Below are 115,343 nucleotides of genomic sequence, written 5' to 3'. Positions count from 1 at the left end.
CTAATGTTCAAAAGGCTGCAAATCTTACTTTTCAGTGCGCTGATACTCGTTACCAACCAGGCCATCTGTGCAGAACAAGCCAACTATAAAGTCGAAAATATTAAAGACAACGTATATCGCTTTAGTGCTGGCCATTACCACAGCGCTTTTATGATTGTTGATAACCTTGCCTTAGTGACTGATCCTATCAATAGCGATGCCGCAAAATACTTAAAAAGCTATATCAAGAAAACCTTTAATGCCGAAATCAAATTTATGCTGTACAGCCATAGCCATGTTGACCATGCAATGGGCGGTAATGAGCTAATCGATAACAACACTACGGTCGTTGCTCACCAGTTTGCAGCTGATGACCTTAAATTAAATAAAGTGCCTACTGCCCTACCTGATCTTACATTTACCGATACACTCAAAATCGAATTAGGTGATAGTTACGTGCTTCTTAATTACTACGGGCCAAATAATGGGCGCGGCAATGTCAGTATGCGTTTTATGCCTGCCAATGTACTTTATGTTGTTGATTGGATTGTGCTTGGCCGCATGCCATATAAAAACCTGATTGGTTACGATATTAACGGCATGCTGCATTCAACCAAAGCGGTGCTAAATGAACCTGCGTTTGCTGCATTTATAGGTGGCCATGCAGATACTGGCAACCGCGATGATGTTGTCTCGTACTTACACTATATTCAAGACTTACACGCTGCCGTTCGAGATGGCATGTTAAAAGGTAAAAATCTTGCGACCTTACAAAAAGAAATAAACTTACCTAAATACAGCCATTTAAAAATGTACCATCAATGGCTACCACTGAATATTGAGGGTGTGTATAACAACCTTGTCGAGATGGGCTATTATAATTTTCGCAGCGATATTGATGCTCAGTTTTAACTGAGCATCAATAGCGAGATAAAAACGCGTTAAGTTCTTTACTCATACATGCTACAAGCGCTTTTGGGCCACCATCATACATATCGTTATGGCGCGAATCTTTAAGCTTAATTTGCGTCACGAGGTATACAGCGAGCTCTTGCGGCGTTAGCAATACGTTGTCATCTGCTGGGTAATCGCTACCGCGTAGTGTCAGTACAGCAATATTTTTGTTTCGCGGGATCAGCATACGGCGATGATCAAGGGTGATCAGCTTAGACACCTTAGCGGGATAAATAGCGGCATATAATGCTGCAATATCACCTCCATTTGAGTGACCAAATAAAGTGAGCTGATTAAAGTCATACGCAGGATATCGCTTTGCAAGCTCTGTAGCTAAAAACTCAAGGGTTTGTACACCACGGTGCCAGTTTTCCATGCGTGTGGTCATGTAGGGTGGCTCAGGGTTTAAACTCGGATCACCTTTTAACTCATGAGCAACTTCAACCGTTAAATAACCATGCTGATGAAAGGCCTGCTGGGCAAATTGATAGTCTGTATGTGCCATACCATAGCCTGCCCCAATAAACGCCACGGGGCACTTTTTATTTATCGTGCATTTGCTATCGGCTGCTGTAATGGTCACCGGAATATGGCGTGCCCGCTCAGTATCAAACAGTGTCTCAGTTTGATTTGCAAAGGCTGTTTGCCCGCTAAGGGTTAACGCGAGCATTAGCGCCGCCTTTTTAATATTTAACATTCTATGACTGCCCTAATTTGAATTCTAAACTACGTTTAACCATCGGCCACTCACCATCAATAATTGAAAACACCACAGTATCGCGGACGCAGCCATCGGCCATTATTTGGTGATTACGAAGCACCCCATCTTGTTTCGCCCCTAAGCGAGCAATGGCATTGCGCGAAGCTTGATTATGCCAATGGGTACGAAACTCAACAGCAATCACATTAAGCGTTTCAAATGCATAACTCAGTAGCAGTTTTTTACACTCAGTATTAACCCCAGTTCGCTGAAAGCGCTTGGCATACCAGGTGTAGCCAATTTCTAAACGGCGGTTTTTACTGTCGATATTACAAAAGCGAGTTGAGCCTATCACCTCATCGGTGTGTTTATCGATAACAGCAAATGGTAATGCGCGACCAAGTGACTGTTGTTCAAACGCCATGCTTAAATAATCGTCAACACGTTCTTCATTGGGCACCGAGGTAAACCAAAGCTCCCAAAGCTTTCCATCCGTAGCGGCGTTTACTAAAGCATCGCGATGCTCAAGCGTTAACGGCACTAATTTAACAAATTGACCTTCCAAGGTGATGGGACTTAAATTCATAACTTTCCTTAACCTTAATTAGCAAAAATATTTAATCCACCAGCTCTATATCGAGCCCTGCTAATAAATCCAGAGCTGCATAACGCTCAAATTTGGCCTTACTGATATTGTTAGCTGTTATATCAATGGCGAAGTGGCTGGCACCAATAAAATTAGCTTTACTGAGGTTGGTTTGTTGAAACAAGCTGTCACGAAAATCAGTATCAGTAAAATCAGCAGATGATAAATCCGCATGTCTAAAATCAACATCTTTGGCAAAACAGCTGCGCATTTTTAAAGCCTTTAAACTAAGCTCAAAAAAGCTACTATGGCTTAGTTCACAGCCAATAAAACTCACAGGGGCACGGCTGGCAAGTAACGGCCAATCAACATCAGTAAAGCGCACACTGGTTAATTTACACTGTTTAAAGCTCACCTCTTCGAGTGAGGTGTACCTAAGCCCAAGTGCAGCTAAATTGCAGTTTTTAAACTCGCATTCTATGAACCGGCAGTTTTCAAACTGGCTATTGCTAAAGTCACAGTCGATAAATTCACATTGCTCAAATTCACAATGTGAAAATGTTTGCCCTGCTAGGTTTAATTCAAAAGTGTGTTCAAAATAAAGCGAATGGCTTGCGATCACGCGGTGGTCTCAATATCTTTTTTAAGCGCAAGTACAGCAATAAAAATAAGACCGAACAATGGAATTAGCCCTAGTAAGCCACCAATAATTGCCACCACAATTGGTGTTGAGGTTTTACGCTTACCTAAGTAATAGCTGATCGCGGCAAAAACAGGGATCAAAATAAAAATTATTTGCCCGATTAAAGTTGCACTGATATTCACACTCTTTCCTTGAAGAACATACTAAGTATTTATTTAAACACAAAAAAACCCTAGGGCATACACCTTAGGGTTTTCGTAAATCAGGCTTTTACCAATTATTCAGCGTCTTTCGCTACAACATCAATTGCAAGCTCAGTTAATGCATCTGCATTTGCTTTGCTTGGTGCATCTGTTAATAAACATGATGCTTGAGTTGTTTTAGGGAAAGCAATAACGTCACGAATGTTATCAGTACCGCATAACAACATAACTAAGCGGTCAAGACCAAACGCAAGACCTGCATGCGGTGGCGTACCGTATTTAAGTGCATCAAGTAAGAAACCAAACTTGTCTTGTTGCTCTTGCGCTTCGATACCTAAAATTCTGAATGCTGTTTCTTGCATTTCTGCATTGTGAATACGTACCGAACCACCACCAACTTCGTAGCCGTTTAATACCATGTCGTATGCATCTGATAGTGCACCAGCTGGGTTTGCTTCAAGCTCTTCAGGAGAAATACCTTTCGGTGCAGTGAATGGGTGGTGAACCGCATGCAATGTACCTTCGTCATCTTCTTCGAACATTGGGAAGTCAACAACCCATAAAGGTTTCCAGCTATCTAGATCAGTAATGCCTAAATCAACACCAATCTTAAGACGTAGCGCACCCATTGCTTCGTTTACAACGTTGCGCTTGTCAGCACCGAATAAAATGATGTCGCCAGATTGTGCGTTAGTACGCTCAAGTAATTGGTTGATCACTTCTTCGTTTAGGAACTTAGCGATTGGTGATTGCACACCTTCAACGCCCGCAGCACGGTCGTTAACTTTCATCCATGCTAGGCCTTTCGCGCCATAGATACCGATGAATTTAGTGTAATCATCGATTTGTTTACGAGAAAGCTCAGCACCGCCTGGTACAGTTAATACCGCAACACGGCCTTTTTCGTCATTAGCAGGACCAGAGAATACTTTAAACTCAACGTCTTTTACTAAATCAGCAACGTCAACAAGCTGCATTGGGTTACGTAGGTCTGGTTTATCAGAACCATATAAACGCATTGCTTCGCTGTAAGGCATAACTGGGAAGTCGCCTAAGTCAACGTCTAGTAATGATTGCCACATTTCGCGGATCATTTTCTCAGTCATTGCACGCACTTGATCAGAGCTCATGAATGATGTCTCTAAATCGATTTGTGTGAATTCTGGCTGACGGTCAGCACGTAAGTCTTCGTCACGGAAACATTTAACAATTTGATAGTAACGGTCAAAACCCGACATCATTAATAATTGTTTAAATAACTGTGGTGACTGAGGTAAAGCATAGAAGCTACCTTTGTGAACACGGCTAGGTACTAAGTAGTCACGCGCACCTTCTGGTGTAGCTTTTGTCAGTACCGGTGTTTCGATATCTAAGAAACCGTTGTCATCTAAGAAACGACGCACAAAGCTGCTCGCTTTTGCACGAAGTTTGATACGGTCGCTCATTTCAAGACGACGTAAATCTAGGTAACGGTATTTTAAGCGGCGCTCTTCAGAGTTTTGCTGATTAAAATCAAGTGGTAATGGCTCTGAACGGTTGATGATAGTTAAGCTTGTGCCTAAAATTTCAACTTCACCTGTTGCCATGTCTTTATTTACTTGGCTTTCAGGGCGTGCGCGAACAACACCTTTTAACTGCACACAAAACTCTTGACGTAGTTTATTCGCAGTATCCATTAATCCTTCTACTTCAGGATCAAAAACAACTTGTACTAAACCTTCTCTGTCACGTAAATCGACGAAGATAAGGCCACCAAGGTCACGGCGTTTGTTGATCCAACCACATAGTTCAACTTCTTGATCTACGTGAGATTTATTTAGCTGTCCGCAATATATAGAGCGCATAGTATTCCTGTCAGTTAAAGACTTATAGCCGCCTGCTCTTAAGAGTTCGCTATTTTGAGAGCAAAAGCCACTATACAAAGTAATCATTTAAGGCAGAGCATTATACCCAAACCATCTCAAAATGCGAGTGCCAGCAGTACCTGTCGGGGGGCTAAATATATGCCCCGGCTTCTGAGCAAACATTTCTTTTGTTACACTAGACATAATTTAAATTTATTGGTTGATTTAATGCTGTACTTAGGTTGTCCGCAGTGGTCTAGCACCGCATGGAAAGGAAATTTGCTCTCTAGTCACTGTAAAAGCGCCGATATGCTCAGTGAGTATGCGCAATGCTTTAATTCAGTCGAGGGCAACACCAGTTTTTATGCTGACCCAAGTCATGAGTCACTAGTGCGCTGGCATGATGCGGTACCTGAAGACTTTAAATTTACTTTTAAGTTTCATCGGCGTTTTAGTCACGAATTACAACTGACGAATATAACTAGTGAGCTTAATGCGTGGCTAAACTTATTTGAGCCAATTTTTGCTAAAACGGGGCAAATCATGTTACAGCTACCCCGCGCCTTTGGTCCTGATGCCCTACCCCTTCTTGCTAATTTTATTGCACAACTACCTAAACAACTTAGTTACGGTGTAGAAGTACGTCACCCCGGCTTCTTTAATAAAGATGATGCTGAAATTCGTTTAAATCAGCTATTAATTGAAAATAATATAGATCGCATCAGCATGGATACCCGCTCTTTGTTTGCTGTTCCCGCCGATACCGATGCACTCATTGATGCGCAAAAGAAAAAGCCTTATTTACCTGTGCATGCCATTGCAACAGGAAATCAGCCTATGCTGCGCTTTGTGATTGCCAGTCTTGAACATGAATACAAGTCGTATTACCAGCCATGGCTGAAAAAAGTAAAGCAATGGCTTGATGAAGGAAAATCACCCTATTTGTTTTTTCATACCGCAGATAATCGCCAGTCACCACTTTTAGCAAGACAGTTTTGCAAAGATTTAGGTTACAATCACCCCGTGCTTGCACCTTTTATAGGTGAACGCGAAGCAAGCCAAAGCAGTTTATTTTAGCGCCCGATTTATCAGAGAAAATATGAAAGATTACAGCCGTTATTTTCAAGGTTACCCGCCGCACATCATTGAGCAAGTGTTACAGCTATTTAATGGCGACAGAGCCGCAAAATACCTTAAAGGCAAATACCCTGATGCGCATAGCATTACCAGCGATAAAGCTTTATACAATTACGCCACTGAACTAAAAAAGCGCTACCTTAAAAATGCCCTGCCTTTTGGCCGTGCCGCATTCAAAAAACAAGGCGATATGGTCACAAATGCCTTAGGGACCCATACTTTTCGTATGCAAGGTAAAACCCGAAAACACGACCTTGCCATTAATAGCGACCTACTTCGCGCACCTGAGCCACTACTCAAAGCACTCGTCGTACACGAGCTAGCCCATTTTAAAGAAAAAGACCACAACAAAGCCTTCTATCAACTTTGCTGCCACATGGAGCCGCAATACCATCAACTAGAACTGGATTTAAGAATATTCAGTGTGCTGGTAGGTGAAGGGAAAAATCCGTATTAAAGCTATCAGCTATCAGCTATCAGCTATCAGCTATCAGCTATCAGCTATCAGCTATCTGATCTGACTCCGATAAAGTAGACACAAGGTTTAATTAACTTGTTCGTACTGCATGGGACTTTTATACCCTAGGGTGCCATGCCTTCTTACTGAGTTGTAGTATTTTTCAATATAAAAATACGTTTGTGTTGTCATTTCACTACGACTCAGTTCATTTAAATTCTTTATCCACTCCTTTTTATACTGCGCGAAGAAGCTTTCTGAGCATGCGTTATCCCAGCAGTTGCCTTTTCTAGACATACTCACTGTGACACCTCTATTAGTTAACCACTTCACTGTTTCCTTTGCGACATACTGAGCTCCTTGGTCTGAATGAAAGAGCAAGTTCGAACCATCAGGTTTACGTGCTGACCATGCTTTTCTCAGTGTTTTAATAACTAACTCGGCGTTGTTTATACTGCTTGTTACCCAGCCAACAACCTTACGAGAGTACAAGTCAAGGATGACGCATAAATACTGCCAACCATCTTTACAGCGTACTTGTGTGATATCTGATACCCACACGGTATTTACTGCATCAACATTAAACTGGCGCCGTAATAAATTACTCGCTTTGATTGTACCTTCTTTCTTCGAGCGGCTTGTATAGCGTCTTTTACCTGACTTTGAACGATAGCCAACGCTTTGTAATAGTCTCTGCACACGCCCTTTACTGCAATCAAAACCATGTGCTACCGCTGCCTCCCAGAGCTTCCTATAACCAGGAATACAGTGCTCTTGGTCGCTGACATACTTTAGAAATTTCAGTAACGAACTGTTTTCTTTCTGGCGTGTGCTAGGTAATTGCTTTAACCATTTATAGTATCCAGCCGGCGACACAGATAACCAGCTGCACAACTTCTTCACTGTGCGTTTGGCGTCTGTGACCTTGTGGATATATTCGAACCTTATTCTTTTAGGCTGTCGAAGTAGACCTTCGCCTTTTTTAAAACGTCATTCTCCAACTGAGCATCTTCGAGTTGCTTCTCAAGCTTGCGAATTTGGCGTTCTAAATCTGTGTATGATTTGTCAGGGCCTTGGTTCTTTAGTGGCTTTGCCGTTTTCTTTTTCGAGGTCATGTGACTTCTCCAACTTGATAGCATGTCAGGATGAATACCGTACTTATTAGCGACCATCTTAACTGTATCTGTGGTGTCTAACGACTCTTGAACGACTTTTATTTTAAATTCGAGCGAATGTTTACGATATGGTTTTACTTTCATGATTACTGACTCCAAAAAGGTGTCTACTTTTATGGAGTCAGATCAATCAAAAACATAAAACCTGAGGAATGAATGTTAAGCTCTTGTTGTTCAAAAACTCTAATAACTATCCTCCATCTCGATCAGCTAAAAACTGACGGCTGAAAGCTGACAGCTAGACATCAGTAACCTCAAATCTTCTTTGCCCTATCAGCTGCCCAGACTCGGTAACCACTTTAACGACCCATTTCCCTGCAGCATTAGCAGGGAAATTCGTTTTATGGCTCCACGCTCGATAACCCTCTTTACGACCACCAGAAATATCCAAGGCTATGCGGTCAACTTCTTTACGATTATGCACCCAAACATGAAAGATTTTTTCATTTAGCCCTAGCGGTGCTTTAACTGCACTAAAACTATATAGACCTTTTTCATGCAAGCTCTGCTCGGTGAGTTCTGTTATTGGCGAAAGCGGTTTACGGGCTTGTTCATCAAGCTGATACGACATGCTCATATCCGTTAAACGCAGTGCCGCAGGTGGCACAAAGCTACGCAATTGCCAAAGCCCAACACCTAATGTACAAAGCAATAACACCAACAACGGAAAACGCCACCATTTCGCATTGGGCATCAAATTGCCAAGACTAGGGACAGTTAAAATAACCGCTGTTATCAGTGCAATTTCAAAACTTTGGCTGGTCGTTAACTTTAATAAAATAGGCAAGGTAACCGACAGCACGACAAACAAAGAAAAGCTATGAAACACACTAAACCACACACTGTGCCTTGCAAGCTTTTTATAATAGAGGGGGTCAACAACAGAAACGAACGCGCAAAGAATAATTAAAGCGGTAAACGCGGCCTGACCATGGTCCCAAGTAGTCACCGCCAAGAAAAATGGTAAAGCAAAAAACAAACTTTCTTGCTGCACAACTTGCAGCGCAAAGCGCATCACGTTGGGCGACACCGCCACACCAAAACGCTCCTCTACTTTATCTCTTAGCCAGTTATCTATTAACAACCATAACCAAGTGACTAATAATAAAATAGAGATAAGTTGCGAAAACGATTCTTTTCGCTCAACAAAGACATAGCTTGCTACACCACTGCAAAAAGCCAACACCGCCATCAACCCCGGCCGCTTCTGCATCATGAAAACAAATTTAGTTATAAAGTTTTTTAAGTAATTCATGCAATCATCAAATCCATTTAAGGCTTTATGAGTAAAGCATAAATTGGATGAATGTAGGCTTTAAAACGAGCTTTAAGTTCAAAGCTTTAAGCTGTAAGTTTTGAGCCAAGACTAGTTACTCAACTGCATCGATTATGAGGATTCGTAAATAACAATTTGGCTCAACCACCAGTTAAGTTCATCGTCAATTTGCCATGCCTCACATGAATTCAGGTGTTTTAAAATTACCTGCTTATCAGACTGACAACTAACTGCTTTTAATACAAGGTTACCATTTTCCCAAAGTGTTGCCCTTGCTATAAGGCCATTGCCCTTAATTTCAATGTATTGAGCTTTAGTTGGCTCACCCAATTGAGCAGAAAGAACCACCTTGAGATTTTCAATTGTCAAAATTTTAAATTTTGAATTTCTTCAATTTTCTAATTCTTGTAGCACTATTTTCCTCAACCTAAGAATGTAAGCAATTGCTACCAAGCAGTATTTTTTATACCAAGGTAGCTTACAAGTCCCTTAACCTAATGAGTCAAAGCAAATTTCCGTGTAACTCTCATGTGAAATACCAAGGTTAAATTTTCCATACTCAGCTTGATTAGATTCGCTATCTTCAAGCCAAAGTTGTTTTGCCTCTAACAAATCAGAAATATTATCAATCTCTCGGACTCCATTAAGTACAACATGTAAAGTCTCCGATTGAGTTTGGAATGTCACAAACACTTGAAACTCACTCCCAGAGCGTTTTAACTTCACTTCATTGACAATAACATCTTGGTATATGTGATTAAATTTCAATTCAATTGCCTATTGAGTTATTTCAGTAGATTAATTTATGTATTACACACCAAAAGATTAACTTAATGAAAGCTGCAAAACCATATTTCAAACTTAGGGCTTAGTACCCTCAATTGAATTTCAGCGTTGAAATAAACTCAACATAAAACACTAAGTGCTATAGCCTTTTAAAAACAAAAAAGCGCGGTCTGACCCGCGCCTCTATTTTATCTGACAGCTGAAAGCTGAAAGCTGATGGCTGAAAGCTGATGGCTGAAAGCTGATGGCTGAAAGCTGATGGCTGACAGCTCAAGTCGTTAGGTTACAAACCAAGTTCTGCCATAAAATCATCATCGGCATCGTCTGCTTGTGATGATGCTTTTTGCTTTTCAGCTTTTTGTTTAGCTTCGTTTTCGATGATGTCATCTGGGTCAACGGCTTCTGAAATATCAAAATCATGTAGTTTGATAAATTCAGTTTTATCCATTGCAAGCTCTAGATAGAAGATATTTTGCTTCGCTGTAGTGAAGGTCACACGGCGTGCTTGTGGTCTATCCATGGTGGTATCAACAGAGATTTGCACCTGTTTATTAATCGCCATCATCTTAGGTTGGTTTTGCGTGATAGAAGTATGCAACTGGTCGCGTACTTTTGACGTAAAGTCACCAACGATTTGGTTCATCAGCTCGCCGAGTACGTTTGCCACATCATCTGATAAATGGCTTTGTGCAATTTCGTCTTCTGGCATACCCATGTTGCGCATATAGTCATGGTAGATTTCCATGGCTGCTTGGGCTGTGAAGTTTGTTACCACAAGGCCAGTAAAACCACCATCGAACAATACAAAACAGCCAATATCTGGGCGCATACAGGTGCGGGTTATTTTTTGTACCATGGCAGAATAACTAATACTATTACCACTTGCTGAAGACAGAACTCCAGTCACTGAATGACACAGAGTTGATAAGATATCTTCTGTACTAATCACTTTGCTTTTTGTCATTAAACTTCTCTTTTTTGTACTTGTTATTGATAATTCTAGCCAAGCTACTGAATTTATCACTGACTATCCAGTTAAAAATGCTAAAATAGCGGTATTATTTTTTAAAGAGACTGTTCACGTGACGCAAAAAGACAGTATTTATGCCACTGAGCAAGCGGTTAAAGACTTTAGCTTTGACCAACATGTAGTAGAAGTTTTTCCAGATATGATCCAGCGCTCGGTGCCAGGTTACGCAACCATTGTTAGCACCATAGGTAAACTGGCTGGCGAATACGCGCAAAGTAATTCAAACCTATACGACTTAGGCTGTTCACTTGGTGCAGTAACGTTAAGTATGCGCCGTAATATTCGCACCGATAACTGTAATATTATTGCCGTTGATAACTCAGAAGCGATGGTTGAGCGTTGTAAATTACATTTACAAGGTTTTCGCTCTGACGTGCCAGTCACTGTCACGCTGGGTGATATAAACGATTTAGCCATCGAGAATGCCTCTGTGGTGGCGATGAACTTTACACTACAGTTTATTCCACCTGAAAAGCGCCAAGCGGTGCTTGAAAAGATTTACGCAAATTTAAAACCAGGCGGCGTTTTGCTGCTGAGCGAAAAAATTAGGGGTGAAAATGAGCAATGCGATAATTTGCTCATTGATTTACATCATGATTTTAAACGTCATAACGGCTATTCAGAGCTTGAGATCAGCCAAAAGCGCACAGCTATCGAAAATGTCATGCGCCCTGATCATTTATCTACCCACTTAAACCGATTAAGTGAAATTGGTTTTAGCCAAACGCAAGTGTGGTATCAATGTTTTAACTTCTGCTCGATGATTGCAATCAAGTAATCATCACAACGATATAAAGAGTATTTCATGTCTCAATGGTTTAACCAATTTTACGCTGCGATTGCACAAAGCCCGCTTAGCCACTGGCTCGAAACTTTGCCAGGTCAATTAAAGCACTGGGAACTAGAAGCCGGCCACGGCGATTTACCTAAATGGCAAAAAGTGCTGAAAAACTTACCTGAGGTAAGCACAAACCATGTAAACCTGCAGGATAAAGTACAAATCGGTACCGGTGATGAGCTATCTGAAGGTCAGCAAAAACAGTTAACGCATTTATTAAAGCGCATGATGCCATGGCGTAAAGGGCCATTTAGCTTACACGGTATCGAGATTGATACTGAGTGGCGCAGTGATTGGAAATGGGATCGTTTACTGCCTCATATTGAACCGTTAAAAGGCCGCACTGTGCTTGATATTGGTTGTGGTTCAGGTTATCACTTGTGGCGCATGCGCGGTGAAGGCGCAAATTTTGTGGTGGGTATCGATCCATCTGATTTATTCTTATGCCAATTTCAAGCGATAAAGCATTATCACCAAGATGAAAACGTGCATTTATTGCCATTAGGTGTTGAAGCTCTGCCAGAGCTAAAAGCATTTGATACGGTATTTTCGATGGGTGTTTTATATCATCGTCGTTCACCAATCGACTTTTTAGCGCAATTAAAAGCGCAGCTTCGTCCTGGCGGTGAGTTAGTCCTTGAAACACTGGTTGTTGAAGGTGATGAGCACACAGTTTTAGTGCCAACCGACCGTTATGCAAAAATGCGTAATGTGTGGTTTATCCCAAGCACCGCGGCATTAAAACTATGGATGGAGCGCGTTGGCTTTAAAGATGTACAAGTTAAAGACTGTGCAATCACAACGCTTGAAGAACAACGTAAAACCCAGTGGATGGAAAACGAATCATTGGTCGACTTTTTAGACCCAAATGACACTAGCAAAACCATTGAAGGTTACCCAGCCCCCCTACGCGCTATTTTAACTGCGAAAGCTTAACAAATAGTGAGAAGTCTCTAGTTACAAGGTCAAAGTGACATTTACTTGATACTTTTGCCTTGTAACTTGAAAGCAAAAAAACCGGACAACTGTCCTTGTCAAGTCGGTTAAAGTGATTTTTCAACTAGCCGCGCCATTGCAATTGTTGTAAAATACGCGCGTTTCTAAGCAACCCACATGCAACTTTTTTGAGGAAAACCTGTGAGCGAACAAAAACAGTCTCTTAGCTATAAAGACGCGGGCGTAGATATCGATGCCGGTAATGCACTTGTTGAGCGTATTAAAGGCGTAGTTAAAAAAACCAGACGTCCTGAAGTAATGGGCGGTATCGGTGGTTTTGGCGCACTTTGCGAACTACCAACTGGCTATAAAGAGCCTGTACTGGTTGCTGGCACAGACGGCGTTGGTACAAAACTACGTTTAGCAATCGATCTTAAAAAGCACGACACAGTGGGTATCGACCTTGTTGCTATGTGTGTAAACGACCTTATTGTACAAGGTGCAGAGCCACTATTTTTCCTTGATTACTATGCAACTGGTAAATTAGACGTAGACACTGCGGCTGATGTTGTAACAGGTATTGGTAAAGGCTGTGAGCTTTCTGGCTGCGCTTTAATCGGTGGTGAAACTGCTGAAATGCCAGGTATGTACGACGGCGAAGACTACGACATGGCTGGTTTCTGTACTGGTGTTGTAGAAAAATCAAAAATTATCGACGGTACTAAAGTTGCTGCAGGCGACCAATTAATCGCCCTTGCATCAAGTGGTCCTCACTCAAACGGCTTCTCATTAATTCGTAAAGTTCTTGAAGTATCTGGCGCAGACACGAGCGCTGAGCTTGAAGGCAAAACACTTGGCGATCACCTTTTAGAGCCAACTCGTATCTACGTTAAACAACTACTTGAGCTATTCAAGCAGGTTGACGTACACGCGTTATCTCACATCACGGGTGGTGGTTTCTGGGAAAATATCCCGCGCGTACTTCCTGAATCTGCAAAAGCAGTTATCAAAGGTGACAGCTGGGAATGGCCTGTTGTTTTCAACTGGTTACAAGAAAACGGCAACATCACAACACACGAAATGTACCGTACATTCAACTGTGGTGTTGGTATGATTTTAGTTGTTCCAGCAGACAAACTTGAGCAAAGCTTAACAATCCTTAAAGATCTTGGCGAAAATGCATGGCATATCGGTGAGATCCAAGATGCGAAAGCAGGCGAAGAGCAAGTAGAAATTTTAGGTGGTCGTGACTAATGACCCCTTGTCGTCTTGTTGTATTAATTTCTGGTAGCGGTTCAAACCTTCAAGCCATCATCGACGCGTGTGCGCGTGGTGAGATTAAGGCCGAAATCGCCGCTGTAATTAGTAATAAAGCCGACGCCTATGGCCTTGAACGAGCAAAAAATGCAGGTATACAAACACGTGTACTTAGCCATAAAGATTTTGACTCGCGCGAGGCCTATGATGCTGAGTTAATGGACATTATTGACAATTTTGAACCAAATCTAGTTGTATTAGCTGGTTTTATGCGTATTCTTACTCCTAGCTTAGTGCAAAAATTTAAGGGAAAAATGTTGAACATTCACCCTTCTTTGTTGCCTAAGTACCAAGGGCTGAATACCCACCAACGAGCGATAGATGCAAAAGATGACGTTCATGGTGTCAGTGTTCACTTTGTCACAGAAGAGCTAGACGGCGGTCCCGTTGTTCTTCAAGCCAAAGTGCCGGTACTCGAAAACGATACCGCAGAGACACTCGCACAACGTGTTCATCAGCAAGAACATATAATCTATCCATTGGTGATCAAGTGGTTCAGTGAACAACGACTCAAGATGGAAGCAGATTATGCAGTTTTTGACGAAAAGAAACTTCCTGCACACGGCGCGCACTATCCAGAATAAAAATTTAAGTGCCCTACTCGCTTGTGTGGGCACTTTATTACTTCCTACCAGTGTTTTAGCTGGCGATCTCACTCAATATGAAGCCAAATACGATGTACTTCGTAAAGGCGAAACCCATGGTAAAGCAATCCGCGAGCTTAAAAAAGCCGCCGACGGTAACTACGTGATCACTTATCACAGCGAAATCGAATGGATGATTTTTTCTGACTCAAGAAAAGAAACATCTAAATTTACTTACCATGATCAAAAAATTTCTCCGCTAAGTTACACCATGGAGCGCTCAGGCACAGGGCCTGATAAAGAATACAGCTTAAAATTTGATGCGGCGCAAAAACAAGTACAAAGCAGCGAAAGTAAATACCCATTAAAGCTTGATTGGTCTGACGATTTTCAAGATTCACTGTCTTACCAAGTGCAAGTGCGCGAAGAGTTAAAACAAGGTAAAACGCAATTATCGTATCCATTGATTGATAAAAAAGGCAACCTGCGCAATTACGACTTTGAAGTTATCGGCACCGAAGTGATCTCGTTACCTGTTGGTAATGTAGAAGCGATTAAAGTTAAGCGCTTATATGATAACGATAAACGCCAAGCACTTGCTTGGTTTGCCCCAGAAATGGACTACATGCTCGTGCGTATGTGGAAAGGTGAAAAAGGCGTAGAGCAATTTGAAGTGCAACTTAATTCATTCACTGTGACCACACCAGTCGCCGTAACAAATGAAGTGAGTAATGAAGCGCCTTAATAGCGCTTCATCTTTTATTTAAATTTTTTCGCCCATTTTAAACAGTGCAAACTCACCGGGTTCCATTTTCTGCCAGCGTTCATCATTGGTGAGAGGCCGTGTTGCAATAACGGTAACCACATCGTTCGGTGTGGTTTCTTTTTGAAAATCAATCACCATGTCTGCATCAATTAATGTCGCTTTGCCAAACGGTGCACGGCGTGTGATCCAATGTAGGTTATTGGTGCAATAAGCTAACACATAAACACCATCGGTCAGTAACATATTAAATACGCCTTTTTCGCGCAGCGTATGGGCAAGCTTTGCCGCATAACGAAATACAGACGCCATATTTGATGGCCGCTTAGGGTATTTTTCGCGGATCTTATCGAGCAGCCAACAAAACGCCAGTTCACTGTCAGTGTTACCGACAGGTCGATAGTAATCTGGTTTTAAATCATGATAATTAGATAATTGCCCGTTGTGTGCATACGTAATTTCACGTCCCCATAACTCGCGAGTAAATGGGTGGGTATTTTCAAGACACACTCGGCCACGATTACCTTGGCGAATATGACTTATCACCGAAATACTTTTAATAGGATACGCTTTAACGAGTTTGGCAATTTCTGATTGGCAACTTGGCTCGGGATCTTTAAATGTGCGACAGCCCTTACCCTCATAAAAGGTGATGCCCCAACCATCTTTATGCGGGCCAGTGTTTCCACCACGCTCTAATAAGCCCGAAAAACTAAAACAAATATCCGTTGGTACATTGGCTGACATGCCAAGCAACTCACACATAGAACTATTAACCTATAAAACTAATCGAAGTAAAAGGCATGATGGGCTGATCCCTGCCTGCGCTCATTGTTGTACATAGCGCTAAAGATGGCAACTGCTATGCTGAGATTTTCAGAACTATCTGATAAATAGTGCATATTTTACACACCTTTTTACGTGTACCATTTACATAAACTAAATAGTCATAAGCCCACTGTAAATTTTTTTGCACTGTTCATACAGTTTACTCATTAAAAGGTTTTACAAAGCATCGTTTTATCTTTGTTCCCCTCTTGATAATTCATGGTTGTAGCGCTACTCTAAAAGAGGTGGTCTGACCTCTATTAAGGAATAATCAATGACTCTCATATTTTTACTTGGTTTACTCGTGCTACTTAGTGTGGCGAGTTACCACAGATCGAGCTGGAATACCTGTTTAGGTATTGCCATTGCGACCTTACTTGTTGGCACTTTTGCTGGCGCGTTTGGTGCAATCAGTTGGCTACTATTCTTACTTGTTGCTGTGCCACTTTCTGTGACAAGCATTCGTCAACAATACATCATCAAACCTATTTTTGCTGCATTTAAAAAAGTAACCCCGACAATGTCGGATACTGAAAAATCAGCAATCGATGCAGGTACTACGTGGTGGGAAGCGGATCTATTTTGTGGTCGTCCTGACTGGAACAAATTACACCAATACCCAGCACCAAAACTGACTATCGAAGAACAAGCGTTTATTGATGGCCCAGTTGAAGAAGTGTGTAGCATGTTAGATGACTGGCACGCAACGCACGAATTAACTGATTTACCGCAAGATGTTTGGCAATATCTAAAAGATAATAAATTCTTTGCCATGATCATCAAAAAAGAATACGGCGGTTTAGAGTTTTCTGCTTATGCACAATCATGTGTACTGCAAAAGCTAACAAGTAAATCAACGTTACTTTCATCTATCGTAGGTGTACCAAACTCATTAGGTCCGGGCGAATTACTTCAGCACTATGGTACTAAAGAGCAAAAAGATCATTACTTACCACGTTTAGCGAGTGGTCAAGAGATCCCATGTTTTGCTTTAACATCACCAGAAGCTGGTTCTGACGCAAGTGCAATTCCTGACTACGGTGTTGTTTGTAAAGGTCAATGGAACGGCGAAGAAGTTGTTGGTATTAGCCTAACGTGGAACAAACGTTACATTACACTTGCTCCTGTTGCGACTGTACTTGGTCTTGCATTTAAACTACAAGATCCAGACGGTTTACTAGGTGATAATAAAGAACCTGGTATTACCTGTGCGCTGATCCCAACTGACACCCCAGGGGTCGAAATTGGCCGTCGTCACTTCCCGCTAAACGTACCATTCCAAAATGGTCCTACTCGCGGTAAAGACATCTTCGTACCACTTGATTACATCATTGGTGGCCCGAAAATGGCTGGTCAAGGCTGGCGTATGCTTGTTGAATGTTTATCTGTTGGTCGTGCAATCACCTTGCCGTCTAACTCTACAGGTGGCATTAAAACAATTGCGCTTGCAACAGGTTCTTACAGCCGTATTCGTCGTCAATTCCGTTTACCTATTGGTCAAATGGAAGGTGTTGAAGAATCAATGGCAAAACTTGCAGGCTACGCTTATAGCTCTGATGCTGCCGTTAGCATGTCTACCGGTGCTGTTGACCTTGGTGAAAAACCATCGGTTGTATCTGCGATTATCAAATACCACTTAACTGAACAAATGCGTGAAGCAACAATTCACGGCATGGATGTTCATGGTGGTAAAGGCATCATGCTTGGTCCAAACAACTACCTAGGTCGCGGTTATCAAGGTGCGCCAATTGCAATCACTGTTGAAGGTGCAAACATCTTAACGCGTAACATGATCATTTATGGTCAAGGTGCAATTCGTTGTCATCCATTCGTGTTAACTGAGCTAGGCGCTTGTGCAATTGAAGACCGTGAAGAAGCGCTTGCAGTATTCGATAAAGCATTAATGGGTCACGTTGGCTTTACTATTTCGAACCTTGTTCGTACTAAGTGGTTAGCACTAACGAATGCTCGCTTCACAAGTACGCCGTACAAAGACGAAACAGCTGAGTTTTATCGAGTTGCGTCACGTTTCAGTGCATCATTAGCATTAATGTCAGATATCAGCATGGCGGTATTTGGTGGTTCATTGAAGCGTAAAGAGCGTATCTCTGCACGTTTAGGTGACTTACTAAGCTACTTATACCTTGTATCTGCAACACTTAAACGTTACAACGACGAAGGCCGTAAAAAAGAAGATTTTGCGCTAGTTCAATGGAGCTGCCAAGATCACCTTTACCACTGTCAACGAGCTCTTGCTGACCTAATCAATAACATGCCATCTGCACCACTTCGTGCAATGCTAAAAATTATGTTATTCCCATTCGGTCGTCCAGTTCGTAAACCTACTGATAAGCTTGAGCATAAACTTGCGCACTTATTACAAGTACCAAGCGAAACTCGTAACCGTTTAGCTAACTACATTTACCTTAAAAACGAGCCACTTAACCTTGTTGGTCGTCAAGAGCAAACGCTTAAAGACATTCTCGAAGTTGAGCCGCTGTTTGATAAGGTATGCCGTGAAAAAGGCGTAAAACTGCCTTTCTTCCAGCTTGATAAAGTAGCGCAAATGGGCCTAGAAGCTGGCATTTTAAGCCAAGCTGAAGCCGACAAACTAGCGGCTGTTGAAAAAGCCCGTCTTGACGTTATTAACGTTGACGACTTTGACCCAGCAGACTTAGTTGCTGGTAAAGTAGCCCGTGGCGAAAGCGATAAAAAAGCAGACGCTGCTTAAGCTAGCAAAACAATTCCAATTGTTATGAAAAACCAAACCAGCGCAAATTGCGCTGGTTTTTTTTGCGCTATATATTGCTGTAATAAACACCAGCCTGCGCCAATGGGTATGTAAATCAAGTTAGTGCCAAGCATGCTTATGACTACCATTAAAGCCACAGCAAAAAATATAAGACTCGGTATAAAATGGCTTACATAAAACAGCTTGTCTTGGTTATTACTTTGAAAGAATAACCGATATTTTTTAAAAACAGCCATGCAATCGAACTGTAACGAGCTAATTAGCAACACACATACTGATAAAGCTGCAGCCTGTATCAGATCACTAAAGTCACTCCGAATTGTTATTAGCTGTAATAAAGAAAACAAACATGCAACTAAAACTGAGCCACGCCATATTAAACACCAACTGTGTTGTAAAAAGTAACTAAGCCAAAATAAAGCAAACGAGTGTACTTTCAACTTATGGCTAATTCTTACAGAAGGGATTAAAGTCGAACAGCTGAAAATAGCAATAAATCCTAGATAGTATTGCAGCGAAGATAAACTAACAGGCAGTAATATCAATACAGAGCTTATTAACAAGCTATAAAAAAGTGCAATTGGCCTATAAAGAACAAATACCCCACATAGCCACTGCAAAAACACAAAAATCATAAAATGAGGCACTTGTAGCCATTGTTTCAACGATAAATCTACAGCTATTAATAAACTCGCAATGAGCCAAACATTACTTAAAAATAATAACTTGCAGTCAACACATACTCGCCAAGAGGGTTTATAAAGGCTTCGCTGAAATGCCCTGTTTTGCACATTTTTAATGGCTGGCGCCATGGCCCATAACATCACCGATTCAAGTAAAAGATAAACCAATGCTAATTTGGCGCCAGAAGCGGGTTCTGCATGGCTATCGACTATTTTCCCAAGCCCTAAAAACAACAGTAAAACCATACCAAGAAATGCAGGGCCAAGTAACAGTGCGAGCAACAAGCTAAAGCTCTTTAACTGAGACAGCATGCTTTTAAGGTTAGTCGTATATGCTAAGTATCGATAAGCAAGGAATGACACGTAGCTAGCAAGAGAGTCAATCATAATGCTGTACACTCAAAACCGTGCTGTATAAACACCTGAGGTTCGTGGCTTGTAATGATGACTTGCCCATTAGGTTTATCATCTAAGTAGTCATCAAGTAAGGTCAGCAAAAATTGAATACTTGTTTGATCAAGCGCTGCACTCGGTTCATCTAATAGTAAAAATGGGGCTTGCTTTAAAAAAGCAGTAATAAGCTGGCATTTCTTTTGGTTTCCACTCGATAAAGAACTGAAGCGAGTGTTGAGATGCTCTGTAAAGTTAAAACCTGTAATGAGCTGCTTTGGTATGTCTTTCTTTAATGCCTTGCAACTAAGTTCAATAATTTGCCTCGCAGTTAAAAAATCAGGCAGCACAATACGGTCGCTAGCAATTGAAGCATCGTTTTGCGGTGATTTTAATGCCTCATTATTGTATAAAATCTGCCCTGACTGTGGCTCTTCTAGGCCAGCGAGCATCATCAGTAGCGTTGTTTTTCCTCTGCCATTGGCTGCCTGTAAACAAACTCTTTTACTTTGTAATTGCTTATTGTAGTTTTCAAAAACGTGGGCTGAGGCAAAACGTTTATTGAGGTTGTTTATTGCAATCATGTTTACTTCCTTTAATAGTGGAAAAATAATATCACACTCATGTCCCTATTTATTTACATGATTTGTAACAAATATCGAACGGGTAAAACTTGCGTTTAGATTATGAACAGGCAACACTTTATAACGAAAAATTAACAAGGAATAATTACAATGAAACCGAGTTTTCAACTAGCAGCCGTGGCATGTGCACTCAGCCTTGCACTTGCAGGATGTTCACAATCAACCCAATCAACAAGCAGCACCGAAAGCGTGCAACAAAACCAAACTGTTAAACAGTATGATGCTGAAACCTTTTTTGATACAACCTCAATTATGGGCAGCAGCTTTTCACCAAAAGGCGACAAAATACTCGTTAGCAGTGATGAAAGCGGCATTTATAGCCTGTATGAAGTAGATATAAAAACCGCCAAAAAAACCCGCTTAACAGACTTTGAAGACAGTACTTATGCAGTGGCTTATTTCCCTAAAGATGAGCGCGTACTATTTACTAAAGACTCAGGTGGTAACGAGCGTTATCACATCTATGTTCGCGAAACAGACGGCACAGTTAAAGACCTCACCCCAGGTGAAGAAACCCGTGCAGGATTTGCAGGCTTCACAGAAGACGGTAAACACTTTTTTATAACCAGCAATCAGCGTGATGCTAAGTTTATGGACCTATATCGTGTTGATGCTAACAGCTATGAAGTAACGCCGGTTTATCAAAATACCATGGGGCTGGATGTCGGTGCTATAAGCCCTGACGGCCGCTTTATTGCTTTATCGAAAAACAATTCGAACAAAGACAGCGATGTGTTCATTCTCGATACGCGTAAAAAAACCCTTAAACCAGAGCTTATCACCCGTCATGACGACGACGCTAAGTATGGCCCAGAAACCTTCTCAAGAGACAGTAAATCATTGTATTACTCAACCGATGCTAAAGGTGAGTTTGCAGAAGTTTGGCGTTATGACTTAACTACCGGCGAGCACAGCCCTGCCCTCAAAGATGAGTGGGATGTCAGCTTTATATACTTCTCTAAATCTGGCCGTTATCAAGTAAGTGGTGTTAATGCCGACGCCAGCACTAAGGTGTCGATAATCGATACCACCACAGGTAAAGGTATTGCTATGCCATCGTTGCCTGCAGGTAACTTACGTGGTGTTAATTTTTCAGCTGATGAAAAAACTATGGCGTTTTATTTAAATTCAGACACCTCGCCAAGCAATTTATTTGTGTGGCAAGTCGGTGAGCCGAAAGCTAAACAATTAACTAACACATTAAGTGATGCAATTAATCAAAGTGACTTAGTTGAGAGCACAATTGTGCGCTTTAAGAGCTTTGATGGTTTAGAAATCCCGGGGGTTTTATATAAACCTAAGCAAGCCAACAGCAACAATAAAGTACCTGCTTTAGTTTGGGTGCATGGCGGCCCTGGTGGACAAAGCCGTACTGGATATAGTGCGATGCAGCAACATCTAGTCAATCATGGTTATGCCATTTTTGCGGTTAATAACCGAGGCAGCTCAGGCTATGGTAAAACCTTCTTCCATTTAGATGATAAAAAACATGGCACTGATGATTTACAAGATATTGTTTACGGTAAAAAACACCTGCAAAGCCTAGATTGGGTCGATGCCGATAAAATTGGTATCATGGGGGGCAGCTACGGTGGCTTTATGACCGCCGCAGCACTTGCCTTTGAACCTGAAGAGTTCAAAGTAGGCATTAATATCTTTGGTGTAACTAACTGGGTTAGAACCTTAAACTCGATTCCACCATGGTGGGAAAGCTTTAAAAAAGCACTGTATGACGAAATGGGCGACCCCGCTACAGACAGTGAGCGTCACCGTGCAATTTCGCCACTATTTCATGCTAAAAACATCACTAAGCCATTAATGGTGATCCAAGGTGCTAATGACCCACGCGTTTTACAAGTTGAAAGCGATGAGCTCGTTGCCGCTGTAAAGGCAAATGATGTGCCTGTCGAATATGTATTATTCGATGATGAAGGCCATGGTTTTACTAAAAAGGAAAACCGCATTAAAGCCTCAAACGCATATCTTGAGTTTTTAAATACCTATTTAGATAAATAGCAAAATTGCAAAGATAAAGAGCCGGTTTTTAAACCGGCTTTTTTATGCAAAACACCTGTATAGAAGCAAAATATAGTAGCTCATACAGTACTGTATAGAATACTGTATAATTTTAATGATAAATTTTTCACCTTTTTGACCTTCCAAAACAAAAAAGTAACCCATTGTTTAATAAGAACTAAATAAATTTAATTAACATAAAACTGAATGATTGGTTAAAAAATAGCAAAAAAGTACTTGCGCAAAAACACTGTGTAAACTACTGTATACACATACTGTATAAACAACCAGTGAGTGAAAGTTATGTTACAGCCAATTACCTTAAGAACAGTTAAAAGCTACCAACAAGATAACGACAAAGCGTCTGTTAATTTAATTCAAATTGAAGACGAAATATCAGCAACCTTTGAGCTATTAAAAGTATTGCATCATTACAATAGCCAAAATGCATGGACACTATTAATTGCCCCTGATCATGTTCCTAGCAAAGCATTATTAGATTCGTGTTCAATTGATACCAGCAAACTACTTGTGATCAGACAAAAGCATTTAGTAAACCTTGAGTACGTACTTAGCTCAGCATTACATAACGGTAACTTTGCTGCTGTGATCACATGGACAGATATTGTAAACAATCATCAACTTGATTCGATGAACTTAAACCTTGAGCAGGCATCTGCTAAGTTTTATTGCTTTACAAAAAGCGCTCAATTAAACAATTTAGTACCGCAGCCACAATAGGCTTGTTAAAATAACAATTTACAGTTTTAGGTAAGTTGTTATGACATCACTCACACACTCCCTTTGTCCCTGTGGCAGCGAATCGACTTACGAGCTTTGCTGCCAACCTTTTCATACAGGTGCAAGCCAAGCTGATACGCCAGAGCAACTTATGCGTTCTCGTTTTAGTGCATACGCGCTGAAAGATGCAAAATATGTATTTAGCACCTATGCACAAAGCCAACAAGCCGCAAACCCGGTTCGCGAAATTAAAGATTTTGCTAATAGCTGCCGATTTACCAAACTCAGTGTTTTAGATACTGAACATAATGATCAAGAAGGTTTTGTAGAATTTAAAGCAAATTACTTTTACCAAAACTTGTTTTGTGAGTTACACGAAAAGTCGCGTTTTATTAAAGAAGATGGCCTATGGCGTTACCTAGATGGTGATATAACGCCAGTTGCAGATATTAAAATTGGCCGTAATGACGAGTGTCCTTGTGGTAGCGGTAAAAAATATAAAAAGTGTCACGCTCTTTAATTGCTCTGATACCAATCCGCTTAATTAAGTATTATTGCGGGTTGGTATTAGTCTGGTAAATCCAGTCTAGGGCTTGGGTAATCGTTGTTGGGAATGCGGTTGCATGGCGTGCCTGAGGAATAACAAATAAATTTGTTGTAACAAGCGCGCCGCTTTGTTTATTAATTTTAGCTGCTAATTGCCTCGCACCCGACACCATTTTTTCACCTTCACTTTCTTCAAGTTCTCCCACTGCGATGTAAACTTTTGTTGTGTTGGCAGCTGGTACTACAGGCAAAGCTAAAAGGCTATGCTGCTTAAACCACACTGAAGGACTGCCGATAATGTAACTTGAAAAAAGCGAAGGCTCGGTAAATAAGGTAAAGGAAGCAAATAAACCACCCAGTGAGTTACCGACTAATGTACTTTTTTGGTTTGTTCTGTAGTGAGCCTTAATATATGGCAATACAGATTGTTTTAGAAAGTTTAGATACTGGCTTGCTCCGCCAGTTTTACGTTGCCAATTTTTATCTTCAAATGGCGTATAGTCATAAATACGGCTATTAAGCCCCGGCACACCTTTTTGATACCCTACTGCGACGATAATCACCTCTTCCATCGCCCCCGAATTCATCATGAATCGACTGACGCCAGAGGCAATTGGCAAACTGTAGTTTGCATCTAACAGGTAAACAACGGGGTAGCGCTTCTGGTTTTGTTTTTGGTAGCTGCGTGGCAGTTTAATTGTAATGGGGTATTCGTTTTCGATATGTTTATCTTTAACTAAAACAGTATTAGTGCGTGGCAAAGTAAATGGCTCAGCATGGCTTACTGAGCTCACGCCGAAAACACTGATCACAAAAACGAGCAATAAATAAGGCATAGTTAATCCTTTAGCCACTTTTTAATTGGTAACAGCCTCTCATCTTTTGGCTTATAAAATGCACCATGGGAGAGCCCCGTATTGATGCTTAGTTCTTCGAACTTAGTTACTGCACTTCTATCAATTAAAAACTGGCAAGAGCCAACCTGATCTGAGCGCTCAAAGATAGAATACACTTTGCCGTAAGCCTTAACTGAAGAGTGCTTTTTAACTAGGCCTGCACACCCTGCCAATATAATTAAGTTGATATGTGTGCGTTTAAGCTCATTGGCTGCCAGTATCGACAATGCCCCGCCCCGTGAAAAACCAACCAAACTAATATTCGACTCATCAACACCGGCGCTGATCAATGCTTCAACATCTGCAGCAAGTTTTTTCGCAAATGCAAATGGCTCAGTACCTTTTGGCCTGTGATAGGCAATTAAATGATAACTATCATCTGCAAGTGCTTCTTTTACCGCAATAAAGTCATAAACACCAAAGGTTTTGTGAACAGGCTTAGGGTTTTTACCTTCGACGATAAAACCATGGGAATAAAAAACATAGTGCTCATGCGGATCAATCTCTGTTGGAAACTGGCTATAAATAGTGCCAGCGAGAGCAGGAATAACCCAACAAGCACAGGTTAAAAGTAGTGTACGTAACACTGGTATCCCTTTGAAAAATAAAATCGTACTGATTGCACGATAATAACAGTTTTAAAAATAATATCTTAGTTGTAAGTCAGGTCGCTTTGCCTAAGTGAGAAGTGAGTTAACCCTAATCAAAAACCTAAAGAGATCTCCAAAAACCAACTTGAGGTATATTCATAGCTTTTTGATATAAGTTAAGTAAAAAAACAATGACAGCGATGTCAATTGACAGTAAAAAAGCGTATTGTAAAAAAACAGTTAAAGTAACCACTAATTTTAGACGTCTAGACGTTGAAAAAACAAATTCTTAAGCGTACTATGTTCGTAATCTGAGTTTGGCTCACATTTTTCATGAGATTTTTTAAAGATGATTGATATAAAGCACCTAAAAACCATAGCGACCCTTAAAGAGACAGGCTCTTTGGTCAATACCGCCCGCGAGTTGTTTTTAACTCAATCGGCTTTATCACATCAAATTAAAGATCTCGAGAATAAGCTAGATTGCCAACTGTTCGAACGTAAGACGCAGCCTGTGCGTTTTACACCGCAAGGCATGTTACTGCTGGAGCTTGCTAATGAGGTTTTACCGAGGGTTGAAGCGACAAAGTGTCGTTTAAAAGAAAGCCTGAATCAGCCAATTTCAAATTTACGTTTAAGTGTTGAGTGTCATGCATGCTTTCATTGGTTGCTACCAACTATCAAAGAATTTAATAACTTTTGGCCTGATATCAAAATTGATTATGAGCGCGGCTTTAGTTATGACGCCATTCCAGATTTAATTAATGATGAGTTAGATCTTGTGCTGACTTCTGATATTCGTGAACCCGATCAGCTTGAGTATGCTCACCTGTTTGATTTTAAATTAAAATTAATCGTTGCACCGGATCATGAGTTGGCAAAAAAAGCCTATGTCACCGCCCTTGATTTAAAAAACGAAACTATTATTTCGTACCCTATCCCGCGAGAGCGCCAAGATATCTTTAAACATTTTATTCAAAATGCACGCTTTGATGGCACGCTTAAAACTGTTGACCAAGGTTTATTGATTTTCCAATTAGTGAGCGCTGGAATGGGTGTTGCAGCTTTACCAGATTGGCTAGTCACCCCTTATGAAAGCCAAGGACTCATTAAGTCGATTCCGTTAGGTGCACTTGGCCTTACTCGCCCTATGTATTTAGCGATGAAAAAGAATATGAAAGATAACCCTGTTTATCGCCACTTTTTAAATACGTGTAAGCAAAATAACGGTCGCTAAAGAAAGGCAAAATAATTAACATAGCTGCATCTGTTACAAACAATAATGCTGATACATGTTTGAAATTAAAAAGATCATTGGCTCATTATTAATGCCCCTGCCGTTGTTGGGGCTGCTTACTTTAGTGATGGTATTTTTAGCCATTGCCCATAAACGCAAAGCACTCTATTTGGGCTTTGTTAGCATTTTAACTTTAATGCTGATAAGCACGCCATTTATTGGTCAGTCACTGATAGCTGCAAGCAATAACCCTGCATGGCAATTTAACCAAGCAAAACACCCTAAACTCGATAATATTGTGGTACTTGGCTGCTCTATAATGCCCAACTCTCGCCTTGCCGCTAATCACCAGTTAGGCGATTGTGCGCTTGCTCGATTACTTGAAGGTGTTAAGCTTGCCCACCACTACCCAAACGCCACTCTCTATGTATCAGGGGGCGGTTTTGCTAACACCACCAATAGCCAGCTCATGTTTGAAACAGCAAAAGCGCTCGGCATTAAAGGCTCCCGAATTAAGCAAAATCCCCTCGCAATGGATACCGCTGAAGAAGCGAAGCGACTTGCCATTTATTTAGTCGATAAAAAAACAGCCCTTGTCACCTCTGCAAGCCATATGCCGCGAGCGAAAGATTTATTTAATGCACAAGGTGTTGATGTGATCCCTGCGGCAACTGACTTCCAAGATTTTAGTCAGTATCCGACGTATAAGCAGTTTATACCAGATGATGATGTACTTGTTGCCGTTACCAGAGTCGCTCATGAAAAAATTGGCAGTGCTTGGGTAAGTGTGCGCCGCTGGATTGATCCAGAGGCGCTGTAGACTTAATCAGACTGGATTGTCGATATCGATAAACGTTACATCAAAACCATGCTGCTCAGCTAAAAGTTCGCCTAAGGCTTTAATGCCATAACGCTCAGTAGCATGGTGTCCTGCTGCAAAAAAGTCGATGCCTTGCTCGCGTGAACTATGAATCGTTTGCTCAGAGGCCTCACCAGTAAGATAAGCATCAATCCCTTGAGCAGCCGCTAAATCAATATACCCTTGGCCACCCCCAGTGCACCAAGCGATGGTTTCGATTTTTTCTTTTCTGACCAAACTAGTTAATGGTGCTCTATTAAGTACTTTCGCAATTTTATCGGCAAATTCTTCACCGCTTAGTGGTGTTTTTAAACGCCCTTTTACCGGCACACTATTTGGACCAGATTCAAGCCCACCAGTGAACTCAATACCAAGTAAATTTGCCAATTGTGCGTTATTACCAATTTCAGGGTGTATATCTAGCGGTAAGTGATAGCCATATAAATTAATATCATTATTTAAAAGCGCTGCTATGCGGCGTTTTTTCATGCCCGTGATTGGCTGCGACTCTCCTTTCCAGAAATAGCCATGATGTACCAAAATCGTATCTGCATTTTCTGCAATAGCGGCGTCAATCAATGCTTGGCTTGCTGTGACACCCGTCACTATTTTTTTTACCTCGCTCGCCCCTTCAACTTGTAAGCCGTTTGGGCAAAAGTCAGCGATAGAATCAGGTTTAAGAATGTCGTTTAATAATTGAGTAAATTGTTTGCGTTGCATATGAAAATCGTCCTTCAACCCTCTATTTTGTGCAAATTTTGGCGTTTATGAGTGAAAAATGGAAGGAAAATCGCAAAAAATTGAAAAGTAAGCTGAAAATAGGTATAAATATATATTCTTAATCTGTGTTTACAACGTATAGGGTCTCTGATGAGCAAACTAGACAAAACAGAAGTGTTAAATGCCTTCGAAGCAGCATACGAAGCAGCGAATGGTAAGAAACCTGAAATCACTACAAAACCTGGTTGGTATAGCATCGATGGTGGCAAAAACTTGCGCCTTGCTGATGTTGCAGCGCTGACTGAAGAGCTCACTTCTGGTAAAACAGCTGAGCCTAAAGCAGAAGAAGCACCAAAAGCACCAGCGAAAAAAACCAAAACTAAAACCGCTGCACCGGCTAAAACAGCTAAGAAAGCACCGTTTACTGTTGTTACAGCAAACGATGATGGTTACAAAGCTGAAGAGCTTTGGATTGTTAACCTAGCTGAAAAAGACCACGATTGTCGTTTACCGCGTGGTGTTGTGTAATCTCATTACACTCATTCATTTTAAAAAACCGCTACTCGTTAGCGGTTTTTTTATGACTATTCAATTGGTTGCTTAATATCCATTGACTTAAATAGCCAAACAACACAATAAATACGGTTCCGATTAATACGGGCATCACTAAAAAATCCCAGCTTTGCATAGATTGCATTATCAAAATTGGGTTTGCGCCTGCCGCTGGATGTACGGTATCTGTCAACATCATTAGGCTAATTGCCAGTCCTGTTGCTATAGCAATTTCAACAGCCCCTACACCGACATAATTTACAAATACAACACCGATTAAGGCAGTTAAAAGATGCCCACCGATAACATTCTTCGCTTTCGCAAGCGGACTGTGTGGCACACCAAACACTAGCACCGCTGTTGCTCCAAAGGGTGCCATCAACCACACACCGTAATGTCCTAATTGCTGTAAATAGGCCAATACAAAAATTGCCATACAAGCAAATATACCTGCAATGGCCGCTTTGCTTACTTTATTATCCATAAACCCTCCGAAAAGTAGACCGACTTGTCTACCCAGCAGATAGTAGACAAGTCGGTCTACTTCTGTCAAGCTATCATTAATGACCAATTGAGGCCTTGTTATGGATAAACGAACACATATTATTTTGACCGCCTTGTCACTTTTTTATCAAAAAGGCATTCATAGTGTGGGAATAAACGAAATCATTAGTGTGGCGGGTGTCGCCAAAAAAACCATGTACCACCATTTCGCAAGTAAAGATGAATTATTACTCGCGTGCCTCAGTGAGCGACATAATAGGTTTTTAAATTGGTTAACGCATGCCACCAGCAAGCAAACCACTGTTGAAGAGTTTAAAGCAACGTTGATCAGCTGCCATGAAGCTTGGTTTAATTCTGAAGTAACAGAATTAGGTGATTTTAATGGCTGTTTATTTATTAACACTGCCGCTGAGTTTGCTGATCCTGCAAGCCCGATAAATCAAGCCTGCAAAGAGCATAAAATGGCGGTACAGCAGTTAATAAAACGGCGCTTATCAGCGTGTGAAAACATGGAAAGCTCACAGCTCGACTCACAGAGCCACTATTTGATGACGCTTGTAGAGGGCATGATCTGCCAAGCAAAACTAGTAGGAATTAAACAGTTTCCTCATTTAAAGCAATAAATAAATTATAAAAAAAGCGGCACTATGGCCGCTTTCAGTTTAGATTTCCGCTTTGTTAAATTTCTTCAAAAAATAACTTTTCGCGTTTTTTCTCACCCACTTCGTTCATGGTTGCAGCATCAAATAAACGACCATTGATCATGGTGTAATCGATTTTATCTGTATCACGAATGTTAGTTAGCGGGTTACCGTCAATAACAATTAAATCGGCAAGTTTACCAGGCTCTAGAGAACCGATATTTTTATCAAGGCCAATGTATTTAGCAGGGTCTAACGTTGCTGCACGAATTGCTTGAAGTGGCGTCATACCACCTTGCGCAAACATCCAAATTTCCCAATGTGCTGCTAACCCCTCACGTTGACCGTGAGCACCTAGGTTTACTAACACACCTAAGTCTTGCAGCTCTTTTGCAACACGGGCATTGTTAAAGTGGTTATAGTGATGATCGGGAGCCTTAACACGGCGCATTGAGCGAGGTAAAAGCTGATTCTTTGGTACAAACTTACTTAAGCGCGGGTGATTCCACACATCGGTCTTATCGTACCAATAATTTTCCCCCCAAATACCACCGTATGCTACACCCAGTGTCGGCGTATAACCTACATCACTTTGTGACCAAAGCTGGCGAATATCATCGTAAATATTGGCAACAGGAATTGAGTGTTCAATACCCGTATGACCATCAACTACCATGGTTAAGTTGTGCTGTAGTAATGAACCGCCTTCTGGCACAACCATCATTTCAAGTTCGCGGCCTGCTTCAATAACTTGCTGGCGCTGTTCACGACGTGGTTGGTTATATGATTTAACACTAAACGCCCCTACTTTCTTTAAACGCTCAAGGTGGAATTTAGCATCTTCTAACGAATCAATATGCGATGTATAACCTGGCATATTCGCACCATATAAAATGGTACCCGTTGAGAAAATACGAGGAGCGACAATCATGCCCGCTTTTTGCATTTCGCTTGCAGCAAAAATCTCAGTGGTGTCGTTTGATGGATCATGAATCGTTGTCACACCTAACGCTAAGCCCGCTAAGTTCTTCCAGTTTTGCTGTGGAATGATCTCATCGCTGCCTTGCGAGCCGTGAGCATGCGCATCAACAATACCCGGCATAATCGTCTTACCGGTTACATCAATTACTTCTGCGCCTTTAGGAATAGCAACACTGTCTTTACTGCCAACCGCTTTAATATGCTTACCATCAGTAACAATAACGCCGTTTTCAATGACTTGCTCACCGTTCATGGTGATAATACGTGCGCCAGTTAACGCAAATACTGATTTAGGCTCGGCCATGGTTTTTGTAAAACCGATGTTATCGCCGCTTTTAACTTTAAAGTCAGTCTCTGCATTTTGGTTAATATCAAATAAACCCGCTAGGCTTGCATGATATAACTCTGGTCCTAGGCTCCAATAAAGTTTATCGCTTGTGCCACTCCAGCTAATGTTTTCACCCGCGCGAACAGAGAGCTGCTCAATTGGGAATTGGCTATCTTTCGGGCCAATATTAATGGTTTTGCCACGCTCAACAAATGGTGTAACAAATACTTTAAAACGCTCTGCAAACGCTAGGTATTGACCATCTGGTGATACTCTAAACTCTGTTGCATGCTCTGACTCATAAAGTTTACGAACTTGTTTTGATTCCAGCTCAACAACACTTAATGTTGGTTTTGGCCAAGGGCTCATCACATAAATTCGGTCATTCGCTGCACCAAATTGCGGCTGATACCCTGATTTAGTGATAAGTGTTGAATTACCGCCTTTAGTACTTACTGAGTAAATACCTGGCTCTAATGACCATGTTGGATTAAGGATACTGCCGCCAGACGCTTTACGGTAAACAACCGTTTTGCCATCTGGGCTAAATGTTGGCTCTACGTATTTACCTGGTTCTTTGGTAATAGTATCGCCACGACCACCACGTGCAGACACAACACGTACTGAGCCCTGCTCGTTGTCATCCCATGTGGTGTAAACAATCTTCTTACCATCGCGAGAAAACTGCGGGAATAATTCAAAGTGGTCGTCTTGCTTAGTCAGGCGCTTTACTTTGCCAGACTCTAAATCACGTTTATAAATATGACCTAGCGCTTCAAATATAGCCGTTTCACCATCCGGTGAAATTTGTACATTGCGCAGCATTTTCACATCAAAATTATCGCTATCGATGTTTTGTGTAAAACGCACGGCTTTTTGAATTTGCTTATTGGTCTCAACTTTAAATGGAATAGTCGAGACAGACTTATCATCTACATCTAGCTTATGAATGGTACCACCCGCCCAAAAGACTAGTTGTTCGTTATCTGGCGTCCAAGCAATTGTTGGGTATACGCCATGAATTGCCCATGTCTCTTGCATATCACGCTCAAGCTCGCCATACAGTTTTGTATGCTCACCGGTGTGAAGATCATATAAGTACAAGCTTGTTTGGAAATCATCGCGCTTGATATACGCAAGCTTTTTACCATCTGGTGAAGGTGTCGGTCGTATAGCCCCACCCATGCCATCAATAATTGTTTCAATCTCGCCGGTTTCACGATCATAGCGTTTAATTTTATAAATACCCGCTACAGAATCTTTAGAGTAATGGAATGTTTTACCCGGCGTTGCATCATGAGAAAAATAAACATAACGACCATCCGGTGAGAACATTGGCTCGCCTAAGTCTTTTTGGTCGTTTTCGCGTGCAGTTAGTTGCACACCTTTACCACCCGCTTTATGGTAAAGCCATACTTCACCAGCCCCTAAAGAGCGGCTTGCAGTAAAGTGCTTACGCGCAACTAAGTAGTCACCATCAGGGCTCCAAGCTGGGCTGTTTAACAAACGAAATGTTTCGTTGGTTACTGCCTTTTGGTTTTCACCGTTTACATCCATAACCCAAATATTGTCACCACCGCCTTGGTCTGAAGTAAACGCAATGTGCTTACCATCAGGACTAAAGCGTGGTTGCATTTGCCATGCAATATCACTGGTTAATTGCGTTGCAGTACCACCCGACATTGGCATGGTATAAATATCGCCGAGTAGGTCATACACCACTGTTTTACCATCAGGGCTAATATCAACATTCATCCACGTGCCTTGCTCAACACTAATTTTAGCGTCTAGGAATTGGCCTTTTGGTGTATCTACTTGCCATTTGTCATCATTTGATTGCTCAGTTGCAGCCACTTGCCCTGATAGAGCAAGTGAAATCGATACAGCAAGCGCTGTATGAAGCATTTTCTTCATTGAAATCTCACTTTTTATTGTTTTGCTTATATGCACACTTTTAAGATTGCACCAAATAGCATAGCAAGATTCCAGCAATACGTGTTAAACAGACGTAAATAGACGACTAATGCCACGCAATCGGATCAAACTGATAAAAGCCAACCAGTAAATGATAAATTTCTGGGTCAAACTGCCTGAGTTCTGCAGGTTTTTCTAAAAAGGTTTCGGTGATAACAGCAAAAAACTCGGCCTCATTAGTTGCCCCGTAACTGTGAATAACATGAGGCATGCCATAGGCTAAGTGGGTTTTGAGTTGATTAAATGCGCGGCTAAATACTTTCGCCCATTTTTGGTAATCCTCATTACTCGAAAGCAATGGCGTGCCTGTGGTTTGCCCTGTTTCTTGGTCGAGTTGATGAGCAAACTCATGAAACACCAAATTATGTCCATCACTTGGTAAGCGATTGCCCTCAAGAACATCATGCCAGCTCAGTACCAAGGTTCCACCCGGCCAAGACTCTCCTTGGCGCACGGTATTGTGATAGCTTACGAGTCCTGCATTATCGCGGGAAGTTTGCGGCGCATAATAAGCACTTGGATATAAAAGGATCTCTTTTACATTGCGATACAGGGGCCAAGGTTTATTAAGCACTAAAACACAGGCATCGGCCGCTACAATCAGCTTCATTGCATCATTAAGTTTAAGGCCATCACAGCCAATAAAGTGCTTTTCATTTAAAAACCAGACAATGTGACGCTCCAGCTTTTCGCGATCTGCATCCGTCATCTTTTGGTAGATGGGCATATAGTTTAATAGCAGTTTTTTTTGCTGAGCATTGAGGGAGTAATTAAGGTATTTTTTCTGCCAAAAGTGGTTACGGATGTCATCCCAGCGCCAGTAACAGACAATAAATATAATTAAAAAAACTAACAACAACAGGTTTAGCATTACTAACGCCTAAAAAACAGTCTTGTTACTTTAATGTGTGCAAACCAAAAAAGATCAATTGTTTGCACACTTTTTATTTTCAAAAACCTTAACTTGGTGTCATACAACCCTTATTATGCATGAAAACCCTGTTGCGGCCGCTATTTTTAGCACTGTATAAAGCATTGTCTGCATTAGATAGTAATCGATCATAGTCAGTGACTTTTGAATTATCTGCAACACCAAAGCTCACCGTAACACATAGTCCTGTTGCGATATCAGCAAAGTCATAGTCAGCTATCTGTAAACGTATGTTTTCACACAACAGTGCTGCTTGTTCAGCATTTTTGTGCGGGAATAGTAAGGTAAACTCTTCACCTCCCCATCGTGCAGCATAGCCTTCATCTGGAAAACTCATTTGTAATAATCGTGCGATTTCACAAATCACCTTATCACCGATTAAATGAGAGAAATCATCATTAATCTGTTTAAAGTGATCAATATCCATAATCGCAATACTGAGCGCTTTATCCTCATCTTGAAACTGGTTAAAGTTATTTGCTAACCAACTATCAAAGGCGCGTCTATTCGGCAATTGTGTTAATTGGTCATGGTTTGCTAAGTGGGCAAATGCATCAGCTTGTGTTTTTAGTTCATGCATTTGCTGTTCAACTTTTTCCGTTAATTCGATTTCAATTCGCTTGTAGTGATATAGTCGATATTTATAAATGACATACGCGGTAAAAAGAACGGCAATTAAGATAAATAACTTAAAGCTGGTTTTTTGCCAAAAATAAGGAGCAATTTTAAAATGCAATACTTGCTCATTATTTTGCCAATCACTATTTGGGTAGCCTGCGCGCACTTTAAAGGTATATTCACCTGGCGGTAAATTTGTGTACTCGGTAATGGTCAGACGCCCCCGGTCTACCCATTGTTGATTGTACCCACTTAATTGAGTTTGATAGTTAAGCCGAGCAGGCATAATAAAACTTAGCCCTGCGTAATTAAAAGACACACGTGAGACACCTGCCGGCAAACTAATAAAATCAGTACCAGAAGTTAAAGGCATTGATTTACCATCTACTTCAAAACTTTCTATTACAGTCGACAAACGGCGTTTACTTGCCTCTTTTAAGCGCTCTGGTGCTGCAATAGCAACGCCCTTAGCGGTCGCAACCCATATTTGACCATCAGAATGTATTACCGCAGCAGGGTTTGAGCCACCATTCGCTTGCGCACTTAGCATGCCATCGCCTTCGTCATAAAGCTGCATGGAAACGTCCATTGGTTTAGCTGGGTTATCTAATAACGTATTGAGTTGTGCTTTGTTAACCTGAATGACACCGCGATTACTGGTAAGCCAAAGTGAATCACCTTGTTCAATCACTTGGAACAGTTTATCAACGGGTAAACCTTGCTCTCGGCCAAACAAACTCATTTGATCTGTGCTGAGGTTGTAGCGAACTAGCCCTCGGTCTGTGGCGAGCCACATTTTATCACCATCCAAATAAAAGCCGAATGCATACTCAGTGCTAAACTGATCAGGAAATTTTAATGAGCTGATTTGTCCAGAAGCTGAATCTAAGATAGATACGCCAACGCCTGTGCCAATCCAGATCTTGCCATAAGCATCTTCGGCAAGGGCCATGATAAAGTCGCCAGCTAAACCATCGACTGTTGTATATGAATATGTTTGCCCTGAGGTATCTATTTTAGTTAACCCACCTGCAGTCCCAACCCACAAGTTATCAGACGAATCAAATAGCACCGCGCGAACTTCGTTACTAATAAGACCATTACTTCGATTTTTAACGGGATAAATTTTGTTATCTGCAACTTTCATTAAACCCGCAGTATAAGTACCAAGCCAAACACCTCCCTGTTTATCTTCGGTAAGGCTTAACACTGATAAAGGGTCTTTGTCGTTAACTTGTTCAAGCGTTGTTAACTCACCATTCTCAATACGATTTAAGCCGTTACTACTGCCCACCCACAAGCTGCCATCTGAGTGAGAGAGCACTGTACGAACATAATTTGATGCCAGACCTCTACTCTTGTTCCAATTTGTAAAAGGGGCTTCTCTTAATCGAAATAAGCCCGCGTTAGTTCCGACCCAAATGCTTTTTTCACGATCTTGCATTAGCGATAAGATGCGATTATTTGGTAAACCATCGTCAGCGGCTAAATTTTCTAAACCCAATTCACTTAACCTAAACACCCCTTTATTAATGGTACCAAACCATAAATCACCATGTGCATCTTCAAGTAAGCTAGAGATAGATTCTTTATTAAGGACGGGGTCAACAGAAGTGAACTTGTCTTGTTGCTTTTTCCATACACCTTTTTCGGTGCCTACAATTAAGGTACCCGAATTCGTTAGTAGTAAAGTAAATACGGAGGCGTCCGGCAACCCTGAATCTCGGCCAACCTTACTAACCTTGCTATCTATAATTTGATACAAGCCATCACTGGTTGCCGCCCAAATAACGCCCTCTTGGTCTTGTAACAAGCGATAAACACTCAATTTATCAAGTAGTTTTTGTTCAGGTGCATGCTCTGCGGCCCGATAAGCAATCCCCTCTCCTTCGAGGGCAAGCCAAATCTCACCTTGTTCAGTTATAAGTGCATGATTTATCATAGCTGACGATGTTGCTAAAGCGCGCCATTGCCCTTGAGTTCGTTGTGCAATACCACCTCGTGCACCAACTATATATAAATCACCATTATCCATCGGAATAAGGCTACGCAATCCAGAGTCAGGTAAGCCGGGGATTTCTGTACGGGTAAAAAGTTTAAATTCACGACCATTGAAACGAGCGAGCCCTTCCCAAGTTGCTATCCAAATATAACCGTCATTTGTTTGTGTAACTGAATTTATGCTGTTATGTGGAAGGCCTGCCGGTGTACTCCAAGTCTCGGTAAAATAATCACTGAGAGAGAGGCGTGCAGAATCTGCAAAAGCATTGAAACACAAGAAAAGTAAAATACAGCTAACTACCCGCACCATAAACTAAGACCCTGATATTTATTATCATTCTTTTCAGTGATGTAGTTTTATAGGTTCAGGGTTAAGCAAAACCCCGAATGGAACCAACTTACTTAATTAAGCGAATTGCTAAAATACTACATTAGTTGCAATTTTTACTTACTTTAATCACATTTAGCAACAATCAATTACAAAAATTTGTAATTTTTTCTTGTAGTACCTTTAAAAACTGCGCTACATGAAGTCCATCCATCAAGGCATGATGAACGTCAATCGACAGAGGCATTTTTCCAGTTTTTGAATCAAACTGGCCGAATACAAACTTAGGAATACCAAGTCCGTGACCTTCACTTACCGCATGCGAAAAACCAGTAAAGTTTAACCATGGTAGCACTGAGATATGAATTAGGTCTGGCTGCCCTTCTGTTGCAGCAAATGCATCAGAGAAAAAAGCTTGTACTTTACTGTTTTTTCCCACTTCAATAGCATGTTTAGAAAACGCTTCAATCGACGCCTGTTTTTCAAAATAACTAAATCGGAAAGTATCATCATCAGCAAGCTCAACCACACTCCCTCGTACCGATGACAGTTGTACCGGTAGAGAATCTATAATACGTTGCCGCATTGGGGCGTAGTCATGACACGCTTCCAAAGTAAGGTATACATATGTATGAAAAAATGAGTACGGCGATTTTTTACATTTTTCATAAAGCGCAGCCATATCAAGCGAAACACAGACATTAAAATAAGGTAAAGAAAACTCACTGAAAAAAGCAAAATGTTGCTTTCGAGGCCAAGAATCTAAATCAATCGGTGTGATTTCACAAAGTGCTGTATCCATAAGAGACCCTCGAAGATTAAAAATCGAGTTTAACGAGTTAAAATGGCTTCGTCACTTAGTTGCGACAAATTACGAGCACAAAAAAAGGTGCGACCTGCGCACCTTTTCGAACAACTAATTTAATTAATTATAAACCGTTTTCGATGATTTCTAATGCTAGTTCATCGGCAATTAAATGTGTTGATTTTTGTTCTTTCTCTGAGCGAGCAAAGATTTCAGTTAAGGTATCGTAAATACCTTCAACGTGCTTAGTTGAAGCTTCTGCACTATAACCTTCTGGCGCAGTTTCGTAGTAAACGTTGATGATACCACCTGCGTTAATTACGTAATCTGGCGCATATAAGATACCTTTTTCACGGATGATCTCACCGTGACGAGACTCTGCTAATTGGTTATTCGCACAACCAGCAATAATCGTTGCTTTTAAGCGAGGGATGGTATTATCGTTTACCGTTGCGCCTAGCGCACACGGTGCATAAACATCAACATCTAAGTCGTAGATTTCATCAATACCAACAGCCGTTGCATTGAAGTCATTTACAACACGCTCAACAGCTTGCTCGTTGATATCTGTTACAAATAATGTTGCGCCCGCTTCATGTAGGTGCTTACAAAGGCCATATGCCACGGCACCTAAACCTTGCACGGCTACTTTGATGCCAGCTAGATCTTGATGACCACGTTGATGCTGTAAAGCAGCTTTAATACCTAAGAATGTACCGTATGCCGTAAATGGTGATGGGTTGCCACTTTTACCTTCAAGGCCTAATACATAGTTAGTTTCTTTATTCATGATAGCCACATCATCACAGGTGATGTTTACATCTTCAGCTGAATAGTAGCTACCGCTTAAACGCTCTAGTTGGCGACCAAATGCACGGAAAAGTTGCTCTGATTTAATTTCTTTAGCATTACCGATGATCACTGACTTACCGCCACCAAATGGTAAACGTGCTACAGCATTTTTATACGTCATACCTTTTGATAAACGAAGTGCATCTGTTACAGCATCTTCATCTGTTGTGTAATCCCACATTCTGCAACCACCAACAGCTGGACCTAACTTGGTATTGTGAACCGCGATAATAGCTTTTAGGCCTGATTCTTTATCTGAACAAAATACCACTTGCTCGTGGTTATCAAAGTCGACTTTATTAAATACAGCCACAGTTAAATACTCCGAAATTTTCTTACCCTAAGGGGTGTGAGCGCTGAAATTGCCGAGACTTTATCACTTCATATGCTCGCTTACCACTATATGAGATGATAAAACTAAGCAAAGTTCAATGACAGAAATAACAACTCAAAAAACAACTTATAAAAGAAAAAATATACCAACCAAAGTTTGAATTGAGCATTGTTAATTCAAAACAAAATATTAACATCACCAACTTTATTACGTGAACGTAAAGGTAAAGTATAGCGTAAAGAAAAAGTGACAAGGAAAATGTGCCGATAAAGCTAAGTAGTATCTGCTTTTTAAGGGCATGCAGAGAAAATAGCCGAGACTGGTCAGAGCTGAAAAAAAACGGCGCAGATGCGCCGTTTTTTATTAAAAGACTTACAGGATGATTATTTTAATTTACCATCAAGTTCTTCGATTTTTGCTTTCCAAATAGCAGGGCCTTGTGTATGCGCATTCGCACCTTCGCTATCAACAGCAACCGTTACTGGCATATCTTCTACTTCAAACTCGTAGATTGCTTCCATACCTAAATCTTCAAAAGCCACTACACGTGCTTTTTTGATTGCTTTAGATACAAGGTAAGCTGCACCACCTACCGCCATTAAGTAAATAGACTTATTGTTCTTGATTGATTCAACTGTTGCAGGACCACGCTCTGCTTTACCAATCATACCGATGATGCCAGTGTTTTCTAGCATCATATCAGTGAATTTATCCATACGTGTTGCAGTTGTAGGGCCAGCAGGACCTACCGCTTCATCACCTACTGCATCAACAGGGCCAACGTAGTAGATAAACTTGTTATCAAAATCAACGCCTTCAGGTAAACCTTCACCTGATTGGATCATATCTTGTAAACGTTTATGTGCTGCGTCACGACCCGTTAAAATAGTACCAGACAGAAGAACCGTTTCACCCATCTTCCATTCTTGCGTGTCTTCTTTAGTCAGTGTGTTTAAATCAACACGACGTGTACCTTCACCTACTTCAAACGTAACTTCTGGCCAATCTTCAAGTTTCGGCGCTTTAAGATCAGCTGGGCCTGAACCATCTAACGTGAAGTGAACGTGACGAGTTGCTGCACAGTTTGGGATCATTACCACTGGTTTTGATGCTGCATGAGTCGGTGCAGTTTTGATTTTCACGTCAACAACTGTTGTTAAACCACCCAGACCTTGTGCGCCAATACCTAATTTGTTTGCACGTTCGAAGATATCGATACGCATTTTTTCTTCAGTTGTTTCTGCGCCACGCTCAATCAGCTCATGAATATCAACCGGATCCATTAATGATTCTTTAGCAAGTACCGCTGCTTTTTCTGCAGTACCACCAATACCTATACCTAGCATGCCAGGTGGACACCAGCCCGCCCCCATTGTTGGTAATGTTTTTTCAACCCATGCAGCCACATCATCAGATGGGTTAAGCATAACCATTTTCGTTTTATTTTCTGAGCCGCCGCCCTTCGCTGCCACCATTACTTCTACTTCAGCACCTGGCACTAAGTCGATATGAACAACTGATGGAGTATTGTCTTTGGTGTTTTTACGCGTACCTGCAGGGTCTGCAACAATTGATGCACGTAACGGGTTATCTGGGTTTAAGTATGCGCGACGTGTACCTTCATCAACCATTTGCTGTACAGTCATGTCTGTTTTATCCCACTTGACATCCATACCTACTTTTACAAAACAGGTAATGATACCGGTATCTTGGCACAGTGGACGTTTACCTTCAGCAGACATACGAGAGTTAATTAAAATTTGCGCAATGGCATCTTTTGCCGCTTTGCTTTGCTCTTTGTTGTAAGCTTTTTCTAAGGCTTGTACGAAATCGAGAGGGTGATAAAAAGAAATGTATTGCAATGCATCTTCAATGCTATCAATGAAGTCTTGCTGACGAATTGTACTCATTACGGGTTCCTTAAGTTTTTATCGCGTAGCGCTGTACGTGATCCTGAGTAAACCGGTGACGAAGATTTACTCTACGGGTTAGTCATGGCATCACTATAAAGGAAATCATAACGCTGCCAATCAAATTTAACTTATGATACCCTCCCCGCCCGTTTCGGGCTAGTTATTCAGGGCAATGTAGATGATAAACGATGAAAATTTGTGCATTAAATTAGATTTAAGCGGTGATTGCATCGCGCTATTTACTCATTTTGCTCATTTACCCCATGCCGTGTTGCTTGATTCAGCTAACAGTGAACATGTAAATAGTCGCTTTGATATCATTGCCATTGCGCCGCTAAAGCAATTAGAGGTGCGCGAAAATCAGTGCTTTATCGACGGTAAGCAACAATCGAGTGATTGTTTTAATTTAATGAAAGCGGGCCTTCAGGAATTTAATCACGCACCAAGCTCGAATAACCTACCTTTTACGGGTGGTTGGCTTGGCTATTTTGGTTATGATTTAGGCCGCGTGATTGAAACCATGCCGAGTAATGCCGAAAACGACATTAACATGCCGCAAATGGCTGTTGGCCTTTATCCTGATGCCCTTATTTTTGATAAGCAACAACAAAGCTGGTTTTACGTTTGTCAGCCAAATCACAATCGCTTAGCGCTATACCAGCAGCACCTAAACGAAACACCAGCAAGTGCAGAGTTTGCGCTGCAGAGCGACTGGCAGTCAAACATGAGCAAAGCCAGCTACAGCGAAAAGTTCGAGAAAATTCAAGCTTATTTAAAAAGCGGTGACTGTTACCAGATCAACCTTGCACAACGATTCAAAGCTGAATTTTCAGGTTCAACATGGCAAGCCTATAAACAACTTCGAGAAGCGAATAAAGCACCGTTTTCAAGCTATATAAATCACCCAGATGGCGCTATTTTATCTATCTCACCTGAGCGCTTTATCTCGATAAATCAAGGGCAAATTGAAACCAAGCCGATTAAAGGAACCCTGCCACGCTTGGCTGACTCTGAACAAGACCAAGCGCAAGCAACTCGCTTACAACAATCTGAAAAAGATCGTGCAGAAAATGTCATGATTGTTGATCTATTGCGCAACGATTTAGGCAAAGTTGCCCGACCTGGTACTGTCACTGTACCATCGCTATTTGCAATTGAAAGCTTTCCTGCTGTGCATCATTTAGTAAGTACAGTGCGCGCAGAATTAGCCGAGGGTAAAGATGCCGTTGACCAAATTCATGCCGCTTTCCCGGGTGGCTCAATTACAGGAGCACCGAAAATTCGCGCTATGGAAATCATAGAAGAGCTCGAGCCGCATCGCCGTAGTGTGTATTGTGGTTCAATTGGCTATTTAAGTGCCTGTGGCAATATGGATACCAGTATCACAATTCGTACTTTAGTGTGCCATCAAGGTGCTATCTATTGTTGGGCTGGCGGTGGCATTGTGGCTGATTCAAAGGTCGACTTGGAGTACCAAGAAACTTACGATAAAGTAAATAAAATACTGCCTTTATTAAAGTAAAAGTTGAAGTAAAAGCCTTGAATAGTCAGCAAATAATTGCCCGCTTTAGTTTAAGTCAAACCACAGAGCGCCCTACCACCATTCGCTTTAATGCCGAAAAGCGTGCCAGTGCCGTAATGCTCCCTCTGCTTGATGTTAATGACGATGCGCATTTATTGCTGTGCAAACGACCAAGTTATTTACTTCATCACCCGGGGGAGATTTGCTTACCGGGTGGTAAGTATGAAGAGCAAGATGACACTTTAATGCACACTGCCCTTCGAGAGCTTAATGAAGAGCTCAACATTGCGACACATCAAGTGACTGTTCACGGTAAATTACACCAGTATGCGACTTTAACTGGTTTCACTATTGAACCATTTGTTTGTGTACTTAGTAAAGGCACTACATGGCAAGCAGATCCTAATGAAGTGGCCGCCAGTTTTTTGCTACCGATATCACATTTGAGCAACCAGCAAAATTGGCAACCTCTCCCTTTTGAGCGCAATGGCAAAACCATCATATTACAGGGCTTGATGACCCCGCATGGCCTACTTTGGGGAGCAACCGCGAGCATAATTAACAACTTTATCAAGCAGCTCGCCCTACCAGTTTAATTATCCTGCTTTTAGGGTTACACAGCCACATAGAAACGTTATCATGTGGCACCGTTCAAAGACAGATATACCTTCCCCTAAGTTACTGAGCAAAGTATGTAAAGGGGACTACATTTTAGGTATAGCGTTTAATAGGAAAATGAGTAGCAAATTATGATCAGTGCATTCGATATGTTTAGTATTGGTATTGGCCCATCGTCATCTCACACAGTTGGCCCAATGCGCGCTTCGCGTTTATTTGTAAACGAATTAGAAGAAAAAAACATACTTACAAACGTCACCGATATTAAAGTAGAGCTGTTTGGTTCATTAGGCCAAACGGGCATTGGCCATGGCTCAGGTAAAGCCGTGATCTTAGGCCTTGCCGGTTATGATCCAGAAACCATTGATGCTGATTTAGTCGATGATATTCTCGCGAAAATCGAAAAAGAACAGGTTATTTACTTAAACCAAAGCCATAAAGCTAATTTCCCAAAGCAAGGTGCGATTGTATTCCATCGTCGTAAAACATTACCAAAGCATTCAAATGCGATGGAAATCATTGCGAGCCAAAATGGCGAAAAACTTTTTAGTAAGGTGTATTACTCAATCGGTGGTGGCTTTATCGTAAGTGATGAAGAGTTCGAGAACGAAAAACAAAAAGCGCTCGAAATCCGTGAAGAAAACCCAGCACCTTACCCATTCAATACTGCTAAAGAGTTATTAGAGCTGTGTCGCGAATCAGGGTTTAGTGTATCAACGCTTATGATGCATAACGAAAAAACTCTTCGTAGTGAAAAAGACATCAAAGATGAGCTGTTTAATATTTGGCAAGTCATGAAAGCCTGTATTGAACGTGGTATGCGCACAGAAGGTATCTTACCGGGCGGCTTAAAAGTAAAACGTCGTGCACCTAGCTTACACCTTAAATTAAATATTGAGGTTAACAATGACCCGCTTCGCGCTATGGATTGGGTTGATTTATTTGCCCTTGCTGTGAACGAAGAAAATGCAGCTGGCGGCCGTGTTGTTACCGCACCAACCAATGGTGCTGCAGGTATTTTACCAGCGGTATTGATGTATTATCACACTTTCATTAAAGAAGTAGACCGAGATATTGCCACCCGTTATTTATTAACAGCTGCGGCAATTGGTATTTTGTATAAAAAGAATGCCTCAATTTCGGGTGCTGAAGTAGGTTGCCAAGGCGAAGTGGGTGTTGCTTGCTCAATGGCAGCGGGTGCACTAACTGAAATAATGGGTGGTAATGTTGTGCAAGTTGAGAACGCTGCTGAAATCGGCATGGAGCATAATCTAGGTCTTACCTGTGACCCTGTTGGTGGCCTTGTGCAAGTACCGTGTATTGAACGTAATGCGATGGGTGCTATAAAAGCAATCAATGCGTCACGCCTTGCAATGCGTGGCTCTGGCGAGCAAAAAGTGACCCTTGATAAGGTAATTAAAACCATGCTCGACACAGGTAATGATATGAAAACCAAATACAAAGAAACCGCTCGCGGTGGCTTGGCGGTTAATATCATCGAGTGTTAATTTACAGCACGTCTTCAGCACATAAAAAAGCCGCTTTAAAGCGGCTTTTTTATCTCTATTTTACTGGTAACTCAATATTTTCGAAGAGCTTATCAACATCTTCTTGGTTACGTAATAAGCTTGCTCGCTCAACTAACTCTTTAGTTAAGTGTGGTGCAAAACGCTCGATAAAGTCATACATGTAGCTGCGTAAGAAACTGCCTTTTCTAAAACCAATTTTAGTGGTACTGGCTTCAAATAAGTGGCTTGCATCAATACACACCAAATCATTATCAGTTACTTGGTCAATGGCCATTGATGCTACAACCCCCACTCCAAGTCCTAAACGCACATAGGTTTTGATTACATCCGCGTCCGTTGCAGTAAATACAATATGCGGCTCAAGCCCATGAGCATTAAAAGCTTTATCTAATTCAGATCGACCTGTAAAACCAAACACATAAGTTATAAGGGGATATTTAGCAACATCTGCAACTGTTAAGTTATCAGCCTTTTGCGCCAGTGGATGTGTTTTTGCAACAACGATACTGCGATTCCAGTGATAACATGGCAGCATCACTAGATCAGAGTACAAATGCAAAGCCTCTGTTGCAATGGCAAAGTCTGCGTCACCGCGTGCTGCGGCGTCTGAAATTTGCTGCGGCGTACCTTGATGCATGTGCAACGATACTGCAGGGTATTTTTTCATAAAGCCCTGAATAACATTGGGTAATGCATAACGTGCTTGGGTATGTGTTGTAGCAATGTTTAGCTTACCTTGATCCGGTAAAGTATGTTCATTGGCAACCGCTTTAATACCCTCAACTTTTGATAGTATCTCGCGTGAAATATTAATAATTTCGTTACCCGCACTGGTTACGTGCGTAAGGTGTTTACCACTACGACCAAAAATTTGTACGCCGAGCTCATCTTCAAGCATACGTACCTGCTTTGAGATCCCCGGTTGAGAAGTAAATAAACTTTCTGCTGTCGCTGAAACATTTAGTTTATGATTTTGGACTTCGACTATATATCTGAGTTGTTGTAATTTCATGGCTGCATTGTAAACGTTGTTATTGTTTATTTATAAAGGCTGCAAAGCGCAATGCCAAGTGATATTTCATCGCGCTATACTTTTATATCGATTGTTTCTAAGGCTAACACAATAAATTACTGCTCGGTAGCCGTGTTTACTCGCAAAATATTCAATAAAGATGCTGCTTTAACGCTATACTCATTAAAAAGTAGTAAACATCAGAAGTTTATTCTAGATAAGTAACCGCAAAACTATCCAGATCTAATCTTTTTAATGTAAGATAAAAAAATTAGATAGTTAAAACTGAGATTTAGTAATGATTGTTTCTATCATCATCATGCTCATTGTTGCATTAATCGTAATCGCACTGTGGGTAAGTGCTGTGCAGCAACACAAAGAAAAACAAGAAGCTGAGCGCCGCAAAGAACTAACAAAACAAAAAAAAATTATCGAAGAGGCAGAAGATGTACTTCTTAACAGTACGAACATCCCTATGTCTGAAAACACCTTACGCATTATTCAACGACGTATTTATGATGCACTAGCAAGCATGGTGCAACTTTCGCCAAACTCAAGAGAATTAAAAAATCGTTTAAAAGAATCAAAAGAACGCTTAACCGCTCCTCTCGAAGTCAACAACACAGAAGCGTTAGTATTACCAGATAACGACAAACAACTTATTTCACTTATCCAGGGTATAAAGAAACTGCGTACCTTACTTCGCTCTGAACATGGTAAAGGCAAAGTCGATAGCCAAGTTTTTGTTGCCGAAGATAAACGTTTAGAAAAACTTCAATTACGTATTAATGTCGAAAGCCAAATTAAGCGAGGTATGTCTGCTCGCTCTGCCAATATGGTTGGCTCTGCGAGACAATACTTTGAAAAAGCACTCGCAACACTATCATCTGTTAGTTATAGCGATGAATATGTTAATAGTAAAAAACAAGAAGTTGAGAATTACTTAGAAGCGATAAGCTCTGAACTGAAAGCATCTAATGCAACATCACTTAAGAAAAAAGCAGAGCAAGAGCAAGACGACTTAGACGTGTTATTCGCACCAAAGAAAAAGTGGTAAACCACTTTTTCTTTGTGCTTACTTTATTTAGTTGGTGTTTAAGATAAAAACGCGAACTTAACAATAAACAATGCTGTTAACACCCACACACTAATACTGATTTCATCTTTTTTACCACATACCAACTTCACCGCAGTATACGAAATAAAACCCAGTGCGATACCGTGCGCAATCGAGAAAGTTAACGGCGTCATTAATAATACCACGCTCACTGGAATGGCATCTGTCATATCATCCCAATTTACCAGCTTTAAGTTTTGCATCATTAAAACAGCAACATACAAAATCGCACCTGCCGTTGCATACGCAGGGATCATACCGGCTAGTGGTGCAAAGAACATCATTAACAAGAAACAAATACCCACAACAACAGCTGTAAGACCTGTACGACCACCTACAGACACACCCGCTACAGATTCAATGTATGACGTTGTCGTTGAAGTACCAAGCATTGAGCCTGCAATCGTTGCTGTGCTGTCGGCACTTAACGCACGACCTAGGCGTGGCATTTTACCTTGCTCATCAGCAAGACCTGCCTTTTGCGTTACAGCAACCAAGGTGCCTGAAGTGTCAAACAAATCAACAAATAAGAAGGCAAAGATTACCGTTAACATTGAAATTTCTAATGCTGCAGCAAAATCCAGTTGCATAAAGGTTGGCGCAATTGAAGGTGGCATTGAAATAATCCCTTGATACTCCACTAGGTCTAAGCCAAGGGCGATAGCCGTAACCAATAAAATGCTAATTAGCACGCCGCTTTTCATGTCGCGGTATAGAAGAGCCGCAATAACAAAAAAGCTAAAGATAGCCAGTAAAGGACCTGGAGCTGTGATATCGCCTAACTGCACTAAGGTTGCAGGACTTGCTACAATAATACCGGCATTTTTTAGTGCAATAAGCGCTAAGAAAGCACCAATACCTGTGGCAATCGCACGCTTTAATACCAGAGGGATCGCATCAATGATCCACTCTCGCACCTTAAATAGGCTTAAACACAAAAATATACAGCCAGACATAAATACTGCACCAAGTGCGGCTTGCCAAGTGTAGCCCATACCAAGCACTACACCATAGGTAAAGAACGCGTTTAAGCCCATACCCGGTGCCAGTGCTAATGGATAGTTTGCCCATAAGCCCATGATAAAACAGCCAATTGCAGCAGCAATACAAGTTGCTACGAATGCGGCACCTTGATCCATTCCCGCTTCAGCAAGCATTGCAGGGTTAACAAATACAATGTAAACCATGGTAATGAATGTTGTGATGCCAGCAATAGTCTCGCGGCGCACAGAGGTGTTATTTTCAGTGATTTTGAAAAGTCTTTCGAACATGTTTAACTTTAAGTTGAGATTAATTGGCTAATTTTATCATATTTTATCTCAATAAGAGGACATTTTACCTTGCAATGTTCTAAACTAATAAGGTCTTTTATTTCAAGAAAATAACTAAACTATGTCTGATAATTCGCCAGTAGGCTTAGATTTAGAGCAACAGCTTGATAATGTACTTGCCTTTATAACCCAACCCGATAAAGGGTCGGCGCCAGATAAAAGTACTCAATCTGTTGAAAACGTACTAAACAAAGCTTTGTATTATTTAAAAAATGAACAGCCTCCCCTTGCTGCCAAATGGATGCGTTTAGCTGCTATGGCGGGTAATCATAGGGCACAATTTTATATGGGGCTGTTTTTCATCAAAGGGCAAGGTGTGCCGCACAGTGTATTTCATGGCGCGGTGTGGCTAAGTCTGGCAAGTAGTCAGGGTTATGAGCCTGCAACCGCAGCACTTAACGACCTTCGAAAACACATCAGTACGCGCCGATTACAAGACGCGCAAAGCTATGCAGCTACCCTATATGAACAAATCCACCAGCAGCAATTTGCACATTTAATTCCTCGCGATCCTGACGCAAGCTAACACGCGTCAGGTTCTACAACTCATTAATGCTGTCTTGTCAGTTTACTCTCAAATGTTATGAGACCTGCACCAACTACAAACAATAAGATACCTATAAACTCAAGCCACACATGGCCTTTATGGGGCTTGATAATAGGTGTTTTTGAAGTAAGGCTATATAAACGCCTGCCTTGCTCGCCAGATTCTACAAACGAAAAACCTTTATAGTCCGCTGAGATAATAAATTTAAAATCATGCCTGCTAATCATTTCACGACGTTTAGCATCTATTTTCTCGCTGCTTTGTTCTACGAGCATACGCCAATCATGAAAAATGCCATCTGGTTCATTATCTTTCACCACACCATATGATTTGTACTCATAGAATTTTGTATTGAATAGCTTTTCTTGATGCCCTAAATAAAACATGGCACAGCCTAGCGCACTTAACAGTATGGCAATATAGACGAGTGAACGCTGCTTAATGAATTGCTTATTACTTTGTTGCTTATACCAAGCTTCAATGTCAGGCACATTAATCAACCGAGCTTTATCTACAGAATGTTTTAATGGCTCCATAAAGTCGCAAATTGTTAGATTGAGCGCCGTTAATATTGAACGAAATGTGTCATTCGAAGGCACTGATTTATCGTTCTCAAGTTTTGAAAGGTAACTTTGCTCTATTCCAACTTGCTCTGCAAATTCTGGTTGGCTCAGTTTTAGCTCACTGCGATAGTGTTTTAGTTGTGTTCCGAATGTACTCATAACGCATTTCCTTTTTGTTGTGGAGCCGCCATTCTTTGCTATTCATGCAGATATAAAAAGCTGAATAAATAGGAATAATGAAGAATATTAGCAAGATAGGATGAAAGATACGAGATACGAGATACGAGATACGAGATACGAGATACGTTGTAAGTATAATTAAAAAGTGCGTTGTGAAGTAAAGACTTATCTAATCATTTGTTTGAGGAAAACAAATGGCGGAGTGGACGGGACTCGAACCCGCGACCCCCGGCGTGACAGGCCGGTATTCTAACCAACTGAACTACCACTCCGCAGTGGTATGTGCATGGGGTAATGCACTTAATTTGTTTATGATATCAAATGGCGGAGTGGACGGGACTCGAACCCGCGACCCCCGGCGTGACAGGCCGGTATTCTAACCAACTGAACTACCACTCCGCAGAGATATCATTGTTATTACTTAATTTGTTGGCGGAGTGGACGGGACTCGAACCCGCGACCCCCGGCGTGACAGGCCGGTATTCTAACCAACTGAACTACCACTCCGCGATACAAATTTTGTAATAAAATAGCGTTTAAATAGTGGCGGAGTGGACGGGACTCGAACCCGCGACCCCCGGCGTGACAGGCCGGTATTCTAACCAACTGAACTACCACTCCGCAGTATTTAATGCTATTTATTTTTCCTATTGGCGGAGTGGACGGGACTCGAACCCGCGACCCCCGGCGTGACAGGCCGGTATTCTAACCAACTGAACTACCACTCCGCAAAGGAAAATGTTTTACAACCATAAGTTGTGTAAGTAATTGGCGGAGTGGACGGGACTCGAACCCGCGACCCCCGGCGTGACAGGCCGGTATTCTAACCAACTGAACTACCACTCCAGCGCGTACTTACAAATTGTCGAAAATTGGCGGAGTGGACGGGACTCGAACCCGCGACCCCCGGCGTGACAGGCCGGTATTCTAACCAACTGAACTACCACTCCACATTTTCGTTGCTGACTGAGTCTCCCCTGACAGCGGCGTGAATAATACGAATCACCCTCTGGTTCGTCAAGGGGTTTTTTGTATTTTTACAGGTTTTTTAGTCATCTGACATCGAAAGGTTTAAAATTTCACCTGATTTGTCATTTTTTGAGCCATTTTTGCCGACTTCATTTTCTTTCGCTGCTTGCTCATCATTTTCAGTTTTATTTTTTTTCTTTAAAAATGGCAAAGAAACTTTAAATTTAAGTGGTTTTTTCTGCACAAAAATTCGAATCGCTAGCCACCCTAACAGTAGAACGATTAAATTTCCAACAACAATGAGTATCACCATTAGTGTAGTGGACGCTTTTTGTTCCTCTTCAATAATTCGTTGCTGCTCAGCTTGGGCTTCTAAATCGATTTCAGGGCGAACAATTTCTGGTACAGCTTCAATGGGTCGCTCAATTTCAAATTTATAAGTTGGTAAAGTAGCCATAAATTCACGGTCATTTATATTGCTACCAAATACAGATAGCTCAACACTGTATCTACCCCAGTCATAATTTTTAATTGCAAGTTCGCGCATTTGTGATTTATCCGCATCAATTGAGAACATTTGCTCTTCATTATTCGGATAATAGATTTTCCCCTGAATGAGCACGGTTTCAGGTTTGACGATTTCAGGATTTAAGGTGATCGTTAAAATGTGGTCATCTTCATCTTGCTCAGCAAGTGCTACTTCATAATCAAAAGGCGGCTCATGCACCACAATTGGCTTTTGCACCACGGTACGCTTTAATATAGGCGTTTCTATATATAGCTCTGGTTGCCACTCACCTGCAGGAAACGTCAGTTTAAATTCGCCAGTAAATACCCCATCAAGCGGGCGCTCATCAAAACCACGGCCATCATCTCTAAACTCAGTGACACTTTGCGTACCGGCACCAAAGTTTGAGTAATCACTATTATTAGTACTGACAAAATCGACATTCAAACTAATCACATCACGAAACTGCCCCACTTCGATGGGTTCTCCATCATTTAATACGCGACCAGTCAGTTTCACTGTCTCTCCGCGAAATAGCATCGGCGGTAAAGGATCTACATCTAATTCAATTTCTCCCATCACCATAATACGGCTTCCTGGCAAAATTTTGCCAACAACCTGCCATGGGCCAGGCATAGGATTAGTAATAGTGACTAAGTCATAACTTAGCTCATCATACCAATCAAGATCATGATTTTTTACTGAGTCTGTGGCGTAATACTTAGTCCCATCAGGACGAACCAATACAACGGCAGGTGCACCGCGGTTACGAAAGAACAGTAAGGTTACTTTATCGATTTTATGATCGATGCGAAAACGGTTTTCTAACAGAGGAATTTCATTTTTAACCCCATCCCGAGCTAATGGCGTTATCTTATCTTGTGCTGTTGCAAATCCCATACAAGGCATTAAGCACAGTATTCCTGCTAGTAGCTGTTTTCTCATTTCATTACCTTATTCTGCACGCCATAAACATTGACCACCCTTTGCCACTAAATCTAAACGTTCTTCATGGGCAGCTTGCTCTTGTTCGGTTGCTCTTAATACCACAAGGGGTGCTCTGTCGGCACTAAGACGACGAATACCACCCGTTTGATGTGTTGAGCCTTCATCTTTATTTTGATTGAGGTTCAGCTTTACTTGTCCACCGGTCATTGCCAAGTAAACATCAGCTAGAATCTCGGAATCCAGTAATGCGCCGTGTAAAGTACGCTTTGAGTTATCAATATCATAGCGGCGACAAAGCGCATCAAGGTTATTCTTTTGACCTGGATGCAAGTCACGCGCCATTTTCAAGGTATCAAGTACACTACATACATCGGCAGTATTCGGAAAACCTTGATTTAACAATGCAAACTCGTTGTCCATGTGGCCGATATCGAACGCTGCGTTATGAATAACAAGCTCTGCGCCACGAATATACTCTAAAAACTCATGGGCAATTTGGTGGTACAAAGGTTTATCACGCAAAAATTCATTGGTGATACCGTGTACGTCTATCGCTTCTTCTTCTATTTCACGTTGTGGATTGATGTACACATGAAAGTTGTTGCCAGTAAGACGGCGATTCACAAGTTCAACACAACCGATTTCAATGATGCGGTGGCCTTGCTTTGGGTCAATACCCGTGGTTTCTGTATCTAAAACTATTTGTCTATGTGCCATATCGTCTTAAGCCTGACTCTGGTATCTTTCTATATTCACTTTATTGTACACAATATCAAGGTAAAACAGTGCAGAAAACCGTAGAGATTTACACCGATGGATCATGTTTAGGAAATCCAGGGCCTGGAGGGTATGGCATCGTGATGCGATACAACGGCCACGAAAAGCAATTGAGTCAAGGCTATACCCTAACAACTAATAATCGGATGGAAATGCTCGCAGCTATCGTTGCACTAGAAACCCTCACCCGCTCTTGTCACGTCATTCTTACTACCGATAGCCAATATGTGAAACAAGGCATTGAGTCATGGGTCGAAAATTGGAAAAAACGCGGCTGGAAAACTGCAGCTAAAAAACCAGTTAAGAATGTCGATTTATGGAAACGACTCGATGCAGCATGCCAGCAACACGAAGTAGAATGGCGCTGGGTAAAAGGCCATAGCGGCAACAAATATAATGAAATTGTTGACGATCTAGCCCGCGAAGCCGCTGGCAGCGATCAATTACTTGAAGACACAGGTTACGACGGTAATTAAAATTACCTTGAAAGAAACTTAGCGCAGGCCGTTTTATATTTTTGTTATATGTTATAAGATTTGGCTATAAAGAAATATAAAGGACTCATTATGGCTCTGCGCATTCACTCTTTTTTTCATCAACAAAGCGCCACTCTCTGTTATTTAGTCAGTTGTGAAAGCACTAAAAATTGCTTGCTGATTGATGCGCCAGCTGATTTTGATATGCCAAGTGGAGAGTTAAGTTTTACCACAGCCAATGAGATCATCAGCTTCATAAAAACTGAGCAGCTGACATTACAATGGCTCCTTGAAACCCACGCCCATGCTGACCATATCACTGCGGCAAGTTATATAAAGCAGCAATTACAAGCCACACATCCTTGCAAGCTCGGCACTGGCGAAGGGATCACACAAGTACAAAAGCACTTTAGCCAACTTTACAATCTGGATATGCCGTGTAATGGCGAGCCTTTTGATGCTTTATTTGCTAATAAAGCGCAATTTAAGTTAGGTAATTACATGGTTGATGTGATTGCCACGCCTGGCCACACTCCTGACAGTGTGTGCTATCACATTGATGGCAATGTATTTGTCGGTGACACTTTCTTTATGCCAGACAGTGGCACAGCACGCTGTGACTTTCCCGGCGGCAGCGCAGGCGAATTATATGATTCACTACAACAAATTTTAGCGTTTCCTGACGATACAGTGCTTTGGATGTGCCATGACTACCAACCTGATGGTCGACCTTTAGCAAACAAAACCACGGTTAAAGAGCAGCGTCAGCAAAACATTCACTTAAAAGGAGATAAACAAGATTTTATTGCAACACGTGAAAACCGCGATGCAACCTTGGCAGTGCCAAAACTACTGCATCCTGCTATTCAATTAAATATTCGTGCAGGTCAGTATCCAAGTAAAACAGACACGCAACAGCATTATCTAGCTATCCCGCTCACAGTGCTGCTTTGATGTTTGTCTAAGCCCTGCTCCTTTCACTGGCGAAAATTGCGGCCTTGCATGCCATTTAGGTTTAATTGGTGTCAGCGGGGCCACACGCTTTCTAGCCACCAGCATATACACACTGCCCATTGGCTTTAAATATTGCTGGCCAAAGCTGCGCCACGCAGCAAAGCGCGATAAGCGGTTACCTCTTGCAAGCGATGAATGGATAAAACGCTCATCAGAGATTATTTCAAAGCCTAATAAATTCAACCAATCTTTTACTCGTGATGGCGTAAAAAACCGCCCTGTCCACGGTAGCTTTTGGCGGCTAAAAGGTAATAACTGCGCCAATCCACACAAACTAAACGGGTTAAAGCCTGTGATCACGATGTAACCACCGGGGATCAAAGTACGATGCGCTTCACGTAAGATATGGTGCGGATCAGAATGATATTCTAAACAGTGCGATAATATGCAGGCATCAACACTGTGCTCATAAAACGGTAACTCGTCTACATCAGCAATAACACCGGTAAATAAGCCCTGCTCTGCTACGCAAACTTGATGCTTAATAGGACTTTCACTGGTTGCCAGCTCACCACTTAAATTACCGAGTTTGAGCATGTGATAACCAAACATGCGCGGCAGCCATGGTGTTAGCTTACGTTCAATTTCAGCACGTAAATAGTCACCATGAGGGAACTGCTGCCAAGAGTATGGCTTAGGACCTTCTTGAAAACTAAGGGCTGGTTTCATTTTCTGAGCTCGTTATACTGTGTGTTAACTGTCACTTTATAGAGCAATTAAACATGGTGCAAGTTAAAGCAATTAAAGCCTTTTCTGATAACTACATTTGGTGCATCAGCAATGAAGCTGAACAAACAGCGTGGGTGGTCGACCCAGGACAGGCAGAGCCCGTTCTAAATTACCTAAGCGAAAATAACTTATCACTCGCAGGAATTTTAATTACCCATCATCACTATGATCACACCGATGGCGTTGCAGCCTTGGTAAAAACATTTCGTGATATCCCGGTGTACGGACCAAGACACAGCCCTTTCAAAGGCATTAGCCATGGCGTTTGTGAAGCGGATAAGGTGGCGGTGTACGATTACACTTTTACTGTGCTTGCGACACCTGGGCATACTCTCGATCATGTTTGTTACATTAATGATGAGTTAAGTTTTACTGGCGATACCTTATTTAGTGCTGGCTGCGGGCGATTATTTGAAGGCAGTGCTGAACAAATGTGGCACTCTTTATGTAAATTAAGAGCTCTGCCTGATGAGTGTAAAATCTACTGCACTCATGAATACACGCAGGCCAACTTGGCCTTTGCAAAAGCTGTTGAACCAAATAACGAATACCTTCTCAACTACAGTGATAAAGTAGATGCACTGCGAGAAAGCGGCAAAATTAGCTTACCGACTCAATTAAGCGTTGAGAGGCAAATAAACCCCTTTATCCGTTGTCATTTTCCACACATAACTGATGAGCTTCCAAGCGAGCTGAAAGAAAATCTTGATCTAGCTGAACCTTGGCAACGCTTTGCGGGTCTCAGAGCCTGGAAAGATAATTTTTAAAAGTGTAACTCTACCGATTACATTTTTTCTATATTTAGATCAACACCTTGCAATAATGAGCTGACATATACTGGTCATAAAGTGGCAATATGTGCTTATAGCAGGTAATATTCGCCGAGTTTTTTTACCTGATTATATAGGTATATATGTATAAGTCTCCTTTAGTTATAACACTTGCGCTGGTACTAAGTGGTTGTCAGTTAACAGCTTCTAACTCAGATACCACAGCTAATAATGATGTTGAGCAACAGCTCAATGGCGCAAGCCCAAGTGACGTTAATGATGCACTAATGATTAACGCACAGTATCAACAGGTCGCAGATCTTGATGAGCCACCACCGGTATTTGATGATGTATGGGAGCGTATTCGTTACCAACTTTCGATTGATGTGCCACAAAACCGCCCAGTGGTTGCTGAGCGTAACTACTATGCACGTCATCAGGCATATTTAGACCGTATTTCTAAGCGTGCAGAGCCTTACCTGTACTTTATTGTCGAAGAAGTCGAGAAGCGTCAAATGCCAATTGAAATTGCGCTTTTACCGATTGTAGAAAGTGCTTTTGACCCATTTGGTTATTCACATCGCAGTGCCTCGGGCATCTGGCAATTCATGCCACAAACTGGTGAGCGTTTTGATTTAAAACAAAACTGGTGGTACGACGGTCGTCGTGACATTGTACAGTCGACCCGTGCAGCTCTTGATTATTTGTCATATCTTCACAAAACCTTAGAAGGCGATTGGTTAAATGCCATCGCAGCCTATAACTCAGGTGAAGGCCGTTTGCTACGAGCTATTAAAAAGAATCGTAAAAAGCATTTACCAACAGACTTTTGGTCTTTGGATTTACCAAAAGAAACCACATCGTATGTACCTAAACTGTTAGCACTGTCTGATCTAGTTAAACGCAGTGACGAGTTTGGTGTTAAGTGGCAACCAATTATTAATGCTCAAGTAGTTGAGGCGGTGAATGTAGGTAGCCAAATTGACTTAGCGCTTGCAGCTGATATGGCAGGTATTAGTTTAACTGAACTTTATCGTTTAAACCCAGGTTTTAATCGCTGGGCGACCGACCCTAATGGACCGCACTTTTTATTATTACCGTCTGATAAGGTTGAAGAGTTCTCTGCAAAACTAGCAAAAACAGAGCAAAAAGATCGTCTACGTTGGCAACAATACGTGGTTGCGCGCGGTGACAGTTTATCTGTGATTGCGAAGAAGTTTTCTACTAGTACGAATGCTATTAAAACACTGAATAAACTCTCATCGAATACCATTCGTGTTGGTCAGCAATTACTTGTACCACTGAGTGATGGTGAGATAAATAGTCAGCATTTACCAAAATCAGTGCGTATGGCTGCTAATAAAGCAACACGTAAAAAGCTAAGCCATAAAGTCGCCACTGGCGATACGCTGTGGGATATTAGCCGTGAGTACGATGTGACCATTGCAGAGCTTGCAACATGGAATAAACTTAAAAAAGATGCTGTATTACGTGTTGGTCAAAAGCTAACTGTATATAAAGAAGAAAAGTCACAGCTGGCTGCTACTCAAATCAAAGAGCGCACCATTACTTATAAAGTCCGTCGTGGTGATTCATTAGCGCGCATTGCTGCTAAGTTTAATGTGTCCGTAGAAGATATTATTAAATGGAACTCATTAGCTGGGCAAAAATACATTCAACCTGGGCAAAAGCTTAAATTAAAGGTTGATGTACGAAGCGCATAATTGCTTCATCCAATATCAAAAAAAGAGCGCCTAATGGCGCTCTTTGTCTCTCTCATTTAGTATTTATGCTTCAAAGCCCATAAGTGTAATAACTCATTGGCAATGGTCGCTGCAGCAATCGCTGTTAGTTCACTTTGGTCATAGGATGGCGACACTTCAACCACATCCATACCGACCATATTAATGCCTTTCAACGCACGAAGTACTTTGAGTACTTTATCGCTGGTTAAGCCACCACAAACTGGTGTGCCAGTACCCGGCGCGAATGCTGGATCAAGGCAGTCAATATCAAAGGTTAGATACACAGGTAAGTCACCCACGCGCGCTTTAATTTGCTCTGCAATATCTTGCGCTGGCAAATCATTAGCAGCCATTGCATCAATCACTGCAAACTCATGCTTGCTCTGATCAAAGTCAGTACGAATACCGATTTGAATGCTGTGATCAACATCAATAAGCCCTTCCATCGGCGCATGATAAAACATGGTGCCGTGATCATAACGCGAACCATTGCTGTAAGTATCTGTGTGGGCATCAAAATGCACTAATGCCATTTTACCGTGTTGCTTAGCATGGGCACGCAGTAGCGGCAAAGTCACAAAGTGGTCGCCACCTAAACCTAATAATGTTTTACCTTGACGAAGAATTTGCTCAGCGGCTAATTCTAACTGCGCGGTAAAATATTCTGGGTCGCCTACTGGGTAAGTAAAATCACCTGCATCAGCTAATTTTAAACGCTCAAATAATGGGAACGTCCACGGGTACTTGGTTTCTTCCCATGCGAGGTGCACTGAGGCACGACGAATTGCGTCAGGCCCTAAACGTGCACCAGGGCGACCTGAGGTCGCCAAATCAAAGGGTAAACCTAACACCACTACATCGGCATCGATTGCGGTGATGTTCTGCACCATCGGCTGACGTAAAAACGTCATGCCGTTTGAATACAATGAATGATCTGTGTGGTCAAACAATGTCGACATTGCTTATAACTCTTCTAAATAAGTGTAACCATTTAAGCCAGTTTGCAGCTCATCTAATACGCTTTGCTGTTCAGTTTCTGGCAATTTAGCTGCCACCAGCTGGGCATAAGACTGCTGGAAGCTTTCTACATCTAAATGTACGTAACGCATCATGTCTGCAACGGTATCACCTTCGTTAACTTCAGTGATTTGCGCCTGACCTTGCTCATCCATTTTTATAATTGCACTGTGTGTGTCGCCAAATAAATTGTGCATATCACCTAAAATCTCCTGATAAGCACCCACTAAGAAAAAGCCCATTAAATATGGTTTTTCTTCGCTAAAAGCTGGCACAGGTAATGTGCTTTCAATACCTTGACCGTCTACATAATGCTCCATAGCACCGTCTGAATCGCAAGTGATATCAAGTAACACGGCGCGTTTTTGTGGTGCTTCTGTTAAACCACTTAATGGTAGAACAGGAAACACTTGGTCAATACCCCATGCATCCGGTAATGACTGGAATAATGAAAAGTTCACAAAAAACTTATCTGCTAAACGGGCATTTAATTCATCAATAATCGGGCGGTGAAAACGATTTTTGTTATCCATATGTTTGTTAAGTTCATAACATACACGTAAGTTAACTTGCTCCGCCCATGCTCGCTCTGTTAAATCTAACAAACCAAGTGCAAATTGATTATGTGCTTCGGCTAAATCGCCTTGGCTATCATGATAAATTTCGATTAATGCACGGTCGTCATTGTCATCACTTAACTGTTGCCATGATGTCCACATGTTTTTTAATAAAAGTGGTGCATCAGCGGCTGGCGCTTGAATGTCTTCTGGTACATAGCTTTCGGTACCAATAACATTCGAAATCAATACAGCATGGTGCGCTGTTAAAGCACGACCTGATTCAGAAATAATGCGCGGCATTGGCTGCTCATATAACTTACAGGTATCGCCAATGGTGTATACAATGTTATTAGCGTATTCACTTAGGCTATAGTTCATTGAGTTATGAGACTGGCTGCGAGTACCGTCATAATCTACCGCTAAACCGCCCCCCACATCTAAGCAATCAATTTGTGCACCTAACTTGCGTAACTCACAGTAAAAACGCGCAGCTTCACTCACACCTAAGCGAACATCGCGGATGTTTGCCATTTGCGAGCCTAAGTGAAAGTGTACAAGTTGGATCAGATCAAGTTGATCAGACGCTTTAAGGCGATTAACCACACTGAGTACTTGCGATGCCGACAAACCAAATTTTGATTTTTCGCCACCACTTGCTTGCCACTTGCCCTTACCTTGCGACGCTAAACGTACACGAATACCAATACGCGGCTTTACGTTTAACTCTTTAGCTTGGCTAAGCACCATGTCTAGCTCAGACAGTTTTTCAAGAACAATGTAAACCTTGTGACCTAGCTTTTCACCAATCAGTGCTAAACGAATGTATTCTTGGTCTTTGTAGCCATTACACACAATGACAGCACTGGTTTTTTCAGCCATCGCTAATACAGTTAATAGCTCAGGTTTACTGCCCGCTTCTAAGCCCAATTGTTTCTTTTCAATATCAGCTTGGCTTGCAACAATTTCTTCAACAACTTCACGCTGTTGGTTTACTTTAATTGGGTAAACAAGCAAATAGTCTTTCGGGTAACCATAATTTTCAATCGCCGTGTTAAATGCCTGACATAAGCTATGTACACGATGATGTAAAATTTGTGGAAAACGAACCAACGCAGGCAAGCTTAAGCCTTTATCTTGTAACTGCTGTGCGATATCGATTAGTGCAATGGTTTGCTCTGGGGCATGGGCCTTTGGCGCAACATACACATCACCTTGATCATTAATACCAAAGAAACCTTGGCTCCAATGACGAACATTGTAACTCGTGCGAGCTTGTTCTAGTGATGTTGTTTCTTTCATCTATCTTTCTCTTTATTTTAGTAATGCCAAAATTGGCAAGCGGTAATTGCGCGCATTAAAAGAAAAATAGTGATTCAAGTCCAACAAGAATTTTTACTCGTAACGAGTGATTTTTGATGTGAAAAATTAATCGTTTATCGACTAATAATTTTAAAGTCTAAACAGACAGTTAAACTTTGGTGCTTAAGGGATAACTTTGTTTATTTCATCTGCTTTAGTAGAGCTTGAACCAAGCTGCCGCCATGCCTCATACTGCTCATTATTCACCCAGGTAATCCCTATATATTCCTGCCAATGTTGAAAATCTTTCGAGCGATACCTTTCAAGCCCACAATCCCCTGCTGCAAACGCTGTTCGGCAAAGCTTTACTGTAAGGTATGTGCCATCATAGCTAAGTTGTGTTCGTTCTTCAGAACAGTAACTCATAAGGCGAGTAGGAAATGTAACAATGACTCTGGAGGTTATCTTGCCAGCATCATTAAAAACACCACTAAGAGACTGGCATGAGTTTAAGTAAAACTCGGCGTTATCAATAATAAGGTCGGGTTGTTTATTTTGTAGCTGTTCAGGTATTGTGTGTTTTTTATCACACGCAATGAGCAGCAAAGCTATAAAAAGCAACATGACCTGCAAGGATTGTTTAGTAATAACGTTAACCTCACAAAAACAAAGCTTTAAATAGCTCTCACAATTACTGATTAAGTCCCAGTTCCATAAATAAACTTTGCGGGCTGTCAGTATAGTTGCCAAATGGACCACAACGATGAAAGCCTAAATTTTCATACAAACTAATTGATTCAGTTTGCTTAGGACCCGTTTCAAGACGAATTAGCGGGATTTGTTGTTCACCAGCATGATGCAATAAGATTTGCATAATTCGGCGAGACAAACCTTTACCTCGATAACTAGGTTTCACATACAGGCGACGGATTTCGCCGTACGGTGGGTTGCCTTCTTGCATCACAATCGCTCCGCAGGCAACAATACCATCTTCATTTTTTAAACCTATGGCGTAAACATTAGGCTCAGCTAACTCTTCAACACTTAATGATTGAGCTGTAGCTACGGGGTATAAAGAGTTAATGAGTCGGTCTATATCAGCAAACACGTTTACTACTTCTGGATCATCTGGATTTAAATCGACTAACTGCATAAAACTCCCATTTTTATATGTCTTTTTTGTTAATGATGTTAATAATAGTATCGGATATTAGTGTGATCCTCTACTGTTGTTTTCATTATTCGTTTTTATAGGTACTATCAGACAGTCATGGTATCGCTTAGTTCATCCCGATGTAACTGAAAATACGTTCAAATGATAAAAAACAACGTTTAACGTGAGTAGCCTTGCGGGTTGCCTAGCAGGTTAGTTGTAACTAAAAATCAATGTTCCGTAAATTAAGTTTACATTAGAATTTTTCGCTAACTTAAGACATTAATACCAGTGAGGCGGTATTGCTTAATATCTAAACAATTCACTTCACAATGATTTGTTAACAAACTAACTCACCTTAACCTCTTAAATTAATCAGTATGCCTGCTTGCTACAATTTTGCTCAATAAACACTTTGTTACGGAAAAAGACTGTTCAAACATATTGAAAACCCTATACTGCAAACAAGAAGAAATAAGATGAGGTTATCTCGTGCAGTTTACTCAAGGTATGGAATACTTCTTTTCTGGCTTTAAACTAATTAGCCAAAAGGGGTTAAAACGTTTTGTACTTATTCCTTTATTAATCAATATCCTGCTTTTTGGTAGTTCGCTGTTCTTTTTGTACGGCTGGCTAACTGATGGCTTTGCTTACATGAACTCATTGCTACCAGAATGGCTGAGCTGGCTTGAATGGTTAATGTGGCCGATTGCTGTGCTTGTCATTTTATTTAGTTACAGCATGCTCTTTACCGTTATTACGAACTTTATTGCAGCCCCATTCAACGGCTTGCTCAGTGAAAAAGTCGAACTTTACCTGACAGGTCAAAAAGTCAACGATGATGGTCTGCTTGATACAATGAAAGATGTGCCACGCATGCTAGGCCGAGAATGGACAAAACTTTGCTATTACCTGCCGCGCGCAATAGGCTTTTTTATTCTATTATGGATTTTACCTGTGATTGGGCAAGTTTTATGGGTGCTATTCACCTGTTGGATGTATGCTATCCAATACGAAGATTATGCCTTTGATAACCATAAAATTAGTTTTAATGCCATGAAAGATGACTTAAAACAAAAGCAAACCTTATCATATGGCTTTGGTTTAGCAGTGATGCTCTTAACAGCAATCCCCATTGTAAACCTCATTGTTATGCCGGTTGCTGTATGTGGTGGAACCCGGTTATGGGTTGAAAATTACCGCAGTAAATACCGCTCATAACTTTAACCACGTTAAGCTGATTTCAAATAAAAAAGGCCAATCGAATTGCGATTGGCCTTTTTTAATTTCAAATTGATGTTAACTGTAGAGGCTTTGTGGCACCTTAGTTACATTTAAATGAACGGTCACTTCTTCACGATCATGATATAAATGTTTTGCTTGTAACTCGTAACTTACACCGTACTTTTCAAGCTCTTCTTTAATCATTTTTAAGCATTCATAGACACTGTCAAAACGCTTCTTCATCGGCAGCTTTAAGTTGAAAATCAGCTCGCGGGCATAAGCATTTACTGCCCAGTCAATCATAAGATTCGTTACTTTAGCTGGCTTTTCTACCATGTCGCACACTAACCAGTCGATATTGCGCTTTTCAGGGCGATATTTAAAACCATCGACTCTAAAGTGTTTAACCTGCCCTGTTTCCATTAAATCATCATTCATTGGACCATTATCGATAGCGCTAACAAACATTCCACGGCGTACTAACTGATAAGTCCAACCTCCTGGGCACGCACCTAGGTCAACACCACGCATGCCTGGTTGCATGCGCTCTTCAGCTTCATGAGGTGGAATGAATACATTAAATGCTTCATCTAATTTAAGTGTAGAGCGGCTCGGTGCATCACTTGGCATGCGTAATCGCGGAATACCCATAAAGAATGGCGAATTATTAAATGTATACGAATACCCCACATAAGCGCTGTTATTAGCTAAAAATAACACATGCATGACTGGTTTTTTCTGGGCAAGTTCACGTGTAACCTTTGCACGTTTTTCAAGCGACTTTTTAAGTGGTGTCGAAATCTTTTTGCAGAACTTAGAAAGCTCTTTACCCTCGTTGGTGTCGGGTGTTTCTACACGTAAGTCACCACACTCAGGAAAGTCAACGGTTGCATCAGCAATGGCACTAACGCGGTCTTCAAGTGGCATATTATCCACTAACGTGCCTGTAAACCACTGGCGGGCAAATACCATGTTTTTAAAATCTACTTTTTTTATGATCTCATCGCCGTGGCTTGCATCAAAACATTCGTACACAACAATTCCTGTATTTGGTTTTGTTTTTACGTACCCCGCAAAACCTTGCTCGGCAGCCTGAAAAGTAATTTCAGCAGCGGCATCATTTTCAAAACCACTTCGGCAATAAATAACTACACTCGACATAGATACCCCTTAAAACTTATATCGTGCGGCTTGAACTAACAAAATAGCCCAACCAATAATAAAACAAACGCCGCCAATTGGGGTGATAGGCCCAAGCCATTTCATGCCCGTTAATGCGAGTAAATACAAACTACCGCTAAATAACACAGTACCTGCAATAAAAAAACCACCAGCCCAAGTCAGGTTCATTCCCCACTTGATTAAGATAGCAATCGCTATAAGCGCAAGACCATGCACCATTTGATATTCGGCAGCGGTTTTAAAAATACCAATTGCGTATTCTGATACGCGACTTTTTAAACCATGGGCAGCAAATGCGCCTAGTATTACAGAGAACATACAAAATATACTGCCTGTCATTAAATACAGTTTGATCATTTTTTCTCTCCAATTAAATTAGCCATAAACTGCACAGCGTAATCCGCAGCCTGCTGTAGGTTTTCTTGTTCTGTAATACCACTTTTTTTACGAGGTTTTAGTGAATGGTCACCATCTCTTAGCCATTTGATTTCTGGCGGGTTAACCATTTCAAGCTCAGCAAGCTCTTGTTGATTACCAAACGTATCGCGTTCACCTTGTAGGACTAAAAATGGGCATGGCATATCAACAAAATGTTCTATGCGAAGTTTTTCAGGTTTACCCGGTGGGTGAAAAGGATAACCAAAAGCCACAACGCCAATAATATTAGCCAAACCCTGCTCAGTACAAAGCATAGAAGCCATACGCCCGCCCATCGATTTGCCGCCAATAAATAGCGGCAACTCTGGCTGATGCTCAGCTAAAACTTCGGCAAAATATGCAAGCAGCTTAGGTGCGCGATCAGGAGGTCTGCGCTTACCTGTCTCTTTAGCAATTTGCATATACTGAAAATCAAACAACGCCACATCAATATTTTGCTGACTAATCAATTTAGCCATTGTTTGCATAAATTCGGAGTCGCTACCTGCCCCTGCTCCGTGGGCAAATATAAATTGTGCACGCTCCTTGCCCGTTGCACTTTTAAACCACTGTAACATGTTAATACTCTTGTTCTTGCTCTACTAAGCTCAGCATCCAGTCTTTGAAGGAAACAATTTTACCAAGCTCTGTTTGTGATTCGCGGATCACTAAATAGTAAGCATTTTTACTTTCTAATGAGTGATTAAATGGAATGACGAGTCGACCCGCATCAATATCGGGCTTTGCTAATACGCTATTACCAATAGCGACACCCTGCCCATGTACCGCAGCTTGTAATACCATCGATGAGTGACTAAAAATTGGCCCTTGGTTAACTTGTACATTGCGCACACCTGCTGTTTTCATCCACGTTTTCCAATTTTTACGGGTGGTATCATGCAACAAGGTATGATTTGCCAAATCGCTGGGTTGATTAAGAGGCTTAGGGCCTGTTAACAATAATGGGCTACATAACGGCACTAAGTATTCAGTGTGCAGTTTATAAGTTTGCACCCCACTCCAGTGGCCACGACCATAGTAAATAGCAATATCGACATCGTCAGAAAGTGAATTTTCGTCCTGATCTTGCGCTTTAATTCGCACGTCGATTTCTGGGTGTAATTCATTAAATAAACTAAGTCTGGGTACTAACCATTGAATCGCAAAACTTGGCGTCAAACTTACTGTCAGAGAACCTTTCGCACCTCGTGCTAGCAATTTCTCTGTGGCATCAATCAGCTGGGTAAAAATCTCTTTAATATCCAGAAAGTAACCTTGCCCTTCTTCGGTTAACAGCAACGAGCGATTTTTACGTAAAAACAGTTTTAAGCCTAGATGCTCTTCTAAGGTTTTAATCTGGTGACTCACCGCAGCTTGCGTGACATACAACTCCTCAGCCGCTTTGGTAAAGCTCAGATGACGTGCAGCAGCTTCGAAGGCTTTAAGCGCATTTAAGGGAGGTAAACGACGAGACATAAACACCAAGCTTTGAATTAGTTTTTCTTATGCATCGATTATAGCGACACAAATAAAAAAAGGCGACCTTGGTCGCCTTTTTCGTACTTAAATACTTATAATTATATCATTATAAATCGCTTGCGCTGGTATCGAGTGGTGCAAAGCTCTTAACTAAGTCATCAACCGCTTTCATTTGCGATAAATAACCTTCAAGCTTACTTAGTGCTAAAGCACATGGGCCGTCACATTTTGCTTCATTCGGATTAGGATGCGCTTCAATAAATAAACCTGCAATACCTAATGCCATGCCACTGCGAGCAAGTTCTGCAGCTTGTGCACGGCGACCATCTGCAGAGTCAGCTCGGCCTCCTGGGCGCTGTAATGCGTGCGTTGCATCAAAAATTACTGGCGCCATAGGCTTCATGTCATCCATACCAAGCATATCAACCACAAGGTTGTTATAACCAAAGCTAGTACCACGCTCACACAGTGCAACATTGTTGTTGCCCGCTTCATTAAACTTTTTAATGATATGACGCATTTCGTGTGGTGCTAAAAACTGTGGTTTTTTCACGTTAATGATGGCACCTGTTTTTGCCATCGCTACAACTAAGTCAGTTTGTCGAGCCAGGAATGCCGGTAACTGAATTACATCAACAACTTCAGCAACTGGTGCTGCTTGATGTGGCTCATGTACGTCGGTGATAAGCGGCACGTTAAAAGTAGATTTAATTTCTTCAAAGATTTTTAAACCTTCTTCCATACCCGGACCACGGTAAGAGTTAATTGAAGAGCGATTAGCTTTATCAAAAGACGCTTTAAACACGTATGGAATGTTTAGCTTTGACGTTACTTCTACGTAGTGTTCAGCAATACGCATTGCTAAATCACGCGATTCAAGTACGTTCATACCACCAAACAAAACAAATGGTTTGTCGTTGGCTAATTCAATCTCGTTAATTTTAATTAACTGGTTGTTCATTTCTATTCCTTAGGGTGCAACAGCTTGTAGCATTAATCCACAAATATAAGCCATGTAAGTACCTACACCATAGCCCAAAACAGCAAGTAATACACCTACTGGCGCAAGTGACGGATGGAATGCTGATGCAACAACGGGTGCTGATGCCGCGCCACCTACATTTGCTTGAGAGCCTACTGCCATATAAAACAATGGTGCTTTAATTAATTTCGCGACAATAAGCATTAAGCTTGCATGGGTAATCATCCAAATCACACCCAGTACAAAATACATTGGTGAGTCAAAAATCGCGGTAATATTCATGTGTAAGCCAATTGAAGCAACAAGGATATATAAAAAGCTTGATGCTACTTTTGAAGCGCCAAAAGCTTCAATATGACGAACTTTAGTAAACGATAAACTAATACCAATTGTGGTTGAGATAACGATTAACCAAAAGAATTTACTGTTTAAACTATACTCTTGCGCCCAAGGGAAGTTAGCGCCAAAAAACGGACCTAAAAAGTCGGCACAAAAGTGCGCAAGGCCAGTAATACCAAAGGCAATAGCAATGATCGTCATGTAATCATTTAAGGTTGGCATACGTGCATGCTCTGCGTGATATTTCTCTACACGCTCTTTAAGCTCTTCAATCGCACGGGTATCTGCGCCCGTTTTTGCATCAATCGCTTTATGATTTGCAGCCATTAATAGCAATACGGCCATCCATAAGTTTGCCACAATCACATCAACGGTAACCATTGCAGAGAAGATGTCGCCGCCTACTTCAAACATTTCTTTCATTGAAGCTTGGTTTGCACCACCGCCAATCCAACTACCAGCAATGGTTGTCATACCGCGCCAAACCGCATCAGGGCCATGACCGCCAACGGCCTCTGGGTAAACTGCACTCATCACTAAAATAGCAAGCGGTCCGCCAATAACAATACCCATAGTACCCGTTAAGAACATAATTAGTGCTTTTGGACCAAGATTAAGAATTGCCTTCAAATCAATACTAATAGTAAGCAATATCAAGCAAGCTGGCAGTAAATAACGTGATGCCACAAAATAAACATTTGAAGAGTGGCCATCAACAATACCAAAGGTATTGAGTAACGAAGGTAAAAAATAACAAAGTAGTAATGCGGGTACATACTTATAAAATTTTTGGCAGGCAGCATTATTACTGTGAGAGGTTTTAAAAATAAACCCCAAAATAACGGCAAGCAAACCAAGTACGACTGCGTCATTGGTAATTAGCGCACTGTGGGCGTCAGTCATAAATGTTCCTTTAAATTAGTGGTGTGTATTATTATTGTCTTCTATTTCAGCAATTTGGTGCTGAATTATTTCAATAGCAGGATCATCTGGGCATTCATTCACAAAATACTGAAGATCATCTCTTGCCATTTTTGGGCAATCTAACTGATTTAGAAGATAACCCCGATCACGACGCTCATAAGGGTCATCCCCTAATAATTCCATGAGCATCTCTACACAATGAAGTGCATGACCAAATTTACTTTCGCTAATAAACGACCATTTTTGTTGAGCTAGGTAAAGCTTATATAGCTCTTCATCAAATACTAGCTCCAGTGGCTCTTGTTCATCACCATTTTCTTCGCACGCGTTTTCTGGGGTAATATACCAACTTTGTTGGCCTGTACTAGGCTCAATTAAGTAGCCCTCTTCATCACTTATACCTACATGTACATGCACTTCTCCTTGACTCAAGGTAACACTCGCGTCAAGTTCAGCATGCTGTATTAAGTGGCAAAGTAAAATAGCCAACGTTGTTTGTGTGCCACTACGCATAGTAATCGTATAGCGAAAACTATTTAATGTATATTCAGGGACTTTTAAACTAGAAACACTAAATAACCAGTGTTGATAAAACGTATCGAGTAATTTATCAAGACGTTCGTGCGGCTCTTTTATTTCAGAACAAAAAGTAGCTACCGTGTCTTCAAGTTGATTTAGTGTCTCGTAGCAAGCAGATAAATCTACTTGCGGATCCCACTTTAATTCAGCATCAATACAACGATAAAGCACTTTAGATGAATATGCATCGAAGGCTTCATCTTGATAGGATTCATTTTGATCTTCAAACCAAGGAATGGTCATTTATACTGCAACATCTATTTCAAAAAAGAGCAGCTAGTTTACCTACTTTTGACCTAAGTTACCAATACTGAGCGATGAGATACAAAAAAGCGGTACGATGGCGCACGCCATCAAAATACCGCTTAAAGATTCTTACAGAAGAAGTGCTGTTTTAGCAGAAGCTAAATAGCCAATTGCTAATAAGATGACTGTGGTGATCGCAAGTAAAGCGACTTTCATACCCTGTGCGCTTTGTTTTGCTGCCACAACGCCAAGTACAATGTAAAGGATCACTAGAATGATCTTTTCTAATAACCACGATTGCTCTAGAGGGTTAAAGCCCGCCATAACAATTAATGCAACGGCTGATACAAGCAATAAAGTGTCGATACTATGACTACCAATAAACACCACTTTATTTTTTGCTAAAGCGCCCGTCTTTAAACGTGAAAAAGAGCGAACATAAAATAATACTATACTCAACACGGCAAATAACATGTGAGTATGCTTTACTGCTAAATAATCCATACGACCCTAAACTTGTTTTTATTAATCTGGATAACGTACAAGTACGTCTTCTAATTCTTGAACGCGTTCATTAAACACATCAATCAACTTGGGATCAAATTGTTTACCCTTTTGTGCGTTTATTTCTTTTATAACATCATCAAGCGACCAAGGCTCTTTATAGCAGCGCTTATGACGAAGTGCATCATACACATCTGCAAGCGCAACAATTCGGCCAGCTATAGGAATATCTTGCCCTTTTAAACCTTTTGGATACCCTGCACCATCCCAACGCTCGTGATGCGATAAAGCAATAGTAGCTCCAACGTTAACAATTTCTCGTTTAGAGTCTTTCAAAATACTATGGCCTTTTTCAGCATGCTGCTTCATCACAGACCATTCATCATCTGTCAGTGGTCCAGGTTTGTTTAATATAGAATCTGGGATACCTACTTTACCAACATCATGAAGTGGCGCAGCAAGGCGAATTAACTCTGCTTCTCGTTTGTCTAAGCCATAGCCTATCGCCAGCTCATAACAAATATGCGATACACGTTTTACGTGGTTGCCTGTTTCTGTTGAGCGTTGTTCGAGTGCTTCGCTTAGCCTAAACACTAGCTCTTGTTGTGTTGCTTCTATTTCTGATTGTAATTGCACATTTTCGTAGGCTAACTGAACATTTTGCGAAAAAATTTCGATTAGATGGCGCTGTGTGTCGGTAAGGTGTTTTGGAATACCTGATATAAATAACATTGAGTTATGATTGAACTCACTGCAACAATAGGCAAATAAGTAGTTTTCTCGATAAACAATGGTTTTTTCTTTTAAGGCTTGTTGGCAGGCTTGCAGTTGCTCATCATTAAGCACATCTTCAATCGCCTTACCCTCACTGCGTTCAAACTCACCACTGCCCGAAAACACCACTAACTTCTTTTGATTATCCTGCGGGTTACTAGCCACTAAACTTGTTGAATACATTGCTTGGTCAACAGTACCAAGCAAAGAAGTAAGCTGCTGCATTACACCTTCGATGAAACTCTCAAGTGAGTGAGTAGAAAAAATATCGCGAGATGCTTTAATAATTTTTTCAAGACCCAAGCGTGACTGCTCAATCGATAAAATGTCTCGATACGACCGTAAACTCGACATCACTACCGTAAACAGCTTTTGTGCTGTTAATTCTGTTTTCGACTTATAATCGTTGATATCAAAATTGACTATTACTTGTCGCTCTGGGGCTTGGCCCGGTTGACCTGTTCTTAGGATGATTCGAATATGATTGTTTTTAGCAGTTTCACGGATAAATTTAGCAACCTTTAAGCCGGCATCATCCGTTTCCATAACAACATCAAGTAACACAATTGCCGCATCAGGATGCTCTTGTATAACTTGCTTTGCCTCTTCCCCAGAATAAGCACTTATAAATTCAAGACGCTTGTCTTGAAATTCGAAGTCACTCAACGCAAGCTTTGTTACGGCGTGTACTTCTGGCTCATCATCAACCACAATGACTTTCCAACTACCTTGGAGCACTTCATTTACTTCATCAAGTGCTTCATCCGAAAACAAAAAATCATCCATTATAAGGGATCCTCAAAGGCTATGTACGCACAAGCCTTTTTGTTATTATTTAGGCCATTGTGCAAGTGTTACACGGTCATTACCGCCAAGATCTTTAATTGTAAGTATATGGCTATACGACATTTGTGCAAAAAAATCTTGAACTTTTGCCCGTTGCTGGTAGCCATGTTCAATTAAAAGATAGCCATTTGTTGCTAAATAGTCACGCGCCATAGTAATTATTTGTTTGATGTCAGCCATCCCGTCATCATCTGCGACTAATGCAGATAAAGGTTCAAAGCGCACATCTCCACGGCTCAAATGGTCATCATCATGTTCAATATACGGCGGATTGCTGACAATTAGGTCAAACTTTTCTTTTTTTACTGCACTAAACCAATTACTCAATGCGAAATGAGCATTGTGAATGTTTAGCCGTTGTTTATTTTCTTCAGCTAGTGCGACTGCATCAGCGACCCTATCGACACCAGTAACCTGCCAACTTGGCATTTCGCTGGCTAGCGCAAGGGCAATAGCCCCTGTCCCTGTGCCTAAATCAAGCACCTTAGCACCTGCTGGTAATTCTAAACCTAAAGCATATTCAACTAAGGTTTCGGTATCAGGTCTTGGGATCAAGGTTGTTGGATTGACCTTTAAAGGAAGGCTCCAGAATTCACGAAAGCCAACAATATGAGCAACTGGCTCGCCGTTTAAGCGGCGCTGGCATGCTTGTTCAAAAGCAAGTTGTTGGTGTTCGGTAAGTTGTTTTTCTGGCCAAGTGAATAAATAACTGCGGGGTTTATCAAGAATGGATAATAACAATACTTGCGCGTCAAGCTTGGCGCTGTCACTGCTAGGCGTTAATAACGCCGTCGCAGTAACAAGTGCTTGTTCTATGCTTTGCGGCACGATTATTCATCGCCCATCGCAGCAAGTAAGTCAGCTTGGTGTTCTTGCATTAGTGGCTCAATTACACAGCCTAAATCACCGGCAACCACTTCATTTAAACGATAAAGTGTTAAGTTAATGCGGTGATCTGTAATACGACCTTGTGGGTAGTTGTAAGTACGGATACGCTCAGAGCGGTCACCACTGCCCACTAAGTTACGACGTTCTGACGCCTCAGCCGCTTGACGCTTTTCATCTTCAGCTTGTTGTAAACGAGCACCAAGTACAGACATTGCTTTAGCACGGTTTTTATGCTGTGAACGTTCATCCTGACACTCTACAACCACACCTGTTGGAATGTGAGTAATACGAATTGCTGAATCTGTTTTATTTACGTGCTGACCACCAGCACCCGATGCACGGAACGTATCGACTTTAATATCTGCAGGGTTAATCTCAATTGCTTCTGCTTCAGGAATTTCAGCCATCACTGCCACGGTACAAGCAGATGTATGAACACGACCTTGCGATTCAGTCTCTGGTACACGTTGAACACGGTGAGCACCCGATTCAAACTTCAGCTGACCATACACGCCTTCACCAGAGATGTGCGCGATGACTTCTTTATAACCGCCATGTTCACCTTCATTAGTACTTACTACTTCAACTTTCCACTTTTTAGTTTCTGCGTAGCGGCTGTACATACGGAATAAATCACCAGCGAAAATAGCAGCTTCATCACCACCGGTACCAGCACGAACCTCTAAATAGACATTATTATTGTCTTTCGGATCTTTTGGTAACATCAGAATTTGGATTTCGTCTTCTAATTCGGTAATTTGTGCTTTTGCTTCTTTATATTCTTCTTGCGCCATTTCACGCATGTCAGGATCAGAGTCTTTTAGCATCTCTTCAGCCGTAGCAACATCATCTTGTGCTTGTTGATAGGCTAAAAACGCTTTTACGATTTCTTCTAATTCTGAGTATTCTTTAGATAAGGCACGAAAGCGATTTTGGTCGCTGATCACAGAGGGGTCGCTTAGCAGCGCTTGCACTTCCTCATAACGCTCAACTAAGGTTTCTAATTTTCTATAAACAGACTCTTTCATTTAACGACTATTCCTGATCAATACCTAACATTTTCTTTAATTGGCTTAACTCGGCTGCTTCACCTTTTTTAGCAGCATCTTGAATGGCACGGGTAGGTGCGTGCATCAAGCGGTTGGTCAGTTTATTTGCCAACTCGAGTATAACTTTTTCTGCCTCTTTGCCTGCTTGCAGCTGACTGAGGGCTTTTTCGACAAGTTCTGATTTTATATCTTGTACATCGTTGCGATAATGGCGAATCAAATCCACCGAATCGAGTGAACGCAACCACATAGCAAATTCATCGGTACGAGAGCGAATAATGGTTTGCGCTTGTTCGGCGGCCTGCTCTCGGGCGGCGATATTCTCGCTTACTATGGCTTGTAAGTCATCAACTGAATACAAATAGGCGGCATCTAATTCGCCTACTTGACTCTCGATATCGCGTGGCACTGCAATATCTATAAATAACATTGGTTTATGGCGACGCTTTTTTAGCGCTTGCTCTACCACCCCTTTACCAATAATAGGTAAGGTACTAGCCGTTGAACTAATTACGATATCCGCATCATGAAGGCGCTCAGGTAGCTGGGCAAGTGCAATCACATCTGCGTTGACATCGCTGGCAAGGGTCTTAGCACGTTCAATAGTTCTGTTGGCAACAGTAATTTTTTGCGGATTATTTTGGTACAAATGTTTAGCAACCAACTCTATTGTTTCACCAGCACCAATAAGCAGTACATTGGTTTTATCTAACTTGCCATATATGTGCTTTGCTAAATTAACCGCTGCGTAGGCAACCGAAACAGCGCTGGCACCGATATCGGTTTCAGTACGAACCTGCTTTGCTACCGAAAAGGTTTTTTGAAACAAGCGATCGAATGTCACACCGATTGCATCGTGAGTCTTTGCATTGTGATAGGCTTGTTTTATTTGCCCTAAAATTTGTGGCTCACCAAGCACCAGCGAATCTAAACCACAAGATACTCGCATTAAATGATTAATGGCTTCGGTACCTTCGTGATAATAGATGTTGTTGCTCAGTTCTTGTTCATCCAAACCGTGGAAACTGGCTAACCAGTGCAACAAGGTTTGGGAATTACGCTCGGCAAGGCTACAATAGATTTCAGTTCGGTTGCAGGTCGAAACAATGACCGCTTCATTGAAATGCGCATGGCCACTTAATTGTTGTAACGCCTCAGACATTTGCTCAGGCGAAAACGCAACTTTTTCGCGTAATTCTACGGATGCGGTTTTGTGATTTATACCAAGTGCTACGATGGTCATATGTACCAAATATTGCTAAGCCCAGCTGTAAAGGCATTAATTTTACCAAAAATCAGCGGAATATGGAAAGTAAGGAACGACATTTGATTAAACAATATTTGATTTTATTCATATTTTTTTTATTTATCAGCGGTTGTGCGCAAAAAATTTCAACGGTTGATTACATTTACCCTGATTGGAAAACCCGCCTAGACCAACAGACTCAGTGGCAAGTACAAGGTAAAATGGCGTTTATCAGCACCGAGCAACGCCAATCAGCCAATTTAAATTGGCAACATGATGAACGCAACAGTGACATGGTTCTAACTAGCTTTATTGGCACACGCATTCTGTCGTTACAGCAAAACCCTCAAGGTGCTGTTTTAGAGTATGATGGCGACACCTACACAGATCAGGATGCATCTAGACTACTTTACCGGTTAACAGGCTTTTCAATTCCATTAGATAATGCCGCAAAATGGCTAAAAGGTACTGCACAGAATGAGCAAGCATCATTCGATGAACAAGGTCGTTTAAAAACACTGCTTTGGCAAGCAGAGAATGGTCAACAATGGCACATTACCTATGCAAATTACCGCAAGCAAGATGGTTATTGGTTGCCAGAAAAACTGACTTTAAAAAATCAACATATTCGTATTAAAATTCAACTTAATGATTGGCAGTTACATTAATCATGACACACATTTTAAAGCCCCCTTTCACATTAATCGCACCCGCTAAACTAAACCTATTTTTGCATATTAATGGTCGTCGCGATGATGGCTACCATGAGCTTGAAACCTTATTTACCTTTTTAGAATTTGGTGATGACTTAACATTTACAGTGACCCATGAACCCGATATCACAGTCATTGGCGATACAAATGGCATTGCTTTAACAGACAACCTTATATATAAGGCAGCTCGTTTATTACAGCAGCATTGTGGTTGCCAACAAGGTGCGACTATCGAGCTATTAAAACGTTTACCGATGGGCGGTGGTGTTGGTGGCGGTTCATCCGATGCGGCTACGACCCTACTTGCTCTCAATAAGTTGTGGGAGTGCGATTTATCGCTCGAAGAATTAGCTAAACTTGGGGTGACGCTTGGAGCCGATGTACCAGTGTTTATAAATGGCCACACAGCAATTGCTCATGGTATTGGCGAGCAACTAGAAAATGTAGAATTACCGCAAAGTTGGTTTTGTGTAATACATCCTGGGGAGCATGTCAGCACCGCGAAAATTTTTACCCATCCTGATTTAAAACGTGACACACCCAAGTTAAAAGTAGACTGGCAAACGGAAAATTTAGGCAATGATTGTGAGCCTTTGGTTAAAAAGCTCTGCCCCGAGGTTGAAAAAGTCCTGCAGTGGTTGCTAAAATACGCCCCGTCAAAGATGACTGGTACGGGCGCTTGTTGCTTTGCTGAGTTTTCAACCCAGGCACAAGCACAACAAGTTTTAGCTCAGTTACCAGATAAATGGACAGGTTTTGTTGCAAGTAGTGCTACACTTTCACCTGCTCATAAAGCATTAAATGCTCACTTTGCTATGAAGTAACGTACAAGTAAATGTTAACCTGCTTTGGTGTCTACCATAGCCTGTTAGTCCCAAAATTCAGTGCCTGAGGAACCCTACCGTGCCTGACATGAAGCTCTTCGCTGGTAACGCAACACCTGAGCTAGCTCAAAAAGTTGCAAAACGTTTGTATATTGAATTAGGCGATGCTGTTGTTGGCCGTTTTAGTGACGGTGAGATCAGTGTTCAAATTAATGAAAATGTTCGTGGTTCTGACGTTTTCATCATTCAATCAACCTGTAACCCTACTAACGATAACTTAATGGAGCTTATCGTTATGGTTGATGCCCTTCGTCGTGCATCTGCTGGTCGTATCACAGCAGTTATTCCATACTTTGGTTATTCACGTCAAGACCGCCGTGTGCGCTCTGCTCGTGTGCCAATTACTGCTAAAGTTGTTGCAGACTTCCTTTCTAGTGTTGGTGTTGACCGCGTATTGACGGTTGATTTACACGCTGAACAAATTCAAGGTTTCTTCGACGTACCAGTTGATAACGTATTCGGTAGCCCAGTGCTATTAGAAGATATGAAAGAACGCGACTTCGATGACGTTGTTGTTGTTTCTCCAGATATCGGTGGTGTTGTTCGTGCTCGTGCTATTGCGAAGCTATTAAATGACACTGACCTAGCTATTATCGACAAGCGCCGCCCACAAGCAAACGTTTCACAAGTAATGCACATTATTGGTGACGTTGAAGGCCGCGACTGTATCATCGTTGATGACATGATCGATACCGGTGGTACATTATGTAAAGCCGCTGCTGCTCTTAAAGAGCATGGTGCTAAACGTGTATTTGCGTATGCAACTCACCCTGTGCTTTCAGGTAATGCCGCTGAAAACATCCGTAACTCAGTAATTGACGAAGTGATTGTAACTGACTCAATTACATTATCTGATGAGCTTAAAGCAATTGATAAAATCAAAGTGCTTACGCTTGCAGATATGCTTGCTGAAACAATTCGTCGTATCAGCAATGAAGAATCTATCTCAGCGATGTTTGAACACTAATCAACAACGCGAAGATATTCAAAAAGCACCGTCTAGGTGCTTTTTTTGTAGTCGTTATTTATTTTCCCCGAAAGGGGTGGTATGATAGCGCGCCTTTTGGCTGGGGACCTTGGTCGCAAAGGCCCTAAGACTATTAATTATTGGAGACATTATGTCAACTTATACATACAATGCAGAATTACGTACAGAAACAGGTACTGGTGCGAGCCGCCGCCTACGCCGTGAAGATAAAGTTCCTGCAATCCTTTACGGTGCTGACAAAGAAGCTGCATCTATCGTTCTTGCACACAAAGATATGATCAAAGCGCAAGAAGACGAAGGTTTCTACACGCACATCCTTACTTTAAACATCGGTGGCGAGTCAGTTGAAGCTATCCTTAAAGATATTCAACGTCACCCATTCAAGCCTAAGATCACTCACTTAGACTTCCAACGTGTAGATGCTTCTCACAAACTTCACACTAAAGTGCCAGTACACTTCATCGGTGAAGAGAAAGTAACTAAAGCAGGTAACACTGTTGTTCACCAATTAACTGAAATCGAAATCACGTGTCTTCCTAAGTCACTTCCTGAGTTCGTTGAAGTTGACGTTGCAGGCTTAGTAGCTGGTGATTCAATCCACCTTTCTGACCTTAAACTACCAGCAGGTGTTACATCTGTTGAGCTAGCTAAAGGCGCAGACCACGATCAGTCAATTGTTACTGTTAAAGCTAACAAAGCTGCTCCTGCTGAAGACGAAGCTTCAGAAGACGCTGCAGAATAATTTTTAAGGTGTCAACACCTTGAATTCTATTCAAATGCTTGTGGGCCTGGCTAATCCAGGCCCCGAATACGCAAACACACGCCATAATGCAGGTGCCTGGTTCATCGAAGAACTTGCTGCACGTTATAACTGCACACTCAAACACGATCCTAAATATCATGGCCTAACAGGCAAAGTGATCATTCAAGGCCAAGAATTTAAATTACTGATCCCTACTACTTATATGAACTTAAGCGGTAAGGCGGTGAGTAGTCTCGCTAATTTCTTTAAAATTCCTGTCGAAAATATCCTCGTCGCACATGACGAAATGGATCTCGAACCCGGGATTGCTAAACTAAAAAAAGGTGGCGGTCATGGCGGCCACAATGGTTTAAAAGACATTATAGCGAAAATGGCAAACCAAAAAGATTTCATGCGCCTTCGTATTGGCATTGGTCATCCTGGTCACCGTGAAATGGTTACGGGCTGGGTACTGGGTAAAGCCGCGAAAGAAGACCAAGAAAAAATGGATGCCGCAGTTGACGAAGCAGTTCGTTGTATGGAAATTCTTGCAAAAGATGGTGTGTTAAAAGCACAAAACAGACTACATTCATTTAAACCTTAAATCGTTTATTTGAAATTACACAAGGTATCTTACTATGGGTTTTAAATGTGGCATCGTTGGTTTGCCAAATGTTGGTAAATCAACACTATTTAATGCACTAACTAAAGCGGGTATTGAAGCCGCTAACTTCCCTTTCTGTACCATTGAGCCAAACACTGGCGTGGTTCCGGTTCCTGATGCACGCTTAAATGCGTTAGCTGCTATTGTAAATCCTCAGCGTATTTTACCAACAACGATGGAATTCGTTGATATTGCAGGTCTAGTAAAAGGCGCATCTAAAGGTGAAGGTTTAGGTAATCAGTTCCTTGCAAACATTCGTGAAACTGACGCGATTGGCCATGTTGTTCGTTGCTTTGAAGATGAGAACATCGTACACGTAGCAGGCACTATTGACCCTGCAGATGATATTGATGTTATTAATACTGAGTTAGTACTAGCCGATATGGATAGTGCCGATAAAGCACTTGTTCGTAACGCTAAAAAGGCAAAAGGCGGCGATAAAGACGCTAAAGAGCAAAATGCAGTACTTGAAAAGGTAAAAGCACACCTTGATGAAGGTTTAACTCTTCGTTCATTAGAGTTAACAAAAGAAGAAAAAGCAGCAATTAAGCCACTTAACTTCTTAACGATTAAACCGACTATGTACATTGCAAACGTTGCTGAAGATGGTTTTGAAAATAATCCATACCTAGACAAAGTTCGTGAAATCGCTGCTGCAGAAGATGCCGTTGTGATCCCAGTTTGTGCGGCTATCGAATCTGAACTGTCTGAGCTTGAAGAAGAAGACAAGTTAGAGTTTATGGCTGACCTAGGTTTAGAAGAGCCTGGTCTTAACTTAGTGATCCGTGGTGGTTACGAGTTACTTAAATTACAAACTTACTTCACCGCTGGTGTAAAAGAAGTACGTGCATGGACAATTCCAGTAGGTGCAACTGCGCCTCAAGCTGCAGGTAAAATTCACACTGACTTTGAGCGTGGCTTCATCCGAGCACAAACTATCGCTTTTGATGATTATATCGAGTACAAAGGTGAAAGCGGTGCAAAAGAAGCAGGTAAAATGCGCCAAGAAGGTAAAGAGTACATTGTTAAAGACGGCGATGTAATGAACTTCTTATTCAATGTATAAGCAGCTTCGCTGATAAAATTTTAAAAGGCTCGTTACTACGAGCCTTTTTTATTGCTTATCATCTTTTAAACTTGCTACTAACCACCATATCATTTGGCACTCCTAGCTATTTGCTAGATTTAACCGTCTATTCCAAGCAATGGACGCTTATCACGAACTTGGCAAATTGGTATTAGCGCCGATACAGCCAAACATAATTTGACAGAGGATTAAGGTTTTTTAGTGCTGGATTGTTCCGCTGTTAGTTGATTTACTACCAAACCACGTCTTTACTTAAAGAAACAAAGATCGAAATCGAGTGCTCTTTTAGCTGCAATCACTTTAAGAAATAAGTTCTTTTGTTGTTTTTAACAAGCAAACATCCTATAAAAAGAAATTATCTATTTTTGTTGCTTGATTTTTGTTTGAAAATCAAGCAGCTTAAAATCAGTATTAAAACAGTTACAAAACACATTGCAGTTTTAAATTGGTAAATAGCAGTCAAAAAAACAGCAATTCAAATGAAATTTAGCCACTTAGCTTAATTTTAATGCAAACAAACACTGATAAGCGTTTTTTTGCAAAAAAGGTGTTGACGGATTTAGGTCATATCAGCATAATACGCCCCGCACTCAGCGATGAAGTGCTAACAAAAAAGATGGCTAAGTAGCTCAGTTGGTTAGAGCACATCACTCATAATGATGGGGTCACAGGTTCAAATCCCGTCTTAGCCACCATTCTTTTTTGTTGCTCAATAAAGAGTTTAAAATAACTACCAGTACTTTTAGTACGAATGATGCGGGAGTGGCGGAATTGGTAGACGCGCTGGATTTAGGTTCCAGTAACTTCGGTTGTGAGAGTTCAAGTCTCTCCTTCCGCACCATGTTCTTGATAAGAACTAAAACTATCAAGCTTTTGTTGGGATATCGCCAAGCGGTAAGGCAGCAGGTTTTGATCCTGCCATTCCCAGGTTCAAATCCTGGTATCCCAGCCACGATGGCTAAGTAGCTCAGTTGGTTAGAGCACATCACTCATAATGATGGGGTCACAGGTTCAAATCCCGTCTTAGCCACCATTCTTTTTTAGAATGGCTCTGCAGGAGTTTAATCTGCACTCAATGAAGAGTTTAAAATAACTACCAGTACTTTTAGTACGAATGATGCGGGAGTGGCGGAATTGGTAGACGCGCTGGATTTAGGTTCCAGTAACTTCGGTTGTGAGAGTTCAAGTCTCTCCTTCCGCACCATGTTCTTGATAAGAACTCAAACTATCAAATTATTCTTTGTTGGGATATCGCCAAGCGGTAAGGCAGCAGGTTTTGATCCTGCCATTCCCAGGTTCAAATCCTGGTATCCCAGCCACTTTCTTAAAGTGACGAAGAATGCTCAATGAAGAGCTTAAAATAACTACCAGTACATTTAGTACAAATAATGCGGGAGTGGCGGAATTGGTAGACGCGCTGGATTTAGGTTCCAGTAACTTCGGTTGTGAGAGTTCAAGTCTCTCCTTCCGCACCATGTTCTTGATAAGAACTCAAACTATCAAATTATTCTTTGTTGGGATATCGCCAAGCGGTAAGGCAGCAGGTTTTGATCCTGCCATTCCCAGGTTCAAATCCTGGTATCCCAGCCACTTTCTCTACCAAGAGAGTGAATAAGAAAACTCAAGCTAAGAGTTTAAATTAGCAAACCCTATGATGCGGGAGTGGCGGAATTGGTAGACGCGCTGGATTTAGGTTCCAGTAACTTCGGTTGTGAGAGTTCAAGTCTCTCCTTCCGCACCATGTTCTTAAGTAGAACTAAAACTCTTCAAGTTTAGCGTTGGGATATCGCCAAGCGGTAAGGCAGCAGGTTTTGATCCTGCCATTCCCAGGTTCAAATCCTGGTATCCCAGCCAACTTACTTCCCTTATCTAATTTCTAATTTCTAATTTCTAATTTCTAATTTCTAATTTCTCAAAAATTATATTCGATTGTATTTAGCATAAAAAAACGGGCTAATTTTCATTAACCCGCAATCTATATTTTATACCAATACGCTTACTTATTAGGTATTTTTGCAGACGAGTATTAGCCTAACGTGCCACTAATCGCATATTTCAATACCCAATTTTTTGCAGGGCCTTTATTATTGGCTAATTTCAAGAACTTGCTCCGCGCCCAACTGAGTGGTTTTATTTCATTTGAAAAACCAAAATAGCATGCATCCATCATACTCATCATGAGTAAATTCGCATGACGACGTTTTTTCTCATATTGTTTTAATAATTGATGTTGACCCACGTCTTCTTGATCTTCCAAAATATCCGCCAATGCAACCACATCTTGAAAGCCTAAGTTTACGCCTTGACCTGCAAGAGGATTAATTGTGTGCGCTGAATCACCCACAAGTACTAAACGCCCTTGTGAGTAATCATTGGCGTGTTGTCTGGCAAGAGGGAAAACAGCATGCTCAAGTAATTCAAAGTCACCCGGTAGTTCAGGGAAATGTGCAATGAGCTTTGCTTTAAGTTCTTCATTAGAAAGTTTTTGCCATTGCTTTAAAACTGCTGCGTCGTGGTAACAAATTAAATTTGCATAAGGTGCTTGCATAGGTAAAAACGCGACAGGTCCGGTTGGAGTAAATTGCTGCCACGTTTTTACTTGTTGAGGAGCATCCAGTTTAATTAATACACCCATACAATGTTGAGCATACTGCCAACCAGTTACACCTAATCCAGCTTTGGTGCGCAATTGTGATTGACCACCATCAGCCGCAATGACTAAATCTGCCGTATAGTGTGTATCACCATAATTCAGAGTGATTGAATCGTCAGTTTGATTTATATCGGTTACAGGAGTCTTTTGCTCGATAACCTCAATATTGTAATCAGCAAATTGTTGCCATAGACTCGCCTGAATTAAGCTATTTTCAATTAAATGGCCTAAATGTGTCTCGCCAATATCTTTACAATCAAATAATAAGCTCTCGTCTTGCTGTTGATACGCTTCTAGTTGTTGATAAGGTGCGATTCGGTTTTTACGCAATAATGGCATTGCCCCAAGCTCATCAAGTAGGTGCTCTGAAAAACGATTAATAGCCGAAATACGAATATCCACTTTATCTGAGCTAAGAATACTATCCGCATCAATAAGGTGCTTTTCAATAATCGTGACATCACTCCCCTGCTGCGCCAATTTTATGGCTGTAGCAGAACCTACCATGCCACCTCCAACAACAATTATCTTATTTTTATTCATTTAATATTCGCTCATTTGGCTATTTAAATACCCGGCAAATTGTAACGTAATTCAATAAACAGTGTCAGTGCATTTAATACTTAAGAATTTCAAATCAGGGACTTGTTTGATTTCACACCACAAAGATTAAAACTATACTTGGATCTGTGCGGGTATCCAGCTAAAATACGCGTCCTTTAAGTCGGCATAATTGCCACTTAATCCTGTTTCTAACACATTTTTGTGTCACTACCGAATTGAAAACGAGGCTATATTTCAATGAGTAAAAAGCTGCATATTAAAACCTGGGGTTGTCAGATGAACGAGTACGACTCTCAGAAAATGGCTGATCTACTAGATGCGACAAACGGCTATCAGTTAACTGAAGAAGCTGAAGACGCTGACGTGATCTTACTCAATACCTGTTCAATCCGTGAAAAGGCACAAGAAAAAGTGTTCCATCAGCTTGGCCGTTGGAAGTTATTAAAAGATGACAAGCCAGACTTAATCATTGGTGTTGGTGGTTGTGTTGCATCGCAAGAAGGTGACTCAATTCGCCAACGCGCGCCATTTGTTGATGTGATCTTTGGCCCGCAAACATTACACCGCTTGCCAGAAATGATTAAGCAAGTGCAAAGTGGCGACAGCACATCTGTGGTTGACGTTTCATTCCCTGAAATTGAAAAATTTGACCGCTTACCTGAGCCAAAAGCAGAAGGTCCTACTGCATTTGTATCAATCATGGAAGGTTGCTCTAAGTACTGTACTTTCTGTGTAGTACCTTACACGCGTGGTGAAGAAGTAAGTCGTCCATTAGATGATGTGCTCCTTGAAGTTGCGCAACTTGCAGAGCAAGGCGTGCGTGAAGTAAACCTTTTAGGTCAAAACGTAAATGCGTATCGCGGTGAAACACACGACGGTGAGATTTGTTACTTCTCTGACCTACTTCGTTATGTTGCAGCGATTGACGGCATTGACCGTATTCGTTACACCACCTCACACCCAGTAGAGTTTACACCAGACATCATCGATGCTTACGCTGATGTGCCAGAGCTTGTTGATCACTTACATTTACCAGTACAAAGTGGCTCTGACCGTATTCTTAACCTGATGAAACGTGGTCATACCGCGCTTGAGTATAAATCGACGATTCGTAAATTACGTAAAATTCGCCCTAACCTAAGCATGTCATCAGACTTCATCATTGGTTTCCCTGGTGAAAGTAAAGCTGATTTTGAAGCAACTATGAACCTTATCAATGATATTGGTTTTGATATGAGCTTTAGCTTCATCTACAGTGCGCGCCCTGGCACACCTGCTGCCGATTTACCAGACGATGTGACTGAGCAAGAGAAAAAAGAGCGTTTATACCTATTACAAAACCGCATCACGCAAATGGCGCAGCAAATTAGCCGCCAAATGTTTGGTACTGAACAACGTATCCTGGTTGAAGGTCCTTCTAAGAAGAACCCGATGGAATTACGTGGCCGTACAGAAAACAATCGTGTAGTGAACTTCGAAGGCCCTCACTCAGTGATCGGTCAATTCGTTGATGTACGTATTACTGAAGCGTTGCCAAACTCTTTACGTGGTGAATTAATTCGTACAGAATCAGAGATGAATTTACGTCGTGATGTGGCGCCATCAGCAATTTTAAATAAAGCTGCCGAAGCTGAAGCCGCAGCTGCCCCTAACGAAATTGGCGTTGCTACTTTCGTACCTTAGGGAGACACTGGTGCTGGCACTGCCAGCACCCATGAATAGGAAGTAATTTTGAGTAATCAATTAAAAACATTAGAGATTTATTTAGAACCTGCCGACAACAAACGACTCTCTTCTTTATGTGGTCCGTTTGACGAAAACATTAAACAAATTGAACGCCGCCTAGGTGTTGAAATTGCCCACCGTGATAATTTTTTCAGAGTCACGGGTAAACTTCATTGCGCCGCAGCCAGCGTTGAAATCTTAAAAAACCTTTACATTGACACTCAACCTATTCGTGGTCAAATAGGCGAAATTGAACCTGATGCAGTGCATTTAGCAATTAGCGAATCGAATGCCCTAGAGCAAGATGAAAACCCGGGCGTGTACGGTAAAGACATGGTGATTAAAACACGCCGTGGCGTTATTAAACCACGCAACGATAACCAAGGCGTGTATGTTGCTAACATCCTGCATCACGATATTACCTTTGGTATCGGTCCCGCTGGTACAGGTAAAACTTATCTAGCCGTTGCAGCTGCTGTTGATGCCCTCGAGCGTCAAGAGATTCGCCGTATTTTATTAACGCGCCCTGCCGTTGAAGCTGGTGAGAAACTGGGCTTTTTACCGGGTGATTTAAGCCAAAAAATCGACCCGTACTTACGCCCACTTTACGATGCTTTATTCGAAATGCTGGGCTTTGAGCGTGTAGAAAAGCTAATTGAGAAAAACATCATTGAAGTGGCCCCACTTGCTTACATGCGTGGTCGTACATTAAATGATGCCTTTATTATTCTTGATGAAAGCCAAAACACCACCGCAGAACAAATGAAAATGTTCTTAACCCGTATTGGTTTTAATTCAAAAGCAGTGATCACAGGTGATATAACACAAGTTGACTTACCACGTGGTGCTCGCTCTGGGCTTCGTCATGCTATTGAGGTATTAAACGGCGTAGATGAAATTAGTTTTAATTTCTTCCAATCACACGATGTCGTGCGCCACCCTGTTGTTGCACGTATCGTAGAAGCCTATGAGCGAAATGATGAAGCTGAGCGTTTAAAACGCGCAGAAAAGCAACGTGCAAAAGAAGCACAAGCAAACCAACAAGAAGCAAACTCGTGACCGAATTAGATTTACAAATAGCCTGTGAGTTTGACGACTTACCTAGCTTTGAACAATTCCAACTATGGGCTGATAAAGCCCTTAGTAACTACCGTGAAGACGCTGAGCTTACTATCGTCATAAGCGACGAAGCACAAAGCCAGCAGCTCAATAATGATTACCGTGGAAAAGATAAACCGACTAATGTCTTATCGTTTCCATTTGAAGCACCACCGGGTATTGAGTTACCTTTAGTGGGTGATTTAATCATTTGTCCGGCCATTGTTTTGGCCGAATCAATTGAGCAAGAAAAGACCTTTCATGACCATTTTGCCCATATGGTGATCCATGGATGCTTGCATTTACTTGGATTTGACCATATAAAGGACGAAGATGCACTCGAAATGGAAAGCATAGAAAAGCAATTACTTGCTGATCTGAACATCGCAGACCCATATCGAGACGATATTTAAATTTACGGAGCAATTAGACGCAATGAGCGACGACAACTCGCAATCTAGCCAGGGTTCTTCTGGCAAAACTTGGTTGGGCAGAATAACCCAAATGTTGCAAGGGGAACCCCAGAATAAAGAAGAGCTGGTTGAAGTAATTGCCGATGCGCAAGAACGCGACCTTATCGACCCTGAAACCAAAGAAATGATCGAAGGAGTTCTTGGTGTATCTGAACTTAAAGTTCGTGACATCATGATCCCTCGCTCGCAAATGGTTACCTTAGAGGTTGATACACCACTTGAAGAACTGTTACCTATGATGGTTGACTCAACACATTCACGTTTCCCAGTGGTGTGTGAAGATAAAGACCATGTAGAAGGTATTTTATTAGCAAAAGATCTATTACCACTTATCTTAAACAAAGATGAGCAGTTACCTTCTTTGCGTGATTATTTACGCCCAGCAGTAGTCGTACCAGAAAGCAAACGTGTTGACACACTGCTTAACGAATTCCGTCAACAGCGATACCATATGGCAATCGTCATCGATGAATACGGCGGCGTGTCGGGTCTAGTAACCATTGAAGATATTCTTGAAATCATCGTTGGTGAAATCGAAGATGAGCACGACGAAAGCGAAGACCAACAAGATATTCGTCAAGTAGCTAAACACGTTTATGCAGTACAAGCACTGACTGAAGTTGATGACTTTAACGAGTATTTTAAAACCGGTTACAGCACCTCTGATGCTGACACCATAGGTGGTATTGTTTTACACGCATTTGGTCATATGCCAAGTCGCGGTGAAACAATTGATATTGATGGCCTGCAATTTAAAGTCACCAACTCAGATAACCGTCGCATCTTACAATTGCAAGTCACCATTCCTAAGGCTGATGATAACGACAGTGAAGAAACTGCTAACTAAGCTAAGCCTTATTGCAAAAGATAAAAAAGCCTGGCTCGCACTCATTGCGGGCCTCTTTTTAACCTTAAGCTACGCCCCTTATAATCTTTGGTATATTGCCTTTCTCTCTCTTGGCATACTTATCTATTGCATTAATCCGCAGGCAAATGGTAAATCGGCCACTAAGCAAAGTGCTAAGTATGGCTTTATCTTTGGTTTAGGCTGGTTTGGTGCAGGTATTAGTTGGGTGCATGTATCAATAGCCACCTTTGGCGGTATGCCATTAATTGCATCGATTTCATTGATGGTGCTACTTTGCGCTTACTTAGCCTTGTATCCTGCACTAGCAGCTTGGTTGACAACCCGCCTTGCTAAAGGGCCCTATAGCTTTATCTGCTTGTTGCTTGCCAACTTTGCGGTTACAGAGTACTTACGTGGCACTTTGCTAACAGGCTTTCCTTGGTTGAGCTTTGGTTATACACAAACCGACAGCCCACTGAACTTTTTAGCCCCTGTGATTGGCGAGTTTGGTATAACACTTGTTTGCGTGCTCATCGCGTTTTCACTCTTTCGTTTGCTAGGTAAAGACATAAAGCCGTTAATCGGCTCTGTGACCTTGTTGGCAGGCTTATACGTAATTGCGAGTAATAGTGCTTTACAGTATCAAGATAAAACAATTAAAACAGTTTTAGTACAAGGGAACATTAAACAGCATTTACGATTTGAACCGTCAGAGTTTTGGAATACTATGAGTAAATACCAAGACATGACGCGCCTACACTGGAATGCTGACCTCATTGTTTGGCCAGAAGCTGCTGTCCCTGAGCTTGAAGCCCTATCAACACAATACCTAACCGGTCTTGATAGTGCAGCAGCTTTTAACAACACAGCCCTGATCACCGGTATCGTGGATTATCAATACGACACCCGTAATATTTTTAATACCCTCATCGTCTTAGGTAAAAAAGAGCAAGATGATAGCGAAGGTCATTATCAGTATTTAGGTAAAAATCGCTATCAAAAGCACCAATTATTGCCTATCGGTGAGTTCGTGCCATTTCAAGAATTACTGCGTCCAATCGCCCCACTGTTTGATTTACCTATGTCGTCATTTACTCGAGGCGATGAAGTTCAAAACAATCTACAGGCAAACGGCTTACATATTTTACCCGCTATTTGTTATGAAATTGCTTTTGCTGATTTAGTGCGTGGTAATTATCGCAGTGATTCAGACATTTTATTTACCGTTAGTAATGATGCGTGGTTTGGCGACTCTCATGGCCCGCATCAGCATATGCAAATAGCCCGTATGCGTGCTCTAGAATTACAGCGCCCGCTAATTCGCGTAACGAATAATGGTATCAGCGCCGTTTACGACCCTATTGCTAAATCACAGTTGAGCATGCCGCAATTTAAAGCTGATGTACTTGAAGCCAATATCACCTTAATCAAAGGCGATAGTCTTTATAGTCAATATGGTAATTGGCCGGTATGGATTGTGGTGATATTACTCAGTGCTGTGGCTGTGTTTATCAGGGTTAAGAAATAACAAATAAAAAAGGCTTCAATATGAAGCCTTTTAAGATTTTAAGATTCTATTTTTATCAATTCGACATCAAATATTAGCAATGAACCTGCTGGAATGCTGCCTACCCGTTTACTGCCGTATGCAAGCTGCGGTGGGATATAAAAGGTAAACTTATCCCCTTCACTCATTAGCTGTATGCCTTCGGTCCAACCAGCAATGACTTGATTTAAACCAAAGCTGATTGGCGAGTTTCTGACCACTGAACTATCAAATACGCTGCCGTCTAACAGCGTACCATGATAGTGAACCTTGACTTTACTGGTGGCACTTGGTTTTGCCTCATTGTCGCCGCGATGCTCAATTTTGTACTGCAGCCCAGATGCTGTTTCATGAACATCGTCGGCTTTACTATTGTTCGCTAAAAAATCCGCCGCTAGTTTTTCATTTTCAAGGGCTTGTAGCTTCGCCTTTTTGCTATTTTTAAAAATTAAAAAGCAAAAAATACCGATGATCAGTAAAAGTAATAAATTAATCATTCTGCGTCCTTCTCATCATCATTGTCGCCATTTACGATATCAGCAATATTGGCAAGCCTTGCTAAGGCTAGCGCGTTAATAGAGCCATCAGGATAGCCTTGTGGGGTCATTTCACCTGCGTCTTTATCCATTAATAAGCTCAATGCTTGATCAACGGTTTCAACGGCATAAATGTTAAAGCGGCCTTTTTCAACGGCATCGAGTACTTCATCATCAAGCACCAAGTTCACTTGATTAGATTTAGGAATAATCACCCCTTGCTCACCGGTTAAGCCACGCATTTTACAAAGCTTAAAGAAGCCCTCTATTTTCTCGTTTACACCACCAATTGATTGCACATCACCATGCTGGTTAATTGACCCTGTCAGCGCGATAGATTGGCTAATAGGTAAGTTAGTAATGGCTGATATAAGCGCACACAACTCAGCCAGTGAAGCGCTATCACCATCGATATAGCCATAGCTTTGTTCAATTGCGATATTAGCACTGAGTGTCAGGCTAAATTGCTGAGCGTATTTATTACCTAAGTAACCGGTTAATAGCATCACCCCTTTTGAGTGAATGGCTTTACCCAGCTCAGCTTCACGTTCAACGTCAATAACGCCATCAGCACCTGCGTACACAGTGGCAGTAATGCGTGCTGGTGTACCAAATGAGGTATCGCCAATGTGCAGCACGGTTAAGCCATTCACCTTACCCACAGCGTGACCTTCAGTAGCAATTAAAATTTGCCCCTCTTTGATATCACTGAGCATGGTTTCAGAGATTTGCCCTGTTCGATACTGCTTACCAACAATGGCCTCGTCTATGTGATGAGCATCAATCACTGTTTGCTCATCTTGTTTAGCATAAAAACTAGCTTCTGCCACTAACTCTAATACATCAGCAAAACGAGCTGAGAGTTTATTATGATGCTCAGCTTGGCGATAACTAAACTTTAATAATCTCGCCATCGCCGCTTCATTCACAGTGCAATTAAGTGTTTGCTGACAATATTCAGTTACCTTGGTAATAAACTGATACTGCAGCTTATCACTACTTGGTAAGTAGTAATCAAAGTCAGCGAGTACACGAAATAACTCAGCAAACTCTTCGTCATATTCACCTATGGTGTAATAAAGCTCTCGCGACCCTAAAAGTACTATTTTTACATCAAGTGGAATAAGCTGCGGGCGTAATGTAAAGCTACTTCCTACTGAGCTGTCTTGGTAGGGTAAGTCGTTTTTGATTTGATGGGTTTTCAAAGACAGTTTTAAGCCATCCCACACTTGCGGGTTAGACATAACTTTCTCTGCATCCATGATCAAATAACCACCATTAGCACGGTGTAATGCACCTGGCTGAATTGAGCGATAGCTGGTGATAAGTGACCCTTGCGACGTTGCATATTCAATCTTGCCAAAGATATTGCCAAAGGTTGGGTTCGGCTCATAGACTACAGGCGCAGCATCGCCTTCTTTGTATTCCACTAAAATATTTGGCGCAAAGAAATCTGTGAGCATACCTTTGCGGTCAAAATCTTCTTTATTTTCGTCGTTGTCATCATCGTCGAGCCACTCTAGTACCGCATCAATGATTTCTTCACGAATATCTTTTAGATAACGAAGAACCCCAATATGTGTTGCATATTTATGCTCAAGCGCTTTAAGAAGTGGTTTAGTAGCAAGCTCTGCTGTTGATTTTTTAAGGTTACGCAGTTTTTCTGATGATTCACGCTTCCAACGTGGTAGCTCAATCAGCGCTTCGATTAACGCATCTTCAAGCTTTTCAATGACTTCATAAAACTCTATACGAAGCGGCTCTTCAAGAGCTGCAAATTCACTATCACTCAGTTGCTTACCGTCAATAAGTGGAGCAAAGCCAACCACACCATTTTCTTCAATGAGAGCCACGCTTTGCTCAAGAGCAGCAATTTCTACTGCAGTTATAGCTGCATCGTAGGTGTCGGTAAACTCGCGATCAATTGATTTTTTCTTACGCTGATACCCAGGGTTATCAAATGCCGCAGGAAAAGTATCAAGCACTTCATCAATAAACGAGTCGATATCATCGGCAAGCTGCTTCGATTGCCCTGCTTGCATAAACAGCGCAATTGGCTCACGGTGATCGTCGTAGTTATTTACATACAACCATTCGTTGGGAGTTGGGCGGCCTTTAGAATGGGCTGTGAGTTTATCTTTCACTAACGTGTAACGACCGTGTGCCGCTTCACCCATCACATATACATTATAACCCGGAAGTTCCATTCCCAGAGAAAAGTCGAGAGCGCTTTGTGCTCGTTGCTGGCCGATAAAAGGGAGTGCTTCTGGATACGGGTTTTGCATGCAAGTGGCAACATGGCTTGCAGAAATCTCTGGCGCTAGCGCAGAAACAGGTAATGGGATTAGTTTTTTTGTCATTCTAACTTCTTATTTCCCAGTCTTTACTGGGCATTATAGGTAACGCCCAGCAAAAGCCTGCGTCACTGATTTAAGGTTGTAATGCCTTACGGCGAAAATAAATACCGCCACATTCAGTACAAGGAGTAATTTGCGTAGCATGGTAAACATCGTAACTATGTTGGCAATTTTTACATACTAATGTGCCCATGGCTATCCATTCTCCTTCTTGATAGACACCATCGTGTTTAAAATCTTGATTAAGGGCATGCCATTCTAACTGGGTTTTATCTTCAATATGCGATAACTCGTACCAAAGCGACTCCTTAAGTTCAAGCCAAGCCAACGAGTCATAATGCTCATCATTTTCTTTGATGTGATCAATATCGCGCTTAAGATACTCTCGATATTGGCTAAGCTTTTCTTGTCCTAAATCTTTAAGTGCTTGCTCTGATTCAACAAATTTATCTATTGCATCCTTTAATTCATTGTCTTTTACATCTTTGATCCATTTAGTTAAATCAGTGAGCCAAGATTTATAGTCTGCCATCGGTTACTCCTTCAAAAATGATGAAAAATCAATCGTTATTCTAGCTGAGTATAGGTTAACCTGCCCTGAAAATATATTTCCAGACAAAATTAATAAAAGCGCCTATTTGCCGCTGTGATTAGCGTGTATTTTGAGTTATCCTTATCGACAATTTTTTATTAATTTGCAAGAAGTCTGGAATCGTAGATGCAAGAGCAATATAACCCGCAAGACATAGAGTCAAAAGTACAAGCCTACTGGGAAGAAAACCAAGTATTTAAAGTCACTGAAGATGAGAGCAAAGAAAAGTATTACTGCCTTTCTATGTTCCCATACCCAAGCGGCCGACTCCACATGGGTCACGTTCGTAACTACACCATTGGTGACGTAGTATCACGCTTCCAACGCTTGCAAGGCAAAAACGTAATGCAACCTATGGGTTGGGATGCGTTTGGTCTACCTGCGGAAAATGCAGCAATCAAAAACAACACTGCACCTGCTAAGTGGACATACGAAAACATCGATTACATGCGCAACCAGTTAAAGCAACTGGGTTTTGGTTACGACTGGGATCGTGAAATTGCGACATGTCATCCAGAATATTACAAATGGGAACAGTGGTTCTTCACTAAGCTTTATGAAAAAGGCTTAGTTTACAAAAAGATGTCAACAGTTAACTGGGATCCAGTTGACCAAACAGTACTTGCCAACGAGCAAGTTATTGATGGTCGTGGTTGGCGTTCAGGTGCCATTGTTGAACAAAAAGAGATTCCACAATGGTTCATCAAAATCACTGATTACGCACAAGAGCTATTAGATGATTTGGATAAACTTGATCACTGGCCTGAGCAAGTTAAAACCATGCAGCGCAACTGGATTGGTCGCTCTGAAGGTTTAGAAATCGAATTTAAGCGTGCTGATAACGACGAAACATTCAGTGTTTATACAACGCGCCCAGATACCTTCATGGGTGTGACGTACGTTGCTGTTGCAGCTGGTCACCCAATTGCACAAGAAGCAGCTAAAAACAGCGACGCTGTAGCTATGTTTGTTGATGAGTGTAAAAACACGAAAATCGCTGAAGCAGACATGGCAACCATGGACAAAAAAGGTATTGCCACTGGTTTTTACGCGATTCACCCATTAACTGGTAAACAAGTACCAATTTGGGTCGCTAACTTTGTATTAATGGATTACGGCTCTGGCGCTGTTATGGCAGTACCTGCACACGACCAACGTGACTACGAGTTCGCAACAGCATATGGCCTTGAGATTGCTCAAGTTATTGCACCAGCAGCTGACTCTGAAGAAACAGTTGATTTAGACAACCAAGCATACACTGAAAAAGGCGTGCTAGTTAACTCAGGTGAGTTCGATGGTCTTGAGTTTGAAGCGGCGTTTAATGCAGTTGCAGATAAACTAGAAGCACTGGGTGTAGGTGAGCGTAAAGTGAACTTCCGTCTACGTGACTGGGGTGTTAGCCGTCAGCGTTACTGGGGCTCTCCAATTCCTATGTTAAGCGACGAGAACGGTAACGAGCTTGCTGCAACTGAAGACATGCTGCCAGTTCGCTTACCTGAAGACGTGGTAATGAATGGTGTAACTTCACCAATCAAAGCTGATCCTGAGTGGGCTAAAACAACGGTAAATGGCGCACCTGCATTCCACGAAACAGATACTTTCGATACCTTCATGGAATCATCATGGTACTACGCGCGTTACTGTAGCCCTCGTTTTGACGAAGGCATGATTGAGCCAGGTGCTGCAAATTACTGGTTACCAGTAAACCAATATATCGGTGGTATTGAGCATGCGATCTTGCACTTACTTTACTCGCGTTTCTTCCACAAGTTATTACGTGACTTTGGTTTAGTAACTTCAGATGAGCCATTTGAGCGCTTACTATGTCAAGGCATGGTATTAGCAGATACTTTCTACCGTAAAGATGAGAAAGGCGGTGATATCTGGATTTCGCCAACAGACGTACAAACTGAAACAGACGACAAAGGTCGTGTTGTTAAAGCGTGGCACAAAGAAGATGGCGAGCCGGTATTCTCTGCGGGCATGAGCAAAATGTCGAAATCGAAAAATAACGGTATCGACCCACAACAAGTTATCGCCCAGTACGGTGCAGATACAGTGCGTTTATTCATGATGTTCACGGCGCCACCAGAGCAAACCCTTGAATGGTCTGATTCAGGTGTTGAAGGTGCAATGCGTTTCTTAAAACGTATTTGGAAATATGCTGTTGATGTAGAAACAGTAGGCTATCAAGCGCTTGATAAGTCAGCATTAAATAACGACCAAAAAGTACTTCGTCGTGAACTTCATAAAGCAATTGCAAAAGTGACTGATGACGTAGAACGTCGTCAAACATTCAACACTGCAATCGCTGCAATTATGGAAATCTCGAACAAGTTACTTAAAGCACCGCTTGCCGATAAACAAGATGTGGCAATTGCTAACGAAGCGCTTGAAGCATTACTTATCATGCTTGCGCCTATCACGCCGCATATGTGTCATCAATTATGGCAAGACCTTGGCAAAGAAGGCGACATCTTAGATGCAGCATGGCCAAAAGTTGACGAATCAGCACTTGTTGAAGATGAGAAGCTAATCATCGTACAAGTTAATGGTAAGCTTCGTGCTAAGTTAACAGTGCCTGCTGATGCAACTAAAGAGCAAGTTGAAGCATTAGCATTTGCTGAAGAAAACGTAACTAAGTTCACTGATGGTGCAACCATCCGTAAAGTGATTTACGTACCTGGCAAACTACTTAACGTGGTTGCTAACTAAGATGGCAGCGCTTCAAGCACTGAAAAACGGACTAGCCCTTGCGCTAGTCTGTTTACTGCTAACAAGTTGTGGCTTTCATTTAAAGAAAGCCTCAAACTTGCCTGACGACTTGAAAGTGATCACCCTTGTCGGGGATGATGAAAAGTCAGCATTATTCGAGTTAGTCGAAAAAGAGCTTATTGCGAGTAAAGTTGAGCTTAGCCAAGGTGGTAAACACCCAGAGTTAACAATCCACAAAGACCGTTTAGAGCGTCAAATCTTATCATTATTTGATAATGGTCAGGTTGCCGAGTATGAACTTGCCTACAGTGTAAGCTATACCCTTAAGCGCCCTAGACAAAAAGCCATTAACCAGCGCTTTGAATTGTATCGTAACTATCAAGACGACCCAGATAATGCCCTTGCAAAAGCAAAAGAGCTTGAGCTGTTGTTAAGCGAAATTCGTAAGCAAGCCAGTCGTCGAATTGTTCGTGAGCTATCACAACTGTAATGCGTTGTTATGCAAATCAACTACCTAGCCAATTGAAAAAAGGCCTTGCGCCTTTTTACATGGTGTTTGGTGAAGAGCCCTATCAAATTACACAATGTGTCATGCAAATTCGTCAAGCCGCCAAACAGCAAGGTTTTGACGAAGTTATAAAATTCACCCTAATGCCAGGGTTTGATTGGCAAGAAATTGTAGCTCAATACCAAAGTATGTCACTGTTTAGCGCTCGTACCTTAATTGAATTTGATTTAAACGAGCAAAAACCAGGTACTCAAGGTAGCCAAATATTTAAACAACTTGTTGAACTTACTAATCCAGACACTATTTTGGTATTGAAAGGTGCTAAAGCTGGTCAAGATGTTCAACGCAGTGCATGGTTTAAAGCTTTAGATAAGCAAGGCTTATTTGTACCTTGTTATCCCCTAACAGGTAACCATTTAAGCCGTTGGCTAGACGAGCAATGTTACCGTTTAAATTTAAACTTGCACAATAATGCAAAACAAAGCCTGATTGATGCCACTGAAGATAACTTACTTGCATGCCACCAAGAACTTGAAAAATTATCTCTATTATATGGCAGTGAGTTAGTAGACCAGCAGGCCGTAATGCAAGGTCTTCTTAATCAATCAAAATTTGATATCTTCGATTTGAGTGATGCTTTATTAACCGGCAATGCAGGTCAAGCAGTCAAAGTAATGAGTAAACTCGCTACTGATAACACAGAAGCAATGAGTATCTTTTGGGCCATTAATAAAGAAGCCACTAACTTACTTGCAATGCAACACGCTCGCCTAAACGGTGCCAATATGACTGACTTATATCGGCAGTTTAATATTTGGAAAAACCAGCAAGCAACAGTACAGCAGGCATTAAACCGCCTGCAAATTAGTACTCTTGAGCAAATCATCAAACAATTAGCCGAGTTTGATGCTGCCTACAAACAAGGCAACCTTGTTGCGCCTTATCAAGCCTTAACACACCTTTGCTTAGTATTTTGCCAACCACTGGCAATGCCATTACCTTGCCACCCTGTTTTAGATTAGAGTTGTATAATGATTGCTATATTTGGTGGAACATTTGACCCAATTCACTTAGGCCACATCAATATGGCCGAGCAATGCGTTAAACAGTGTCAGCTTGATACGCTGTATTTTATGCCCTGCGCTATTCCTGCACATAAAGCTAAACCGGGGATCAGTGATGAGCACCGTATCAACATGCTCAAACTTGCAATTGAAGACATCCCTTATTTCACGATTGATTACAGAGAACTTAATCGTTCAGGTGCCTCTTATTCATTACTTAGCTTGCAAGAATTAAGAGCTGAGCACCCGACTACGCCCATTATTTTTTTAATCGGTATGGACTCATTCATTAGCCTCGACAAATGGTTTAAATGGCAAGAAATTGTCACACTTTGCCACATAGTCGTGTATCAAAGACCGGGGCAAACCTGTAATGTCGCTGGTGAATTGGCTCATTACAAGGAACAGGCATACACTGATAACCTTGCTGAACTAAAGCAACAACCTGCAGGTAAGTTATTCTTTTTAAATGGCTTACAAATAGATGCCGCATCAAGAGAAATCAGAAAAAAACTGCATTCAAATAGTGAAATAACGGAACTTTTACCGACTTCAGTCAGTCAATACATCGCACAGCATCATCTTTATCAAACAGATGAATAAATGCTGCCTGCGTGATAAAATAACAATTAAGATTATTTATTTTTTGAGAAAACACTTTGGATTCTAAACAACTACTCGCATTTGCCCTTGATAAAGTCGACGACATGAAAGCCCGTGATGTGGTGCAACTTGATGTTCGTGGAAAGTCAGATATTACCGACTATATGTTAGTATGCTCTGGTAACTCTAAACGCCATGTTCAATCGATTGCTGATCACGTCGCAAAAGAAGCACGCCACGCTGGTGAAGAGCCCCTTGGTTACGAAGGCCAAAATGAAGGCGAATGGGTGCTTGTTGACCTAGGTGATGTAGTAGTACATGTCATGCAAGACCAAACTCGCGACTTCTATGATCTAGAGAAACTTTGGGGTTAACCCTTGCAAGGACATAGGTAAACCATTTTGAAGATACAATTGATTGCCGTTGGTACTAAGATGCCAGCATGGGTTGAAACTGGATTCACAGAATATCAGCGCCGTTTCCCGCGTGATATGCCGCTTGAGCTTATTGAAATTCCTGCCGGTAAACGCGGAAAAAATGCGGATATAAAACGTATTTTGCAACTTGAAGGCGAAAAAACCTTAGCAGCAATACCCAAAGGCAATCGCATTGTTACTTTAGAAGTAACAGGTAAGCCAATGGATACTCATCAACTGGCTAAAAGCATGGAAAAATGGCAGCTTGATGGCCGTGATGTTAGCTTACTCATTGGTGGCCCTGAAGGCCTTGCACCAGAATGCATTGCAGCTTCTGAGCAAAAATGGTCTTTATCAAATCTAACACTACCGCATCCTTTAGTGCGTATTATTGTTGCCGAAAGCCTTTATCGTGGCTGGAGCTTAAATAATAATCACCCATACCACCGCGAGTAGTTAGTCAATGCGAAAACACAGACCCACAATTCGAGACCACTCGGCTGAAGCTAATTTATTTGCTCGCCGCGCGTTTGTGGGCTTTGTGTTTGTTACATTATTAATTGGTGTCTTATTATCAAACTTATATAACATTCAAGTTATCGACCACCAAGACTACCAGACACGCTCTAATGATAATCGGATCAAAGTTATCCCAATTGCCCCGAATCGAGGTTTAATTTATGACAGAAATGGCGTTTTACTTGCTGAAAACAAACCTGTATATAACCTTGAAGTCATTCCAGAAGAAACAGATAACCTAGATCAAGCATTAGAAGATGTTCAACAAATTATCGATATCAGTGAACAACAAAAAGAAGAGTTTTTAGATGATATCAAACATAATCGCCGTTTTAAGAGCCAAGTCCTTAAAGCACGATTAAACGAAACTGAAGTTGCCAAGTTTTCAGTTAATCAGCACAAATTCCCTGGTTTTAGTATTGAAGCACGACTAGCTCGTTACTACCCTTATGGTGATACTTTAACTCACGCATTAGGTTATGTTGCCAAACTCAATAAAAAAGAGCTGGCAAAATTAGAAGCCGATGATCAAGCAACAAATTACCGTGCTACACATGATATAGGTAAGCTAGGTATCGAGAAATACTATGAGCAATTACTTCATGGTGTAGTTGGCTCACAAAGTGTAGAAGTTAACAACAGGGGTCGTATCATTCGCACTTTAAGCATGACCCCACCAGAGCCAGGCCATGACTTGGTACTTACTCTGGATATAGGCTTACAACAAATTGCACAGCATGCTTTAAAAGATATGCGCGGCGCTGTCGTTGTGCTCGACGCAAAAGATGGTGGCGTACTGGCTCTTTACTCTAACCCAAGTTACGACCCAAACTTATTTGTTCATGGCATCAGTAGTAGCGACTACAAAAAGTTATTGAACCCAGATCGCCCTCTTATAAATAGAACCACACAAGGTCGTTACGCACCAGCTTCTACGGTTAAACCACATATGGCCATTTTAGCGTTAGAGGAAGGACTTGTAACCGAGCAAACACAAATGTGGGATCCGGGCTTTTTTCAAATTCCAAACGTTGAACATAAATGGCGTGACTGGAAACGTTGGGGTCATGGCCATGTTGACGTTTATCGTGCTATTGAAGAGTCATGCGATACTTATTTTTATGACGTGGCGTATCGCTTAGGCATTACTAAAATCAGTGATTTTATGTCTCAATTTGGTTTTGGCGAACTTTCAGGTATTGATATTCATGAAGAAACCTCTGCGATTATGCCATCAAAAGAATGGAAAGAAGGCCGCTTTAGAGAATCGTGGTGGCGTGGTGATACAATTTCAGTGGGTATTGGCCAAGGTTATTGGACCGCAACACCGATGCAAATAGCCAATGCGACGAATATTTTAGTTAATCGCGGGATTGATCACCCACCCCACTTAGTGCAAGTGGCTAAAAAAGAAAATGAAGTCACTCAAATAAACAACGATGAAAAGCCACCGGTGGTGCTAAAAAACCCTCACCATTGGCAAATAGCGCTTGATGCAATGCACAACACAGTACACAAAGTCACCGGCACCGCCCATAAAGCATTTAAAGGTGCCAATTATGACCCTGCTGGTAAAACCGGTACCGCGCAAGTAGTTAGCATTGCCCAAGGTGAACGTTATGACGCTAAATCACTTAAAGAGCGTCAACGCGATAACGCAATTTATGTTGGCTTTGCACCTTATAATGACCCACAAATTGTGGTTTCTGTGGTTGTAGAAAATACCGGTGGCGGCAGTACCGTAGGTGCGCCTATTGCTCGTCAATTGATGGATTATTATTTTTCAGCTAACCCTCTGCCTGTTGCACAAAGTGATGCGCCATGATCCCATTAAATAAAAAACGCTCTATCTGGCAACGCCTTCACCTTGATTTACCGCTCCTGATAGCGTTAATGCTCATGATGGTAGGCAGCCTAACCATTGTTTACAGTGCCAGTGGTCAAGACCCAGCGATGATGATCCGCCATGCTACACGGATGTTTGGGGCGATACTAGGCATGTTTATTCTTGCGCAATTTTCGCCAAACACGCTAAAAAGAATGGTTATTCCACTTTATTGCGTGGGCCTATTAATGCTCATCGGGGTACTGCTATTTGGTGTTAGCTCGAAAGGTGCGCAACGTTGGCTAGATCTTGGTATTACTCGATTTCAGCCATCTGAATTAATGAAAATTGCCGTACCTATGATGGTCGCATGGTATATCGGTCGCAACCATTTACCACCCCGCATTATTCATCTAATCATTGGTTTTGCGATTGTGATGGTGCCTACCATCCTAATCAAAGAGCAGCCTGACTTAGGAACATCAATATTGATCGCCAGTTCAGGTATTTTTGTATTGTTTTTGTCAGGTCTAAGTTGGCGATTAATCGGCTTTTTTACCGCTACAGTAGCCATTGCTGCTTGGCCATTTTGGCACTACGTTATGCTCGACTATCAAAAACAACGCGTATTAACATTTTTAGACCCTGAAAGTGATCCTCTTGGCTCTGGTTATCACATTATTCAATCGAAAATTGCAATTGGCTCAGGCGGAATTGAAGGAAAAGGCTGGCTGCAAGGTACGCAATCACAACTTGAATTTTTACCCGAGCGTCATACCGATTTTATCTTCTCTGTTTTAAGCGAAGAGTTTGGCTTATTTGGAGTGTGTTTATTACTGTGCATGTATTTATTCATCATTGGTCGTGGTTTATACATAGCGGTCAATGCCCAAGATGCGTTTGGTAAACTGCTTGCAGGTGCATTAACTTTAACTTTTTTCGTTTATGTATTTGTAAATATTGGCATGGTGTCAGGTTTACTGCCTGTGGTCGGTGTCCCTTTACCCTTGATCAGTTATGGCGGCACCTCTATGGTGACCTTGATGGCAGGATTTGGCATTATTATGTCTATCGCCACAGATAAAAGGATGCTTTTAAAATAATGACACATCGCGTTAGTTTTCTATTTGTTGCATTATTTTCTGTAATGCTCACTGCTTGTAGCTCGTCGCAGCAAGGTCGTTATGCTATGGAGCATGATGCAGCCCCGCTTCGAAAGCCTACCGAACTTGAAATGCAAGATGCAGTAGTAACGGCTGTAGTTAAGAGTGCCAGTGCGAGTCGCCCTTATGAAGTTCGTGGAAAACGCTACACTCCCATGTTAGATGAAACAGGCTACTCTGAAGAAGGGATTGCCTCATGGTACGGTAGAAAATTTCATAACTATCATACATCTAATGGTGAAATATATGACATGTTCGCGATGACTGCAGCGCATAAAACCTTGCCATTACCCAGCTTTGCACGAGTCACTAATTTAGATAACGGTAAATCTGTCATTGTTCGCGTTAATGACCGCGGCCCATTCCATGATGACCGTATCATCGATTTATCTTATTCTGCGGCCTATAAACTAGATTATTATCGCCAAGGTACAGCGCGTGTTAAGGTTGAAGCCATTACACTTAGCAATTCTGCCCCTCGTTTAAGTTACATACAGGTTGCAGCGGGAAGTACTCTTGCCAATGTTGAAGCGCTCGCGTTTCAACTTCGTCAGCAATATCATGTGCCAACAAACATTGTTGAAAAAGATGGAATCTATCGATTACGTCTTGGTCCAATAAAAGATGCCGCAGAAGCACAAACTGTTTTAGAAAAGCTAAAACAAAACCAATTTCAGAACGCGTTCTTGCTTTACAGTGAGTAAGACCTTTAGAATAGGTTAACGCGACATGTTTAACTTTAACCATTAATGAGTACGATGAAATCTATAAAATATAAAATCTTAAGTGGCGTTTGTGGCCTTGTTTGCACAGCGAGTGTATTTTCAGCAACAGCCCAAATCATTCCTGCCCCACCACAAGTTAATGCGAAAGGTTATTTCTTGGTTGATTTCACCACAGGTAAGGTCATTGCTGAAGGCGAAGCCGATACCAAGCTGGCACCTGCCAGTCTAACCAAGATGATGACCAGTTACGTCATCGGTACTGAAATTAAAGCCGGCAATATCTCACCAACAGACATGGTCACCGTGAGTGAAAAAGCGTGGGCAAAAAACTTTCCTGAATCATCAAAAATGTTCATCGAAGTGGGTAAGCAAATCAGTGTTGACGACCTTAACCACGGTATCATTATCCAATCAGGCAATGATGCGTGCGTAGCAATGGCTGAACACATTGCTGGTAGCGAAAGTGCATTTGCTGATTTAATGAATGCTCACGCTGAAAAGTTAGGCATGACAAACAGCCATTTCGTAAATAGTCACGGATTAGATACTAACGAGCACTTCACAACGCCACGTGATATGGCCACTCTTGGTGCTGCACTTATTCGCGATGTACCAGCTGAATACGAAGTATACGCTAAAAAATCATTCACTTTTAACGGTATTAAACAATATAACCGCAACTCTCTATTATGGGATGAAAGCATGAACGTAGACGGTATCAAAACCGGTCACACGTCAGAGGCGGGTTATAGTCTAGTGAGCTCAGCGACTAAAGACGATATGCGTTTAATCGCTGTAGTAATGGGCGCCGAAAGCGAGCGTGCTCGTAAAGTTGAAAGTAAAAAATTACTAAACTACGGTTTCCGTTTCTTTGAAACGATTACACCATATCAAGCAGGTGACAGCTTCGCAGAGCAACGTATTTGGATGGGTAACAAAGAAAATGTTTCACTGGGTATTTTAGAAGATACGCCAATCACCATCCCACGTGGTCAGCGTAAAAACTTAAAAGCGAACTTTGAGCTTGATAAAACTCTAGAAGCTCCACTTGCCAAAGGTAGTAAAGTTGGCACCTTATTCTTGCAACTGGATGGTGAAGAAATCGCTCAATATCCGTTAGTTACACTTGAAGAAGTAGAAGAAGGCAGCTTCTTCAGCAAGATCTACGATTACTTACGTTTACAGATCATGTAATCTCAGATAAAAGTTTATAAACGCCTTGCACTGCAAGGCGTTTTTTTTTGTCTGAAAAATGATAGAATGCGCCCCATATCAGTCGCGCTGGGTCGAGTGCGTCGTAATTTAAGTCTGCTTACTGCCAAGAACTGGCCGAGAAAGTCTCGATTAAGCACACTCACTGTTTTGAGGAGTCACCGTCGTGGTTCAACCTGTAAAAGATACTAAGTTTGATGAGTATTTAGATTTCCCTTGCCCATTTACATTTAAAATCATGGGCTTAGCAAACGTAAATCTAACAGACCAGATCCTAGAAAAGCTGCAACCAATTGCACCAGGCGATTATGCGCCAAAGGTAAAACCAAGCAGCAAAGGTAATTACGAGTCAGTCACGCTTGTGGCAACCGTTACAAGTAAAGAGCACATTGAAGAAATCTATAACGTGATCAGCAACATCGATGACGTACGTCACATGCTATAGGCTGATTACGGAGTAAGTCGTGAGCGAAAGAGAATTAATCGTTCGTCAATTAGGTCGTCAGCGTTACATGCCAATTTGGCAAAAAATGCAATCTTTTACCGACACCCGTGATGAGCACACAGCCGATGAAATTTGGCTTGTAGAGCACGAGCCAGTATTTACTCAAGGTCAAGCTGGTAAAGCTGAGCACTTATTAAATACCGGTGATATCGAAGTGATCCAAGTAGACCGCGGGGGTCAAGTAACCTACCACGGGCCAGGTCAGCAAATGATGTATGTACTGTTCAACTTACGTCGTTTAAACATTGGTGTAAGAGAGCTGGTAACTTGGCTTGAAGAGTGCATTATCGACACGTTAAAAGACTACGACATTGATGCTTACGCCAAAGCGGATGCACCGGGTGTCTATGTTAACGATAGTAAAGTTGCCTCATTGGGCTTACGAGTTCGTCGCGGCTGCTCATTCCATGGTTTAGCACTGAATGTAAATATGGACTTGAGTCCGTTTTTACGTATCAACCCATGCGGCTATGCAGGCATGAACATGGTGCAAACAACTGACCTTAATGGTCCGCAAAACCTCGAGCAAGCAGGTGCAGGGCTTGTAAAACACATGATTAAAAAGCTTAATGCTACTGTGGTTAAGCACACTGAAGGGTTTGAAACGAATGAATAAACCAGTCAAAATGGAACCAGGCGTAAAACTGCGTGATGCAGAAAAAATGGCACTGATCCCAGTTAAAGTTTTACCGACTGAAAAAAACGAAATGTTGCGTAAGCCAGAGTGGCTAAAAATTCGCTTACCTAAATCAACTGAACGTATTGATGGTATTAAACAAGCGATGCGTAAACATGGTTTGCACTCAGTTTGTGAAGAGGCTTCGTGCCCTAACCTATCTGAATGTTTCAATCACGGTACAGCAACCTTCATGATCTTAGGGGCTATTTGTACTCGTCGTTGTCCGTTCTGTGATGTTGCTCACGGTCGTCCATTAAAGCCTGATGCAGCTGAACCTGAAAAGCTAGCGCTTACTATTAAAGACATGAAGCTAAGCTATGTTGTAATCACCTCTGTAGACCGTGATGATCTACGTGATGGTGGTGCACAACACTTCGCTGACTGTATTCGTGAAATTCGTAAGCACAACCCAGAGATCACGATTGAAATTCTAGTACCTGACTTCCGTGGTCGCATGGACAGAGCCCTTGATATCTTAATCGAGACACCACCAGATGTGTTTAACCACAACCTAGAAACAGCACCGCGTTTATACAAATTAGCGCGTCCAGGTGCTGACTATAAGTGGTCACTTGAGTTATTACGTCGCTTTAAAGAAGCACATCCGAATGTGAAAACGAAGTCTGGCTTGATGGTAGGTCTAGGTGAAGAAATTAGCGAAATCGAAGAAGTGTTACGTGACTTACGCGAGCATAACGTTGATATGCTAACAGTAGGCCAATACTTACAACCTTCAAAGCACCACTTACCTGTTAAACGCTACGTGCCGCCAGCTGAGTTTGATGCATTAAAAGACTATGCAGACGAAATTGGCTTTACACATGCAGCCTGTGGCCCATTTGTTCGCTCAAGCTACCATGCTGACCAACAAGCAGCTGGTAAAGAAGTAAAATAATAGTTTTACAACTATTTAAAAGCCCGCATTAAGCGGGCTTTTTTATATTCCAAAATATCAGCGCCCATAACGCGCTAAGAACATTTTTACTGTTTCGCTTATTACTTTGTTATCTGAGTCGCCTTCTTGGCGCTCAAAGCCATACAGCAACGGATAAAAGATCAGAGACTTTAACTGATACACAAATTGTTTTGCTGCAAACTCAACATCATCAATAGCTAAAACCTGTGCTTGCACACCTGCTTCTAAAAACGTCACTAGGTCGTGCATACAGCCCATGTTGTTACTCGCTAATGATTTTGCTAAATCGGGCTGCTGTAACATTTGCATAAAGGCGACTTTCGCTACTTTTAAAAATTCTTCAGAGGTCAAAAGTGCCACTTCTTGCTCGGCAATACGTGTTAACTGCTCTGCAATTGGTAAAGTAGCATCAAATACAACCGCTTGCTCTTGGCGAACTTTTTCAAACATAAACACTAGAATGGCTTGAAACAACACATCTTTATTTTCAAAGTGATTGTATACGGTACGCTTTGAGGCACCCGCTAAGCTTGCAACCTGATCCATACTTGTATGCTCAACACCCTGCTGAAAAAACAATGTTTCAGCTGCATTCAAAATATCTAATCGTTTTCTCTGTGATAATTTCATGGACCCCTCCGATAAGGGCTACTAGTGTAACGCAAAAATAAAAAATGCACTAGATAGTTTACTTTTATAGCAAACCATGAAAAACTACACCGTGTAGTTTACTTATGGTGACGATATGAAATTTCTAAAATGGCTCGCAATCGCCACTCTATGCATCGTGATAGGAGTGTTTATTATGAATAATCAATTAGCTGCTGAAGGCGTGAGTGATAACAGCCACTCTGCGCAACTGGCTGATGGCAAGTTCCACAATAGTGCTGAAGTAGAAAGACCCAGCTTTAAGAAAACGTTAGCTATCTTCAAACGCTTCATTACTGAAAAGAAAATTGATGCAGAGCCAAAGGGCGAGCTGCCTATGCACTGTGTTTCTCATGCTCAGCTTGAGCGTTTATCAAATGACACAGTGCATTTTGTAAAGCTAGGTCACTCCTCTATTTTAGCGAAAGTGTATGGCGAATACTGGCTATTTGATCCGGTATTTTCAGAGCGCGCTTCGCCTTTTTCATTCATGGGTCCAAAGCGCTTTCAACCAACACCAATTAGTATTGCAGAACTACCAAACATTGCTAAAGTGTTTATTTCGCACAACCATTATGATCACTTAGATAAAGCAGCAATTAAACAGCTTGTTGATAAAACAGATTCTTTTTATGTGCCATTAGGAGTCGAAAACGACCTTAAAAAATGGGGCGTTGATGAACAAAAAGTCCATAGTTTTGATTGGTGGCAAGAGCAAAATATGGCAAATAGCCAAATTGTATTTACACCAACCCAGCACTTCTCTGGTCGAGGTTTAACAGACGGCAATAAAACCCTTTGGGGTTCATGGGCTATTAAAGTAAATGACAAGCGCTTTTATTTTAGCGGTGACTCGGGATATTTTGCTGGCTTTAAAGAAATTGGTAATCGTTATGGGCCGTTTGATATTACTTTTATAGAAACCGGTGCTTATGACAAAGATTGGGCTGATATTCACATGACACCAGAGCAATCTGTACAAGCTCATCTCGATTTACAAGGTGATATCATGGTGCCAGTGCATAATGGTACTTTCGATTTAGCATTTCATGCTTGGTATGACCCCCTCAAGCGTGTCACCAAAAAAGCACAACAGGAGCACGTACCGCTAAGTACCCCACTTGTTGGTGAGGTATTTAAAATTCAAGATAACGCAGTTGATAAAGCGTGGTGGTAAAATTGACAGGATGAAAGGTGCATTATTATCCTTTCATCCTGAATAATTAGTTACTTATAGACTCTTTCTAGACAGCCCCCTTCTCGTCCCATATAGTGGAACTCTGTGCAATCAACCAGAAAAACTATGACAACTCACTTAAAATACGCAAGTTTAGCGCTTGCCATTGGTTTATTCGGTTGCTCCGAGCAATCAACATCAAGCGCTGATGAGCCAAGCGAAAAAAACCTTGAAGCCGTTAATATTGAGAATGTACGCTCACATATTAAAACCCTCGCCTCAGATGAATTCTTAGGCCGCGGTCCTTTAACTGAAGGCGAAACGCTCACTATTAACTATTTAGCCGATGAATATAAAAAACTCGGCTTAAGCGGTAGTTTTAATGGCGAGTTTTTACAGCCAGTTACTATGGCAAAACTCACCCCAGATCAAAACATGACCTTACAAGTGGGTGATTTAAGCTTTAATGCTGGCAGTGATTTTACCGCTCGTACTCAACAGATTAACCCTGAGATCAACATTGATGGCTCTGATGTTGTGTTTGTTGGCTATGGCATTAATGCACCTGAATACAACTGGGATGACTTTGCCGATATTGATGTAAAAGACAAAACAATTATCGTGCTTGTTAATGATCCAGGTTTTGCCACCCAAGACGAATCACTTTTCACTGGAAATGCCATGACCTACTACGGTCGTTGGACTTACAAATATGAAGAAGGTGCACGCCAAGGCGCAAAAGCGGTATTTATCGTTCACGAAACAGCCCCTGCTGCTTATCCTTGGAGTGTAGTAGAAAGCTCGAACACGGGTAGTAAATACACTTTAATTGACCAAGATAAAAATGCTTCTGACATCCCTGTAATGGGCTGGATTGATGAGCAGGCGGCAAATGAAATATTTGCTCAAGCGGGTCTTGATTATCAAACCGAAAAGGCCAACGCACTAAAAGCTGATTTTAAACCTGTCGACTTAAAAGCGAAAGCAGCCCTAACACTGAAAAGTGATATCTCTCAAGCACAATCACATAACGTTGTTGCAACGCTTAAAGGTAGCGAAACCCCTGATGAGTACATTGTAATTGGTGCACACTGGGATCATTTTGGTACCAAGCAAACTGATGAAGGCGTGAAAATCTACAATGGTGCTGTTGATAACGCATCAGGTAGCGCAGCAACGGTAGAAATAGCCCGTATTCTTACTGAAATGCATGAGAAAAAACCATTTAAACGCTCGATTATCTTTGCCAACTTTACGGCTGAAGAAACTGGGCTTATTGGTTCTGAGCAATTCGCTACTGGCGAAATTGTACCAACCAAGCAAATGGTCGCACTGCTTAATATTGATGGTATGAACGTACTTGATGGCGTTGACTACATATTACAATACGGTAAAGGCATGTCTGAAATGGAAGACTACCTTGCAGATGCAGCGAAAGCACAAGGTCGTCATGTAAAAATGGACCCTCGTCCTCAAAATGGATTGTTCTTCCGCTCTGATCACTTCTCACTGGCTAAACAAGGCGTGCCAAGTTTATTATTTATGAGCTTAGGTGATACTGATCCTGATTATATCGCCCATAAATATCACAAAGAAGCTGACGACTATTCACCCCAATGGTCTATGGGTGGTGTTAAGCAAGATATCGAACTGATCGTTGATATTGCAGCCAAACTTGCTAATAACGGTGACTGGCCAAAATGGAAAGCTGAGTCTGATTTCAAAGCGCGTCGTTTGCAAGACAAGCAATAACCTTCGCTTAGATACAAAACCGAGCTTCATTGCTCGGTTTTTTATGTACAATATGCCAACTTGCTAATTGATTAAACCAACTTAATTATTCTAACGTTACCCGCAGCTCTCTTGATTGAGCAACCCCTTCCTGCCGATGCTCAAATCCAGAATAATCCACATTTACACCGCTAAATTCAAATGCATAACCCCCCGTTTTGCCTTCTGAATCGATCATAGCTAATAGGGCGTTATTGTCTTTACCTGCAAAGTTAGTATTCTCGTACTTAACAAGATACTTAGCTTGTGCACCGATATAATATACGCAATACCCTACAAATAATTGATTATTATCATCATCAGTATAAATAACCCAACCAAATGAGCCGTCTGCCCCCATTGAACGCTGAGTCCATGCACGAGCAAAATGTGGCTCAATGCCTCCACTTTGAGGGTATTGCATTGTCCCTTGCATAGTACCACTTGTTTTATAATGCCATGTTTTGTTGGTGTTATTCACAATTTCAGGCACTATCTGCGTTGAGGCATTCCCTTCATTTTTTAGTATTTCAAACGCTGTATCGGCTAATTGAGTAAATACATCGGATACTGGTCTTCCATCGATTGATACATAAAGTGAACTCATTTTCCTTCTCCTAGTAAATTTTTAGCTAAACCCTCATGGTTCAGTTAAATAGTAAGATGGAGAAATTCACTTGTGTATTACAGATTATTACATGGCTTGAGTACAGAATGCTGTGCAGCAGACATAAAAAAACCGAGCTCGTTGGCTCGGTTTATTATTGGATAGTATTACTCTTTAATCTTCGCCTTTAACGAAAGTGCTTCTTCTTGCACTTCTTCTGGACCATTTTCGATCACATCTTCAATGGCTTGTAATGCAGCATCAAAGTCGTCGATTTCAATATATGCCCTTGCAAGGTCTAGTTTTGCTGAGTATCCGCCACTTTCGGCATCAACATCTGTTGGGTTGTCACCTGCGAGTAATTCATTAAAATCACTAAGCCCTACATCCATATCAACCTCATCGTAAGGTTCATGGTCTAATGCTTCATCGTCGCTTTGCTCAAGTAACGAGTCAATATCAACAAACTCATCGCCTGTAGACTCAGGCTCTTGAGCTGCTGATACATTATCCTCAGGCTCTGGCTGTGCGTCGTTTTCAATCTGCAAGTCTTCATTTAACAGTGCGTTAAAATCAACATCAAACTCACTGGCATCTGCAATGTCGGCTTCATCTGGCTCTGCTAGCTCATTTAGCAGCGCATCAAAGTCTGTTTGAGTTAAATCAGCCATGAAATCATCGTCGATTTCATCATCAGATAACGTAGTTAAGTCATCACTGCCCACAATTTCTGATTCAATGTCTGCGATGGTGTCAGCTTCGTCTTCATGTTCAAGCTCAATATCGTCAAGGTCTAGCTCAAACTCCGCTTCGCTCTCAAGGTTATCGCTATTATCTGCAGCTGTCGGCAGCTCAGACTCTGCACTTGTAACCATTGCATCATTTGACTCTGTTAAGTCATCTTCAGATTCTAGAGCATCTTGCTCAGTAAACTCATTATCTAGCAACAACTCATCGTCAAAGTCTTCCTCTAACTGATTAAGTTCATTACCGCCCGCCAGTGAATTTGCAAGGTCTTGCTCTGCCTGACTTGGCTGTAAAGATAAATCATCTTGGAACTCATCAATTGAGTCTTCTGACTCAAAACCAGCATCATCTAACTCAAGTTCAGGGTATTCATCAAGTTCTTGACTCGGTGTAACTGTGTCTTGAACGAGAGGCTCATCTTCAACGCCTAGGTCAAATTCATCTGTTAGTTGATCATCGGCAAGAGGATCGTCACCTAAATCTATTTCAACCTCTTCAATATCTTCTTGAGGTTCATCATCAATAGACCAATCCGGAGCTGCTATATAATCATCTTCGTCTTCACCTATTTCACTTAATAATTCATCAACACTTTTTAGTGATGGATCATCAAATTCATCCAGTGAATCTTCGTCATCTAGTAGATCATCGGTGTCTTCGTTAAACTCGTGATTGAGCGCTTCATCAATATCGACTAAATCAGAAGCCACTGACTCAACATTCAAGTCGTCTATTGCTTGGTCTGCATCAGCTAGATCTTCTAGTGACTCTTGTAAACTCTCATCGTGTTCTTGGCTTTGGGCATCATCATGACTTAAGTCATCTATCTGAGCTTGTGTATCTTCTTTAAGTTCATTAGCCTCTTGAATTAACTGTTCAAGCTCATCATCTGAAACAGCTTCATCATCATCTTCTTCCAGTAGTGAGTCTAAGTCGCCCATATCTAAAGAGTCAGCTAACTCGTCCTCAGAACTGCTTGGCTGTGCTTGTTCAACTTCATCAAGTAAAGAATCTATATCGTCTTCTTCAAGTGCATCTTCTGAATCACTTTCTTCAAGATCACCTTCGTCGATTAATTCATCAACCTCAGGCTCTTCAGCTGCTGCATCTTGCTCGTCGACTAGCTCATCAACCGTAGGCTCTTCAGCTGCTGCATCTTGCTCGGCTACATCGTCAATTAAAGAGTCAATGTCATCGCTAACAAGGCTATCGTCATCGTCTTGCTCGTCGACTAGCTCATCAACCTCAGGCTCTTCAGCTGCTGCATCTTGCTCGGCTACATCGTCGATTAAAGAGTCAATGTCATCGCTATCAAGGCTATCCTCATCGTCTTGCTCATCGACTAGCTCATCAACCGCAGGCTCTTCAGCTGGAGCCTCTTGCTCGGCTACATCGTCGATTAAAGAGTCAATATCATCGCTATCAAGGCTATCTTCATCGTCTTGCTCATCGACTAGCTCATCAACCGCAGGCTCTTCAGCTGGAGCCTCTTGCTCAGCTACATCGTCGATTAAAGAGTCAATATCATCGCTATCAAGGCTATCTTCATCGTCTTGCTCGTCGACTAGCTCATCAACCGCAAGCTCTTCAGCTGGAGCCTCTTGCTCGGCTACATCGTCGATTAAAGAGTCAATATCATCGGTATCAAGGCTATCGTCATCGTCTTGCTCATCGGCTAAATCATCAACCGCAGGCTCTTCTGCTGGTGCATCTTGCTCGGCTACATCATCGATTAAAGAGTCAATGTCATCGATATCAAACGTATCGTCATCGTCTTGCTCATCGGCTAAATCATCAACCGCAGGCTCTTCTGCTGGTGCCTCTTGCTCGGCTACATCGTCGATTAAAGAATCAATATCATCGAGATCAAACGTATCATCATCGTCTTGCTCATCGGCTAAATCATCAGCCTCAACTTCCTCTGCAGTATCATCTATTGACGCATCAAGGTCGTCTTCGTCTAACTCATCTTCGTCAATTAAGTCATCAATATCACTTTGCTGTGCAGGCTGTTCGTTTTTAGTTTCTTCTATTAACGAATCAATATCATCAGAGTCGTCTTCTGCTTGTGTATCATCAATTAGACTATCAATATCGAAATCGTCTTCATCAATGAGTTCTGCTTCAACATTGCCTGCTGTTGGTTGCTCATCGGCAGCATCGAGTAAGTCATCAATATCATCTAAATCAACGTCTTGATTATCATCTGCACTCGCATTTTGCTCATCAATTAAACTATCAATATCAAAATCATCTTCAGCAAGCTCTTCACTTAGAGCCGCCATATCTTCATTTGTATCATCAAGTGAATCATCTGCATCATTGTCGAACAAGTCATCAATATCGTCAGCACTTAAAATATCGCCAGATAAGTCAGTATCTGACTGTTCACTATCCAGATCTATTTCATCACCTAAACTATCGTCTGTTTGGTCAAAATCTTGCTGTAAAAATGCATCCAAATCATCGTCGTCAACGCCCGCTGTCGACTCATCAGCAAACTCAATATCATCGCTAAGCAAACCGTTTAGTTCATCTTGATTTAATACGCTATCGTCGTCATCGAAACTATCATCAATACTGTCGTCGAAAATAATATCATCGTCTGGCAGCATATCTTGATCGTCATCTAATCGGACACTTAGTTCGTCATCATCGTCTGAAGGCTCAGGGACAAGTGGATCAGTTTCTACAATTGGATCAAGATCATCATCTGGCGTATGGACAGGGCTTTGCGGTAAAAACTCATCGTCATCAATATCATCAGTTTCGCTGCTATTGCGTTTTTTCAAGAACATCACAACGGCTGCAATTATCAGCAAAGCCGGTAGAAACATTAAAGCACCGAGAACAAATGGGTTACTCAGAATAGACGAAAAATTAAACCCACTGTCCTCTTCAATCTTTTTTGCTCTTTGCTGCTCTATAATTTCGTTTTGTTTGGCTATCAGCTCTTTAAGCTGCTTTTGGATTTCACTGTCTTGACCAAGTTGATCACGAACAGTCTCAAGCTCCTTAGATATACCCGTTAACTGTTTTTTTAGTTTGTTATTCTCTTCTAAAATTTCTTCTACATTCTCGACCGACGATTTAAATTGCTTTTGCAACTCAACAAGCTGAGTGCCTTGCTCTGCTTTGATCGTATTTATTTCTTGTTTAAGCTCTTGTTTTGCTTCGTCTACGTCGACTTTACGAGCCTGCGTTACATTCTTTTGTGATTCATTTATTTCAGCAGTCGTTAACGTGCCATTTTTCTTTTTTTCCCATAATTCATCATCTTGCTCTGAGCGCGCTTTTGCTAACGTGGGATTGACCGCACGCATCTCTGCAATTGTTGGGATTTTAAGGTATGCGCCATCGCGCATATGATTAAGGTTTTGGTCTAAAAAAGACGACGGATTTTTGTCATACAATGCTTGCATGACTTGATAAATAGAAACTGAGTTATCAGGACGAATTTTTGCGGCAATACGCCATAACGTATCAGTTGGCTTTATTGGGCCAATTGATCGCCCTTGCTCACCATAGTCGACCCCTTTAGGGCCTTTAAGTGTGGAGCCTTCATCAGAGTATGTCGGTGTAACCACCAATGCAGACGCTAATATGAAGAGTGTTGCTAAACCGCGCATGCTGATCCTTTATGTTTTAAATGTTAACGCAGCAACCTTGGTTGCTTAAACATCAAGTAATTCTTGCAGAATTGATTCTTAATTATGCTTTCTTGCAAGCTCTATTCCAGCTGCAGACTATAAACCAGATGCTAGGCAATATCCATCGCAACACTTTGAAAGTAAATAGCTTAAATATCTACGGCTGAGAGTTTTATTTATTGTTATTGTTAAGTTTATACGCTTTTACAGCGTATGCGGCAATAATTTGGCAGTGAATTCACAAAAAAAGCGGCAAATTGCCGCTCTCTTTCACTTATAGCTCAGCCAAAATCATCAGATTTACAAATAATTTGCGATTAGCTCTTCAGCAATCTGCACACTATTTGTTGCCGCACCCTTACGTGTGTTATCACTAACAACCCACATATTTAAACCATGTGGATGCGAAATATCGGCACGTAAACGCCCTACATACACAGTATCGTTGCCGCTAGCGTCAGACACTGCTGTTGGATAATCCGCTAAGTCTTCAATAAACTCAACACCTGGTGCATCGTTTAATAGCTGCTTCACATGTTCGATATCTACTGGCATACGCGTTTCAATATTAATCGCTTCACTGTGACCAAAGAACACAGGTACACGAACACAGGTAGGGTTAACCACTACGCTGTTATCACCTAGGATTTTTTGTGTTTCGTTCACCATTTTCATTTCTTCACGTGTATAACCGTTATCTTCAAAGCTGTCGATTTGCGGGATCACGTTAAAAGCGATTTGTTTAGGGAAAACAGCATTATCCATCGGGCGCGCATTCATTAAGTTTGCTGTTTGCTTAGCAAGTTCATCAACGGCTTCTTTGCCTGCACCTGATACTGCTTGATAAGTTGAAACATTAATGCGGTCAATACCATAAGCATCATAAATTGGCTTTAACGCCACCAGCATTTGAATAGTTGAGCAGTTAGGATTTGCAATAATATTGCGGTTTCTGAAATCAGCTAAACTCGATGCATTCACTTCAGGAATGATTAATGGCACATCGAAGTCATTACGAAAGTGTGAGGTATTATCAATTACCACACAGCCAGCATCTGCCGCAATCGGTGCGTATTTTTCAGAGACACTACCGCCTGCTGAAAATAAACCAATGTGAGCTTGGCTAAAATCAAATTCTTCAACATCGATTACTTCAATGCTTTCACCGCGAAATTGAATTTCTTCACCAGCACTGCGGCTGCTTGCGAGTAAAAATAATTGGTCAACTGGAAACTTACGATCTTCTAGGGTTTCGATAATTTGACGACCCACTAAACCAGTGGCACCTAATACGGCTACATTAAATTTTTGCGACATGTGTTTTCCTCTGTTGAATAAAGCAAATGGCTTTATTCGTTAATTCTAAATCCCAGTGCAGCTAATGCGCCTTCACATGCACTGTTGGCAGCCACCGATAAAGTACTAAACTCTCGTCGTGGTGGGTAATTCTTGCGTAAACTATCAAAGCCTTCGCTTGCTAATTTACTTCGTAAAATGCCATCGTCACGACGCACATCATAAATTAGATGCACTAAGCGACCTATATCGTCTAGGTTAAAGGTTTCACCTAGTGTGACACAATGGCTGATTGGCTCCGGTAAAAAATCGTCCAGAGACTTAAGCGCTGCGATGCCTTCAAGCTCACACACTTGCTGATACAGCATTTGTGTGCCGCGAGCTTTGCCTTCGAGTGTATGCCCTGCAATATGCACACTGGCATAACGCACATAATCAAGCAAAGGAGTCAGTATATTGGGTTCATTTTCCCAAACATCAAGCACGCAATCTAATTGGGCACCTTGTTCAAACAATGCTAGCAATGCTTGGTTATCAATTACATCACCACGGCTTGCATTGATAATTGTCATTCCAGGCTTAAGTGCCTTTAAGCGTGTTTCATTAAGCATGTGCAAGGTTTTATGTGGCTCCTGCTTAACTAATGGCACGTGAAAAGTCACAATATCAGCTTGAGCTAGTAATGTGTCTAACTCAATGTGTTCTGCAAGTTCACCAGCTTCATGCTTTGGTGGGTCACATAGCAACACATTCATACCAAGCAGGCTTAACTTATCACGTAAGCAGCTTCCTATACTGCCAACACCAACTATCCCTATGGTTTTACCCTGTAATGAGCTGGCATTTTCTTGGCTCAGGGCATATAAGCTACTAATAACATATTCAGCTACCGCCACGGCATTACAACCAGGGGCGCTGCTAAATGCGATATTTCGCTCAGCAAGTAATTCGGTATCAATGTGATCAACACCTATGGTTGCTGTGCCCACAAATTTTAATTTATCTGCTTGAGTTAGTAGGGCTTTATCTACATTGGTCACCGAGCGAGTTAACAAAATGTCGACTCCAACTAGCTGCTCTGGTTGTAGATTACGGCCATCAAATCGCTCAACATCACCAAAATCGGCAAAGTACTGCTCAACCAATGGCATATTTTGATCTGCAAGAATTTTCATTTGTGTGTCCGAGAGGCAG

Annotated in this window: 106 protein-coding genes and 17 tRNA genes; 62 read left to right on the top strand and 61 right to left on the bottom strand. The window is 41.5% G+C overall.

All coding sequences use genetic code 11. From position 1 onward, the window contains the following. Window positions 1–3: 3 nt before the first annotated feature. Entirely contained in the window at window positions 4–891 is an 888-nt protein-coding gene (locus tag E5N72_RS09335) for an MBL fold metallo-hydrolase (RefSeq protein ID WP_240704510.1), read from the top strand. A 7-nt stretch (window positions 892–898) separates the two neighbouring features. On the opposite strand, the gene E5N72_RS09330 is transcribed toward E5N72_RS09335, so the two are convergent. From E5N72_RS09330 to aspS, 5 genes are all read right to left on the bottom strand, one after another. Beyond that, a complete protein-coding gene (locus tag E5N72_RS09330; RefSeq protein ID WP_135924191.1) occupies window positions 899–1,630 on the bottom strand; it encodes an alpha/beta hydrolase in 732 nt (243 codons plus the stop codon). Between the two features lies 1 nt (window position 1,631). Further along, the gene (locus E5N72_RS09325; protein WP_135924190.1) at window positions 1,632–2,219 is read right to left on the bottom strand and encodes a GNAT family protein; all 588 of its coding nucleotides are present in this window, start codon (window positions 2,217–2,219) and stop codon (window positions 1,632–1,634) included. Window positions 2,220–2,250: 31 nt separating this feature from the next. Beyond that, window positions 2,251–2,841, bottom strand: coding sequence for a pentapeptide repeat-containing protein (locus E5N72_RS09320; RefSeq protein ID WP_240704509.1), 591 nt, complete (start codon window positions 2,839–2,841; stop codon window positions 2,251–2,253). Continuing rightward, window positions 2,838–3,044, bottom strand: coding sequence for a hypothetical protein (locus tag E5N72_RS09315; protein ID WP_135924189.1), 207 nt, complete (start codon window positions 3,042–3,044; stop codon window positions 2,838–2,840). The genes E5N72_RS09320 and E5N72_RS09315 overlap by 4 nt, the downstream gene beginning before the upstream one ends. A gap of 95 nt (window positions 3,045–3,139) precedes the next feature. Next, window positions 3,140–4,909, bottom strand: coding sequence for an aspartate--tRNA ligase (gene aspS / locus E5N72_RS09310; RefSeq protein WP_135924188.1), 1,770 nt, complete (start codon window positions 4,907–4,909; stop codon window positions 3,140–3,142). A gap of 228 nt (window positions 4,910–5,137) precedes the next feature. On the opposite strand from aspS, the gene E5N72_RS09305 reads away from it, so the two are divergent. Beyond that, the gene (locus tag E5N72_RS09305; RefSeq protein ID WP_135924187.1) at window positions 5,138–5,986 is read left to right on the top strand and encodes a DUF72 domain-containing protein; all 849 of its coding nucleotides are present in this window, start codon (window positions 5,138–5,140) and stop codon (window positions 5,984–5,986) included. Between the two features lie 22 nt (window positions 5,987–6,008). Continuing rightward, window positions 6,009–6,503 carry a YgjP-like metallopeptidase domain-containing protein gene (locus tag E5N72_RS09300; RefSeq protein WP_130167071.1) on the top strand — a complete coding sequence of 165 codons (495 nt, stop codon included), beginning with the start codon at window positions 6,009–6,011 and terminating at the stop codon, window positions 6,501–6,503. Window positions 6,504–6,590: 87 nt separating this feature from the next. Here E5N72_RS09300 and E5N72_RS09295 read toward each other — a convergent pair. The 5 genes from E5N72_RS09295 to E5N72_RS09275 all read right to left on the bottom strand — a co-directional run bounded on the left by E5N72_RS09295 (window position 6,591) and on the right by E5N72_RS09275 (window position 10,704). Beyond that, window positions 6,591–7,762 (bottom strand): IS3 family transposase gene (locus E5N72_RS09295; RefSeq protein WP_135924186.1). Its coding sequence is split into 2 segments (ribosomal slippage): window positions 6,591–7,489 and window positions 7,489–7,762, totalling 1,173 coding nucleotides; the frame shifts between segments, so codons are not numbered across the junction. A gap of 154 nt (window positions 7,763–7,916) precedes the next feature. Further along, a complete protein-coding gene (locus tag E5N72_RS09290; protein ID WP_168246728.1) occupies window positions 7,917–8,933 on the bottom strand; it encodes a DUF5924 family protein in 1,017 nt (338 codons plus the stop codon). A 132-nt stretch (window positions 8,934–9,065) separates the two neighbouring features. Next, window positions 9,066–9,323: a hypothetical protein gene (locus E5N72_RS09285; protein ID WP_135924185.1), complete on the bottom strand. Its 258-nt coding sequence runs from the start codon at window positions 9,321–9,323 to the stop codon at window positions 9,066–9,068. A gap of 120 nt (window positions 9,324–9,443) precedes the next feature. Then, window positions 9,444–9,722, bottom strand: a complete 279-nt coding sequence (locus E5N72_RS09280) for a hypothetical protein (RefSeq protein WP_058585274.1) — start codon at window positions 9,720–9,722, stop codon at window positions 9,444–9,446. Window positions 9,723–10,023: 301 nt separating this feature from the next. Next, entirely contained in the window at window positions 10,024–10,704 is a 681-nt protein-coding gene (locus tag E5N72_RS09275; RefSeq protein ID WP_054561772.1) for a DUF3334 family protein, read from the bottom strand. Window positions 10,705–10,822: 118 nt separating this feature from the next. On the opposite strand from E5N72_RS09275, the gene cmoA reads away from it, so the two are divergent. From cmoA to E5N72_RS09250, 5 genes are all read left to right on the top strand, one after another. Continuing rightward, window positions 10,823–11,548 carry a carboxy-S-adenosyl-L-methionine synthase CmoA gene (gene cmoA / locus E5N72_RS09270; protein WP_063706202.1) on the top strand — a complete coding sequence of 242 codons (726 nt, stop codon included), beginning with the start codon at window positions 10,823–10,825 and terminating at the stop codon, window positions 11,546–11,548. A gap of 27 nt (window positions 11,549–11,575) precedes the next feature. Continuing rightward, window positions 11,576–12,544 (top strand): tRNA 5-methoxyuridine(34)/uridine 5-oxyacetic acid(34) synthase CmoB, encoded by a 969-nt coding sequence (gene cmoB / locus E5N72_RS09265; RefSeq protein WP_135924184.1) that lies wholly within the window; start codon window positions 11,576–11,578, stop codon window positions 12,542–12,544. A 201-nt stretch (window positions 12,545–12,745) separates the two neighbouring features. After that, window positions 12,746–13,798 carry a phosphoribosylformylglycinamidine cyclo-ligase gene (gene purM, locus E5N72_RS09260; protein WP_063705981.1) on the top strand — a complete coding sequence of 351 codons (1,053 nt, stop codon included), beginning with the start codon at window positions 12,746–12,748 and terminating at the stop codon, window positions 13,796–13,798. Further along, window positions 13,798–14,445: a phosphoribosylglycinamide formyltransferase gene (gene purN / locus E5N72_RS09255; protein ID WP_135924183.1), complete on the top strand. Its 648-nt coding sequence runs from the start codon at window positions 13,798–13,800 to the stop codon at window positions 14,443–14,445. Before purM ends, purN begins: the two co-directional genes overlap by 1 nt. Then, complete coding sequence (locus E5N72_RS09250; protein ID WP_135924182.1) at window positions 14,390–15,190, top strand: DUF3108 domain-containing protein; 801 nt, start codon at window positions 14,390–14,392, stop codon at window positions 15,188–15,190. Before purN ends, E5N72_RS09250 begins: the two co-directional genes overlap by 56 nt. Before the next feature lie 18 nt (window positions 15,191–15,208). On the opposite strand, the gene E5N72_RS09245 is transcribed toward E5N72_RS09250, so the two are convergent. After that, window positions 15,209–15,973: a class II glutamine amidotransferase gene (locus E5N72_RS09245; RefSeq protein ID WP_054551596.1), complete on the bottom strand. Its 765-nt coding sequence runs from the start codon at window positions 15,971–15,973 to the stop codon at window positions 15,209–15,211. A gap of 337 nt (window positions 15,974–16,310) precedes the next feature. On the opposite strand from E5N72_RS09245, the gene fadE reads away from it, so the two are divergent. Then, window positions 16,311–18,767, top strand: coding sequence for an acyl-CoA dehydrogenase FadE (gene fadE / locus E5N72_RS09240; RefSeq protein WP_135924181.1), 2,457 nt, complete (start codon window positions 16,311–16,313; stop codon window positions 18,765–18,767). Here the strand turns inward: fadE and E5N72_RS09235 are convergent. Next, window positions 18,764–19,858 carry a DUF6136 family protein gene (locus E5N72_RS09235; protein WP_135924180.1) on the bottom strand — a complete coding sequence of 365 codons (1,095 nt, stop codon included), beginning with the start codon at window positions 19,856–19,858 and terminating at the stop codon, window positions 18,764–18,766. The two genes, fadE and E5N72_RS09235, sit on opposite strands and share 4 nt — an antisense overlap. Next, a complete protein-coding gene (locus E5N72_RS09230; RefSeq protein ID WP_135924179.1) occupies window positions 19,855–20,445 on the bottom strand; it encodes an ATP-binding cassette domain-containing protein in 591 nt (196 codons plus the stop codon). Before E5N72_RS09230 ends, E5N72_RS09235 begins: the two co-directional genes overlap by 4 nt. A 150-nt stretch (window positions 20,446–20,595) precedes the next feature. Between E5N72_RS09230 and E5N72_RS09225 the strand changes: the two genes are divergently transcribed. The 3 genes from E5N72_RS09225 to E5N72_RS09215 all read left to right on the top strand — a co-directional run bounded on the left by E5N72_RS09225 (window position 20,596) and on the right by E5N72_RS09215 (window position 23,782). Then, window positions 20,596–22,521: a S9 family peptidase gene (locus E5N72_RS09225; RefSeq protein WP_135924178.1), complete on the top strand. Its 1,926-nt coding sequence runs from the start codon at window positions 20,596–20,598 to the stop codon at window positions 22,519–22,521. Between the two features lie 303 nt (window positions 22,522–22,824). Beyond that, the gene (locus E5N72_RS09220) at window positions 22,825–23,262 is read left to right on the top strand and encodes a SulA-like leucine-rich domain-containing protein (protein ID WP_054551944.1); all 438 of its coding nucleotides are present in this window, start codon (window positions 22,825–22,827) and stop codon (window positions 23,260–23,262) included. Between the two features lie 40 nt (window positions 23,263–23,302). Then, a complete protein-coding gene (locus E5N72_RS09215; RefSeq protein ID WP_135924177.1) occupies window positions 23,303–23,782 on the top strand; it encodes a YchJ family protein in 480 nt (159 codons plus the stop codon). Between the two features lie 31 nt (window positions 23,783–23,813). Here the strand turns inward: E5N72_RS09215 and E5N72_RS09210 are convergent, their stop codons facing one another. Further along, a complete protein-coding gene (locus tag E5N72_RS09210; RefSeq protein WP_135924176.1) occupies window positions 23,814–24,644 on the bottom strand; it encodes an alpha/beta hydrolase-fold protein in 831 nt (276 codons plus the stop codon). Between the two features lie 2 nt (window positions 24,645–24,646). Further along, window positions 24,647–25,291 carry an alpha/beta hydrolase gene (locus E5N72_RS09205; RefSeq protein ID WP_240704508.1) on the bottom strand — a complete coding sequence of 215 codons (645 nt, stop codon included), beginning with the start codon at window positions 25,289–25,291 and terminating at the stop codon, window positions 24,647–24,649. A 352-nt stretch (window positions 25,292–25,643) separates the two neighbouring features. Here E5N72_RS09205 and E5N72_RS09200 point away from each other — a divergent pair, with 352 nt between their 5' ends. Next, window positions 25,644–26,531 carry a LysR substrate-binding domain-containing protein gene (locus E5N72_RS09200; RefSeq protein WP_054551603.1) on the top strand — a complete coding sequence of 296 codons (888 nt, stop codon included), beginning with the start codon at window positions 25,644–25,646 and terminating at the stop codon, window positions 26,529–26,531. Window positions 26,532–26,586: 55 nt separating this feature from the next. Beyond that, window positions 26,587–27,351, top strand: a complete 765-nt coding sequence (locus E5N72_RS09195) for a YdcF family protein (RefSeq protein WP_135924174.1) — start codon at window positions 26,587–26,589, stop codon at window positions 27,349–27,351. Between the two features lie 6 nt (window positions 27,352–27,357). Here E5N72_RS09195 and E5N72_RS09190 read toward each other — a convergent pair whose 3' ends face one another. After that, entirely contained in the window at window positions 27,358–28,110 is a 753-nt protein-coding gene (locus tag E5N72_RS09190) for a Nif3-like dinuclear metal center hexameric protein (protein ID WP_135924173.1), read from the bottom strand. A 150-nt stretch (window positions 28,111–28,260) separates the two neighbouring features. Here E5N72_RS09190 and E5N72_RS09185 point away from each other — a divergent pair, with 150 nt between their 5' ends. After that, on the top strand, window positions 28,261–28,638 hold the full coding sequence (locus E5N72_RS09185; RefSeq protein WP_063706001.1) for a hypothetical protein: 378 nt from the start codon (window positions 28,261–28,263) through the stop codon (window positions 28,636–28,638). A 31-nt stretch (window positions 28,639–28,669) separates the two neighbouring features. On the opposite strand, the gene E5N72_RS09180 is transcribed toward E5N72_RS09185, so the two are convergent. Next, window positions 28,670–29,146 carry an HPP family protein gene (locus tag E5N72_RS09180; RefSeq protein ID WP_135924172.1) on the bottom strand — a complete coding sequence of 159 codons (477 nt, stop codon included), beginning with the start codon at window positions 29,144–29,146 and terminating at the stop codon, window positions 28,670–28,672. A 100-nt stretch (window positions 29,147–29,246) separates the two neighbouring features. Here E5N72_RS09180 and E5N72_RS09175 point away from each other — a divergent pair, with 100 nt between their 5' ends. Further along, the gene (locus E5N72_RS09175) at window positions 29,247–29,789 is read left to right on the top strand and encodes a TetR/AcrR family transcriptional regulator (protein WP_135924171.1); all 543 of its coding nucleotides are present in this window, start codon (window positions 29,247–29,249) and stop codon (window positions 29,787–29,789) included. A 55-nt stretch (window positions 29,790–29,844) separates the two neighbouring features. Here E5N72_RS09175 and E5N72_RS09170 read toward each other — a convergent pair whose 3' ends face one another. The 6 genes from E5N72_RS09170 to E5N72_RS09145 form a co-directional block, all read right to left on the bottom strand. Continuing rightward, entirely contained in the window at window positions 29,845–33,030 is a 3,186-nt protein-coding gene (locus E5N72_RS09170; protein WP_135924170.1) for an amidohydrolase family protein, read from the bottom strand. Window positions 33,031–33,136: 106 nt separating this feature from the next. Then, window positions 33,137–33,961 (bottom strand): M90 family metallopeptidase, encoded by an 825-nt coding sequence (locus E5N72_RS09165; protein WP_135924169.1) that lies wholly within the window; start codon window positions 33,959–33,961, stop codon window positions 33,137–33,139. An 88-nt stretch (window positions 33,962–34,049) separates the two neighbouring features. Further along, window positions 34,050–36,950: a ligand-binding sensor domain-containing diguanylate cyclase gene (locus tag E5N72_RS09160; protein WP_135924168.1), complete on the bottom strand. Its 2,901-nt coding sequence runs from the start codon at window positions 36,948–36,950 to the stop codon at window positions 34,050–34,052. A gap of 163 nt (window positions 36,951–37,113) precedes the next feature. Further along, window positions 37,114–37,749 carry a CatA-like O-acetyltransferase gene (locus tag E5N72_RS09155; RefSeq protein ID WP_135926262.1) on the bottom strand — a complete coding sequence of 212 codons (636 nt, stop codon included), beginning with the start codon at window positions 37,747–37,749 and terminating at the stop codon, window positions 37,114–37,116. A gap of 148 nt (window positions 37,750–37,897) precedes the next feature. Continuing rightward, the gene (locus E5N72_RS09150) at window positions 37,898–38,938 is read right to left on the bottom strand and encodes a Glu/Leu/Phe/Val dehydrogenase (protein WP_135924167.1); all 1,041 of its coding nucleotides are present in this window, start codon (window positions 38,936–38,938) and stop codon (window positions 37,898–37,900) included. A 404-nt stretch (window positions 38,939–39,342) separates the two neighbouring features. Next, complete coding sequence (locus E5N72_RS09145) at window positions 39,343–40,869, bottom strand: fumarate hydratase (RefSeq protein WP_062570698.1); 1,527 nt, start codon at window positions 40,867–40,869, stop codon at window positions 39,343–39,345. A 181-nt stretch (window positions 40,870–41,050) separates the two neighbouring features. On the opposite strand from E5N72_RS09145, the gene pabB reads away from it, so the two are divergent. The 3 genes from pabB (at window position 41,051) to E5N72_RS09130 (ending at window position 44,520) form a co-directional block, all read left to right on the top strand. Continuing rightward, a complete protein-coding gene (gene pabB / locus E5N72_RS09140; RefSeq protein WP_135924166.1) occupies window positions 41,051–42,394 on the top strand; it encodes an aminodeoxychorismate synthase component I in 1,344 nt (447 codons plus the stop codon). A gap of 17 nt (window positions 42,395–42,411) precedes the next feature. After that, a complete protein-coding gene (locus E5N72_RS09135; protein WP_135924165.1) occupies window positions 42,412–42,990 on the top strand; it encodes a CoA pyrophosphatase in 579 nt (192 codons plus the stop codon). Between the two features lie 153 nt (window positions 42,991–43,143). Next, window positions 43,144–44,520 (top strand): L-serine ammonia-lyase, encoded by a 1,377-nt coding sequence (locus tag E5N72_RS09130; protein WP_135924164.1) that lies wholly within the window; start codon window positions 43,144–43,146, stop codon window positions 44,518–44,520. A 55-nt stretch (window positions 44,521–44,575) separates the two neighbouring features. Here E5N72_RS09130 and cysB read toward each other — a convergent pair whose 3' ends face one another. Next, a complete protein-coding gene (gene cysB / locus E5N72_RS09125; protein ID WP_135924163.1) occupies window positions 44,576–45,553 on the bottom strand; it encodes an HTH-type transcriptional regulator CysB in 978 nt (325 codons plus the stop codon). A 298-nt stretch (window positions 45,554–45,851) separates the two neighbouring features. Here cysB and E5N72_RS09120 point away from each other — a divergent pair, with 298 nt between their 5' ends. Next, window positions 45,852–46,610 (top strand): hypothetical protein, encoded by a 759-nt coding sequence (locus E5N72_RS09120; protein ID WP_135924162.1) that lies wholly within the window; start codon window positions 45,852–45,854, stop codon window positions 46,608–46,610. Between the two features lie 38 nt (window positions 46,611–46,648). On the opposite strand, the gene E5N72_RS09115 is transcribed toward E5N72_RS09120, so the two are convergent. Then, the gene (locus tag E5N72_RS09115; protein WP_168246726.1) at window positions 46,649–47,941 is read right to left on the bottom strand and encodes an NCS2 family permease; all 1,293 of its coding nucleotides are present in this window, start codon (window positions 47,939–47,941) and stop codon (window positions 46,649–46,651) included. A gap of 121 nt (window positions 47,942–48,062) precedes the next feature. Between E5N72_RS09115 and E5N72_RS09110 the strand changes: the two genes are divergently transcribed. Next, on the top strand, window positions 48,063–48,527 hold the full coding sequence (locus E5N72_RS09110; protein ID WP_135924161.1) for a sel1 repeat family protein: 465 nt from the start codon (window positions 48,063–48,065) through the stop codon (window positions 48,525–48,527). 23 nt (window positions 48,528–48,550) lie between these two features. On the opposite strand, the gene E5N72_RS09105 is transcribed toward E5N72_RS09110, so the two are convergent. From E5N72_RS09105 to dnaQ, 10 genes are all read right to left on the bottom strand, one after another. Beyond that, window positions 48,551–49,270, bottom strand: a complete 720-nt coding sequence (locus E5N72_RS09105; protein WP_135924160.1) for a helix-turn-helix transcriptional regulator — start codon at window positions 49,268–49,270, stop codon at window positions 48,551–48,553. 216 nt (window positions 49,271–49,486) lie between these two features. After that, a tRNA-Asp gene (locus tag E5N72_RS09100) sits at window positions 49,487–49,563 on the bottom strand. Window positions 49,564–49,613: 50 nt separating this feature from the next. Further along, window positions 49,614–49,690, bottom strand: a tRNA-Asp gene (locus tag E5N72_RS09095). A 31-nt stretch (window positions 49,691–49,721) separates the two neighbouring features. Continuing rightward, window positions 49,722–49,798, bottom strand: a tRNA-Asp gene (locus tag E5N72_RS09090). A gap of 37 nt (window positions 49,799–49,835) precedes the next feature. Beyond that, window positions 49,836–49,912 (bottom strand) — tRNA-Asp (locus E5N72_RS09085). A gap of 30 nt (window positions 49,913–49,942) precedes the next feature. Next, window positions 49,943–50,019, bottom strand: a tRNA-Asp gene (locus E5N72_RS09080). 41 nt (window positions 50,020–50,060) lie between these two features. Further along, window positions 50,061–50,137 (bottom strand) — tRNA-Asp (locus tag E5N72_RS09075). Window positions 50,138–50,164: 27 nt separating this feature from the next. Next, a tRNA-Asp gene (locus E5N72_RS09070) sits at window positions 50,165–50,241 on the bottom strand. Between the two features lie 98 nt (window positions 50,242–50,339). Then, a complete protein-coding gene (locus E5N72_RS09065) occupies window positions 50,340–51,677 on the bottom strand; it encodes a TIGR03503 family protein (protein ID WP_235382929.1) in 1,338 nt (445 codons plus the stop codon). Window positions 51,678–51,722: 45 nt separating this feature from the next. Beyond that, window positions 51,723–52,433: a DNA polymerase III subunit epsilon gene (dnaQ, locus tag E5N72_RS09060; protein ID WP_135924158.1), complete on the bottom strand. Its 711-nt coding sequence runs from the start codon at window positions 52,431–52,433 to the stop codon at window positions 51,723–51,725. A 68-nt stretch (window positions 52,434–52,501) separates the two neighbouring features. Between dnaQ and rnhA the strand changes: the two genes are divergently transcribed. Further along, the gene (gene rnhA / locus E5N72_RS09055; protein ID WP_054561796.1) at window positions 52,502–52,969 is read left to right on the top strand and encodes a ribonuclease HI; all 468 of its coding nucleotides are present in this window, start codon (window positions 52,502–52,504) and stop codon (window positions 52,967–52,969) included. 90 nt (window positions 52,970–53,059) lie between these two features. Then, window positions 53,060–53,923 carry an MBL fold metallo-hydrolase gene (locus tag E5N72_RS09050; RefSeq protein ID WP_135924157.1) on the top strand — a complete coding sequence of 288 codons (864 nt, stop codon included), beginning with the start codon at window positions 53,060–53,062 and terminating at the stop codon, window positions 53,921–53,923. Here the strand turns inward: E5N72_RS09050 and E5N72_RS09045 are convergent. Further along, a complete protein-coding gene (locus E5N72_RS09045; RefSeq protein WP_135924156.1) occupies window positions 53,894–54,652 on the bottom strand; it encodes a class I SAM-dependent methyltransferase in 759 nt (252 codons plus the stop codon). The two genes, E5N72_RS09050 and E5N72_RS09045, sit on opposite strands and share 30 nt — an antisense overlap. A 53-nt stretch (window positions 54,653–54,705) precedes the next feature. Between E5N72_RS09045 and gloB the strand changes: the two genes are divergently transcribed. Next, entirely contained in the window at window positions 54,706–55,479 is a 774-nt protein-coding gene (gloB, locus tag E5N72_RS09040; protein WP_135924155.1) for a hydroxyacylglutathione hydrolase, read from the top strand. A gap of 146 nt (window positions 55,480–55,625) precedes the next feature. Further along, window positions 55,626–57,206 carry a LysM peptidoglycan-binding domain-containing protein gene (locus tag E5N72_RS09035; RefSeq protein WP_135924154.1) on the top strand — a complete coding sequence of 527 codons (1,581 nt, stop codon included), beginning with the start codon at window positions 55,626–55,628 and terminating at the stop codon, window positions 57,204–57,206. Window positions 57,207–57,262: 56 nt separating this feature from the next. Here E5N72_RS09035 and speB read toward each other — a convergent pair whose 3' ends face one another. The 4 genes from speB to E5N72_RS09015 form a co-directional block, all read right to left on the bottom strand. Beyond that, the gene (gene speB / locus E5N72_RS09030) at window positions 57,263–58,186 is read right to left on the bottom strand and encodes an agmatinase (RefSeq protein ID WP_063706052.1); all 924 of its coding nucleotides are present in this window, start codon (window positions 58,184–58,186) and stop codon (window positions 57,263–57,265) included. Between the two features lie 3 nt (window positions 58,187–58,189). Continuing rightward, window positions 58,190–60,103, bottom strand: a complete 1,914-nt coding sequence (gene speA, locus E5N72_RS09025) for a biosynthetic arginine decarboxylase (protein WP_135924153.1) — start codon at window positions 60,101–60,103, stop codon at window positions 58,190–58,192. Between the two features lie 183 nt (window positions 60,104–60,286). Continuing rightward, the gene (locus E5N72_RS09020; protein ID WP_135924152.1) at window positions 60,287–60,727 is read right to left on the bottom strand and encodes a hypothetical protein; all 441 of its coding nucleotides are present in this window, start codon (window positions 60,725–60,727) and stop codon (window positions 60,287–60,289) included. Between the two features lie 67 nt (window positions 60,728–60,794). Further along, window positions 60,795–61,256, bottom strand: a complete 462-nt coding sequence (locus E5N72_RS09015; protein ID WP_135924151.1) for a GNAT family N-acetyltransferase — start codon at window positions 61,254–61,256, stop codon at window positions 60,795–60,797. Between the two features lie 492 nt (window positions 61,257–61,748). Between E5N72_RS09015 and cysZ the strand changes: the two genes are divergently transcribed. Beyond that, a complete protein-coding gene (gene cysZ, locus E5N72_RS09010) occupies window positions 61,749–62,477 on the top strand; it encodes a sulfate transporter CysZ (protein ID WP_135924150.1) in 729 nt (242 codons plus the stop codon). Window positions 62,478–62,555: 78 nt separating this feature from the next. Here the strand turns inward: cysZ and rlmM are convergent, their stop codons facing one another. The 12 genes from rlmM to hemA all read right to left on the bottom strand — a co-directional run bounded on the left by rlmM (window position 62,556) and on the right by hemA (window position 73,932). Further along, entirely contained in the window at window positions 62,556–63,641 is a 1,086-nt protein-coding gene (gene rlmM / locus E5N72_RS09005; protein WP_135924149.1) for a 23S rRNA (cytidine(2498)-2'-O)-methyltransferase RlmM, read from the bottom strand. Window positions 63,642–63,650: 9 nt separating this feature from the next. Further along, entirely contained in the window at window positions 63,651–64,019 is a 369-nt protein-coding gene (locus E5N72_RS09000; RefSeq protein WP_168246725.1) for a DUF423 domain-containing protein, read from the bottom strand. Continuing rightward, window positions 64,016–64,657: an alpha/beta family hydrolase gene (locus E5N72_RS08995; protein ID WP_135924148.1), complete on the bottom strand. Its 642-nt coding sequence runs from the start codon at window positions 64,655–64,657 to the stop codon at window positions 64,016–64,018. The genes E5N72_RS09000 and E5N72_RS08995 overlap by 4 nt, the downstream gene beginning before the upstream one ends. Window position 64,658: 1 nt before the next feature. Then, window positions 64,659–65,555 (bottom strand): transcriptional regulator GcvA, encoded by an 897-nt coding sequence (locus E5N72_RS08990; RefSeq protein WP_063706073.1) that lies wholly within the window; start codon window positions 65,553–65,555, stop codon window positions 64,659–64,661. A gap of 109 nt (window positions 65,556–65,664) precedes the next feature. Beyond that, window positions 65,665–66,519: a 3-deoxy-8-phosphooctulonate synthase gene (gene kdsA, locus E5N72_RS08985; RefSeq protein WP_054561809.1), complete on the bottom strand. Its 855-nt coding sequence runs from the start codon at window positions 66,517–66,519 to the stop codon at window positions 65,665–65,667. 9 nt (window positions 66,520–66,528) lie between these two features. Beyond that, entirely contained in the window at window positions 66,529–67,782 is a 1,254-nt protein-coding gene (locus E5N72_RS08980) for a DUF819 family protein (RefSeq protein ID WP_135924147.1), read from the bottom strand. Between the two features lie 15 nt (window positions 67,783–67,797). Beyond that, the gene (locus E5N72_RS08975; RefSeq protein ID WP_135924146.1) at window positions 67,798–68,625 is read right to left on the bottom strand and encodes a tetratricopeptide repeat protein; all 828 of its coding nucleotides are present in this window, start codon (window positions 68,623–68,625) and stop codon (window positions 67,798–67,800) included. A gap of 132 nt (window positions 68,626–68,757) precedes the next feature. Further along, on the bottom strand, window positions 68,758–69,132 hold the full coding sequence (locus E5N72_RS08970; protein WP_135924145.1) for a SirB2 family protein: 375 nt from the start codon (window positions 69,130–69,132) through the stop codon (window positions 68,758–68,760). Window positions 69,133–69,153: 21 nt separating this feature from the next. Continuing rightward, complete coding sequence (locus E5N72_RS08965) at window positions 69,154–70,692, bottom strand: DUF3369 domain-containing protein (RefSeq protein WP_135924144.1); 1,539 nt, start codon at window positions 70,690–70,692, stop codon at window positions 69,154–69,156. A gap of 45 nt (window positions 70,693–70,737) precedes the next feature. Further along, window positions 70,738–71,580 (bottom strand): peptide chain release factor N(5)-glutamine methyltransferase, encoded by an 843-nt coding sequence (gene prmC, locus E5N72_RS08960; RefSeq protein WP_135924143.1) that lies wholly within the window; start codon window positions 71,578–71,580, stop codon window positions 70,738–70,740. 2 nt (window positions 71,581–71,582) lie between these two features. Continuing rightward, a complete protein-coding gene (gene prfA / locus E5N72_RS08955; RefSeq protein ID WP_135924142.1) occupies window positions 71,583–72,668 on the bottom strand; it encodes a peptide chain release factor 1 in 1,086 nt (361 codons plus the stop codon). A gap of 7 nt (window positions 72,669–72,675) precedes the next feature. Then, window positions 72,676–73,932: a glutamyl-tRNA reductase gene (gene hemA / locus E5N72_RS08950; RefSeq protein WP_171040414.1), complete on the bottom strand. Its 1,257-nt coding sequence runs from the start codon at window positions 73,930–73,932 to the stop codon at window positions 72,676–72,678. 83 nt (window positions 73,933–74,015) lie between these two features. Between hemA and lolB the strand changes: the two genes are divergently transcribed. The 16 genes from lolB to E5N72_RS08870 all read left to right on the top strand — a co-directional run bounded on the left by lolB (window position 74,016) and on the right by E5N72_RS08870 (window position 80,867). Continuing rightward, complete coding sequence (lolB, locus tag E5N72_RS08945) at window positions 74,016–74,603, top strand: lipoprotein insertase outer membrane protein LolB (RefSeq protein ID WP_135924140.1); 588 nt, start codon at window positions 74,016–74,018, stop codon at window positions 74,601–74,603. Between the two features lie 2 nt (window positions 74,604–74,605). Continuing rightward, window positions 74,606–75,472 (top strand): 4-(cytidine 5'-diphospho)-2-C-methyl-D-erythritol kinase, encoded by an 867-nt coding sequence (gene ispE / locus E5N72_RS08940; RefSeq protein WP_135924139.1) that lies wholly within the window; start codon window positions 74,606–74,608, stop codon window positions 75,470–75,472. A 79-nt stretch (window positions 75,473–75,551) separates the two neighbouring features. Continuing rightward, on the top strand, window positions 75,552–76,499 hold the full coding sequence (locus E5N72_RS08935; protein WP_135924138.1) for a ribose-phosphate pyrophosphokinase: 948 nt from the start codon (window positions 75,552–75,554) through the stop codon (window positions 76,497–76,499). 151 nt (window positions 76,500–76,650) lie between these two features. After that, window positions 76,651–77,262, top strand: coding sequence for a 50S ribosomal protein L25/general stress protein Ctc (locus E5N72_RS08930; protein WP_135924137.1), 612 nt, complete (start codon window positions 76,651–76,653; stop codon window positions 77,260–77,262). A gap of 19 nt (window positions 77,263–77,281) precedes the next feature. Further along, on the top strand, window positions 77,282–77,866 hold the full coding sequence (gene pth, locus E5N72_RS08925) for an aminoacyl-tRNA hydrolase (RefSeq protein ID WP_135924136.1): 585 nt from the start codon (window positions 77,282–77,284) through the stop codon (window positions 77,864–77,866). Between the two features lie 34 nt (window positions 77,867–77,900). Continuing rightward, window positions 77,901–78,992 (top strand): redox-regulated ATPase YchF, encoded by a 1,092-nt coding sequence (gene ychF, locus E5N72_RS08920; protein ID WP_135924135.1) that lies wholly within the window; start codon window positions 77,901–77,903, stop codon window positions 78,990–78,992. Window positions 78,993–79,631: 639 nt separating this feature from the next. Continuing rightward, window positions 79,632–79,708, top strand: a tRNA-Met gene (locus tag E5N72_RS08915). A 61-nt stretch (window positions 79,709–79,769) separates the two neighbouring features. Then, window positions 79,770–79,854: transfer RNA gene (locus E5N72_RS08910), tRNA-Leu, on the top strand. 36 nt (window positions 79,855–79,890) lie between these two features. Then, window positions 79,891–79,965 (top strand) — tRNA-Gln (locus E5N72_RS08905). Between the two features lie 4 nt (window positions 79,966–79,969). After that, window positions 79,970–80,046 (top strand) — tRNA-Met (locus E5N72_RS08900). A gap of 86 nt (window positions 80,047–80,132) precedes the next feature. After that, window positions 80,133–80,217, top strand: a tRNA-Leu gene (locus tag E5N72_RS08895). 40 nt (window positions 80,218–80,257) lie between these two features. Continuing rightward, window positions 80,258–80,332, top strand: a tRNA-Gln gene (locus E5N72_RS08890). 71 nt (window positions 80,333–80,403) lie between these two features. Beyond that, window positions 80,404–80,488: transfer RNA gene (locus tag E5N72_RS08885), tRNA-Leu, on the top strand. A 40-nt stretch (window positions 80,489–80,528) separates the two neighbouring features. Next, window positions 80,529–80,603: transfer RNA gene (locus tag E5N72_RS08880), tRNA-Gln, on the top strand. 66 nt (window positions 80,604–80,669) lie between these two features. Continuing rightward, window positions 80,670–80,754: transfer RNA gene (locus E5N72_RS08875), tRNA-Leu, on the top strand. Window positions 80,755–80,792: 38 nt separating this feature from the next. Continuing rightward, window positions 80,793–80,867: transfer RNA gene (locus E5N72_RS08870), tRNA-Gln, on the top strand. Window positions 80,868–81,039: 172 nt separating this feature from the next. Here the strand turns inward: E5N72_RS08870 and E5N72_RS08865 are convergent. Then, window positions 81,040–82,209: an FAD-dependent oxidoreductase gene (locus E5N72_RS08865; protein WP_135924134.1), complete on the bottom strand. Its 1,170-nt coding sequence runs from the start codon at window positions 82,207–82,209 to the stop codon at window positions 81,040–81,042. A gap of 258 nt (window positions 82,210–82,467) precedes the next feature. Here E5N72_RS08865 and miaB point away from each other — a divergent pair, with 258 nt between their 5' ends. The 5 genes from miaB to lnt are packed head-to-tail and all read left to right on the top strand — an operon-like array spanning window position 82,468 to window position 87,901. Then, window positions 82,468–83,913 carry a tRNA (N6-isopentenyl adenosine(37)-C2)-methylthiotransferase MiaB gene (gene miaB / locus E5N72_RS08860; protein ID WP_135924133.1) on the top strand — a complete coding sequence of 482 codons (1,446 nt, stop codon included), beginning with the start codon at window positions 82,468–82,470 and terminating at the stop codon, window positions 83,911–83,913. Between the two features lie 48 nt (window positions 83,914–83,961). Beyond that, complete coding sequence (locus E5N72_RS08855; protein WP_135924132.1) at window positions 83,962–85,014, top strand: PhoH family protein; 1,053 nt, start codon at window positions 83,962–83,964, stop codon at window positions 85,012–85,014. Continuing rightward, entirely contained in the window at window positions 85,011–85,466 is a 456-nt protein-coding gene (ybeY, locus tag E5N72_RS08850) for an rRNA maturation RNase YbeY (RefSeq protein WP_054551659.1), read from the top strand. Before E5N72_RS08855 ends, ybeY begins: the two co-directional genes overlap by 4 nt. Window positions 85,467–85,488: 22 nt before the next feature. Continuing rightward, the gene (gene corC, locus E5N72_RS08845; RefSeq protein ID WP_135924131.1) at window positions 85,489–86,373 is read left to right on the top strand and encodes a CNNM family magnesium/cobalt transport protein CorC; all 885 of its coding nucleotides are present in this window, start codon (window positions 85,489–85,491) and stop codon (window positions 86,371–86,373) included. After that, window positions 86,354–87,901 carry an apolipoprotein N-acyltransferase gene (gene lnt, locus E5N72_RS08840; protein ID WP_171040462.1) on the top strand — a complete coding sequence of 516 codons (1,548 nt, stop codon included), beginning with the start codon at window positions 86,354–86,356 and terminating at the stop codon, window positions 87,899–87,901. The genes corC and lnt overlap by 20 nt, the downstream gene beginning before the upstream one ends. A gap of 38 nt (window positions 87,902–87,939) precedes the next feature. Here lnt and E5N72_RS08835 read toward each other — a convergent pair whose 3' ends face one another. From E5N72_RS08835 to E5N72_RS08825, 3 genes are all read right to left on the bottom strand, one after another. Continuing rightward, window positions 87,940–88,416, bottom strand: coding sequence for an FKBP-type peptidyl-prolyl cis-trans isomerase (locus tag E5N72_RS08835; RefSeq protein ID WP_135924129.1), 477 nt, complete (start codon window positions 88,414–88,416; stop codon window positions 87,940–87,942). Continuing rightward, window positions 88,413–90,815 (bottom strand): ATP-binding protein, encoded by a 2,403-nt coding sequence (locus E5N72_RS08830; RefSeq protein ID WP_135924128.1) that lies wholly within the window; start codon window positions 90,813–90,815, stop codon window positions 88,413–88,415. Before E5N72_RS08830 ends, E5N72_RS08835 begins: the two co-directional genes overlap by 4 nt. Before the next feature lie 70 nt (window positions 90,816–90,885). Further along, the gene (locus tag E5N72_RS08825) at window positions 90,886–91,344 is read right to left on the bottom strand and encodes a zinc ribbon-containing protein (RefSeq protein WP_135924127.1); all 459 of its coding nucleotides are present in this window, start codon (window positions 91,342–91,344) and stop codon (window positions 90,886–90,888) included. A 186-nt stretch (window positions 91,345–91,530) separates the two neighbouring features. Here E5N72_RS08825 and leuS point away from each other — a divergent pair, with 186 nt between their 5' ends. The 13 genes from leuS (at window position 91,531) to lipA (ending at window position 104,233) form a co-directional block, all read left to right on the top strand. Continuing rightward, window positions 91,531–94,119, top strand: coding sequence for a leucine--tRNA ligase (gene leuS, locus E5N72_RS08820; RefSeq protein WP_135924126.1), 2,589 nt, complete (start codon window positions 91,531–91,533; stop codon window positions 94,117–94,119). Window position 94,120: 1 nt separating this feature from the next. Continuing rightward, window positions 94,121–94,609 (top strand): LPS assembly lipoprotein LptE, encoded by a 489-nt coding sequence (lptE, locus tag E5N72_RS08815; protein WP_135924125.1) that lies wholly within the window; start codon window positions 94,121–94,123, stop codon window positions 94,607–94,609. After that, window positions 94,609–95,649 (top strand): DNA polymerase III subunit delta, encoded by a 1,041-nt coding sequence (gene holA / locus E5N72_RS08810; RefSeq protein ID WP_135924124.1) that lies wholly within the window; start codon window positions 94,609–94,611, stop codon window positions 95,647–95,649. The genes lptE and holA overlap by 1 nt, the downstream gene beginning before the upstream one ends. A 9-nt stretch (window positions 95,650–95,658) precedes the next feature. Continuing rightward, window positions 95,659–96,294, top strand: a complete 636-nt coding sequence (nadD, locus tag E5N72_RS08805; protein WP_135924123.1) for a nicotinate-nucleotide adenylyltransferase — start codon at window positions 95,659–95,661, stop codon at window positions 96,292–96,294. A 56-nt stretch (window positions 96,295–96,350) separates the two neighbouring features. Next, a complete protein-coding gene (rsfS, locus tag E5N72_RS08800) occupies window positions 96,351–96,668 on the top strand; it encodes a ribosome silencing factor (protein WP_054551669.1) in 318 nt (105 codons plus the stop codon). 27 nt (window positions 96,669–96,695) lie between these two features. Next, on the top strand, window positions 96,696–97,166 hold the full coding sequence (rlmH, locus tag E5N72_RS08795; protein WP_036967350.1) for a 23S rRNA (pseudouridine(1915)-N(3))-methyltransferase RlmH: 471 nt from the start codon (window positions 96,696–96,698) through the stop codon (window positions 97,164–97,166). Window positions 97,167–97,173: 7 nt separating this feature from the next. Then, the gene (gene mrdA / locus E5N72_RS08790) at window positions 97,174–99,054 is read left to right on the top strand and encodes a penicillin-binding protein 2 (protein ID WP_135924122.1); all 1,881 of its coding nucleotides are present in this window, start codon (window positions 97,174–97,176) and stop codon (window positions 99,052–99,054) included. Further along, window positions 99,051–100,157 (top strand): rod shape-determining protein RodA, encoded by a 1,107-nt coding sequence (gene rodA, locus E5N72_RS08785; RefSeq protein ID WP_135924121.1) that lies wholly within the window; start codon window positions 99,051–99,053, stop codon window positions 100,155–100,157. Before mrdA ends, rodA begins: the two co-directional genes overlap by 4 nt. After that, window positions 100,157–100,921 carry a septal ring lytic transglycosylase RlpA family protein gene (locus E5N72_RS08780; protein ID WP_135924120.1) on the top strand — a complete coding sequence of 255 codons (765 nt, stop codon included), beginning with the start codon at window positions 100,157–100,159 and terminating at the stop codon, window positions 100,919–100,921. The genes rodA and E5N72_RS08780 overlap by 1 nt, the downstream gene beginning before the upstream one ends. A 54-nt stretch (window positions 100,922–100,975) precedes the next feature. After that, the gene (locus E5N72_RS08775) at window positions 100,976–102,136 is read left to right on the top strand and encodes a serine hydrolase (protein ID WP_135924119.1); all 1,161 of its coding nucleotides are present in this window, start codon (window positions 100,976–100,978) and stop codon (window positions 102,134–102,136) included. A 184-nt stretch (window positions 102,137–102,320) separates the two neighbouring features. After that, entirely contained in the window at window positions 102,321–102,599 is a 279-nt protein-coding gene (gene ybeD, locus E5N72_RS08770; RefSeq protein ID WP_135924118.1) for a DUF493 family protein YbeD, read from the top strand. A 19-nt stretch (window positions 102,600–102,618) separates the two neighbouring features. Continuing rightward, window positions 102,619–103,275 carry a lipoyl(octanoyl) transferase LipB gene (lipB, locus tag E5N72_RS08765; RefSeq protein WP_135924117.1) on the top strand — a complete coding sequence of 219 codons (657 nt, stop codon included), beginning with the start codon at window positions 102,619–102,621 and terminating at the stop codon, window positions 103,273–103,275. Beyond that, window positions 103,268–104,233 (top strand): lipoyl synthase, encoded by a 966-nt coding sequence (gene lipA / locus E5N72_RS08760; RefSeq protein ID WP_130051157.1) that lies wholly within the window; start codon window positions 103,268–103,270, stop codon window positions 104,231–104,233. Before lipB ends, lipA begins: the two co-directional genes overlap by 8 nt. A gap of 57 nt (window positions 104,234–104,290) precedes the next feature. Here lipA and E5N72_RS08755 read toward each other — a convergent pair whose 3' ends face one another. After that, window positions 104,291–104,884: a TetR/AcrR family transcriptional regulator gene (locus E5N72_RS08755; protein ID WP_135924116.1), complete on the bottom strand. Its 594-nt coding sequence runs from the start codon at window positions 104,882–104,884 to the stop codon at window positions 104,291–104,293. A 175-nt stretch (window positions 104,885–105,059) separates the two neighbouring features. On the opposite strand from E5N72_RS08755, the gene E5N72_RS08750 reads away from it, so the two are divergent. Continuing rightward, entirely contained in the window at window positions 105,060–106,079 is a 1,020-nt protein-coding gene (locus tag E5N72_RS08750; RefSeq protein ID WP_240704507.1) for an MBL fold metallo-hydrolase, read from the top strand. Window positions 106,080–106,205: 126 nt separating this feature from the next. Beyond that, window positions 106,206–107,831, top strand: coding sequence for a M28 family metallopeptidase (locus E5N72_RS08745; RefSeq protein WP_135926259.1), 1,626 nt, complete (start codon window positions 106,206–106,208; stop codon window positions 107,829–107,831). Window positions 107,832–107,916: 85 nt separating this feature from the next. Here E5N72_RS08745 and E5N72_RS08740 read toward each other — a convergent pair whose 3' ends face one another. The 4 genes from E5N72_RS08740 to E5N72_RS08725 form a co-directional block, all read right to left on the bottom strand. Further along, on the bottom strand, window positions 107,917–108,456 hold the full coding sequence (locus tag E5N72_RS08740) for a hypothetical protein (RefSeq protein ID WP_135924114.1): 540 nt from the start codon (window positions 108,454–108,456) through the stop codon (window positions 107,917–107,919). A 167-nt stretch (window positions 108,457–108,623) separates the two neighbouring features. Then, a complete protein-coding gene (locus E5N72_RS08735; protein ID WP_135924113.1) occupies window positions 108,624–112,832 on the bottom strand; it encodes a FimV/HubP family polar landmark protein in 4,209 nt (1,402 codons plus the stop codon). 321 nt (window positions 112,833–113,153) lie between these two features. Then, the gene (locus E5N72_RS08730; RefSeq protein WP_135924112.1) at window positions 113,154–114,170 is read right to left on the bottom strand and encodes an aspartate-semialdehyde dehydrogenase; all 1,017 of its coding nucleotides are present in this window, start codon (window positions 114,168–114,170) and stop codon (window positions 113,154–113,156) included. Window positions 114,171–114,202: 32 nt separating this feature from the next. Further along, window positions 114,203–115,324: a 4-phosphoerythronate dehydrogenase gene (locus E5N72_RS08725; protein WP_135924111.1), complete on the bottom strand. Its 1,122-nt coding sequence runs from the start codon at window positions 115,322–115,324 to the stop codon at window positions 114,203–114,205. Window positions 115,325–115,343 lie beyond the last annotated feature (19 nt).

The organism is Pseudoalteromonas sp. MEBiC 03607 (assembly GCF_004792295.1).
Taxonomy (GTDB): domain Bacteria; phylum Pseudomonadota; class Gammaproteobacteria; order Enterobacterales; family Alteromonadaceae; genus Pseudoalteromonas; species Pseudoalteromonas lipolytica_C.
The sequence above is the reverse complement of the archived record's forward strand: the minus strand, read 5'-3'. Positions and strand labels throughout refer to the sequence as shown.

Bases quoted from the DNA above. Each gene is read 5' to 3' on its own strand.
- E5N72_RS08740 (WP_135924114.1), bottom strand. From the start codon at position 108,456: ATGAGTTCACTTTATGTATCAATCGATGGAAGACCAGTATCCGATGTA.
- E5N72_RS09225 (WP_135924178.1), top strand. From the start codon at position 20,596: ATGAAACCGAGTTTTCAACTAGCAGCCGTGGCATGTGCACTCAGCCTT.
- mrdA (WP_135924122.1), top strand. From the start codon at position 97,174: ATGCGAAAACACAGACCCACAATTCGAGACCACTCGGCTGAAGCTAAT.
- E5N72_RS08965 (WP_135924144.1), bottom strand. From the start codon at position 70,692: ATGGATGATTTTTTGTTTTCGGATGAAGCACTTGATGAAGTAAATGAA.
- E5N72_RS09215 (WP_135924177.1), top strand. From the start codon at position 23,303: ATGACATCACTCACACACTCCCTTTGTCCCTGTGGCAGCGAATCGACT.
- E5N72_RS08755 (WP_135924116.1), bottom strand. From the start codon at position 104,884: ATGAAATTATCACAGAGAAAACGATTAGATATTTTGAATGCAGCTGAA.
- E5N72_RS09335 (WP_240704510.1), top strand. From the start codon at position 4: ATGTTCAAAAGGCTGCAAATCTTACTTTTCAGTGCGCTGATACTCGTT.
- E5N72_RS09065 (WP_235382929.1), bottom strand. From the start codon at position 51,677: ATGCCTTGTATGGGATTTGCAACAGCACAAGATAAGATAACGCCATTA.
- purN (WP_135924183.1), top strand. From the start codon at position 13,798: ATGACCCCTTGTCGTCTTGTTGTATTAATTTCTGGTAGCGGTTCAAAC.
- speB (WP_063706052.1), bottom strand. From the start codon at position 58,186: ATGTCGACATTGTTTGACCACACAGATCATTCATTGTATTCAAACGGC.
- E5N72_RS09105 (WP_135924160.1), bottom strand. From the start codon at position 49,270: ATGAGTACATTCGGAACACAACTAAAACACTATCGCAGTGAGCTAAAA.
- E5N72_RS09250 (WP_135924182.1), top strand. From the start codon at position 14,390: ATGCAGTTTTTGACGAAAAGAAACTTCCTGCACACGGCGCGCACTATC.
- E5N72_RS09190 (WP_135924173.1), bottom strand. From the start codon at position 28,110: ATGCAACGCAAACAATTTACTCAATTATTAAACGACATTCTTAAACCT.
- E5N72_RS09300 (WP_130167071.1), top strand. From the start codon at position 6,009: ATGAAAGATTACAGCCGTTATTTTCAAGGTTACCCGCCGCACATCATT.
- E5N72_RS09115 (WP_168246726.1), bottom strand. From the start codon at position 47,941: ATGTTCGAAAGACTTTTCAAAATCACTGAAAATAACACCTCTGTGCGC.
- aspS (WP_135924188.1), bottom strand. From the start codon at position 4,909: ATGCGCTCTATATATTGCGGACAGCTAAATAAATCTCACGTAGATCAA.
- E5N72_RS09325 (WP_135924190.1), bottom strand. From the start codon at position 2,219: ATGAATTTAAGTCCCATCACCTTGGAAGGTCAATTTGTTAAATTAGTG.
- E5N72_RS08745 (WP_135926259.1), top strand. From the start codon at position 106,206: ATGACAACTCACTTAAAATACGCAAGTTTAGCGCTTGCCATTGGTTTA.
- holA (WP_135924124.1), top strand. From the start codon at position 94,609: ATGCGTTGTTATGCAAATCAACTACCTAGCCAATTGAAAAAAGGCCTT.
- E5N72_RS09330 (WP_135924191.1), bottom strand. From the start codon at position 1,630: ATGTTAAATATTAAAAAGGCGGCGCTAATGCTCGCGTTAACCCTTAGC.
- E5N72_RS09035 (WP_135924154.1), top strand. From the start codon at position 55,626: ATGTATAAGTCTCCTTTAGTTATAACACTTGCGCTGGTACTAAGTGGT.
- E5N72_RS09290 (WP_168246728.1), bottom strand. From the start codon at position 8,933: ATGAATTACTTAAAAAACTTTATAACTAAATTTGTTTTCATGATGCAG.
- E5N72_RS08835 (WP_135924129.1), bottom strand. From the start codon at position 88,416: ATGATTAATTTATTACTTTTACTGATCATCGGTATTTTTTGCTTTTTA.
- rodA (WP_135924121.1), top strand. From the start codon at position 99,051: ATGATCCCATTAAATAAAAAACGCTCTATCTGGCAACGCCTTCACCTT.
- E5N72_RS09165 (WP_135924169.1), bottom strand. From the start codon at position 33,961: ATGCTAAACCTGTTGTTGTTAGTTTTTTTAATTATATTTATTGTCTGT.
- E5N72_RS08825 (WP_135924127.1), bottom strand. From the start codon at position 91,344: ATGGCAGACTATAAATCTTGGCTCACTGATTTAACTAAATGGATCAAA.
- gloB (WP_135924155.1), top strand. From the start codon at position 54,706: ATGGTGCAAGTTAAAGCAATTAAAGCCTTTTCTGATAACTACATTTGG.
- E5N72_RS09015 (WP_135924151.1), bottom strand. From the start codon at position 61,256: ATGCAGTTAGTCGATTTAAATCCAGATGATCCAGAAGTAGTAAACGTG.
- ispE (WP_135924139.1), top strand. From the start codon at position 74,606: ATGACACACATTTTAAAGCCCCCTTTCACATTAATCGCACCCGCTAAA.
- E5N72_RS09210 (WP_135924176.1), bottom strand. From the start codon at position 24,644: ATGCCTTATTTATTGCTCGTTTTTGTGATCAGTGTTTTCGGCGTGAGC.
- E5N72_RS08730 (WP_135924112.1), bottom strand. From the start codon at position 114,170: ATGTCGCAAAAATTTAATGTAGCCGTATTAGGTGCCACTGGTTTAGTG.
- E5N72_RS09045 (WP_135924156.1), bottom strand. From the start codon at position 54,652: ATGAAACCAGCCCTTAGTTTTCAAGAAGGTCCTAAGCCATACTCTTGG.
- E5N72_RS08930 (WP_135924137.1), top strand. From the start codon at position 76,651: ATGTCAACTTATACATACAATGCAGAATTACGTACAGAAACAGGTACT.
- speA (WP_135924153.1), bottom strand. From the start codon at position 60,103: ATGAAAGAAACAACATCACTAGAACAAGCTCGCACGAGTTACAATGTT.
- E5N72_RS09195 (WP_135924174.1), top strand. From the start codon at position 26,587: ATGTTTGAAATTAAAAAGATCATTGGCTCATTATTAATGCCCCTGCCG.
- E5N72_RS09050 (WP_135924157.1), top strand. From the start codon at position 53,060: ATGGCTCTGCGCATTCACTCTTTTTTTCATCAACAAAGCGCCACTCTC.
- dnaQ (WP_135924158.1), bottom strand. From the start codon at position 52,433: ATGGCACATAGACAAATAGTTTTAGATACAGAAACCACGGGTATTGAC.
- E5N72_RS09160 (WP_135924168.1), bottom strand. From the start codon at position 36,950: ATGGTGCGGGTAGTTAGCTGTATTTTACTTTTCTTGTGTTTCAATGCT.
- E5N72_RS09275 (WP_054561772.1), bottom strand. From the start codon at position 10,704: ATGACAAAAAGCAAAGTGATTAGTACAGAAGATATCTTATCAACTCTG.
- E5N72_RS08780 (WP_135924120.1), top strand. From the start codon at position 100,157: ATGACACATCGCGTTAGTTTTCTATTTGTTGCATTATTTTCTGTAATG.
- E5N72_RS09220 (WP_054551944.1), top strand. From the start codon at position 22,825: ATGTTACAGCCAATTACCTTAAGAACAGTTAAAAGCTACCAACAAGAT.
- E5N72_RS09110 (WP_135924161.1), top strand. From the start codon at position 48,063: ATGTCTGATAATTCGCCAGTAGGCTTAGATTTAGAGCAACAGCTTGAT.
- E5N72_RS09305 (WP_135924187.1), top strand. From the start codon at position 5,138: ATGCTGTACTTAGGTTGTCCGCAGTGGTCTAGCACCGCATGGAAAGGA.
- prfA (WP_135924142.1), bottom strand. From the start codon at position 72,668: ATGAAAGAGTCTGTTTATAGAAAATTAGAAACCTTAGTTGAGCGTTAT.
- E5N72_RS08725 (WP_135924111.1), bottom strand. From the start codon at position 115,324: ATGAAAATTCTTGCAGATCAAAATATGCCATTGGTTGAGCAGTACTTT.
- E5N72_RS09145 (WP_062570698.1), bottom strand. From the start codon at position 40,869: ATGAGTACAATTCGTCAGCAAGACTTCATTGATAGCATTGAAGATGCA.
- E5N72_RS09200 (WP_054551603.1), top strand. From the start codon at position 25,644: ATGATTGATATAAAGCACCTAAAAACCATAGCGACCCTTAAAGAGACA.
- E5N72_RS08735 (WP_135924113.1), bottom strand. From the start codon at position 112,832: ATGCGCGGTTTAGCAACACTCTTCATATTAGCGTCTGCATTGGTGGTT.
- E5N72_RS09180 (WP_135924172.1), bottom strand. From the start codon at position 29,146: ATGGATAATAAAGTAAGCAAAGCGGCCATTGCAGGTATATTTGCTTGT.
- E5N72_RS08775 (WP_135924119.1), top strand. From the start codon at position 100,976: ATGAAATCTATAAAATATAAAATCTTAAGTGGCGTTTGTGGCCTTGTT.
- corC (WP_135924131.1), top strand. From the start codon at position 85,489: ATGAGCGACGACAACTCGCAATCTAGCCAGGGTTCTTCTGGCAAAACT.
- E5N72_RS09235 (WP_135924180.1), bottom strand. From the start codon at position 19,858: ATGATTGACTCTCTTGCTAGCTACGTGTCATTCCTTGCTTATCGATAC.
- leuS (WP_135924126.1), top strand. From the start codon at position 91,531: ATGCAAGAGCAATATAACCCGCAAGACATAGAGTCAAAAGTACAAGCC.
- fadE (WP_135924181.1), top strand. From the start codon at position 16,311: ATGACTCTCATATTTTTACTTGGTTTACTCGTGCTACTTAGTGTGGCG.
- E5N72_RS09245 (WP_054551596.1), bottom strand. From the start codon at position 15,973: ATGTGTGAGTTGCTTGGCATGTCAGCCAATGTACCAACGGATATTTGT.
- ychF (WP_135924135.1), top strand. From the start codon at position 77,901: ATGGGTTTTAAATGTGGCATCGTTGGTTTGCCAAATGTTGGTAAATCA.
- E5N72_RS09170 (WP_135924170.1), bottom strand. From the start codon at position 33,030: ATGAAGAAAATGCTTCATACAGCGCTTGCTGTATCGATTTCACTTGCT.
- nadD (WP_135924123.1), top strand. From the start codon at position 95,659: ATGATTGCTATATTTGGTGGAACATTTGACCCAATTCACTTAGGCCAC.
- E5N72_RS09130 (WP_135924164.1), top strand. From the start codon at position 43,144: ATGATCAGTGCATTCGATATGTTTAGTATTGGTATTGGCCCATCGTCA.
- E5N72_RS08750 (WP_240704507.1), top strand. From the start codon at position 105,060: ATGAATAATCAATTAGCTGCTGAAGGCGTGAGTGATAACAGCCACTCT.
- cysB (WP_135924163.1), bottom strand. From the start codon at position 45,553: ATGAAATTACAACAACTCAGATATATAGTCGAAGTCCAAAATCATAAA.
- lptE (WP_135924125.1), top strand. From the start codon at position 94,121: ATGGCAGCGCTTCAAGCACTGAAAAACGGACTAGCCCTTGCGCTAGTC.
- cmoB (WP_135924184.1), top strand. From the start codon at position 11,576: ATGTCTCAATGGTTTAACCAATTTTACGCTGCGATTGCACAAAGCCCG.
- lipA (WP_130051157.1), top strand. From the start codon at position 103,268: ATGAATAAACCAGTCAAAATGGAACCAGGCGTAAAACTGCGTGATGCA.
- E5N72_RS09120 (WP_135924162.1), top strand. From the start codon at position 45,852: ATGATTGTTTCTATCATCATCATGCTCATTGTTGCATTAATCGTAATC.
- E5N72_RS09185 (WP_063706001.1), top strand. From the start codon at position 28,261: ATGAGCAAACTAGACAAAACAGAAGTGTTAAATGCCTTCGAAGCAGCA.
- E5N72_RS08970 (WP_135924145.1), bottom strand. From the start codon at position 69,132: ATGGATTATTTAGCAGTAAAGCATACTCACATGTTATTTGCCGTGTTG.
- E5N72_RS09175 (WP_135924171.1), top strand. From the start codon at position 29,247: ATGGATAAACGAACACATATTATTTTGACCGCCTTGTCACTTTTTTAT.
- E5N72_RS08990 (WP_063706073.1), bottom strand. From the start codon at position 65,555: ATGTCTCGTCGTTTACCTCCCTTAAATGCGCTTAAAGCCTTCGAAGCT.
- E5N72_RS09000 (WP_168246725.1), bottom strand. From the start codon at position 64,019: ATGATCAAACTGTATTTAATGACAGGCAGTATATTTTGTATGTTCTCT.
- miaB (WP_135924133.1), top strand. From the start codon at position 82,468: ATGAGTAAAAAGCTGCATATTAAAACCTGGGGTTGTCAGATGAACGAG.
- E5N72_RS08980 (WP_135924147.1), bottom strand. From the start codon at position 67,782: ATGACTGACGCCCACAGTGCGCTAATTACCAATGACGCAGTCGTACTT.
- E5N72_RS08865 (WP_135924134.1), bottom strand. From the start codon at position 82,209: ATGAATAAAAATAAGATAATTGTTGTTGGAGGTGGCATGGTAGGTTCT.
- E5N72_RS09020 (WP_135924152.1), bottom strand. From the start codon at position 60,727: ATGTTGCTTTTTATAGCTTTGCTGCTCATTGCGTGTGATAAAAAACAC.
- E5N72_RS08975 (WP_135924146.1), bottom strand. From the start codon at position 68,625: ATGACCATTCCTTGGTTTGAAGATCAAAATGAATCCTATCAAGATGAA.
- E5N72_RS08830 (WP_135924128.1), bottom strand. From the start codon at position 90,815: ATGACAAAAAAACTAATCCCATTACCTGTTTCTGCGCTAGCGCCAGAG.
- rlmM (WP_135924149.1), bottom strand. From the start codon at position 63,641: ATGTCGAGTGTAGTTATTTATTGCCGAAGTGGTTTTGAAAATGATGCC.
- kdsA (WP_054561809.1), bottom strand. From the start codon at position 66,519: ATGAACAACCAGTTAATTAAAATTAACGAGATTGAATTAGCCAACGAC.
- pabB (WP_135924166.1), top strand. From the start codon at position 41,051: ATGATAAACGATGAAAATTTGTGCATTAAATTAGATTTAAGCGGTGAT.
- E5N72_RS09230 (WP_135924179.1), bottom strand. From the start codon at position 20,445: ATGATTGCAATAAACAACCTCAATAAACGTTTTGCCTCAGCCCACGTT.
- hemA (WP_171040414.1), bottom strand. From the start codon at position 73,932: ATGACCATCGTAGCACTTGGTATAAATCACAAAACCGCATCCGTAGAA.
- E5N72_RS08995 (WP_135924148.1), bottom strand. From the start codon at position 64,657: ATGTTACAGTGGTTTAAAAGTGCAACGGGCAAGGAGCGTGCACAATTT.